Below are 114,079 nucleotides of genomic sequence, written 5' to 3' on the forward strand. Positions count from 1 at the left end.
TTAGCTTTGCTGGTTGAAATCAAGCAAGGCACGCCGCTGATAAGCTTTTTCCAGATCGTGCATATAAGCGTGTGAAAAACGATTGGTTTTCTGGCGCCGCGGCGGCATGCAACCATTTGCGCCTATTAATCAAAACCGCTCGTGGGGAAATGCATGCAACGCCGGACAATCATCCAGAATCTGCTCGCTATCGCCGCTGTTTCGCTGACGGCAACGTTTGCGCACGCCGACGATAAACAACTCAAGATCGGCACGATGAGTGGCCCGGACGCGCAGATCTGGTCGGTCGTGACCAAGGTCGCGGGGCGTGAAGGGCTGAATGTGAAGGTCATTGAATTCAACGACTACGTGCAGCCGAACGCGGCACTCGACGCCGGCGACCTCGACGCCAACGGTTTCCAGCATCAGCCGTTTCTCGATAGCCAGATCAAGCAGCGCGGCTACAAGATCGTCAACGTCGGCCTGACCTACGTTTCGCCAATGGGCTTCTATTCGAAGAAGTTCAAGTCGCTGAAGGACTTGCCGGAAGGCGCGAAGGTCGGCATCCAGAACGATCCGTCGAATGGCAACCGCGCGCTGCTGCTGTTGCAGAAGTACGGCGTGATCAAACTGAAGCCGGGCGTCGGCACGAACGGCGTCAATGCCACGCCGCTCGACGTTGCCGACAATCCGAAGAAGATCAAGCTGGTCGAACTCGACGCCGCGCAATTGCCGCGCTCGCTTGACGACCTCGACGCGGCGTCGATCAACACGGATTACGCGGTGAAGGCCGGCTTGCAGCCGACGAAAGACGCGATCGCGATCGAGGACCTCAAGGGGCCGTACGCGAACTTGATCGCCGTGCGCGCGCAGGATCGCGACAAGCCGTGGGTCAAGAAGCTGGTCGCGGCATATGAGTCGGACGAAGTGCGCAAGTACATCGACACACAGTTCAAAGGCGCGATCATTCCGGCTTTCTGAGCGGTTTTATAGGCGGCTTTCCAGCCGACTTTGAGCAATCCGGTCTTTCGCAATAGACCCGTAAACGCAGAACGCCGGCTGAAATAGCGGGCGTTCTGCTTTGCAAGCACAGCTTTCGCAGATGAATCCAGCAAAGCGCGGCTTCAGGTGTTCCTTAGTTGCTCAACAACGACCCGCTTCTGAACGCCTTCGCACCGGCGATACGCGCGAATTCCAGCCCGGCCGTCGCGAAGCGCGTCAGATGCCGCGCATACAGCACGCCGGCCACGGTGCTTTTCAGCGTCACGACGCGATCGGTCAACGGATCGACGATATCGGCGATCTCATGGCCGACATCGACCCAGGTGCCGACTTCGCAGCGATACACGAGCACGCCGCTAATCGGCGCGACGATCGGCTCGGCGCCGGCCAAAGGCGTGGCGGCGAATTCGAGCGCCGGCAGCGGGGCCGGCGTGCCGTCGATCACGCCGCGCGAGGTCAGGTACTCGATGATCGCCTGGGCGTCGCGCTCGGCATACTCGTACGACACTTCGCGTTGACCGCGCAGTTCGATCGTGACCGAGATCGAGCCGTTCGGAATCGGGAAACGGTCGCCGTAACGGCCGCGCAGATCCGACCAGCAGAAGCTGTGGATTTCGTCGAACGGATTGCCCACCGAATTCAACGCCAGCAACGATGCCTTGGCGTCCAGATAGCAGGCGAGCGGCTCGACTTCCGGCCACAGATCGGGGTTGGTGTACAGGTGCATCGCGGCTTCCCAGTCGCAGTGCAGATCGAGTACGACATCGGCGTCATACGAGAGCTTTTGCAGCGCCAGACGTTGCGATTCGAGTTCGGTTGCCGGCTGTTGCGCGTCGAGCGCCTCACGCATCGCCGCGCGGATTGCCGTGCGATTCGCGTCGATGTTGTCGGTCAGACGCGCTTCGATGCCGGGCTGAATCAGTGCCGACAGCTCGTAGAAATTGCGGTTGAAGTTCTGCGCGCTGTTGGTTTCGAAGCGGCCGGTCAGATGGCCAAGAAAATGCTGATTCAGGCCGATCGGATTGGCCACCGGCACGATCACGACTTCGCCGCGCATCCTGCCGGCGGCTTCCAGCGCGGCGAGCTTGCGGCGCAACGCCCACGAGACCAGCATGCCCGGCAACTCGTCGGCATGCAGCGACGACTGGATGTAAATCTTCTGCCCGCCGCCAGGACCATAGTGAAAACTCGTCAGATTACGGGCGGTGCCAAGCGTTGGGGCAATCAGCGGATGGGTTTGGGTTTGCATGGTTTTCAAATCCGCGGGCAGGTGGGCCGTGCCGCGCTATGTCGTTGATTACAGAAGGAAAGGGTGCTTAACGGTCGGTCATTGGCGCGCTGTCTCGCGGCGCCGCTATCGCACGATCTTAGCCGATATGACGCGGCGCGTGGCCTTATGCGGGGTCGTCCGGGTGACGGGCGGCACACGTGCCGTCCTGTTCGGCCCGTTCGTAGTCGAGGCGGCACGGCAAACCGGCCCACATAACGGCCCCGCAAACGAAACGGGCTCCGCATGGTGCGGAGCCCGTTGTCTGCAGGCCGGCAAGCGCGTCGTCAGACGCGCCTGGCTGGCTTAGCTGCCGTACACGTCGAAGTCGAAGTACTTCTTCTCGAGCTTCTTGTACGTACCGTCCTTGATGATGTCGGCAATAGCCTTGTCGACCTTCGCCTTCAGATCGGTGTCTTCCTTGCGCATGCCGATGCCTGCGCCGTTACCGAGGATCTTCTCGTCGACGATATCCTTGCCGGCGAACTCATAGCCCGCGCCGCGCGGCGTCTTCAGGAAGCCGATTTCAGCTTCAACCGCGTCCTGCAGCGATGCGTCAAGACGACCCGACAGCAAGTCGGCGTAGACCTGGTCCTGGTTCTGATACGGCACAACCTTCGCGCCCTTCGGTTCCCAGTACGTTTTCGCGTAGGTTTCCTGGATCGTGCCTTGCTCGACGCCAACCGTCTTGCCCTTCAGCGAATCGGCGGTCGGCAGGATGCCCGAACCCTTCTTCGTGACGAGGCGCGTCGGCGTGTTGAACAGCTTCGACGAGAAGGCGATCTGCTCAGCGCGTTGCGGCGTCATGGACATCGACGACAGCACGCCGTCGAACTTCTTCGCCTTCAGGGCCGGGATCATGCCGTCAAAGTCGTTTTCGACCCACACACACTTGGCCTTCAGGCGCGCGCAGATTTCATTGCCGAGGTCGATGTCAAAGCCCGCGAGCTTGCCGTCCGAGCCCTTGGACTCAAACGGGGGGTAGCTGGCGTCAACGCCGAAACGGATCGTCGACCAATCTTTAGCGTGTGCGCCAATCGAGACGGTAGCAAGCAGAGCAACCGTCAAAGCCGCTAGCAGTTTTTTCACTGTTTAACTCCTCGGTGTAGTTCAAATACTCCCGTATGCGGTTGTACCGCTGCGGGACGCCTGGCGCGACTCACGACCAGGCTTGGGTTGAAGCTGCCGGCCGGGGCGGCCAGCAGCGCGCGCAAAGCTTATCAGTTCAAAAAAGTTGGGTAGCTAGTGAAACACCGGATAGCGCGCGAGGATAGCTTCTACAGCCCGAATGTGGTGGGGATTTGACCCCGCCGACTATGCCTATTGGATTGTTTTCGTCTGCCGCCTGTCGCCGCGTAATGACGTCGTAATGAAGTTGGCTAATGGCGGGATTGCGCCAGGAATTTCGCCCGGATACTTCGCGCAATGCGTTGTGCCTGCAAATCGAGCGTTGAGCATGCTTTATTAACCACTGCTTATTACGACGATCAGGTTTGTTTCAAATGCCTGACGATGCGTTAAAGATTTCGCGTGAACTACCGTTAAATGCCGGTCAGCGCGTTTGTTAAATCAGCCTGACCGGTTGTTTTTCCCGGTTGCGGCGTGGCAGTAACCAAAAATGGTTTGCTTGGCGCTATTATCAACGCTCCGCACGCTACGCAATCGTCGCGTCGGTATCTGTCTGAACAAAGTCATCGAGCACTACGCCTGCGGTTAAACACCGCGCGCCTGTCTGCGCTCGTCATAACGGCCTTCTGCTAAGTGGTGTTGTATATGCACATGATTTCCATGGCAGATGAAATGCGCTGTTTCAAACCATCGTTCCGGCGTCGAATTGCAATCGCAGTGGAGCGTGCGAATTCGTCGCGCGACGGTGTGTTTTCCGGTTTTCTGACGTTCCTGATAAATGTCGCTTTATGCTGTAGCCTTTTGTCGTCTGCGCCAGCCGTAGCCGCCGACAAAGTTCTGCGTGTACTGGCATGGCCCGGTTATGCGGACGCCGACGTCGTCAAGACTTTCGAATCACGCTATCACGCGAAGGTCGAAGTCACACTGGTCGATTCCGACGAGGCGCTATGGGCGCAGATGCATGCCCAGGGTACGCCACCGTTCGATGTGCTTGCGGCCAATACGGCTGAAATCGAACGCTATACCCGCGTAAATCTGCTGGCGCCGCTCGATCTGGCCAGTTTGCCGAATACAAAAAAGCAGTTACCGCGGTTTCGGGCGCTGTCGTCGATCGAAGGGCTGACTTCGGCAGGCAAGGTGTACGCCATTCCATTCACGTATTCGTCGATGGGGCTGATCTATGACCGCAAGCAGTTTGCCGTTGCGCCGCGCTCGATGCGCGAATTGTGGAACCCACGTTACCGCGGCAAGGTTCTCGACTTCAATAGCGCCCAACATAATTTCTCGTTCACCGCGTTGGCGCTGGGATACGCCCATCCTTTCCAGCTTGACGCCAGGCAGATGCGCATAGTCGCTCACAAGCTCGTCGATCTGCGCCGCAACCTGCTGACCTATTACACGCTGCCGGAAGAGGCGACCGCGTTCTTCATCCAGCACAAGGTTGCCCTGATGTTCGGTAACTATGGCACCCAGCAGGTTGAATCGTTGCGCCGTGCCGGCGCCGACGTGGGCTACGTGATTCCCGACGAAGGGGCGCTTGCGTGGCTGGACTGCTGGTCGATGACGCGCTCCGCCAAGGATCGCCCGCTCGCGCTGGCGTGGATCAATTACATGCTCGAACCGGACGTCAGTGCCTTGTTGACGCAACGCCAGGGGCTTGCCAACACGTTGACGGCGCCGGCGGAAAACAGCGACAACGCGCACATCGTCTGGATCGGCCCGGTGGAAGATATTCAGCGGCGCGAGGAGCTGTGGAACAGAATTGTGTCCGGCGACAGGTCGGAGCTTTTCTGATGATGCGCCCTGGTCTGACATTCAAACTATCGATTCTGTTTGCGTGCATCGGCGTGCTCGCGTCCGGCGCGACGGGTTATTACGCCTATCGTGCCAACCGGACGATGCTCGTGAGCGAAGCCGAACGCAGTCTGCTGACTTCAACGGAGCTGCTGGGCCAGCGCGTTTCCGGAGCGATCGACGATGTCGGCGCGGATGCCCTGGTGCTCGCGAGCTTGCCGTCTTCGGCGGCCGTCTTGCAGACCGACAACGGCCTTGGCGCGAACGCGCCGCGCGAACAACTGGCGCAGGTGTATGCCAGCTTCATGGTTCATCACCCCGAGTATCTGCAAATCCGCCTGATTACCCGCAAGCACTACGGGCTCGAACTGATTCGTTTCGACCGCGATGCGGACGGCCTGGTGCGGGTCCAGGGGAACAGCTTGCAGGAAAAGGGCCAGTTCGCGTATGTGTTCGACACACTTGCGTTCTCGCCCGGGCGCATTTATACCTCGCCGATTTCGGTGAATCACGAGTACGGTACGCATGCCGCCGAGGGCAAACCGACATTGCGGCTCGGCACACCCGTGGCGGACGCGAGTGGCGCCGTGGTGGGCGTTGTGATTATCGACGTCGATCTGGACGACCTGCTCAAACGCTTGCAGAGCGATTTGCCGAGCGACTATCAGGTCTATCTCGCCAACGAATGGGGCGATTTCCTGGTGCATCCGGATGCCTCGAAAACGTTCGGCTTCGACAAGGGCCGCCGCGTTCTGATGCAGGACAGCTTTTCCGCCACCAAGCCGCTGTTCGATCAGTCAGAAAGCGAAGTTCTGCTGAACGGTCTCGTGCGGCCGCGGCAGGCGGCCGGTCAGGTGCTTGCGTTCGTGCGCAGACCGTTCGGCGCGTCCGCGGGCAACCGTTTTATCGTGCTCGGCCTGGGCAAACCGCTCGATCATGTCGTGTCCGGCGCCAACCAGTTGGGTGGCAGAATCGTTCGCATGGTCCTGATCTTCAGTGTGTTGGCGCTGTTCCTCGCGATTCTGTTTGCGCGTGCGCTGACGAAGCCTTTGCACATTCTGGCGTACGCGGCTACGCATCTGTTCGCCGGGCACGCGATGGAGACGCTGCCGCTCAAACGTACCGACGAGATCGGCGTGCTGGCGCGCTGCTTCGATCGTCTGCGCCGGGAAATCAAGTCACAAATGGATGTGCTGCATAACAAGCAACGTGAGCTCGTGCATCTCGCCACGCACGACGGGCTGACCGGCCTGCCTAACCGCATGTTGTTCATGCAGAAACTCGAGGCGGCGATCGAGGAAGCGACGCGGCGTGATGAAGGGCTCGCCGTGCTGTTCGTCGACCTCGACCGCTTCAAGCAGATCAACGACCAGTTCGGCCATTCGATTGGCGACAAGGTGCTCGCCGCAGTGGCGCGCCGGCTCAAGCAGGTGCTCTGCACGGCAGATGTTGCCGCGCGCCTCGGCGGCGACGAGTTCATCGTGTTGGTCGAGGGGCCGCGGTCCGCGGAGGCCGCGCCGGGGATTGCCGCGCGGATCATGGGCGCGTTGAACGAAGAACTGCTGATCGACGGACAACGCATGACGGTGGGCGCGAGCATTGGCATCAGCCAGTTTCCGGACGACAGCGCGACGGCCGAGGAACTGCTGCTCAATGCCGACGCGGCGATGTACGCGGCCAAATCCGGTGGACGGTGTGCGTATTTACGCTACCGGGATGTGCTGGAGGCGCGCAAGCGCGAGCAGGCTAGCGAAGGCGCCACGGAAGGCCGCGAGGCGGAGCCGACTGCCTGACGCGTCGATGAGACGCGCTTACCAACCGCGCCTATAAGAGCGTCGGCGCGCCGAGCCACGCTGTGCCAGCCGCGCGAGTTCCCAAACGCGCGGAATCATTGCAACGCGGCAATGGCGCCTCGGGCTCCGTTTTCCTGAAGCAACTGCAATGCGTGTCGAAGCGCTTTTCTGAACTCGGCAAGAGCGGCCAGATCCGCCGGAAACACTTCGCGCACGGACAGTAATGCCTCCATCAGCGCCTGTGGTTCGCCCCGCGCGGATGCCGCGAGCGTCTTCAACCTGCTGGCCAGCGGATCGCTGATTTCGTAACGCGTGCCGTCGTCCGCATGGCCGCGCAAAAACGTCATCCATGCCGCTACCGCCAGCGCGAGACGCGTGAACGATTGGCCCGCGTCGATCCGCGCCGCAATCGTGGCGAGCAGGCGCGGTGGAATCTTCTGGCTGCCGTCCATCGCAATCTGTGCGCAGCGATGTTTCAGTGCCGGATTCGCGTAACGCTCGAGCAATGCGTCCCGATAGGCGGCCAGGTCGAATGACGCAGGCATGCTCAGCGTCGGCGCGATTTCTTGCGTCATCATCGCGTGAATGAGGTTGCGTAGGGCGGGGTGGGCGATCGCGGCGTCGATGGTGTCGAAGCCGCCGAGCATCGACAGATAGGCGAGTGTCGAGTGCGTGCCGTTCAGCATGCGGAGCTTTGCCAATTCGAACGGCGTGACGTCGTCGACGAGTTGCGCGCCAACCGCGTCCCATGCGGGACGTCCTCCCGGAAAACGATCTTCGATGACCCATTGCCGGAACGGCTCGCACGGCACGGGCGCGGCATCGTCATAGACGATCGCGTGGGCTACGGTGACACGTTCGGCGTCGGTGGTCGCCGGCACGATTCGGTCGACCATGGTCGATGGAAACGCTACGTGGGTGGCGATCCAGTCGGCCAGCTCAGGATCGGTTTGCCGCGCGAACGAACAGACCACCTGGCGTAGCGCGGCGCCGTTATGGGAAAGGTTGTCGCACGAGAGCACCGTGAACGGATGGCCGGTCGCGCCATCGCGCCGCTCGCGTAATGCCGCGACGAGAATGCCCGGCACCGTGCGCGGCGCGAGCGGGTGTGCCAGATCGTGCACGACGGCGGGATCGTCGAGCGCGACCTCGCCGGTTTTCGGATCGCGGCAGTAGCCTTTTTCGGTGACGGTCAGCGAGACGATCCGTACTAGCGGATCCGCGAGGCGTGCAAACAGGGTGGCGTGATCGTGCGGCATGGCCAGCACTTCGCGCAGCGCACGCACGACGGTCACTTTGGCACCCTGCGCTCCGCGCTCTACCACGCTATACAAGCCTTGCTGCGCCATCAGCACGTCGCGCTTGCCGACATCGCCTTGCAGCGTGACGCCGCAAATACCCCAGTCGCCGCCTGCCGCAAGCATGGCCTCTTCCGTATAGAGCGCCTGATGCGCGCGATGGAAGTTGCCGATCCCCAGATGAACGATGCCGATGCGCGGCTCCCGCCATTGCGGTGACAGCAGATGCGTTTGCAGCGTGGGCAGTGCGTGGCGGGCGAGGCGAGGCAAGGTGGCTGAGGAGCTCATGTCGTGAAATCCAGATAGCGGGAAAGAAGCAGAAAAGGCTTGGAAGCGACGCCCATCAACGGGAAAACCCTGATTTGACGTATCGATATACTTGTATGGTAGCATCGTTCAAACGGCTTGAAGCAGGTTGACGAATGCGATTTTTCACTTCGCTTGCCAAGTTATTTACCACTGCATTTGCCACCTCATTTGTCACATCAAGCCGCCGCTAGAAACCGATTCGAAAACAGCAAGTCGCATGCCGACGTTCTGCATGGATTGCGACCTGCTTCTGCAAGGAAAATGTCATGAAGATCGTTCGCGCCGACGTGATCGTCACGTGCCCAGGCCGTAACTTCGTCACCCTGAAAATCGTCACGGACGAAGGCGTACACGGCATCGGCGATGCAACGCTGAACGGCCGCGAACTCGCGGTCGCTTCGTACCTGAAAGACCACGTCTGCCCGTTGCTGATCGGACGCGATCCCGGCCGTATCGAAGACACCTGGCAATACCTCTACAAAGGCGCGTACTGGCGCCGCGGCCCTGTCACGATGACGGCGATCGCCGCGGTGGATATGGCGCTGTGGGACATTCTCGGCAAAGTGACGGGCATGCCGCTCTACAAGCTGCTCGGCGGCGCGTCGCGCGAAGGCGTGATGGTGTACGGCCATGCCACCGGCCGCGACATTCCCGAAGCGCTCGATCGTTACGCCGAACACATCGAAGCCGGCTATCAGGCCATTCGCATTCAATGCGGCGTGCCGAACATGCGCTCGGTGTATGGCGTGTCGAAAGGCAGCGGCATGTACGAGCCGGCCACCAAGGGCGCGGTCGAGGAGCAGAGCTGGTCGTCGGAAAAGTATCTCGACTTCGTCCCCAAGCTCTTTGAAGCGGTGCGTGAAAAATTTGGCTTCGATACGCATTTGCTGCATGACGTGCACCACCGTTTGACGCCGATCGAAGCCGCGCGCCTTGGCAAATCGGTCGAGCCATATCGCCTGTTCTGGATGGAAGACCCGACGCCCGCGGAGAACCAGGCCGGCTTCCGGCTGATTCGCGAACATACGGTCACGCCAATTGCCGTCGGCGAAGTCTTCAACAGCATTTGGGATTGCAAACAGTTGATCGAGGAGCAGTTGATTGACTATATCCGCGCCACCTTGACGCACGCGGGCGGCATTACGCATCTGCGGCGCATTGCGGATTTTGCGTCGATATACCAGGTACGAACCGGTTGCCACGGGCCGTCGGATCTGTCGCCGGTGTGCATGGGGGCGGCGCTGCACTTCGATCTGTGGGTGCCGAATTTCGGCGTGCAGGAGTACATGGGCTTTCCGCAGGAAGCGCTCGAAGTTTTCCCGCACGCATGGCGCTTCGATCGCGGCATGATGCATCCCGGCGAAGCGCCGGGTCACGGTGTCGATATCGACGAAGCCGCCGCCGCGCGATATCCCTACGACCCCGCGTATCTGCCGGTCGCGCGTCTCGAAGACGGGACGCTTTGGAACTGGTGAGACGATTCACCCCCAGCCCGACACCACAATCATGGAGACAAGCGTGAATCCAGCACGCCCGCAAGCCGTCGCGCCGGCCAGCACCGCCATGCTGCGCCGCGTGGCCTTCGCCTCGACCATCGGCACCGCGGCCGAGTACTACGACTTCTTCGTCTACGGCACGGCTGCCGTACTGGTGTTCGGCCAGAAGTTCTTTCCTTCCGCTGACCCGCTGATCGGCACGCTCGCCGCCTTCGCCACTTACGCGGTCGGGTTTCTGGCGCGGCCGCTGGGCGGCATCGTGTTCGGTCATTTCGGCGATCGCGTCGGCCGCAAGAAGGCCTTGATCGTGACGATCCTGATCGTCGGTTTAGGGACATTCGCAATCGGCCTGCTACCGGACTATCAGTCGATTGGAATCTGGGCCCCGATCGCGCTGATCGTAATTCGCGTGTTGCAGGGCTTTGGCGTGGGCGGCGAGCAGGCGGGCGCCGTGCTGCTGACGGCGGAATACGCACCGCCTGTGCGGCGTGGTTTCTTCGCGAGCCTCGTGCAACTCGGCGCGCCGGCCGGTTTCCTGATCCCGTCGGGGCTGTTCGCACTGCTCAGCGCGACGTTGACGCCGGCGCAACTGCTCGACTGGGGCTGGCGCATTCCATTTCTCGCGAGTGCGCTGCTGGTTGCCGTGGGGCTGTATATCCGTTTGCGCACTGAAGAGTCGCCGATCTTCGCGACGATCCAGCGCACCAAGGCTGTGGCTTCGCGCCCGGTGGTAGAGGTGGTGCGGCAGTTCGGTCCGACGATCGTTAAAGGTGTCGGGGCCAAAATGATCGAGGCTTGCACCTTCGCGATGTACACAATGATCGTGCTCGCCTACGGCAAAGCACATGGCATCGCGCAAAGCATGCTGCTCGAGACGGTCATCGTCGCCGTCGCGCTTGAGCTCGTGACGATTCCGCTCGCCGGTGCGTTGTCCGATCGCATCGGGCGGCGGCCGACCTTCATCGCGGGTGCGTTATTGCACGTGGCGCTGGTGGTGCCGTTCTTCATGGCGATCGACAGCGGCAATCGCATGGCGATCCAGTGCGTGATGATTCTCGCCATTAGCGTGGGCCACAGCCTTTGCTATGCACCGCAAGCGGCGCTGTTCCCCGAACTGTTCCCGGCGCGCGTGCGATGCAGCGGTATTGCGCTGATCTGGCAGATCGGTTCTTTGCTCGGCAGCGGCGTGCTCGGACTACTGGCCGTCAAACTGATTCAGGTCACGCATGGCAATTCGCTCGCGTTGATCCTCTATGTCGCGGTGCTCGGCATCGTGTCGGCTGTTTCGCTCTTTGCTTTGCCGGAAACGGCGCCTCTGCGCCGCGGCGGCGATCTCCATGATTGGGGCAGCGGTGAGCCGGCAGAGGCACGCACGGCAACACAAGCGCTTGCGTCTTCATCTTCGTCCTCATCCTCGTCTTCTGTCGCGCAGCCTTGAGCGCGCGACCTTTGCCATACCGGAGTCCATCATGCTCGCAGCCGTGCTTCACGAACCCAAACTGATCCGCATCGACGAAGTCGAGCCACCTGTGCCCGGCCCCGGCCAGGTGCGAGTACGCGTGCGCGCCGGCGGCATTTGCGGGTCCGATCTGTCGTACTACTTCAAAGGCAAGAGCGGCGATTTCGCAGTGCGCGAGCCGTTCGTGCTCGGACATGAGGTGGCCGGGGAGATCGATTCGCTCGGCGAGGGCGTGAGCGCCGAGAGCCGCCTGATGCCCGGACAGCGCGTTGCCGTCAATCCGGGACTCGCCTGCGGGACGTGCCGCTTTTGCGTCGGCGGGATGCCGAATCATTGTCTGAACATGCGTTTCATGGGCAGTGCATCGACGTTCCCGCATACCCAGGGCATGTTCCGTCAGTACATCGTCGTCGCGGCGCGGCAATGCGTACCCGTGCCGGATGGCGTCGATTTTGCGCAGGCGTCGATGGCCGAGCCGCTCGCCGTCGCGTTGCATGCGGTGAAGCAGGCGGGGTCGCTCGTCGGCGCGAGCGTCCTGCTGGTGGGGTGTGGGCCGATCGGTTGCATTCTGCTGAGCGTGGCGCGCCGCGCCGGTGCGCATCGCGTGGTTGCGTTGGATCTTTCGGATCGCGCGTTACAGGTCGCGCAGCAACTCGGCGCGGATCAAACCGTGAACGCGACGGACAGCGCGACGATCGATCAATGGTCCGCGCAGCGCGGCACGTTCGACGTCGTCATTGAGGCATCGGGTAGTCCCGCCGGCCTTGATACGGCGCTGCGTGCCGCGCGTGCGGGTGGCACGGTGATTCAGGTCGGCAATCTGCCGGCCGGCCAGTCGCCGGTGGCGGCGAACCTCGTGATGTCGAAAGAACTCCGCTATCAGGGCTCGTTCCGGTTCACGGACGAATACGCGATCGCCGCCGATGAAATCGCCTCCGGCAAGGTCGACCTGCGGCCGCTCATGACGCATGCGTTCGCGATGAACGAGGCGAACCGGGCATTCGAAGTGGCGCTCGACCGCTCGCAGTCGATGAAGGTGCATCTGAACTTCGACTAGGCATCGACCGTGGCATACATGAGGCGTTGCACCTATGCGCAGCGTCGTCAGAAACCAATCAAGCTATCTGAACTATTCAAACGCCCACCAAGAGGCGACCCGAAGGAGACACCTGATGATCAAGAGTCAACGCTGGTTTGTTGTCGCGCTACTGTTTCTGGCCGGCGTGATCAACTACCTCGATCGAGCGGCGCTGTCGATCGCCGCACCGCTGATCCAGAAGGATCTGAACTTCTCGCATGCGCAGATGGGCATCGTGTTCAGCAGCTTCTTCATCGGCTATGCGCTGTTCAATTTTGTCGGCGGCGTGCTCTCGGACAAGGTCGGCGCGAAACGCGTGTTCGGCACGGCGATGGGCGTGTGGTCGGTGTTCTGCGGCGCGACCGCGTTGGCAAGCGGTATCGGTTCGCTGATCGTGCTGCGCGTGCTGTTCGGCATGGGCGAAGGTCCGTTCAGTTCGTCGAACAGCAAGATGGTCAATAACTGGTTCCCGCGCAAGGAAGTGGCGAGCGCGATTGGCGTGATCAGTTCGGGCACGCCGCTCGGCGGTGCGCTGGCGGGCCCGGTGGTCGGCTTTATGGCCGTGCAGTTCGGCTGGCGCTGGGCCTTTGTCGCGATCATGCTGCTGGGACTCTTGTGGCTCGTCTTGTGGGCGGCGACGACCACGGAACACCCGCATGAGAATTCCCGCGTCACGCCGCACGAGATCGAACTCATCCGCGCCGGTCAGGCGGACGAACATGCAATCGCGCATTCGGCCGACGGCGAGAGGCTCGGCCTGCGGCACTTCCTGAAGAAGCCGATCATTCTCGCCACCGCCTTTGCATTCTTCTCATACAACTACGTGCTGTTTTTCTTCCTGTCGTGGTTCCCGACCTATCTGACTGAAGCGCATCACCTGAGCTTGCGCGACATGAGTTTCGCCACCGTGATCCCGTGGCTGCTCGGCAGCATTGGGCTCGCGGCGGGGGGCTTTATCTCGGACTTCATCTTGCGCCTGACCGGCAAGCCGCTGCTGTCGCGCAAGCTTGTGCTGGGCAGTTGTCTGGGCGCGGCGGCGGTGTGTGTCGCGTTGGCCGGGCGGGTCGCCAGTACCCAAGGTGCGGTCGCGCTGATGTCGGTGTCGATCTTCTTCCTGTATGTGACGGGCGCGGTGTATTGGGCCGTGATTCAGGATACCGTGCCGCGCGAACACGTCGGCGGGGTGGGCGGCTTTGTGCACCTGCTGGCGAATCTGGCCGGCGTGATCGGACCGGCGGTGACCGGCTTTATCGTCGAAGCGACGCACGGTAATTACACGAGCGCGTTTGTGCTGGCGGGTGCGGTTGCCGTCCTCGGCGCGGTGTGTTCGCTGGTGTGGATTCGCGAGCCGCGAACGAGTGCGTTGAACATGAAACGTGCATGGTAGTATGGTGCGGCGCACCTAAGTAGGTATGCCCAAGTGGGCATGCCTAAGCGGATATTCATGGTGCGGCCGTCCCCCTCGCTATTCATTCGCTGCTTTGCCCGATGCCGACCAAGAACCCCTACGCCAACGCGTCTTCTTTCTCCTCCGATACGGCGTCTGTCGCGCCCCGCACACGACGCCGCGCGAGCGCACAGGCCGGTGCGCGCGTCCAACTGCCGGATCTGACCGCCAGCGTCTCGTTCGACTCGCACGAACCGATCGGCAAGCAGATTTTCCGTTCGCTGCGCCAGGCGATTTTTGCCGGTCAACTGGTGCCAGGTACGCCGCTCTCGGAGAAGGAAGTGTCCGAGATGTTTCAGGTGTCGCGGCAGCCGGTGCGGGAGGCGTTCATCAAGCTGGTCGAAGCGGGCGTGCTTCAGGTATTGCCGCAGCGCGGCACCTTCGTGAAGCGCATTTCGCCGCGCCAGGTGCGGGAAGGGCGCTTCATTCGCGAAGCAATCGAGACGGCGGTGGTGCGCAAGGCAGCCGTGTCGATCACGGACGAGCAGTTGCAGGCGCTCGCCGACAATCTTCGCGACCAGAAGCTTGCGGCGAAATCGAACGACACCGCTGCTTTCCTTGCGCTCGACGAGGCGTTTCATTACGCGATTGCCCAGGCCATTGATTGCACGGCGGCATGGGAAACGATCCAGGACATCAAGGCGCAGATGGATCGGGTGCGCTATCTGAGCTTGCCCGAGGTGTCGCCGCTCGATCTGCTGATCAAGCAGCACGCAAAAATTCTCGCCGGCCTGCGCGCGCACGACCCGAGCGCTGCTGAAGAGGCGATGCGCAGCCATCTTCGCGAGATTCTGATGTCGCTTGGTCCGATTGCCGAGCGCAACCCGGCATGGTTCGATGCGGACGAACCGGAACGCGTGCCGCTATCGACTTAAGTCGATGTGCCGATAGGCCGCTCGCTCGCCTAAGGCCATAGGCGTGGTATCCCCACTGCGCCTGCAAGCTTATCCCACCACCCGCGCATGACCCGCGGAACCCCGTTTCGCGGCGTCTCCAGTCTCGCAATCATCACACAAATAAGCCGCTTTAAACCCGAGGCAACTTTGCCTCGATTGGCGCTTCGTCGAGCGTTGACGCAATCGTTTGCGCGGGTCTTGAGGGAACTCTGTTTGATTTTCGCCAATGCGTTTTCGGCCTATCAACTTTTGACGTGGACCTGCCGAAAACATCGTTACAGCAACGGGATTGACTGGAGACAGGTGTGAAGCGACAGGTGTGGTTTTGGGTAGCCGTTCTCGCGTTGACCGGATGCGCACAGATGCCTGCGCAGAATGCCGCACGAACCGACAAGGCGCCGAACGAGGTCATCAGCTTCGAGATTCCGCCGGATGCGCTCGGGGCACATGACCCGCAACTCTCCGCCGTACTCGCCAAGGCGGGCGCGCTGGCTGCCGCGCAGCAGCAATCCACGGTCGTGCTCGTCACCGCGCTGGGCCAGGACTTCGCGTACCTGAACCAGTCGGTATGGAAGGGCGTACCCGCGCAGCGCATGTCGAAGGTGAGTTTCGAAAACCGGACTGCCGGCCTGGGTCAGCCCTATAGCGTGTCAATCAGGACGGTGCAATGAAGGAGGCCATCGTGATGGTTCGCGTGTCTTTACTGGCGGCGGCAACACTTCTGGCGGCGCCGGCCTTCGCGGACCCGCCGGGTACGGTCCTGCAGTCGGCGAATGCTTTCCCCGCGGCGGCGGACAAGGTTTATCCGCCGTTGCCGTCGCTTGCAATGCTGCCGCCGTCGAGCGGCAGCGATGACGACTTGCCGGTGAAACCGGCGCTGCATCGAAAGAAGTCGCGTGCGTCGATGCAGATGCAGGAGCACAGGGGGCCGCCGATGCCGGCTGTCCGGCTCGTCGTGTCCGATGCTTCGCATACATACCTCGACTCCGTGCAACGGCAGATCGATCTGGCGTTGATCAAGTAGTTCGGCCGGCGGCGTGGCGCTCACCACTTTCGCCGCTATTTTGTCGTTATTTTGTCGCTATGAAGCGGAAGGATGAATCGTGTCCTTGAAACTCTTCTGCACCGCGCTAGCGTGGCTGTCGGTGTGCGGCGCGGCCCATGCGGCCGACGAATGCTTCAACGAGGCCGCGGCTTATCAGGGCGTCAACCCGTGGATACTGCGTGCGGTTGCGTGGTACGAATCGAAGGGCGATCCGGGCGCGATACATCAGAATGCAAACGGTTCGATCGACGTCGGCCAGTCACAGATCAATTCGATTCATTTCGATGACCTCGCGCGCGAAGGAGTACCGCACCGCGCGTTGACCGACCCGTGTGTGAATGTCTACGTGGCCGCCTGGCTGCTCAAGCAGAAGATGGTCAAATACGGTAATACCTGGCGCGCGATCGGCGCCTACCACTCGGAGTCCCCGAAGGAACGCGACGCCTACGCGCGCAGCATTCAGAAGGTACTGGTCGGATGGGGGCAGTTGCAGTCGGCCCGCTAGTCACGAAAACGCAGCTTCGACCGATTATCATGAGGCCTCGGACGGCCTCGATTTCACGTGTGACGCAGCGCCATGCAGGCTGCATCGTGCGGAGAAAGCAGGGCCAGGCTGCACTCGCTGAGGCCCTCGTTGATCAGATCACATACGCGTAAAGCGGCAGTGTTATTGGCGCTTGCCGGTATCGGCCTTGCCGCCGGCGCGCCCTTCGTTCTCAATTCGCACGCGGCGCTTGGCGGGCTTCGTCAGGTGTCCCTATACGTGTTCGCCGCGCTTGCCGCGAGTGCGGCAATCAGCGCAATGGCAAAGGCCGGCAAGCTGCATCTGATGCAGACCGCGCTCGGACTCCGGGTGAGTTTCCTGCGCACGTTTGCTATCACGCTGGCGACCGATTTCGCCTTCCTGGCTTCTCCGCTGGGCGCGGCGGGCTATGGGGTCAACATCGGCCTGCTGCAACGCGCTGGGGCGTCCTGGTCGCTCGCGACGACGGTCGTCGGCGCGGATCAGGCGCTCGATCTCGCGTTCTTCACGACCGCCGTACCGGTTTCCCTGCTGTTTGCATTCGGGCCGCTGACGCAAATGATTCCGCGCGAGAGTGCGCCGCTCGTGTTCGGCGTGCTGGCGGGCGTCGCATGCCTGATCGGTGTGTGCTGGATGAACCGTCGGCGTGTGGTGGCGGCATTGGATGCCGCCGGCCGGCGCGTTGATTGGCTCAACACGCGCCGCGCAAGATTGAGCAGGTTTTTTCACAGTGTTCGCCGGCAATGGCTGGAACTGGTCGCCGGACCCAAGTGGCGGCTTGCGGCGTTGTGCCTGCTGACGACGCTACAGTGGTTGCTTCGCTATGGCGCCCTCTGGTTTATCTTGCGCGAACTCGGTTACCGCATGCCGTTAGGTTTCGTGCTGGCGGTGCAGGCGGTCGCGCTGCACGCCGCGTTGTGGACCGGTGTGCCCGCGGGCGGCGGCACCGGCGATATCGCTCTCGCGGCTGCATTCGCGAGTTGGGTGCCTCGCGCGAGCATCGCGACAGCGCTGGTGCTGTGGCGCTTTGCGACGCTTTACAGCCCCCTGGTGCTGGGCGCGGCAGGTTTTGTTGCGCTTGCGACGAGGGGACGCAACCCACTGCCGGCCGCCGACTGAGCCCTTGAGGCTGGGAGCGAATGGGGCGGGGTGGTTCACTGGGCTCGCCGGGCTCGATCAGCGCTTCAGCGCGGACTATCGGTATCGGGCACTCGGCGCATGCGTGCCGCAAAGCTCGCCCGTGGGCCGTGGTCAATCCGCAAGCGAAGCATCTGAAAGGTTTGTGAAATCAGCGCGAGCGGATAAACCGCCCTGAAGAGGTCGGCGATCATGCGCCATTCCGCGCGCACGCCTTTCCAGTAACCGAGCTTCTCGGTTTTGCGTGCCTGCGTGACGTGTGGCCAGTGAGTGACCGCAATGGACAGGTTGCGTTCGATGATGCGGCGGTTCGTGAACACTTCGACCCCGAAGCGCGGCATGCCGTGAACCTCCAGCAGGACTTCGCTCAGCAGTGCTTTGGTGACGACGCGTTCGCCGGAGACGAAATCGAGGCCAATGGCGCGAAACGCCAGCAGGCTGTTCTGGCGCAGGCTCAGGCTCACTTGCGCCTTGCCTTGTAAAACGGGGGTGGCCAGTGCGCTGATGCCTTCGGCGGTCAGCCCTTTCAGGTCGGCATCGAGCAGCATGAGCCACTCACCTCGCGCCGCAGCGATTCCGGCTGCCATGGCGGCGCTTTTGCCACGATTTTCCGTACATCGAATCAGCCGTACGGATGCGAATCCTTCGACTATTTCAGCGGTGCCGTCGGTCGACCCGTCGTCCACCACGATAACCTCGCCGAGCAAAGGGTGGGCGCAGGCCACGGCCAGCACGGTGCCGATGCGGGGCGCCTCGTTGTAGGCGCAGATGACGCAAGACATGCGCGGAGAATGATGGTTTGAAGCGCGAGCAGTCATAGGCAGGAGTAGAGTGAACAGGCAATGCTGCGATGCAGCACGATGCTTGATTTTCAGCTATAGTCGCGATACGGCTTATGTCCAGAGAGGACCAGCATGTACGACGCCGAAATCGCCGCCACCCTGCTGAATCGTTGGGCCACACGTTCATCAACTGCTGACTTCGACGCCTACCTCGACCTGTTGCGCGAAGGCAATCTCAGTTTCACCTATCAATCCGGACACGTGCGCGAAGCGGGCGTTCCCGAGGCAAGCGCCTTCAATATCGAATCCCTCGTGTTTGGCGATGGCTCCCGCACACTGCGCGTTGAAGCGCCTGACAGGACGCCCCGCTGGACGCGCTGGGCCGCGGTAGAACCGTTGCTGCCCACGCCCAGCGAGGCCTGAAAACATCGTCAGACGATCCGCGCGCCGGCGCGATACGTCGCGCGCGGCACCGGCAGCGTGTCGAGCATCGTCACGCGCACGAAATCCGCGCGCAAACCCGCTTCGATCGCGCCGCGGTCATGCAACCCGGCGGTGCGAGCCGGTTCGGCCGACACCGTCGCCATGGCGCGCGGCAGGCTCCAGTCGGCCTTGTGAACCAGCTCGAACACGGCCGTCATCAAACTGGACGGAACGTAGTCCGATGACAGAATGTCGAGCAAGTTTGCCTTTGCCAGTTCGAGCGCCGACACGTTGCCGGAGTGCGAGCCGCCGCGCACGATATTCGGTGCCCCCATGATGGTCGAAATACCGTGCTCGCGTGCTGCCTCGGCGGCGATGCGGGTGGTCGGGAATTCGGCCAGCACAATGCCTTCGGCCTTGGCCTGTTCGATGTGCTCGATCAGCGTGTCATCATGGCTCGCCACCGGAATGCCGAGCCGCTTGCAGCGCGCGACGATTTCGCGGCGGTGCGCGTCGGCATAACGTTCCTGTTCGACGGACAGTTCGGCCAGTGCAGTCGCCACGTGTTCGTCAGTCAGTTTGCCGTTGCGCTCCTGGAAGCGGCGCCATTGTTCGCGGTCGTGCCATTGACGTTGGCCGGGCGTGTGATCCATCACCGAGGCCAGCCGCAGCAACGGATGCGCGCACAACGAATCGAACACCTCGACCACATCGGCGGTGGCGATTTCGCAGCGCAGATGCAGAAAGTGTTCGGCGCGCAGCAGCTTGCGCTCGGAGAAGCGCGTGAGGGATTCGGCGCATTGCGTTTGCAGATCGCGGCCGCGCAGCCCTACATTCGAGCGCGAACCGATCGCGAGGGAATCGAACACCGTGGTGATGCCGGCCGCCGCCACCTGCGCGTCGTGGATCACGAAGGCGGCATCGGTATTCCATTGCACGCCCGGGCGCGGCGCCAGATGCTTCTCGAGGTTGTCCGTGTGCAGTTCGATCAGGCCCGGCAACAGATAGTCGCCGTCCCAATCTTCCGCTTCGCGCGCCGAGGTCGTGCCACGCTCGACGTCGCGAATCACGCCGTCTTCGATGCGTAGCATGCCGGTAAATACTTCGTCTCGCGTCACGATGCGAGCGTTCTTGATCAACATCGACTTGCTCCGTAGTCTGTCCTGAGTGTGGCACCGCCGTGTTTCGACCCGGTGCTGCGACTCAATGTTTCAGCTCAGTGGTTCAGTTTAGTGCCGTTTCGTGTCAATTAGTGACGTAGCGGCGGCTGAAGTTCGAGGCGGCGCGTGGCAACCTTGTTACGGGTATCTTCGTCGTGAAAGATGCCGACGATCGCAGCGCCTCGCTCGCGTGCTTCGACGATCAGATCGGCGACCACGTCACGGTTCTCCGCGTCGAGCGAGGCTGTCGGCTCGTCGAGCAGCAGCAGCGGATGCCCGGCGATCAACCCGCGGGCGATGTTCACGCGCTGCTGTTCGCCGCCGGAGAAGGTAGCAGGCGCTAACGACCACAGTCGCTCGGGCACGTTTAACCTTGCCAGCAGGGCAGCGGCACGCGCACGGGCTTCATCTTCCGTCACGCCGCGCGACAGGAGCGGTTCGGCGACGAGCGTAAGCGTCGGCACGCGCGGAATCACGCGCAGAAACTGGCTGACGTAGCCGACCACGACGCGGCGCAGGCGCAACACGTCGTGCGGCTCGGCGCCGGTGATCGATACCGGCGGCCTGTCATCCGCCGCCGCGTCGCGCATTGCAATCGAGCCTGTACTGGCGAGGTAGTTGCCGTACAAACAGCGCAGCAGCGTACTCTTGCCGGCGCCTGACGGCCCAACCAGCACGACACACTCGCCGCGTTCAACGTCGAGTGACACGCCCGCCAGCGCTTCGATCTGCACGCCACCCTGGCCGTGCAGCGTGAAGGTCTTGCCAATATCGACCGCGCGCAGCATCAGTGCATCATTCTCGCTGAACGCGCGTTCAGCTGCGTGTGATTCCTTGCCTGTTTCAATGGATCGCATTGTGAGCCTCAAACCGGCAGAACCGAGGAAACCAGCGTTTGCGTGTACGGATGCTGCGGATCGTCAAGCACCTGGTCCGTCAGGCCAGCCTCGACCACTTCGCCGCCTTGCATCACCATCAGGCGATGCGCCAGCAGACGCGCCACGCCGATATCGTGCGTCACGATCAGCACCGACAGATGCAGTGTGGACGTCAACGTGCGCAGCAAATCGAGCAGGCGCGCCTGCACCGAGACGTCGAGACCGGCAGTCGGCTCGTCCATGAAAACGAGGCGTGGACCGGTGACGAGATTACGCGCGATCTGCAAACGCTGCTGCATGCCGCCGGAAAACGCCGAGGGAAGTTCGTCGATGCGTGCGGCGTCGAGTTCGACGCGCTCCATCCACTGCGTCGCCGTGTGACGGATATTGCCGTAGTGGCGGGCGCCGACAGCCATCAAGGGCTCACCGATGTTCGCGCCGGCGGAGACGCCGCTGCGCAGGCCGTCGCGCGGATTCTGCTGCACGAAGCCCCACTCGGTACGCATCAACAGACGCCGGCGCGGTTCGGACAAGGCAAGCAGATCGAGCTTGTCGCCATGCGTGGCGGTGTAGTGGAGCGAGCCGCTATCGGTTTCTGTTTTCAGGGCGAGTGCATTGAGCAGCGTTGTCTTCCCTGAGCCGGATTCACCGACGATGCACAGCACTTCGCCCGGATACAGATCGAAGCTGACGTTCCTGCAGCCGTTGCGGCCGCCATATTGTTTGGTGAGCGAACGGGCGCTCAACAGCGGCGTCATGCGGTTTCTCCTTTGCGTGCTTCGTAAGACGGCAGCTCGAGGTCCTGATCGCCGCGGCGTTCATGGCAGTAGTCGCTATCCGAGCAAACGAACATGCGCTTGCCGGCGTCGTCGACGATCATTTCGTCAAGGAAGCTTTCCGTCGATCCGCACAGCGCACACGCGTGCTGCCACTTCTGCACTTCGAACGGATGATCGTCGAAGTCGAGACTGCGCACGGCGGTGTACGGCGGGATGGCGTAAATGCGCCGCTCGCGGCCGGCGCCGAATAATTGCAGCGCGGGGTTCATATGCATCTTCGGGTTGTCGAACTTCGGAATCGGCGACGGCGAGCTCAGATAGCGGTGGTTGACCATCACCGGGTAGTCGTACGTGGTGGCGATGCTGCCGTGATGAACGATGTCCTCGTACAGCTTCACACTGATCAACCCGTAATCGGCCAAGGCGTGCAGCTTCTTGCATTCGGTAGCGCGCGGTTCCAGCTTGTATAGCGGTTCGGGCATCGGCACCTGATAGACCAGAATCTGCCTGTCGGTGAGCGGCGCTTCGGGAATCCGGTGGCGGGTCTGGACGATCGTCGCTTCGGTCGTGCGGCGCGTGGTCGCCACGCCGGTGGTGCGCGCGAAGAAGCGGCGGATGTTGACCGCGTTGGTGGTTTCGTCGGAGCCCTGATCGATGACCTTCAGCGTATCGTTCTTGCCGATGATCGCCGCGGTTACCTGAATGCCGCCCGTGCCCCAGCCATACGGCAAGGGCATTTCCCGCGAGCCGAACGGCACCTGATAGCCCGGCACGGCGACCGCTTTGAGCAACGCGCGGCGCAGCATGCGCTTGGTCTGTTCATCGAGGTAGGCGAAGTTGTAGCCGTCCGCGGCGCTGTCGTACGACGCGGTGGTGAGGGATGTGTCCGGCGCGTTCATGCGGCTTGCTCCTGCTGATCCTGGCCCTTGTCCTGATCTTTATCCTCTGCGCCGTGTTGGGCCCGCAGGCGTCGCACGAGTTCGAGTTCGGACTGGAAGTCGACGTAGTGAGGCAACTTCAGATGCTGAACGAAGCCGGACGCTTCGACGTTATCGCTGTGCGAGAGCATGAACTCGATGTCCTGCGTCGGTGATGCGAGCGTTTCGCCGAGCTCCTCAGCGCGCAACGCGCGATCCACCAGTGCCATCGCCATCGCTTTGCGTTCCGAGTGTCCGAACGCGAGGCCATAGCCTTGCGTGAAAGTCGGCGGCACCTCACCGCTGCCGGCGAACTGGTTGATCATCTGGCATTCAGTGACATCGATGTCGCCGATTTCGACTGCCTCGCCCAACTCGTCGAGTTCCATTTCGACGGTGATCGTGCCGAAGCGGATTTCGCCGGCAAACGGATGCGAGTGCGCGTAGCCCCGTTGGGTGGCGTAGCCCATGGCGAGCAGGAAGCCCTCGTCGCCGCGCGCGAGATTCTGCAAACGCGTGGCGCGGCTCGCGGGAAACGCGAGCGGCTCACGCGAGAGGTCACCGGGTTCCGGCGCGTCCGGTGTGGGGCGTTCCTGTTCGATCAGACCTTCCTGGTCGAGCAGCGCGACCACGCGCGGCATGGCTTCTGGTGTGGGCTGAGCGGCTTGAATCGAAGATGGGGTTGCTGCCGTATCGGTTCCGGCATCGCCCTCGGCGAGCAACGCGAAATCCAGCAGACGCTGCGTGTAATCGTAAGTCGCGCCGAGCAACTGGCCGCCGGGCACGTCCTTGAACGTGGCCGAAATGCGGCGCTCCACTTGCATGGCTTCCGTATCGATCGCCTGCGTGTAGCCGAAACGCGGCAACGTGGTGCGATACGCACGCAACAGAAAGATCGCTTCGACCAGATCGCCCGCGGCCTGCTTGATCGCGAGCGCGGCGAGTTCTTCGTCATAGACCGAGCCTTCGGTCATCACTCGCGCGACGGCAAGGCGCAATTGCTCGCGAATCTGCGCGACGCTGAGTTCGGCCAGCCGCGTATCGCCGCGGCGCGCCTTGTCGAGCAGACGCCACGACGCTTCGATCGCACGTTCTCCACCCTTGACGGCAACGTACATCAGTTCACCTTCGCTTGAGTTGTGCGCGGCAGGCCGATCAACGTGCTGCCGCAGACGAGATAGCAATCGATGCCGCACGGAAAGAGCGGCGCGAGGGCGGCGCGTTCGCGCCAGAAATGCTCGGACAGGCCGACGGGTGCGATCGTCGTGGTGTGCTGAATGCCGGGGCCGCTCAGCTCGACCGGGGTGCCGCCTGTCAGTGCTTCGACGCGGATCAGCAACGTCACCGAGTGCTCAGGGGACTCCGCTTCGCCGAGCGGAAAGCTGTCCAGCGCCGGCATTGCGCTTGCGTCGTGGATATAGGCGAAAGCGGCCTGTCCCGGTTCGTCGACGAGCGGCGCGCCGGTATGAAAGCGCAGTGCCGAGCCCAGCGCCGTATCGGGTTGCGCGAGCCATACCGGTGTCGCGTAGTCGCACAGTGTCAGCAGCGCGGCGAAGGCGGCGAGCTCGGCGCGGGTGGCCCGCACTTCCGGCAAACCGTTTTCAACCACACCGGCTGTGCCGGGACGCGACAACGCGTCGAGCAACGTGCGGAATACCGCCTGGGTGTCGTGGACCGGGTCTGCGAAACCGGGCGTTAGTGTGGACAATGAAGTAGACAATGCAATCTGTGAGTTTTCCATCAGTCGCCCCGGACCATGGTGAAGAATTCGACGCGCGTGGCTGCGGCGTCCTGTCTGCGTTCGGCGCGTTGCACGGCTTGCTGTTCGGCAAACGGCCCGATCAATTGCTGATGCAAGGCGGCGTGATGCTCGGGCACTTGCAGCAGCGCATCGGCCAGCGCCGCCAGTTCGGCGCGGCGGCGGTCGCGGCCCAGATGACAGGCAACACCGACGGCTGCGGTTGCGTCACCCGTGACGCGCAAACGCAATGTGGCGCGCGTGACGGTGGCTTCGCCAAGATTGAACGGGTCGCCGCTGCCGCCGACGCGGCCGCGCACCATCGCGAGGCCGATTTCGGGTGGCCGCAGCCAGTCATAAGCGGGGGGCGGGAGGCCTTGCAGCGCGCGCTCCAGCGCGGCTTCGAGATCGGCGCGCGGCGTGCGGGCCAGCACGGCCATCCATGCGCGCCGCATGGCGGAGGAAGGCGAGGCAGAAGGAGCACTCATCGAAGTTCCTGTTGATTCAGCGAGCAGTCATTTAAGCATCTATTCATCTAAACGTCTAGACGTTTAGAGGTACGCTTGTCCAACGTTATAGCGCAGATCCGCCATTTCACATTTCCATCACGGCTTGCGCACTACAATGCATGACATAGCGAATATTTGAACCCAGGGGAATGACAGCACCATGACATCGAACGACAACGCGACGCCGGGCACGCTGCTCGAACGTGGCGCGGGCGTTGCCGTCTGGCGGCAGATCGAACAGATTCTGGCGGCGGAAATTGCAGCGAGCGGCTTTGGCGAAGAAGGCCGTTTGCCGAGCGAGGGCGAGCTGGCCAAACGCTTCGACGTGAACCGCCATACCGTGCGCCGCGCCATGCTCGGTCTGGCCGCATTGGGCCTCGTCAGCGTCGAGCAGGGACGTGGCACGTTCGTGCAGCCCGGCGCGATGGACTATACGATAGGACGGCGCACGCGGTTTACAGAAAACTTGCGGCAGCAGCATCATGTGGCGGCGGGCACGATGTTGTCGGCCTCGCGCGTGAAGGCCGAGCCGAATGTCGCGAAGGCCCTGAGCCTGCGAGCGGGTGCGTCGGTCTACCGGATCGAGTCGCTGAATGCATCGGATGGTGTGCCGCTGACGTTCGCGCGCAACTGGTATCCGGCCGCGCGTTTTCCGAATTTCCCGGACGTACTGGAGCGTACCGGCAGCACCACGAAGGCGATGGCCGAATTGGGCGTAACCGATTATCTGCGCAAGTGGAGCCGTATCGGCAGCGTGTTGCCTGAGCCGGAAGTGGCGCGGCGTTTGAATATCAACCGGCAGCAACCGGTGTTGTGGGTCGAAAACGTCGACGTCGATCTGGAAGGCACACCGGTCAAATACGGCTTCACGCATTTTGCGGCAGACCGTGTGCAGTTGCTGGTGGAGCACGACGAATGAGCGCCACAGCATGGAGCGCCGAGGCACGTTTCGCGGTGTATTACGCGCCGTCGCGCGAGTCGGCATGGTGGCAGGCGGGGTCAGCGTGGTTGGGGCGTGATGCGGAAAGCGGCGAGCCATGTGTGTCGCCGCAACCGGAAGACCTGGCGCGCCCTCTGGCCGATCTGACCGAAGCGCCGCGTCGCTACGGCTGGCACGGTACGCTGGTCGCACCGTTCCGTCTTGCAGAAGGCGTGACTCAGCACGATCTACTGGGCGCGACGCGCGAATGGGCCAGCACGCAAAGCCCATTCTCGCTACCGGTCGAAGCCGCGACGCTCGGCGATTTCGTCGCGCTGCGCCCGGCCGATCCGGATGGTGAAACGAAGCTTCGTCACGTTGCATCCAGTGCGTTGCAAACGCTGCACGGATTGCGTGCCAGGGCGCCTGCCGCTGACCTCGCGCGTCGTCTCGCGGCGCCATTGAGCGAACGGCAACGTGCATTGCTGATCGAATGGGGTTATCCGTACGTCTTCGACGAATTCCGTTTTCACATGACGCTATCCAGTTCTCTCGCCGATGCCGCTGAGCGTGCGACGCTGGTTGCCTGGTGGCAGGCGCGAACGCCTGCGCTCGGACCGCTCGCTATCGATCACGCGGCGCTCTTTGTCGAACCTGCGCCGGGTGAGCCGTTTGTCCTGTGGCAGCGCGTGCCGTTTCAGACCAGCGAGGTGAAATAAGCATGGCAGGTCGTCTGATTTATGTCATGGGGCCGTCCGGCGCGGGTAAGGATTCGTTGCTGGTTTTTGCGCGGCGCCACCTGATGGGCGAGCCGATTCTGTTTGCGCATCGCTACATCACGCGGCCGAGCGGCAACGGTGAAGAGCATATTGCGTTGAGCGTCGAAGAGTTCGCGGCGCGTTCGGTGCTCGGTCTGTTCGCGCTCGAATGGTCGAGCCACTCACTGTGCTATGGCATCGGCATCGAACTCGATGCATGGCTTGCCCGCGGTTGCACGGTGGTCGTCAACGGCTCGCGTCAGCATTTGCAGCATACCTTGGCGCGTTATCCACAGACGGAAGTGGTGCACGTGGACGCAGCGCCGCATATTCTCGAAGCACGGCTTGGCGCGCGGGCGCGGGAGTCGGCGGAACAGGTTGCGGCGAGACTTGCACGACGGGCACCGTTTTCGCTGCCGGAAGGGATTCGGTGCACGACGATCGATAACTCCGGGACGCTGGAAGAAGCGGGACACGCGCTGATTGCTTTTTTGCAGGCGCACGCTGATGTACCCGACATTCGCGAGGTTCGTCGCGTTCACAACGTTCGGTAGGCTCGACTACCCGGCCACCGCCATCCGCTCCCGGGTCGCTTCCTGCAAACACGATACAAACTGCAGCACTGCGGGTGTCGGCAACAAATTGCGCCGCGAAATGATGCTGAGATCGTAATTCGGCAGCGCTTCTTCAATCTGCGCAACGCGGATGCCCAGCGGGGCGACCATCTGCGCGAGCGGCCGCGTGAAGCAGCCGATCACATCGGTTTGTGACACCAGTCCGAGCGTAACCGCGAACGACGACGGCGCCCGCACCAGCCGCTTTGGCACCGGCAAGCCGTGCGCGTCGAACATCGCCATCATCACGCTATGCGGAAAGTGATCGGCGCCCACGGTGACGATCCACTCTGCATCGAGCAGTTCATGCAGACGCGTGACGTTCGCCAGCGGATGACCGGCGCGCATCACGACGACGAACTCCGTCGAGTAGAGCGGTGCTTGCACCAGATCGCTATCGAGCGCCTGCACATGATGGATCGCCGCGATATCGAGCGCGCCGTTACGCAAACGCGCGACGGCGTCCGGGATCGTGACTTCTTCCAGATGCAGATTCACCAGCGGCATCGCGCGGCGAAACTTCGAAACCGCCTGCGGCAGGGCAGTCAACGCGATTGACGGCATCGTGCCCACGCTCACCCTGCCGGCCAGTTCCCCCTTCACCTGTTCGACCGCTTCGACAGTGCGGCGCATATCGCCCAGCAACTGTTCCGCGCGCGGCAATAGCGCGTGCCCGCACGCCGTCAACTCGATGCCGCGCACGCTGCGCACCATCAACTCCGCATTCAGCGCGCTTTCTAATTCGCGGATCGTATGCGTGACGGCCGGTTGCGTCACGCCAAGCTCGCGCGCGGCGGCGCGCAGACTACGGTGATGGGCGGCGGCGACGAACGCTTGCAACTGTTGCAACTTCATTGGGGTAATCCCGGATATAAAACTTGTTAATCAGGGTGAAAAAAACAGCATCTTATTCGAACAAAATGGCGTGGCTATAGTGCTTGCCTGTTTGCCGCATGATGCGGCGTGAATTTCCATGGAGCGATAGATGAGCGAAGCCGCGCGTTTTACTGAAGTGTCCGACCTGGTGCCTGCCGCCGAGAGCCTGCGCGAGATCCGCCATCACATCCATCACCACCCGGAACTGGCCTACGAGGAAGTGCAAACCGGCGCCCTGGTGGCTGAGAAGCTCGAGCAATGGGGCTGGCAGGTCACGCGCGGGGTCGGTCAAACCGGCGTGGTGGCCACGCTGAAGGTGGGCGACGGCACGCGCAGCATCGGCATTCGCGCCGATATGGATGCGCTGCCGATCATCGAACAAACCGGTCTGCCGTATGCGAGCGGCACGCACGGCAAGATGCACGCATGCGGCCACGACGGCCACACGACCATGCTGCTCGGCGCCGCGCAGCACCTCGCCGCGACGCGCAATTTCTCGGGTACCGTGCATCTGTACTTCCAGCCGGCCGAAGAAAGCGGCATCGACAGCGGCGCGATGAAGATGATCAACGACGGCCTGTTTGAGCGCTTCCCCTGCGACGCCGTGTTCGGTCTGCACAACCATCCGGGCGAGGAACCGGGCGTGATGCTGTTCCGCAGGGGGCCGTTCATGTCGGCCGGCGACAAGGCGATTATCACGATCGAAGGCGTCGGCGGTCATGCGGCGCGTCCGCATCTGACCGTCGACCCGGTGGTGGTGGCGGCGAGCATCGTGATGGCGTTGCAGACCATCGTCGCGCGTAACGTCGACCCGTCGCAGCCGGCGGTGGTGACGGTTGGCTCGATGCATGCGGGTACCGCGAACAACGTGATTTCGAGCAGCGCGAAGCTGGAGTTGAGCGTGCGCTCGTTCAGCCCGGAAGTGCGCACGCTGCTGAAAAAGCGCATTACCGAACTCGCCGAAAGTCAGGCCGCGAGCTATGGCGGCAAGGCGGTGGTGGAATACATCGAAGGCTATCCGGTGGTGATCAATTCGGATGCCGAAACGGATTTTGCGGCGCAGGTGGCGCGTGAACTGGTCGGCGACGACAAGGTGGTCGAGCAGACCGACATCCTGATGGGCAGCGAGGATTTCGCCTTCATGCTGCAGAAACGCCCCGGCACGTTCCTGCGGCTCGGCAACGGTGCGGGCGAAGACGGTTGCATGGTGCACAACCCCCATTACGATTTCAACGACCGCAATCTGCCGGTTGGCGCGGCCTTCTGGACGCGGCTGGTGGAGCGGTATCTGGGCCAATGAGGGGGCAATGAGGGGGGCAAGTGAGGGGCAGTGAAGGGGCAATGAGGAGCCTGAGGCGCGAATGAGGTGCCTCAGGTGTTGAGGACGAGCCGATGAGCGGGCATTGAGTTCGCTCCGCCAGCCACACAACCATAACAACGAGGAAGACCTGCGATGAATGCCACAACAGACGCGAGCCGCGCCATCGACGCCACCCGGCCCACCAGCCGCGGCGCGATTGCCGCCGCGGTGATCGGCAACTGGCTCGAGTTTTTCGACTTCACCGTGTACGGCTTTTTCGCGGTGATCATCGGCAAGCTGTTTTTCCCGTCGGCGGATCCGACGACCTCACTGCTCTTATCCGTGGCGACCTTCGCCGCGGGTTTCATCACGCGTCCGCTTGGCAGCGTGATGCTCGGCGTCTATGCGGACCGTAAAGGCCGCAAGGCGGCGCTCAACCTGACCATCATGCTGATGGCGGCGAGTACCGGGGCGATTGCGATTGCCCCGACGTATGCGCAAATCGGTGTCGCTGCACCGCTGCTGATCGTGCTGGCGCGTCTCGTGCAAGGCTTCTCTCAGGGTGGCGAGTTCGGCGCGGCGACCTCCACCTTGCTGGAACAGGGCGGCGGCACACGGCGTGGTTTTCGCGCCAGTTGGCAACTGGCGACGCAAGGCGGCGCGGCACTGATGGGTTCGGGCATTGCCGCGGCGCTCTCGGCCGCTCTGCCGAAGGAGTCGCTGGAAAGCTGGGGTTGGCGCATTCCGTTTCTGATCGGCGTGCTGATCGCGCCGGTCGGCATCTACCTGCGCCGCCGTCTCGCGGACGATCCCGCAAGCGCGCACAGCCACGCCATCGAGCGCGGCGTGCTGCACGAACTCTTCACGGCGCATCTGCGTCCGCTGTTGCTGATTACGCTCACGGTGATGGGCGGCACGGTCTCGACCTACATCCTGACCTTCTACATGCCGACCTATGCGATCCACACGCTCGGCCTGCCGATGTCGCTGTCGATGCTGGTCGGCGTTGCGTCGGGTCTCGTCATGCTCATCACGTGTCCGCTGTTCGGCATGCTGTCCGATCGTATCGGCAGCCGTAAGCGGCCGATTCTGTTCGGACGCGGCGTACTCGTGCTGCTGCTGTTTCCGGCCTTCATGCTGATCAACCGCTTCCCGCAGTTGCCCGTCATCATGTCGGCGACCGCGCTGATGCTGCTGTTCTACTCGATGGGATCGGCGTCGGAATTCGCCTTGATGTGCGAGTCGTTCCCGCGACGGGTGCGCGCCACCGGTATTTCGATCGCGTATGCGCTGAGCGTGTGCGTATTCGGCGGCACCGCGCAACTGGTTGCGACGTGGCTGATCAAACTGACCGGCAGCAAGCTGGCGCCGGCCGGTTACGTGGCGACGTGTGTGGTGGTGTCGTTGATCGCGGTGTCGATGCTGAAAGAGACGGCGGATAAGCCGATTGATTAACAGCATCACCTCATGCCGGGGCTTTGCATAGGACGGGCGCGCGTACAAAGAACGCGCGCCTTGATTGCAACGCCATTGCAATCAACCGCGCCGCGCCACCATCTCCGAGACCGTCTGCGCGGCTTGCTGCAACGGCTCCAGAAAGGCCTTCACCATCTGCTTGGCTGAATTGCGCTGGGCGTTGCCGCTGATATTCATCGCGGCAATCACACGCCCCTGGCGGTTGCGAATCGGCGCGGACAGCGAAATCAGACCGCCTTCCAGTTCCTGATCGACGATGGCCCATCCCTGGCGGCGCACCTGCGCGATCAGTTTCTTCAGCTCTTCCTTGTCGGTCACGGTGCGCGGCGTGTGCGCGTAGAGCGGCGCCGAACTCAGGGTCGCGTCGAGCGTGTCGTCGTCGAGCGCGGCCAGCAGGACACGGCCCATCGACGTGCAATACGCCGGCAAGCGGCTGCCGATCGACAGGTTGATGGTCATGATCTTGTGAGTCGGTACGCGCAGCACGTAGACGATTTCGGTGCGATCGAGCACGGCCGCCGAGCAACTCTCGTGAACCTGCGCCGACAGATTTTCCATGACCGGTTCGGCGAGATTCCAGAACGGCATCGAGGTCAGATACGCGAAACCGAGATCGAGAATCTTCGGCGTGAGGCGGAACAGGCGGCCTTCGGCCTCCACGTAGCCGAGCGTCTGCAGGGTCAGCAGAATGCGGCGTGCGCCGGCGCGTGTCAGCCCGGTAGCGGCGGCGACGTCGGTGAGCGTCTGTTCGGGGCGGGCGGCGTTGAACGCGCGGATCACCGAGAGGCCTCGCGCGAACGACTGCACATACGAGTCGCCCGGTTTGTCCGAGGCCGGTTCGGCGTTGTCAGGAACGGCGGAAGACGGCGGCAGGGCTTTGCTCATGGACCTTGAAAGATGCGTTCGAAGAAGGGCGCACGGCGCTCGCGCGGTTCAGCCGGCGCGATGTGGTGCAAAGGCGTGACGATAGCTTAAGCCTTCTGTTTCGCCAAATTTGCACGCGGCTCGCATCAGTGGAATCCCTTAGCGACGCTGCCAGATGGTAGCGTTACCATCCGTGTCATTCAGAAGCTTCGACGGATGCAAATCGCGAAGCGTAATGGTATCGCTACCATGGAGATGTCCGTGTCATCGACCCGCAAAACACCCGAGCAGCTTCGCAGCTACCGCTGGTACGGCGTGAACGACCTGCGTTCGTTCGGCCACCGTTCGCGCACGGCGCAAATGGGCTACCACCCGTCGGATTACATGGGCAAGCCGGTGATTGCCGTCGTCAACACGTGGAGCGAGATCAACTCGTGCCACACGCACTTCAAACAGCGCGTCGAAGAAGTGAAGCGCGGCATCTGGCAGGCCGGCGGTTTTCCGGTCGAAATGCCGGTGATGACGCTCGCCGAGCCGTTCCAGAAACCGACCACGATGCTGTATCGCAACTTTCTCGCCATGGAAACCGAGGAATTGCTGAAGTCCTATCCGTTCGACGGCTGTGTCCTGATGGGCGGTTGCGACAAGACGACACCCGGCTTGCTGATGGGCGCGATCAGCATGAATCTGCCGTCCATCTATCTGCCGGCGGGGCCGATGCTACGGGGCAACTGGAACGGCCGCACGCTGGGCAGCGGCTCGGACACCTGGAAATACTGGGCCGAACTGCGCGCCGGCAAAATCACTGAAGAAGAGTGGAAGGGTATCGAGAGCGGCATCGCGCGCTCGCCGGGCCATTGCATGACGATGGGCACCGCGTCGACGATGACCAGCGCCACCGAAGCACTCGGCCTGACGCTGCCCGGCTTCTCGTCGATTCCCGCAGTCGATTCGCGGCATGCGCAGTTTGCTTCGCTGACAGGACAGCGCATCGTCGAGATGGTGTGGACCGATCAGAAGCCTTCCGACATCCTGACCGCCAAGTCGTTCGACAACGCGGTGACCACGGTGCTGGCGATGTCGGGTTCGACGAACGCCATCGTCCACCTCGTTGCCGTGGCGCGCCGCGCCGGGATCGATCTGACAACGGCACGCTTTGACGAACTCGCGCGCATCACGCCGGTGCTCGGCAATCTGCGTCCTGCCGGCCAGTATCTGATGGAAGACTTTTTCTACGCTGGCGGCCTGCGCGCGTTGCTGGTGGAGTTGGGCGACCTGATCGACGGCACGCAGATGACGGTCAATGGCGCGACGCTCGGCGAGAACATTGCAGGCGCGGAAATATTCGACGACGACGTCATCCGCAAGCGCAGCAATCCACTTGTCGCCAGCGACGGCCTCGCGGTGCTGACCGGCAATCTTGCCCCAGACGGCGCGGTGATCAAACCCGCGGCGATGGAAGCGCATCTGCAAAAACACCGCGGTCCGGCGGTGGTGTTCAAGGATTACGCCGACATGGCGGCGCGCATCGACTCGGAAGACCTGGACGTGAGCGCCGATTCGGTGGTGGTGCTGCAACACGCGGGTCCTGTGGGTGCGCCCGGCATGCCGGAGTGGGGCCAGTTACCGATTCCGCAAAAGCTGTTGAAGCAGGGCGTGCGCGATATGGTGCGCATTTCCGATGCGCGCATGAGCGGCACCAGTTACGGCGCGTGCGTGCTGCACGTGGCGCCCGAGTCGTTCGTAGGTGGTCCGCTCGCGCTGGTCAGGGATGGCGACATGATCGAGCTGGACGTGCCGGCCCGGCGTTTGCATGTCGAAGTGAGCGATGCGGAACTCGCGGCGCGCAAGGCCGCGTGGCAACCGCCCAAGCGGCCGTTCGAGCGCGGTTTCGGCGTGATGCATCAACTGCACGTGACGCAGGCCAACAAGGGGTGTGACTTCGACTTCCTTGAAGAACCGGTGAGCGCAAGCGCGCCGCAAAGTCTGCCGCAGGCCACGCCGACCGAGCAAACCTCGCCGGTTACGACGCGCACCGAACCCGAAATTCACTAACTTGATCCGGACTTCTCATGACCGCATCCACAGTCACAATCAGCGACGCCACACTCGAGCAGCTACGGCATGTCAGCACGGCAACGCTGACCACGCAACTTTTCAAACGTGGCTTGCGCAACGTATTCCTGCAAGGCGTCGCGCCGCTCGTCAAACCGGCGCCCGGCGCACCCAACGTTGTCGGCCCGGCGTTTACGCTGCGCAACATCCCGGCCCGTGAGGATCTCGACCACGTCGGCGTGTTTCAGGACCCGGACCATCCGCAGCGTAAAGCCGTTGAAACCGCGCCGCCTGGCAGCGTGCTGGTGCAGGACTGCCGCGGTGAACGCTCGGTCGCGTCGGTCGGTTCGATTCTCGCGCTGCGTCTCGCGAAGCGTGGTGTGGCCGGCATGGTCTCGGACGGCCCAGTGCGCGATAGCGGCACGATCGCGGAACTGGGTTTGCCGATCTGGTGTGCCGGCGCGAGCGCACCACTGAATCTGGCAAAGCATCATGCAGTCGATATGAATGTACCGATCGCCTGTGGCGGCGTGCCGGTGTATCCCGGCGATATCGTCGTCGCCGACGTGGACGGCGTGGTGATCGTGCCGCGCGAAATGGCAACCGACGTCGCGCGAGACGCCACCGAGCAGGAGCAGCTCGAATTATTCATCACGCAGCGCATCGAAGAAGGCCGGCCGCTGCGCGGTACGTATCCGCCGGACGAGGAAGCGCTGGCTGCTTACGCGCAATGGCGCGCACAGAAAGAATAATGCGCTGAGGGTGTGTCGAGCTACCGCAAAGACGTTGAGCCATTGCTCGCACGAACGGTGTGAGCACAGGAGACATAGTGACTATCATGACACCGGCGATCGACGAATCGCGTCTGATCAACCGCCTGGCACTCCGTTTGATGCCGCTGCTCGGGGTGCTCTACCTGGTCGCCTACATCGACCGCTCCAACATCAGCTTCGCCAAGCTGCAGATGCTCGGCAGCCTCGGGCTGTCCGAAGTCGCGTACGGGCTGGGTGCGTCGCTATTTTTCATCGGCTATCTGATTTTCGAAGTGCCGAGCAATGTGCTGCTGCACAATTACGGAGCGCCTCGCTGGATGGCGCGCATCATGTTCACGTGGGGTATCGTCACGATTCTGCTCGCGTTTACCCAGAACGCGACGATGTTTTACGTACTGCGTTTTCTACTCGGCGCGTCGGAAGCGGGTTTGTATCCGGGCGTGATCTACTACCTGACTTTGTGGTTTCCGTCGCGGCATCGCGTGCGCATGCTCGGCTATTTCACCGTTGGCAGCAGTCTGGGCAACATGGTGGGTGCGCCGATTTGCGGCTGGTTGCTCGACAAGGGCGGCCTCGCGGGACTGCACGGCTGGCAACTGGTGTTCATCGTGACCGGCGTACCGTCGATTCTGCTGACCTTCGTCGTGCTGCGCCTGTTGCCGGCCTCGCCGAAACAGGCGACGTTTCTCTCCGCCGACGAAAAACAATGGCTCACCGACACGCTCGACGCGGAACGCGCGCAGATGAAGGAACGCTACGCCGGTCATTCCTCGCTGCTGAGCGTGTTGACGGAGCCGCGCGTGATCGGCATGGCGCTCTACTACATGATGCTGTCGATTTCCGTCTACGGCGTGAGCTACTGGCTGCCGACACTGGTGAAAGGCTTCGGCGTCAGCAATACGACCAACGGCCTGCTGAACATCATTCCATGGTTGATGGCGACCATCGTGCTGGCGTGGCTGCCGTCGAAGCTGCGCGGCGGCAATCGTGCGATCGTCGCGATGCTGGTGGCTGCGTTACTCGGCGTCGTGTGTTTCCTGAGCGCTGTGTTTCTGCCGACCAACACGCTGCGGTTTGCCGCGCTCTGTTTCGGCGCGCCGTGCATGTATCTGCTGATCCCGTGTTTCTGGACGCTGCCGCCGAAGTTCCTGTTCGGCGCGCGTGCCGCGGCAGGCATTGCGGCGATCAATTCGCTCGGCAATATCGGCGGCTTCATCGCACAGAATCTGGTGCCGTGGGTGCGTCAGACGACGGGCAGCGTGAAGACGCCGATGCTGATTCCGGCGGCCTGTCTGCTGGTGTTTGCCGTCGTCACGCTGTTCATCCTGCGGCGTAATCGAGGCGCTCCCGTAGCGCAAAGTCATGTGCCCGTGACCGAATAGATCTGCTTTGGGGCGCTGAGACCCGGCCCGCCGGAGCCTTTCGTCGCCGGCGCTCGACAGCGGTCTACAATACGCGCGAACTATTACCTAGCCACTGAGCCATGCCGAATCACAAGCCGATCGCCGCTGCCAGCCCCGATACGCCGGAGACGGCGGCGCCAGCGAAACGCTTGCGGGGCGGTCCCAAGGTCCTGCGTATCACGGATGTCGCCGCGCAAGCGGGCGTCGCGCCGATTACGGTGTCGCGTTACTTCAATAGCCCGGAGACCGTCGCGCCCGAGACGCTTGAACGGGTGCGGCAGGTCGTGCAGAAGCTCGGTTATGTACCCAATCGCCTTGCGGGCGGATTGTCGTCGGCGCGTTCAAGGTTGATCGCGGCGATCGTGCCGACCATCGCTCACTCGCTCTTTTCCGAAACGATCCAGGTGTTCAGCGAGACGATGTCGCGCGCAGGTTATCAGGTGCTGCTGGCTTTGAGCGGCTATAGCAATTCGAGCGAAGAGGCGCTGCTCGACGCGGTGCTGAGCCGGCGCCCGGAAGGCGTGTTGCTGACGGGTGTCGCTCATGCAGACTCGTTGCGTGAACGCTTGCGCAACGTGGGCCTGCCCATCGTCGAAACCTGGGATATGACCGACACGCCGATCGACATGCTGGTCGGTTTTTCGCACTATCAGATCGGTGCCGCCGTGGCCGAGCACTTTCTACAACGCAACGCGCGGGCACCCGGCCTCGTGTCGGCGAACGACGATCGCGCACTCGCGCGCCGCGACGGCTTTCGCGACCGGCTTGCGCAGGCGGGCATTCACGACATCGCCGAGGTGCTGGTGTCGCCACCGAGCTCGGTGGCGGTCGGCAAAACCGCGTTGCCGACGCTCCTCGAGCAGGCACCGCAGCTCGACGCCGTATTTTGCGGCTCCGATCTGCTGGCGATCGGTGTGCTTGGCGCAAGCAAACGGCTCGGGCTGAGCGTGCCATCGCGACTGTCGATTTGCGGTTTCGGCGACCTCGAATTTACCGCCGAAACCACACCGCAACTCACCACCGTGCGCGTGGACGGCACCCGCATCGGACTCACCGCCGCGCGTTGCCTGCTCGATCGCCTGGCCGGCGACAGCAACGTCAAAGTGACCGACGTTGGTTTTCATATCGTCGAGCGCGAAACGACCTGAGAAACCGTTACGAGCCGACAACCCGGGATCAGTTCTCATCCTCGTAACGGGGCGTTGCGCTTTTAACTGCTTGCGCAGCTATAGCTGGCTGCCTGGTTGATGTCGCCCGAGCCGTTGTAGTGCGGCACAGTCGGATACGGGCAGTCTGGCAGCGTTGCGGTTACATTGCCGTTCGCATCGAACTTCGTCATGGTCAACTGACCGGGGGCAACGCCTTGCTCGACCCAGGCGATCATGGGGCCAATGTAGTCGAACTGATCGGGTCCATTGCCACCTGCGACATGGCCCACGCCGGCCTCACGGTAGAACCGCGCGTTACTCGCCGCCGAGCCTGCGAGTTGCGTCATGGTCAACCAGTTGCGGAGATGGTCACGAGCCGAGAGCAGCGGATCGGCACCGCCGTGGAACGAGATGAGTTTTTTGCCCGAAGCCAGATACTGAGCGATAGCCTGCAGGCTGTGATCGGCCCCCGCGCTTTGCAAACCTGCTGCGATCGCGGGATAGGCGCTGTCGACGTTAAAGGTCGCCTGCAAACTTCCCGCATTCGTTGCTGGCAAGAGCCAATTGCCATTACCCGTCGCGATTCCGGCGAATCCGCCTCCGAGCGTTGCATACGCACCGACACCGAGCGCGCTGCCGAAATCGGCCCAATAGTAACCGGAATAGAGCAGGGTTCCGCTACCGGTATTGAGCGCACCAATCTCTTGCCGGACCGTCTGTAATTGCGCCGGTGTGAGACATGTCGCTGCCGGCGCGCCTGCGGTCCCGCATTGAAGCGGCGCGGGGTCGTAGGTGCATGCGTCGGGGTTCAGTATCACGCCGTTTGCGTTGCCGCACTGTTGTAACGCTGCCTGATAGGCGGCTGTCCATTGCGCGCTGCTAGGCATGGCGGGCGTTCCGACCTTGGAGGCCATGCTGAGCCATGCCATGGTTTGCGTCGCCATGTTCATTGTTTCGGAGCCGGCGATGATGCCGTCATAGTCGCCCGGCCAATCCTGTGCGACGAGGTAAGCGTTTCGGCCGCCGTTCGATGCGCCTTCGAAGTAGGTGTACTTAGGCGCCTGACCATAAAAAGCCGCGATCACCGCCTTGGCAAAATGTACGGTGATGCCAAGTGCGGCGTATGAGTAGTCCTGCTTCTGGGTTGCGTTGTCAATGAAATCGGCCGGATTGCCGTCCCGGTTGCCCCCGTTTGAAGCGGTGAAAGCCATGCCTCGTTGCAAAGGTTGGGTGAGGGGGAATTGCTGGTTAATAGATTCAACCGTCGGAATGGTTCCGTCGAATCCGCCCCCGCCTTGATGGAACAGACGGTTCGCGTAGTTGTCTGGAAGATCGACCTCGATGTCGAGCGTGGTGCCCTGGGCGCCGGTTGCACTCACCTTGCAGTAGGCTGGAACATTGCCGCTCGCTTCAGTGCGCTTTGTAGCGGTAATCTGAATGCCGCCAATAGTTTGGCCGTTAAGCGTTGCGCATTGAGCGGCGTTAGTCTGGGCGACAGTTGGGGGCGTCACGTCGTCACTTCCGCACGCAGCGACTAACACGCAACCAAGACCGGCGATGCCCCACACCAAACACGACTGGGTGATCCGCAGGCGCGCGCTGCTAGAGCGCTTTTGCACATCCTCACTCACCATTTCCCATCTCCTGGATGACGAAACACGTTTTTATTAATTAACCGACCGGTCGGTAAGTGCTGGCGAGGTGCAGGATAATTTGCAGGAAATGGTTCGGATAGCGGCGTTAACCCTGTGAGGGGCGCACAAGCGTTTCCGCGGATCAGGTTTTGATTTGAAACCGCGGCGTGGCCCAGGCGTCAATTTGGTATTCCTGATTGACCCGCTCCAACGCTTTCGTCCGCGCAGTTGCTTCAGGTGGTGTCGCCACGCGTGGGGAGCGGCGCACGCTTCATGTATGGATTCTTCTCGACGGCGGTGACCTATCCGCTGATGTTTGCCATCAGTGTTGCGATGACGCCATGGGGTGGGAACGTCACGGCTTTTCACTGGGTCAATAGTCTGCGGTAGCGCGTAGCTGAACCCAGGGTTTGCATCGATGCCGCCGCAGTCTCAAATTTGTATGATGACCCGACAACATGATCCATCGGGGTATCCATGTTCGACAAGATTCCTGTTCGCGCGCTGAGCGATACCGTCGCGCAGCAGTTGCTCAAGCAGATCGACAAAGGCACTTTCGAGCGCGGCGGCAAGCTGCCGACCGAGGCGGTGCTGGCGCAGCAGTTCGGCGTGAGCCGCACGGTGATCCGTGAAGCGATTTCGCGGCTGAAGAACGAGGGCGTGGTCCAACCGCGCCAGGGCAGCGGCGTGTTCATCGCCACGCACGGCGCGATCCGGCCGCTGCGCATCGACTATGCGGAAGCGGTTGAAGCGGGCTCGGTGCTGCAAATTCTCGCGCTGCGGCGGGCGATCGAGGCGGAAGTCGCCTCGGAGGCCGCCATGCGCCGCAGCGAAGCGGACATGATGTCGATCGATGCGGCACTCGCCAGGATCGACGAAGCAGAGGCCGACGGCGAGAACGGCGTCGCCGAAGATGTCGCTTTCCACCGCGCAATTGCTGCCGCCACCGGCAATCCGTATTTTCTCAAGACGCTCACCTTCCTGAATCAATACCTCGAAGCCGGCACCATGGTGACGCGGCGCAACGAAGCGCTGCGCGATGACTTCTCACGTCAGGTGCGAGAAGAGCATGCGGCCATCGTCGCGGCGATCCGGGCGGGCGATCCAATGGCCGCGCGTAACGCGGCGAGCACCCATATGAATAACGCGGCACGACGGCTCGCGGAAGCGGGTATTTGCTGAGCTGAACCGGGCCGGCTTGGGTTGGGTTGGGATTCGTCGGGGCGCTTGCGGCTAACCAATGGAGAAGTCGAGTATGTCCAGACAGGTCGGCGTTATCGGTCTCGGGGCGATGGGCATGGGCGTCGCGCGCTCGTTGCTGCGCGCGGGCTTTCAGGTCCACGCGTGCGATCAGCGTAGCGAGATCCTGCAGGCGTTCGTTACGGCTGGCGGCGTCGGCTGTGCGTCGCCTGCCGAGCTTGGCGCGCAATGCGAGGTGGTCGTCACGCTGGTCGTCAATGCGGCCCAAACCGAAGCCGTGCTGTTCGGCACACAAGGCGCGGTCGCTGCGATGAAACCGGGTAGTGTGGTGATTGCGAGCGCAACCGTGGCGCCGGACTTCGCGATCGATCTCGGCCAGCGTGTCGAAGCCGCCGGCATGCAGATGCTCGACGCACCGGTGTCCGGTGGCGCGGTGCGCGCCGCGTCCGGCGAAATGACGATGATGACGTCGGGCCCGGACACCGCTTATGCCGCGTGCGAGGACGTGCTGGCCGCGATGGCGGGCAAGGTCTATCGTCTGGGCCCGGCGCACGGTGCGGGGTCGAAAGTGAAGATCATCAATCAGTTGCTGGCTGGCGTGCATATCGCCGTGGCCGCGGAGGCCATGGCGCTCGGTTTGCGCGAAGGGGTCGATCCCGATGCGCTGTACGAGGTCATCACGCATAGCGCGGGCAATTCGTGGATGTTCGAGAACCGCGTGCCCCATATTCTGAGCGGCGATTACACGCCGCTCTCGGCGGTCGATATCTTCGTGAAGGATCTCGGCCTGGTGCTCGATACCGCACGCCGCTCGAAATTTCCATTGCCCTTGTCGGCGGCGGCGCATCAGTTGTTTATGATGGCCTCGACCGCCGGGTATGGTGGCGAGGACGATTCCGCGGTGATCAAGATTTTCCCCGGCATCGACTTGCCGGCGGAGAAGTAAGCGTGGAGTCGGCCATGACCCCTTCGTCCAGACGTGCGCTGCTCGGCTGCATTGCCGATGATTTCACCGGCGCCACCGATCTCGCCAACATGCTGGTGCGCGGCGGCATGCGCACGGTGCAGACCATCAGCGTGCCCGCGTCGAATGATTTCGTTGAAGCCGACGCGCTGGTCGTCGCGCTGAAGTCGCGCACGATTCCCGCCGCCGATGCGGTCGCGCAATCGCTCGCCGCGCTCGACTGGTTGCGCGCGCAAGGATGCCGCCAGTTCTTTTTCAAATACTGCTCGACCTTCGATTCGACCGACGCCGGAAACATCGGCCCGGTCACGGACGCCTTGCTCGATGCATTGTCCGCTGAGGTGGGCGCAACGGCTTTCACGATTGCCTGCCCGGCGTTTCCCGAGAACGGCCGCACGATCTATCGCGGTTATCTGTTCGTCGGCGATAGATTGCTGAACGAATCGGGTATGGAAAACCATCCGCTAACGCCGATGCACGATGCGAACCTCGTACGCGTGCTTCAGAGGCAGACCGGATCGAAAGTCGGCCTCGTGCGTTACGACGCCGTGGCGAAAGGCGTGTCGACCGTACGCGAATCCTTCGATGCGCTGCGCAACGACGGCGTGCGAATAGCGATTGCCGATGCGGTATCGGACGCGGATCTCTACGCACTCGGCGAGGCCTGTGCCGACCTCACGCTGATCACAGGGGGCTCCGGTGTCGCGCTAGGTTTGCCCGGCAATTTCCGTCGCGCCGGTTTGCTCGCGCAAGGCAACGATGCCGCGCAATTGCCGGGCGTCGAAGGATTGTCGGCGGTGCTGGCCGGCAGCGCGTCGACCGCGACTAACGCGCAAGTGGCGGCCTGGCGCGAAACGCGGCCCGCGTTCCGCATCGATCCGCTAGCGGCGGCGCGCGGTGAGCCGGTGGTCGAGCAGGCACTGGCCTTTGCCCAGCCGTACCTGGATAAAGACGAACCCATGCTGATCTACGCCACCGCCATGCCCGACGAAGTCAAAGCGGTGCAACGCGAACTCGGTGTCAACGAAGCGGGACATCTGGTGGAATCCACCTTGGCGTCGATCGCACGCGGGTTGCGTGAGCGCGGCGTGCGCAAGTTCGTCGTGGCGGGCGGTGAGACCTCGGGCGCCGTGGTGCAGGCGCTCGACGTGCGCACGTTGCGTATCGGTGCACAGATCGATCCCGGTGTGCCCGCGACTGCAACGACGGACGCCGAACCGCTCGCGCTCGCATTGAAATCCGGCAACTTCGGCACGATCGACTTTTTCGAAAAGGCACTGCGCCACCTCGATGGAGCCGTGCAATGACCGGCACGCCCGCACTCCACACGACGAACGAAGCACGTGTCCGCGAAGAAATCTGCGTGACCGGTGCGAGTCTCTATCAACGCGGTTACACGGTGGGTAGCGCCGGCAACATCAGCGCGCGTCTCGACGACGGCTGGCTGATCACGCCGACCGATGCCTGCCTCGGCCGGCTCGACCCGGCCGATATCGCCAAGGTCGATTTCGACGGCAACACGGTGTCCGGCGGCAAACCGTCGAAAACGCTGGCGTTGCATCGGGGCATTTATGCCCGCAACGACGAGGCGCGCGGCATCGTCCACACGCATTCGACGCATCTCGTCGCATTGACGCTCGGCGGCGTGTGGCGCGACGACGATGTTCTGCCGCCGATTACCCCGTACTACGTGATGAAAGTGGGGCACGTCCCGCTGATTCGTTACAAGCGCCCCGGCGACCCGCACGTGGCCGCGCAGATCGCCGCGCTCGCGGGGACCGTTCGCGCGGTTTTGCTCGAGCGCCTCGGGCCGGTGGTGTGGGAGCGCTCAGTGGCGCAGGCGTCGTATGTGCTTGAAGAACTTGAAGAGACCGCGCGCCTGTGGCTGATGACGAACCCGCGGCCCGCGCCACTCAATGATGCGGCGCTCGAAGAACTGCGGACTGTGTTCGGCGCACGCTGGTAGGCGCTGACAAAAGCAAAGCCAGATGGCGCTGCCACGCTGGCAAGTAGGTGCGGACATGCTGGTGATCGGCGCGACGGCGGTCTGGCTCAAGTCAGACCCGCCAGTTAATCGCGAGATCGAGATCTTGTGCGCGGAGCAGGGAATCATTGCAGCTTCCGCGCGCTGAACGAAACCATTTTCAAGGAGTTGCTGCCATGCCTCGCTTCGCCGCTAATCTGACCATGATGTACAACGAACACGCTTTCCTCGACCGTTTCGCTGCGGCGGCAAAAGACGGTTTCAAGGCAGTGGAGTTTCTGTTTCCCTACGATTTCCGTGCTGGCGACATCAAGGCCCGGCTCGAAGCGAACGGTCTAACGCAGGCGCTCTTCAATGCGCCACCCGGCGACTGGGCCGCGGGCGAACGCGGCATTGCTTCGCTGCCGGGCCGCGAAGACGAATTTCGCCGCAGCATCGAAACCGCGCTCGATTACACGCGTGTACTCGGCAATCGCAAACTGCATGTGATGGCCGGTTTGATTGGCGCGGATCAGCCGCGGGCCAAACATCGCGAGGTGTATCTGAAGAATCTTGCCTATGCCGCAAAGGCCGCACAAGACGATGGCATTACCGTGGTGATCGAGCCGATCAATACGCGCGATATCCCGGGCTTCTTTCTGAACCGCCAGGACGACGCGCAGGCGATCTGCGCGGAAGTGGGGGCGCCGAATCTCAAGGTGCAGTTCGACTGTTATCACTGCCAGATCGTGGAAGGCGACCTTGCGGTCAAGCTCAAACGCGATATGGCAGGCATCGGCCACATTCAGGTCGCGGGCGTGCCGGAACGCCATGAGCCCAACATCGGCGAACTGAATTATCCGTATCTGTTCGATCTGATCGACGCGCTGGGCTATGACGGCTACATCGGTTGCGAATACCGGCCGCGGGCCGGCACATCGGCAGGACTCGATTGGCTCAAGCCGTATCTGAACGCCGCGCCCCAATAAGTGATCAAGCAAGGACAACGCACCTCATGAAAATACTGATCACCGGCGGTGCGGGTTTTCTCGGCCAGCGTCTTGCGCGTGAACTGTTGGCGCGCGGCGCGGTGAAGGATGAGCACGGCAAGCCGCAAGCGATTACCGAACTGGTGCTGCTCGACGTGGTGCACGGAAGCGATTTCGGCGACAGCCGCGTGCGGTCGGAAGTGGGCGACATCGCTGAGCGCAGCGTGCTTGACGGCGTGATAGACGACAGAACCGCAGCGATCTTCCATCTTGCCGCGATCGTGAGTGGGCAGGCCGAGGCGGATTTCGATCTCGGCATGCGCATCAATCTGGACGCGTCGCGCCTGCTGCTGGAAACCTGCCGACAGCTTGGGCATACACCGCGGGTGGTGTTCACGAGTTCAGTGGCCGTGTATGGCGGCGATCTGCCTGAGGTCGTGCAGAACGACACCGCGTTGAATCCGCAATCGTCGTACGGCGCGCAGAAGGCGATCGCGGAGTTGTTGCTCAACGATTACACACGGCGGGGTTTCGTCGATGGCCGGGTGTTGCGCTTGCCCACCATTAGCGTGCGGCCCGGTAAGCCGAATGCGGCGGCCTCGTCGTTTGCGAGCGGCATCATTCGCGAGCCGCTGAACGGCGAAGCGGCGGTGTGTCCGGTAGCGGGCACGACGCGGTTGTGGCTGCTGTCGCCGCGCAAGGCCATCGAAAGCCTGATCGCCGGAGTCGAAATCGATTCCGCGGCGCTCGGCAACCAGCGCGTGCTGAATCTGCCGGGAATTTCGGTGAGCGTCGACGAGATGGTGGCCGCGCTGCGCGAGGTGGCGGGCGACGAGGTCGCGAAGCGGATCGTGTGGGCGCCGGATGCGCGGGTGGAGAAGATTGTCGGCAGCTGGCCGGGGCAGTGGGATCCCTCGCGTGCGGAGCGGCTCGGGTTGAGCGGCGACCGCAGCTTCGCCGATGTGATTCGCGGTTATATCGCGGACGAGCAGATTCAGATCCGCTGATCGCGCGCGTGCCGAGGCTGGTGTTTTCAAGGTGATCCGGGACAACAGAACGACCCCAGGCCTCGTGCCGGCAGCCGCAAAAGCACCGTTGCCGGCACGAGCGCGTCAATAGTCAGACCAATACAAGGCCATTGAAATGAGGCCGCCGACCTGCGCGTATTCCCTGGTCCGGGGTTGGCTTCGCTTGACATGGTTTCGCGCACACGCCTATTATTGCGGCTAGTTGTTCGATATATGACCGTATGTTCGTATAAAGAACAAATGGCCGCCATCCTGGGCCCATCGTTCACCATCCTGCGCTAAGCTGAATTGAGGTGACGGCTGCCATGCGGCCGTTTTCCATTGCGCATCGCCGGGTCGATGATGCAGAGCATCCGGCTCGCGCCAGGCGGCCGGCGCCACTAACGGCTATCCGCTAGCGGCCCAGCGCACGCAGCACACCAACTGGAGACATCACATGACCGAAGCATTCCTGTGCGACGCGATTCGCACCCCCATCGGCCGCTATGCGGGTTCGCTGTCGTCGGTTCGCGCCGACGATCTGGGCGCAGTGCCGCTCAAAGCGCTGATGGAGCGCAACAAAGACGTCGACTGGAACGCGATCGACGACGTGATCTACGGCTGCGCGAACCAGGCCGGTGAAGACAACCGCAACGTCGCGCGCATGTCGCTGTTGCTGGCCGGTTTGCCGCAAGGCGTGCCGGGCTCCACGGTGAATCGCCTGTGCGGTTCGGGCATGGACGCCGTCGGCATCGCCGCGCGTGCGATCAAGTCGGGCGAGGCCGCGTTGATGCTGGCCGGCGGTGTCGAAAGCATGAGCCGTGCGCCTTTCGTGATGGGCAAGGCGACCAGTGCGTTTTCGCGCCAGGCCGATATTTTCGACACGACCATCGGCTGGCGTTTCGTGAACCCGCTGATGAAGCAGATGTACGGTGTGGATTCGATGCCGGAGACAGGCGAAAACGTCGCGACCGACTACAAGATCAGCCGTGCCGATCAGGACGCGTTTGCGATGCGCAGTCAGCAGAAAGCCGCGCGCGCGCAACGTGACGGCACGCTCGCGCAGGAAATCGTCGGCGTGACGATCGCGCAGAAGAAGGGCGATCCGATCGCCGTGCTGCAAGACGAACACCCGCGCGAAACCAGCCTTGAAACGCTCGCCAAACTGAAGGGCGTGGTGCGCCCGGACGGCACCGTCACGGCAGGCAACGCGTCGGGCGTGAACGACGGCGCAGCGGCGTTGCTGCTGGCCAACGAAGACACCGCGAAGCGCTTCGGCCTCACGCCGCGCGCACGCGTGCTGGGTATCGCAACGGCAGGTGTCGCGCCGCGCGTGATGGGCATCGGCCCGGCGCCTGCCACGCAGAAATTGCTGGCTCGCCTGAACATGACCATCGATCAGTTCGACGTGATCGAACTGAACGAAGCCTTCGCCTCGCAAGGTATTGCCGTGCTGCGCGCACTCGGCGTCGCGGATGACGACGCGCGCGTCAATCCGAACGGTGGGGCGATCGCGCTCGGCCACCCGCTCGGCATGAGCGGCGCGCGTCTGGTGACCACCGCGATGTATCAATTGCACCGTACGCAGGGCCGTTTTGCACTGTGCACGATGTGTATCGGCGTCGGCCAAGGCATCGCGATCGCTATCGAACGTGTTTAATGGCTTAGCGTTTTTGCAGGGAAGTATCGCAGCGTAGTTGGCGTTGATGCTTCGCGTTTAGCGCTTCTGCGGCCGCATAATGAACAGCCCCTTCGCTCAGGCGACGGGGCTGTTTTATTTGGCGCGGCGCTTGGCTTCATCGGCTATTGAGATTGTGTTTAATTGGTGTTAATGACGACGTTCGATTGCATTGCAGCGAATGCCGTCGATATAAAGAATAATGAGCCACGGGGCTGTCATGCAGTATGTGTTTAATGCTGTATGAATATCGCGTATTGTCGCGGCATATCGAGAGACGGGCGGGTTGAAGCCGTGCTGTCAGCGGGCAAGACGCCGCTGCAACACCGCGCCGCGGCACTTCTTATCATGCCTTCTGTGGATTTGAAAATCACAATATAAACAATCTTCGCTTCTTGTAAGGCATGTACAATCGTTGCGCCGTACCCATTTAGTAATTGCCACCCTGAAGCTGTATGCATTCATGGTGTTAATCGGCATCCTGCGGTTTCAGATCGCGGTTACACCAGTTCGAACAATTTCTCGAGGAGAGCGTAAATGAAGGCAGCGACGATTGGAGCAGCGTTGATGGTAGCGGCTTTCGCCGCGGCGCAACCAGTGTGGGCCCAAGATGCAATGGCCAGTGCCGCACAGGGCATCGTCAGCGAAGTGCAACCGGTGCATGTGAAGGCGGAGATCGTCGGTATCGATCCGGGCACCCGCACGCTCACGCTCAAAGGGCCGGGCGGCAACGCGGTGGTCGTGCTGGTGAGCCAGGAAGTGGCCGGCTTCGATCAACTGAAGATCGGCGACCGGGTGGATGTGCTGTACAAGAATGCGTTGTTGCTGAAGGCCGAGAAGGTCACCGGCGCAGATAAGGGCATTCGTGCACGCGTCGATACGCAGGTGTATGCCCCGGCTTCGGGTGGCTTTGCATCCGCGCGTCAGGTCGAAGTACTCGCCACCGTGCAGAAGATCGATCACAAGAAGCGCCTCGTCACGCTGCGCGGCGCCTATCAGACGCAAACGCTCCAAGCCGGACCGGACGTCGATCTGAAGGGCGTCAAGGTTGGCGATACGATTCACGCAGTATTCGTTTCGGCAGCGGCCGTGCAGGTGACGCCGCAGTAAATGCCACGCCGGTAAGCGGCACGCGCTCAGGTTGCCTGTGTTCACGCAATCCGCGTTCAAGCAACCGGCGTAAGCAATATCAGGCAGCGGCGTAACACGGCATGCCTGGCTCCCCGGAGCCGGCATGGCTGATCGGCAAGCACCCCTCATTGCAGGGGTGTTTGCTTTTCTGCGGTACGAAAGTTCGACCATCGAGTCGCGGCGGGGCACGCTATCGAGCCGCCGGTGTCCTCAGACCCAGCCATGCGAGCCGCCCCAGCCAACGCGTGACGAGCCCCCGTCTGGCAGGCAGCGCGCAACTCAACGACACGCGCGCGGTGCGTTCGCTATCCGTGCTGAGCCACACGCGTTCGCCGCGTTGCAGCTGGAACGCGTTGCCCGGTTCGAGCCAATGATCGTAAGGCGAGTTGATGCGTGTGAGCCAAAGGCGCGCACCGTGCACGCGGAGCGTGCTGTCGGCGTCGACACGCCACGTCAGCGTTGCGCCGGGTACTACGGAAAAATGCACGACTACTTGCGGCTGATGCTCGTTCTGTTGATATGCAGACAGACTTGAGTCGTCATCCATGCACTGCGGGCTTGCCTGATCCATCTTGCTCTCCGTCATCGAGCCGGCGGACGGAGGAGGCACCCACAAAACAAAAGGCCCCTTCCGTTACCGGCGGGGCCTTTGGGTCCTGTTTTGCAGATTCAGACTGCTAACGCGCACATGCTCCCAAATGCCTGCCGATCATGGCATGCATTGTTGGGTTTTTAATCGCGAAGGCGATGGAGATGTGCGTCAACATGCGAATGAGTGTGCCGTTTTGTCGCATGTCTTGTCAATAAAAAATTGCAATGAATTCAAGCGACAATGCGAGGCACGCACAGTCGGCTCGTCTTGCTTGCCGCGACGCTCACGCGAATTTGCGCGGCGAGTGCGCTTCGCAATGCGTAACGTTTGCGGCGGGATGCGTCGCCGGTGTTGTCAGCCTGGCGTTCGGCCAGATAGCGCGCCGGCGGTGCGAGAACGAACCAGCCGTTCCAGCGCGCGAGCGCCCCGCACTCGATAGACAGTCGATCGTAGTCCGCGGCCACGCGACGTTTTCTCAGGCAATAGCGCCAGTTTGCATAGATGTGCGCCTGCTTCGAGACGATGAAGGTGCCGCCCGCATCGAGCGCCGCGGCGACACATTGGGCAAGGTAAATCACCAGCACTTTCGGCCGCAGTCCGTGCCACCGTTTGGTGAGCGCGCGAAACAGCTCGCGGCCGTTGACGGACTTGTCTGGCCCCTGCACGGAGCCGATGCAAAGACGTGGCCGCCGCACCTTGCCTCCGAGATAGGCGAGACTGAAGGTGCAGGAGACGACACGCTGATCTCGCGCATCGCGGATGCACAAGGTCCAGTCGCCTTCCTTCTGAAACTGTTCGATCGACTCGAGCGACACATGCCAGCGTTCGGCGCCCACCTCGAAGGATGCGATTGGCGCCGAGCCGACTGCGGCGATGCGCGCGGCGAGTTGCGGTACGCGCTGCTGTGTCAGCGCGTGATGATCGAGGCTCGCCATGAGGCGTTCGCGCGGGCTGAAGCGGGTATGGAGGAACGGCCGGTGCATCCGTTCGAGCGCGGTAGGATGACGTTGCACCAGATCGTGCAGGGGCGAAATGGCGCAGCGTTTGAGCCATACTTGCGTCGAACGCCACGACATCAGCGAGCGCAGCCACAGGCGCATGCGCCGCCAGCGATGAAATAGGCTGGTGCCGGGGTAGAGGGCATGAGCGGCTTGCTGAATAACCGCAAAGGATGCGGTGGCTCTCGCGAACCACGGCGAGCGGGCGTGAGCCCGTTCGTTGGAAACAGTCGTCACGGCAGATCCTTGGGCTATTTCAACCGGGGGGATGCTAGCGGCGCGGATCGCGTGTCCGTGTCGAATTGCTTGTGTGTTTGTCGAGTTTTGTCGCGCGCGTCGCATGATGTGCGGCGCATCCGCTATGCTGTGCGTCGAGCCAGCTCGTCCGGCTGTTGCCGGCGGTGCGGTTTTCTTCACCGTGGCGCTTTTCACCGGCGGCGCGAGCCTGTCTGGACGCATATGGAACGCGCCAGGATAACTGCCCGGTATGTATCACGCCGCGCTTGTGCAGGCCGCCATCCCTCGGCCGCGAGCCGCGGCCCGAACGGCCGATGTCGCGGCCGCCGCTATTGATATTGAAACAGTCAGCCCAGAACGATTCGTCCCATGCCATTCCGGATCCTGCTTGTCGAAGACGATGACCGCCTGTCCGCGCTGGTCGCGGGTTATTTGCGCAAACACGAGTACGAAGTCGAGACCGTGCTGCACGGCAACGACGCCGTGCCGGCCATTCTCAAGCGCCGCCCGGACCTGGTGATTCTCGACGTGAACCTGCCTGGCAAGGATGGTTTCCAGATTTGCCGCGAGGCGCGCGAGCAATTCGACGGTGTGATCATCATGGTGACCGCGCGCGACGAGCAGTTCGACGAAGTGCTGGGCCTCGAATTCGGCGCGGACGACTACGTGCATAAGCCTGTCGAGCCACGCGTGCTGTTGGCGCGTATCAAGGCGCAGCTGCGCCGCTTGACTGCGCGCACGCCGGAGGCGGGCCAACCCGAGAGCTACGCCTTCGGCAAGTTCGAGATCAGCCGGGCAAGCCGCACGGTCAAACTACCGGACGGCAGCCTGCCCGATCTGACATCGGCCGAGTTCGATTTGCTGTGGGCGCTCGTGAGTTGCGCGGGCGAAGTAGTGAGCCGCGACGAGTTGATGCGGCAACTGCGCGGCATCGAATTCGACGGCCTTGACCGTACGATCGACGGCGGCATTTCCAAGCTGCGCCGCAAGCTGCATGACGACGCCGGCACCCCGCAGCGCATCAAGACGGTACGCGGCAAGGGCTACCAGTTCAGTAAGCTGGCATGGGATTAAAGGCGTTTGCAGCGGTCGCGGTTGAGTTGCGGCCGAGTTGCAACCGAGGGGCGGGCGAGTTGGCGAAGCGTTTCGATAGAGTAATACGTCGAAATATCGGCCGACAAAACTCTACAAACGCGGTCGTAAATCGACAGTCATGTGAGGCGGGGCTGATTAGCATCGCAGGCTTGTGCAACGACAGGCTTAGTGATGTCCGCTCGCGTTTCCCCACTTTCCCGCCATGCTGTGTTGATGATTCACGGCTTGGGTGGCACGCGCCATGATTTTGGCGCGCTCGACCGCAAGTTCGAGCAGATCGGTTGCGACGTGCATCTGCCGTCGCTGCCGGGCCACGGCTCGAGCCCTGACGCGTTGAGCCGCGTGACGTTGAGCGACTACATGCAACTGCTGAGCCGCACATATCGCGACCTGGCTAAACGCTACGAGCGTGTGGACGTCGCAGGCATTTCGATGGGGGCATTACTTGCCTTGATGCTGAGTGCGCGTGAGCGCATGACGACGGGGCGTCTCATCCTGCTGTCGCCGCCATTGTTCCTTGACGGCTGGGGCGGCTCACGCCTGCGTCCGCTGCGTTATTTGATGTACTGCGTGCCGGGTCTGCGCCGCCTGATCCGCGTACCCGAGGGCGAGCCCTTTGGCATCAAGAACGCGCGCATCCGCAACCTGATCCGCCGCCATTTGCAGAAGGGGAGCGGCGTCCACTATCCGTACGTGCCGCTGGCGGCGATCGAGCAGGTTGACTGGATGCGTTTCGCGGTGAAACGAGCATTGGGTCGCGTAACCTGCGAGACCTTGGTCATGCACTCGGAGGAAGACGAGGTGACGAGCATCCGCTCAGCGGAATTCGTGTGCGAGCACCTGGGAAGCCGCTCAGTGACACTTGTGCGCTTGACCGACAGCTACCACATGATCACATTAGACAACGAGCGCGACACGGTAGCGGAGCAAACCTTGGCATTCGTCCAGAGGGCATAAGCGGCAAACGGAAGGACGAAAAAAGCGCAAACCTGAGCAACGCAAACCACCGACGGCGCGCGGAGGAACCAGGATAAACTGCCGCCTGGCGTTATGAAGAAGGCATCGGCGCGCGCAGCGCCGCCGGAAGTATGACGCCCTTGTCACTGACGCCGAATGTGCGAGAGCACAGATTCCAGATGCACCACCTCCAAGCCAGGGGGCCCGCTTATGAGCTGGCGGGTTGAGCCGCTTTCTTTGCTTATCTTTCTTTGCGGCGGCAAAGAAAGTAAGTGCCGCCCCGCACAGGGGCAACGCTAATAGACCAAAACCGCATTAGATGGGCAAAGAAAGCAAGTGCCCGCCCCGCCCAGGGGCAACACAGCCAGACCACAAACGCAATAAAAGAGAATCAAAGCGAGAACCCAGATGCCACCCACAGCGGAGCAAAAAAAACTAACCCCTTACCGCTATGGCAAATGGCGCTGGCACCGCTTCCGCCGCTCCTGGACAGACACAAGAGCAGACAGAATCCCGAGCTGGTCGAGGCTCTACATACGCGTCTACACGCGTCTATTAACGCTAACAGCATTAGTGCTAGCAGCCTCAATCACGACCCTAAGCCTGACACTAAAAACATCCCCATCGATCTGGCCAACACTAGCCACACCCAAAGCGTCAATCCCAATCGCATCGTTCACGCTACTGCTGCCAGCAATAACAGCCTACCGTTGGATGCGCCCAGTCTGGCTAGACCTGGTGATGGTGCGCGAACGCGCAATAGACTTCACAGGCGGCAGATTCAACACAAGAGCACGCGAATCGCACAGCGTAATAATCGGCCCACTAGCCCGCACATTAAACGCGTTAGCCGAACGCATGGAACGCCTGATCGCGGCGCAGCGCGAACTCACCAACGGCATCTCCCACGAACTCCGCACGCCTTTAGCCCGCGTGCGCTTCGCCCTGGAAAACCTCCGCGAACCCGCATCCGCAGCCGAATACAACAGTGCATTGGCAAGCATCGACCAGGACGTCACCGAGCTCGACGAGCTCATCGACATGAGCCTGACCTACGCGCGCCTCGAATACAGTTCTCTGCAGTCGAACCTCGAATCCACGGTGCTCGCGGCATGGTTCGACAGCCAGATCACCGACGCCACGCTGCTTTACGCGGACAAGCAACTCGTCCCGCAAGTCGATGTGGACACGTCGTTACGCGTTGTGATGGACAAGCGCCTCATGTCCTACGCGATGCGTAACCTGCTGCGCAACGCCAGCAAATACGCCGACACGCGGATCATGGTCGGCCTGAGCGTCAAGCATGGCAATGTGGAAATCTACGTGGAAGACGACGGCGCCGGCGTGCCACTCGACCAACGCGAGCGCATTTTCAACGCCTTCGTGCGGCTCGATCGTCAGACCGGCGGCTACGGCTTAGGTCTCGCGATTACGCAACAGGTGCTGCGCGCCCATCACGGGCGCATTGCCGTCACCGATCCACTGACGCTGAGCGGAGCGCGTTTCGAAATAAGCTGGCCGGTGGGCACGGTAGCGTGAAACGCGTCGTTTCTGCCGGGCCTCAATACGTATGTCCGAGCTGGAAGTAAAAGTTATGGCGGCCGCCTGGCGCGAACGCTACACCCAGATATATCGGTCCGAACGAACTGGTCAACGCGGTGAAAACCGTCACGCTGCGCTTTAACGGTCCGCTGCCGAAGTCGGAATCGCGGTTCCAGACGTTGCCCGCTTCAACGCTCAGCCCCGCATACAGGCCGCGAATCGGCGAGGCGGCGAAGGTGGCGAGCTGATTCATGTACGTGACCTGGCCGTACACCATCGAATTGCCGGACAGTTGGTCGGCGGCGTAGGCCGACAAATGCTGGAAGCCGCCCAGCGTGAAGCCGAACGGATTCGTCAGATTGGTGCCGCCGAAGTCGTTACCGGCTTCGATGCTCGCGTTGATACTGTGTCGTCCATAACTTGCCGCGACGATACTTTTTCCGTATACCTCGGTGAAGCTGTCGCTGCCCGCGAACAACGAACGTTCTACGCGTAGTTCCCCGAAGTAACCTTTGCGAGCAAACAGCGGATCGTCGAGCTGATCGATCACGAGACGTGCGCGAGCGCTAAGCTGCCGCCCGTAGATATCGGGAAACAACAGCGGCGAGTTAGACACATCATCGTCGAGCGGCAAGTTGTATTGTGGCGACGCGTAGCCATGCGCGTATGCCACGCCGATACGGAAGTCGCCGAGACGCGCGAGCGGTACGCCGAGGTCGAGCCCGGCGCGCTCGGTTTGCAAGAGGTATTGCGTGACCTTGACGTTGCCGGAATCGTCGTAGAGGTTGGCATAGCGGCGCTGAAACTCGAGGTAGGGCGCGACGTAATAGCCAAAGGAGGTCGACAGAGGCTGCCGCAGCTCCGCATGCAGGTTGATCAGGTCGCTACCCAGGGTCCCGTCCACCCGTCCTTCGAGCCCTGACGTAGTGAGCCACGGCCGGCGATAACCGAGATGCAGCCGGAAGCCGCCTTCGTCTGTCGAACTGCTCGACAAACCCAGCCCGAACAGCAGGAAATTCGGCCCCCACAGCTTCTGTTGCGCGGAGACAATGAGCGTGTGCTGGTCGCCGTCGTCGACGAGTTGCTGGCTCACGCTGTCGAAGTCGCCTGCGGTAGTGAGCGCCAGCAAGTCCTTGTTGAGCGCGACCGGATCGTACACGTCGCCGGGCTGGACGTGCAACGCGGCGCGAATGCGTGTCTCGGGTACCACCCCTTGCGACGCGATCTCGATGCGCGTGATCCGCACCGGACGCATGGCGGGCTTGCCGTGACGAGCGCGCCACGCGGCATAGTCGGCGGGTGAGAGCGCCAGATGCTGAAGCTGCGGCATGGCCGCGCGCGTGGCGGCGGCGCCGGCCTCGATCGCCTGGCTCGCGTTGGCGAAATCGGTGAAGCTCAGCGAGCCGAGCGCCGGTTCGATCAGTACGTCACCGGCTTGCAACTGTTCACGTTGCCGCGCGACGTTCTGGTGTATCAGGATGCCGATCATCTGCTGCATCACGTCGGCGGGCGAGGCCAGCGCATCCAGCGGCCGCAGCGGCGAGCCGATATCGACCGCGATCACGACGTTCGCGCCCATGTCGCGTGCCGTTTCGATGGGCAGATTGCTGACGATGCCACCGTCGACCAGCGTGCGCCCGTCGATATCGGCAGGCGCGAACAGGCCAGGTAAGGCCATGCTGGCGCGAATCGCCTGCGGCAGCGAGCCGTGATCGAGCACCACCTTCTGGCCGGAGCGCAGATCGGTCGCGATCGCGCGATACGGGATCGGCAGCTTGTCGAACGAAACATTTCCTGGCACCGCGGACGTCCAGTCCTGCAGCAGTGCTTGCAATCGATTGCCCTGGATGAGCCCGACCGGCAACCGGAAGCCATTGGCGCCGTAGCCGAGCGACAGGCTGTTCACATACAGTTGCTCGTCCTCGCGGCGCGACTGCGGCAGATCGGCGCGTTCCGTGACGTCGAACGCGATGTCCGCGAGGTTGATTCCGGCGAGGTGGTTTTGCATGTCCTGCGCCGTCATCCCGCTCGCGTACAGGCCGCCGACTACCGACCCCATGCTGGTGGCGGCGATACAGTCGACCGGAATGCGGTTTTCCTCGAGCACCTTCAGAACGCCGAGGTGTGCATAGCCGCGCGCGCCTCCGCCTGACAGCACGAGACCGACAGAGGGGCGGCCGGCCGGGCCGGCTTCGGCGGTGCACGCGGATTCGGCGGCCTGAGCGGGGCGGGCGAAGGCGGCGATCCCGCACGCCAGCAGCACCACGGTGCAGCGCAGACGAAGAACGATAGGCCGGCGCCGCGTGTGCGCCGCTGATTGTTGTAGTTGTTCGCTCGCCAACGCTCGACTCATCTGTTGTGACGCAGGAAGAAAACCGAGAGATTACATTGTTTTGCTCCGGTAAAAACAGGTGATTTCGCATAAATGGGCGTTTGCGAAAAATCGTAGTCATAACGCCATGGGCGCCGCATCAACGCGAGGTGTCGAGATGAAGCGGGTTGGAGCCGGGCGTCCGGCGCGAAGTCCAGACACTAATGACGCATTAGTGCACGCACAGCCTTGGCAGCCATCGGGTGTCCCATGTCTGACGCAACAAAATGCGCCACCTTGCGCTCGGCAAGGTTGATCGTTACGTAGTCGTTCGGTGCTTTCGTGTTGAGACCATCGGACGCCGAGTGATACTCGATACGTAACTGCGTGGCGGTGACGACGATGCGCAGATAACCGTAGTTGGTGTCGTCGTAGTTTTCCAGCACGACCTGATCGGTGGTGGCCGACGCCGCCTGCATGATTTGCGGCGCGCGGATGGCGGGCGCGCCCTGCGCGGCGAGCTTGACCAAACCGTGTCCACCGTTACCGCATACGAGGTAGGGAATCTGCGTGCCGTCCGCATTTCGCGTGCGTGTGAAGCGCTGATAATTGTGCGCATGGCCGGAGAGAAACGCATGCGGCCATACGCCGTTGGCTTCGCAGATCTTGTCGATCTGCGCCAGCATATCGACGCTCGATCCGTGCCCGCCCGCGCTGTACGGCGGATGATGATCCGCGATCAACAGTGCGCCCGTGAACTTCTCGGCTTTGACACGCTTGAGCGCGGCGTCGAGAAAGTCGAGTTGAGTGCGCCCGATGGTTGGGTTTGAAATCACACCGGGATCTTCGAGCGTGTTGCTGTAAATCGCCAGTACTCGCACGAATGGCGCCTCGAACGTGAAGAACACGCCGGGCTGAATTTGCGCGGTGCGCGAAAGTCCGCCGGCTTCGGGGGTAACGGCGAACGTCTCCGCGCAAAAATTTCGCAGGAACGCATTGAGACTGGCGGCGTGCGCTTCCGGCGAAACCATGCCGTCGTGGTTGCCGGCGCAGGCGAGGATCGGCGCCGGATAGTTTCGATACGGTTCGTAAAACTGATCGTAATAGTACTTGCCCTCGCCAAAGCTATAGACGACGTCGCCGAGTAATAGCGCGAACTGCGGTACCTCGCTGGCATTGGCTTCGTTGAAGTCGGCGGTCAATTTGTCGGTCACTTCGTTTTGGGTCGCCGGGCCGCTCGTGTTGCCGCAATCCCCTAGCGCGTGAAATACCAGTTGTCCGGCGGCTGTGATTCTGTCGATGGCGGTTGCGTTGTCACCCATGACATCGGCCAGGGTCAACTGGGGCTCCACGCCACCTCTCGGCGCGGGAAATGGCAACGGAAACAGTTTGTGCTCCGCATTGAGCTCGTCGATTTCCTTGTAGGCCGCATTGTCCGACGGATGGGGCACACGAAACACCGTTGGGTCCGCAGTCGGCTGCGGCTGCGCGAACACGGGCTGATCCAGGATTCGCGGACGGAGCGTGGCGGCGGCGGTGGTAGTGCTCGCAGTCGGGTTGGAGCCGCTAGCGCGCGCAGTGGCTTTTTTTCCGGATGCCGCGGCCTTGCTGGCCGACTTTCGCTTCCCTTCAGCTTTCGCCGTGCTTTGTTTCGCTTTGGCTTTGGGTTTCGACTCGCGTTTTGCCGACATATGCGCCTCTTGAGGAAGAGTAAGCGGGGTGGTGATACGCAAGCGGCTCTCGCCGTTCCGTTCATTGAACCCTACGACATACGCATTTCGGAAAAGTGTCACGGTGGCGTCGAACGTGACTCGCGGTCGCGTTCGACCAGGCGCGCGGCATGGGCTGGACTCGACCTGAAACAATTTATGTCGGAATATGTCGCGGCCCGCCCGAATCGGTCGGAAAGCCTTGTCCAGCAGGCCTCCGTCGTGATGACACAGGGCGACATATCTTCGCTGCTGATTAAACTCGCGCGTCCTTCTATAGTCCGTTCGTTGCCACGCCGCAGTGCGCAGAAGTGGCCCGAAATCAAGAAGGACATACCGTGAAAAACTGTTCGTTCGTCGTCCCAGCCACCGGCGCTTTTCCTGCCCCCGTGACATCCATTGCATCCGTACGCGGCACGCTGCGCAAACTCGTGCTCACCACAACGGTCGCCGTACTCGCGCTTGGGAGCGCGTCGGCTTTCGCCTGGTCGCAGCACGGCACCGCGTACACCTCGCGCGGCACCTACAACGGCGCGCGTTACGGTTCGTGTGGCGGCGGCAGTTGTTCGCACGCGGGCGGCGTAGCCGGTCCATACGGCGGTGTGGCGACCAACACCGGCACGGTGACCCGCAATGCGCCCGGCCAGTTCTCGAATTCAGGCACGGCGACGGGACGCTACGGCAACCAGGTTCAGCACGCCGGCGATACCAACTGTGCAGGCGGCACGTGTTCCCACACCGGCACCCTGACCGGCCCGGACGGCAAAACAGCTACCACGTCAGGCGATGTGACGAAAACCGCGCCTGGCCAGTATTCGTCGTCCGGGTCGGTCACGGGCTCGAACGGCAACACGGTCAACCATTCGGCATCGACAAACTGCGCGGGCGCTTCATGTTCACGTTCGGGCACAGTGACGGGGTCTGATGGTGGGACCGTCAATCATTCCGGTACGGCCACGCGTGTCGCCCCGGGCGTCGTGACGACGTCGACAAGCGGGACGGTCACCACCACCGGCGTCGTTACAACGGGCAGCACGACGGTAGTGGTTGCGCCGAAGCCGGTTGTCGTCGTGCCGCCGCCGGTTGTGTATGTGCCGCCGCCTCCGGTCGTTGTTGCACCGCCGCCGGTTGTCTACGTTCCGCCGCCGCCCCCGCCGCCTGCTGTGTATGTCGCGCCGCGCGTGGTCTATGTGGCGCCTGCGCCGCGCCCTGTCGTGTGGGTGCCGGGGCACTGGGTAGGCAATGTCTGGGTCCCGGCGCACTGGTCATGAGTGAAAACGTGCGGGTGAGAACGGGCGATGAGGCCGGGCAAATCGGTCCGCCGTGGATGAGCGAGCAGGGAAGTGTGAAGACGGTCCAGTCACGTTTCAACGCGATACGCACCCGGACGTTATGCAAGGTAGGGGCCTTGGCAACGATGATCGTTGCTACCGGTGCGGCGATTGCAGTCGGTGAGGGCATCACAAACAGTGCAACGCATGTTGTGCACCGAGCGATTCAGCCCGAGCAGGACTGCTCGGCGAAATACGCGGCGTTGCTCGACCTCGCCGAGTTGGCGAGACGGGATGGCAAATCGTCTGAGGTCGTGGTGCGTGGGTTGAGCGACCGCGGCGGTGCAATGAGCGGATGTTTGCCGACCGGAAAGAACGCGCGATCGGATTAAACGCACGGAACCCGAACAAGGCCGGGAGGCCGTTCAGTTTTGCTAACAGCGGTCAATCGACGAAGGCGAGTCACAAAGGCAACGGTGCTTTTGCTTGGGTCGAAAGCGGGCGCTCCACATCCTTGAACAAGGAGCGCCCCTTAGTCACTGCCCCAGGGCTACCGCCCCTGCTGCTGCAGATACTGCCTGACGTCGTTCATGGTCACACTCCCTTTATGGCTTGTATCGATCTGATCGAAGTGCTTGGCGACATAGCCGAGCCCCTCGGTCTGGGCCTGAGTTTTCGTGACCGCCGCGCCATTGCTCAGTGCCGTGTTCGCCCCCAGGCGCGCTTCGAGCCGCTGTTGAGCTTCCTGCTGCAGTGCCGTGCCGGTTGACGGCGTGATGGGGGCAGCCCGGTTTTGAGGAAAGAACGGACCGTCGACGCCTCTCGCCCCGCTTGGCGGCGTCGCCGGCGCCACCGCTTGCGGCGGTAACGCATGCGCGCTGCCGATAAAGCAGCCGAGGACGATCAACGGGGAGACACGCCGCAACATATCGAAAAGAGACATGATGACTCGCATTGATTGAGTGAATAGAGTATCGCGAACGAGGTACATCGCGTCAGTTCAGTCAGGGTGCCGTGGCTTGCGCCGTGGCGGTGGCAGTCGGCTGACTGGCGGGACTTTCGTCGTGCCACGGCGCCGGCAGCGTCCAGAGCGCGAGTGCATCCGGAAGCGGCGTGCCCCGATAGAAGCGCACCAGATCCCGTTTCATCAGCGGACGGGCGACGTCATCCAGATAGATCATATGTCCGCCCTGGAAGAAGTTGACCTGCAAGTCCGGATTCAGACCGGATACCGTTTGCAGCCGCGCCAGTTGCTTCTCGGTGTTGAAGAACGGTGTGGCCAGGTCATGAAAGCCGTTTTCCGAGAGTACCCTGAGTTTCGGGTTGAGCGTCAGCGCGCCCAGCAGATCCGGGATCGTATCGGGCAGGGGTTGTCCATCATGCGAGAAGTCCCACACGTTGATGATGTTGTCGTTCAGCGGCAAATAGGTCGCGTTCGGCGCCGTATACCCCAGGTAGTCGGGCATCTGCGTCGCCAGCGCCGTGGTGAACGGCTGGGAGATCAGGATGTCGGACGGGTCTCCGTCGTTTTGCAGACGCGGATCCGAATTCGGCAGTGACACGCGTCCGTCGTACCGGCCGATCGTCGTGCCGGGCAGGAGGCTCGTCGAGAACGGGTTCGCGCCGAAGTAGCCCTGCAGCGCCTGCGTGGTCAAACTGGATGGCAAGGTCCACGCCTGAAGCGTTTGGGCACTGGGGAACACCGGCGTACCCAGCGCGTCCGGTATGCCGAGTTGACTGAGTACCCACGATTGCGAGTACCGCCTGAACCGGTTGTACTCGGCCGTGACGAACAGGCTCGCCTGCAGTGCGTAAAGGTCCTGATTGAGCGGCGCTGGCGACACCTGGTTGTAGTAAGCCGCGACTTCCGCATAGCCGGGGAAATAGCCGGCCAGCGTATCCGTATCCAACGCCAGTGCGCTCGTCGAGTTCGTAATCGCGACGGCCTCGATCGCATCCGCGAAATAGTTCAGGATTGAAGATTGAAGGACGATGCCAGTCAGATGCACGCCCGCCGATTCAAGCGCCAATGCGAGCATATCGGTGCGAGGCGTGCCGTACGACTCGCCGTACAGATAGATCGGCGAGCTGCTGCGATTGTTGACCGTCAGATAGCGCTGGATGAAGTCGCGCATGATGTTGACGTCCGCGTCGGTCGTCCAGTACTTCTGGTTCGTATTCGGCAGAATCGCCTCGGAAAGGCCGGTTCCAGGCGGGTCGATGAAGACCATGTCCGTGGTGTCGATCAGGCTGTCCTTATTGTCGACGAGCGGATAATTCGGCCAGTTGCCGAACACCGGGTCGGGCGTGGCGACCCGCGTTGGCGCGAATGACCCGAGTCGCAGCCAGATCGAGGAGGAGCCCGGGCCGCCGTTATAGACGAACGTGACAGGGCGCGGTGAGCCGTTCGTACTCGGCGCGGTGTACGCGACATAGGACATCGTCGCTTCGGGGTTGCCGCTCGAATCGGCGGCCGTCAAATGGCCCGTCGTCGTGGTGTAGTTGATCGGTGTTTTGCCCAGCGTCCATTGGTAGTGCATGATCGCCGCCTTCTCGGAGGCCTGAGCCGGCGCGAGACCATCGGTGGCGTTGCCCGAATAGGCGACCGGGTCGATATAGGTTTGATTGCCTGTTTGCGACTGCGCGGCGGCCTGTTGTGCGGTGAGTTGCTGATTCGCTGCAGTCTGCTGCATGCTCACGGCCGTGCCGGAGGGCGAGCTGCCATCCCCTCCGCCGCAACCTCCGAGAAATATGATCGCGACCGCTAAAGTTCCCAGGCCCGGCAGCCTGCCATGGCGATGACGTTGTTGATGGCTATGGCCGGTAAGACGCTCGTCTCGTTTCATCTCTATCCTTGGTGGTGGGTTCAGATACCAATTCACAAAGGCCGCTCATCGCCGATGAAAATAGATCGGAGTTCGAAATATTGATGATGCATCGTCGGCATGCAGCGGTTGAGACCAACTTACTGCAAAGCGCATAGATTCAGATTTCTATGCAATATGCGTAGAATAACTAAATATCTGGTTTGGATATCCCGGTTCTTTTCGGGATGTTTTTCCGCAAGTGGATATTCCTATATTGGCGGCAGATGAAAAATAGGTGACGCCACCAGAGTTTGTCAAGGATGTACCGGATTTCCGTAATTGCAATTTCGGTAAATGCTTGAATTCGCATGGAATCAACCGGTTCCGCTATGAGTGCGGTGTGAGTTAATCGATTATTTATTACGGAGCAAAATGTTTTTGTTTGTTAATCGTAATAATTTAGGTGTGCCGACGCGTGCAAGCTTCCCGCTCATGCGGGAAGCCATGAAGTCGTGAGGTTGCGTCAGCCGGCCCGATTGGACGGCCTGCCGCGCCGTTGCGGGGATGAACGCGGCGCCGTATGACTAGGTGGCGGGATTTTCCGGACGTGTCAGATCGCGTTCCATAAAGATCGTGCCCGCAATGGGATTGAAAACATAGGCAGGGATCGGCTTGAACCCAAGCGATATATAAAGCTGTTGTGCGGCCTGCATATCGGGAAGCGTGTCGAGACGAATGCGCGTATATCCCGCCTCCCGGGCGATTCGACAAATCAGCGTCGCCAATTGCCTGCCGACCTGCTGACCGCGTCCAGATGGACGGATATAAAGGCGTTTCATTTCGCACGTCAATTCGTCCAAAGGACGCATTGCCACACAGCCGACTACTTCCTCATTGCTCAGCACGAGAAGAACACGCCCTCGAGGCGCCGCAAACTTGCCAGGCAACTCCGCGAGTTCCGACTCGAAATTCTGGAAGCTCAGATCGATGCTCAGGCTTTCGGCATACTCGCGAAATATCGCCCGCACAACTTCTAGCTGTTCGGGAAATCGAGCGGGATAGATTTCTACCATTCACACGTCTCCATCACCTTACCACCGGTTGCGGCGCGAGTTGCCAGCAGGCGTTTAGTCGGTTTCGGCGAGCACCAGCGGGAACCGGATTTCGAATGTGGTCCCTACGCCTTCGTGTGACGAAAAATCGATCTGACCGTTCAACACGCGGCAAAGCTCCTTGACGATCGCGAGGCCGAGGCCTGTGCCGGGAATATCTTCGCCGGCAGCGCGTTCGAATTCGTCGAACACCCGGTCCGCATCCGAAGGTGCAATGCCCACGCCGGTATCCGACACGCGAATCAACCAGTGCTCCGTGCCGGCTGCTGCGAAGCTAAGTTCGATCTCGCCGGACTTCGTGTACTTGGTTGCGTTGGAGAGCAGATTGACTGCAATCTGCTTAAGCTTGAGACGATTGGACGTGGCCGTGGATAGCGCCGGATCGAACGCCGCGCGCAACTTCAGCCCTTTGGCTTCGATTGCGGGACGCGAGGCGGTGACGAGTTCATCGTAAAGCTCATGCAGCTCAACCGGCTCGCGCGTGAGCTGTGTACCGTCGCCGAGCACGACAGAGTACTCGATCATCTGGTCGACGAGCTGTTTCATGTCCGAGGCTTGCCGGTTGGCGAGCGTCAGCGCCATATCGGCCTTTGAAGGCGCCCGTTCGATCAGTTGCAGCGCAATTGAAAACGCGTTCAGAAAATTGCGTAGATCGTGGACCACGCTGCGGGTGATCTGCATGCGAGACTCGTAAAGATCGCCGACCAGCCGCTGCTTGAGCGTCAGTTCGTGATTGGCGCGCTCGAGCCTGCCGGTGTACTCATCGATCTTGCGGTCCCTTTCGCTGACCAACTCCTTGATCGACGTGAGCGTGACCATGCTGAGTGTTTCGGCGACCAGGCGCCGCGCGCGACCTTCGTGGCGGCGTGTGAACGTGCTGTCCTGGTCGGCGAATTCTTCTAGCGCGTCGGCGAGCACCTGATGAAACAGATCGAGTTCGCGTACGAGTTCCTCGATCCGGTAGCCCTGACGCCAACGAACCATGCCGTGTTTTCTCGCATCGCGTTCGATCGCCGACTCGACGTGTTCGAGATCTTCGACGTCGAGCGCACGGCAGAGTCCTTCGAGAATTTCCGGCAGGTGATCGGCGAGCTGTTGATAGGTGAGCGTGTCCGCTTCGGCGAGGTCGGTATCGCCGAAAACGGCTTTCATCCATTGTTCGGTCAGGCGCGGCCTTTGCTCGCGAACGAAATCGGCAAATTTGCGCAGCGGGCCAGGGCGTGTTTCGGTCATATTGGGTTCGTCGGGCGAGGTTTCTACCCCATTATCACCGCAATTGCTGATCGCGGAACACCGCTTGTGTAACCCGGGCGAAATGACCATGACGTTTAAGCCGGTGGCCCCTGATGTTGCCGCTTAAGCGGCTTCGTGCCCGGCCATATTTTTCGTTCGAGCGCGTGGGAGTAAGGGCAACGGCTCGACCTCACCGACAATGAACAGATAGGACAGGGCGCCGACGACACAGAGCGAGCCCGCAACCACGAGCGGAATCACAAACGAACCCTTTGTAATCGCCAGCATCACCCCGGTAAAAGTCGTGATGAAAATACCGGCGAGATTCCCCGCAAAGTTCTGAATGCCGCCGAGCGATGCCACATGAGCGGGAGTCGGCGCCACTTCGCCAACCAGGGTCCACACATTGGCGCCGGCGAAAGACAAACTCGCATAAGCCAGGGCGAACAATGTCAGGCATGCCCACGTGCTTTCGACGAACACCGAGAGTGCTATCGACGACGAGAGAAGCATGCCGAGCACAAGGCAGGTTTTGCGAGCGGCGGTCGCGCTCCATCCCCGTTTGAACAAATTGTCTGACACGAGGCCGCCAAGCCAGCCGCCCGGGATGGCCAGCAGCGCCGGAAGCATGCCCCACGTCCCGAGTGACGCGAGGGAGAAGCCGCGCGACTGCAGCAGATAGCTCGGGAACCACGTGATGAAAAAGTAAATCGCGAAGTTGAGGCAGAACAGCCCGATCATCATGCCCCACACCGTGCGATAGCGAAACAGATCGAGCCACGACACGGTCCCGGCGCCTTCAGCGGCAGCGGTGGCCGGCGCGGCACGCTGTGCCAGCAAGGCGTCGACGGCAGCCGGCGCAATGGCTCTGTATCGCTCCGGGTCACGATAGATGAACCACCAGGCGAGCGCCCATACGACGCCGAGGCCACCCGTTATCATGAACGAGCCGCGCCAGCCGACGATCGATATCAACCATGCAACGAGGGGCAGCGAGAGCGCCGATCCGACGCGCGAGCCGCTATCGAAGATGCTGCTCGCGAGGCCGCGCTCGCTGCGCGGAAACCAGTTGAACGCAACCTTGGCGAACGACGGAATCGCCGCCGCTTCGCCGACACCGAGCATCAGGCGGACACCCACGAGCTGCGCGAGACCGCGTGCCGCACCGGTAGCAATCGTAAAGGCTGACCACCAGCCCACCGCCAGCGCCAGACTCACGCGTACGCCGACCTTGTCGATGAACCAGCCGGCCGGCAGTTGCAGGAACGCGTAGGTCCAGAAGAACGCACTGAGCACGAGCCCCATGCCGACGGCGTCCAGACCCAACTCCGCGCGAATGCTCGGCGCGGCGATCGCGAGATTAGCCCGGTCGACGAAGTTGATGACGTTGGCGAGGAAACACATGAAGATCATGGTCCATCGGATGCGTGGCATAGCGGTCTCCGTCCGGAATGAGGTGATGACGACGCCGGCCGAGCAGTCCGCCGGCGCCTTGTTTGAATGTTTTTTTTCGTGCTTCAGGAAAGCTTGTCCATCGCTTCCCACAGGCCGTTGATATACACGGCGCCGAGTGCGCGGTCGTACAAACCATAGCCAGGCTTGCCGGTCTCGCCCCAGATCATGCGGCCATGATCAGGACGGAAATAGCCGGTGAATCCGGTGTCGTGATAGGCCTTCACGATCGCGGCGATATCCAGCGAACCGCAGCTGGACAGGTGGGCCGATTCTTCGAAGTCGCCCTCTGGCGTGATCTTCACATTGCGGATGTGCGCGAAGTGGATGCGCCCCATGCCACCGAACTCACGCACGAGTGCTTCCACGTTGTTCTGCGGTCCGGCGCCGAGCGAACCGGAGCAAAGGGTGAGGCCGTTCGCCGGTGAGTCCACGATCTTGACGATGCGCGCAAGGTCGTCACGGTTCTTCACGATACGCGGCAATCCGAAGATCGGGCGCGGTGGGTCGTCCGGATGAATGGCCATTTTCATGCCGCATTCTTCGGCGACAGGAATGATTGCTTTCAGGAAATATTCCAGATGCTGCCAAAGCCTGGCTTCGTCGACCTCGCGGTACTCGGCGAGCAGGGCCTTCAATTGCTCGGGCTTGTAGCTCGAATCCCAGCCGGGCAGCGCAATGCCGTTGTTCGGATCGATCTCTTCGATTTCCTTCGTGCTGAACGCGAGGCATGTCGAACCGTCTTCGAGCGTCTTTGACAGCTCGGTGCGGGTCCAGTCGAACACCGGCATGAAGTTGTAGCAGATGACCTTGATGCCGGCTGCCGCGAGGTTCCGGATGGTTTGCTGATAGTTGGCGATGAGACGGTCACGGTCCGGCTTTCCGAGCTTGATGTCTTCATGCACGGGCACCGATTCGACGACTTCGAACCGAAGACCGGCCGCTTCGATCGTCGACTTCAGGGCGGCGATCTTGTGCGCGGGCCACACTTGGCCAACTGGCTCGTCATAGATCGCGGAGACGATATCCGTCATGCCGGGAATCTGGCGAATGTATTGCAGCGTGACGGGATCGGACTCGCCGTACCACCGGAAAGACATCTTCACGACTTCACTCCTTTGACTGACCGCACAGGCCTGGCTGGCTGGGGACGGCATCGCGTTGCCACGTCTCCCGATTCAGGCGGATTATGATTGGTTGACCAATTTGATGCGATAGTGGTTTACCAGTCTATGGCGACGCTGGGCCTTGTCCCAGCGCGATGAGCAGATGGTCGGTGGCAGTTCGAATGGCGTAAAAGGCGCCGGCATACGAAATTGGTGTACCATTTTTTATGTGAGGGCCGAAGGTGGCACCTCGCTATGCCTATTCACGAGCACTTGATGACCGACTTCTCCACCCAGCCATTCGCCCAAAGACAAGACGCAGACGCCGCGGACCGTTCTTACATCGGCCTCGCGAAACAGATTCACGCGTTGATCGCTGCGTCCGGAGACTTCGAAGCGGGGTCGAGATTGCCGTCGGAGCGCACCCTGGCCGACAGATTCGGTGTGAGCCGCACGCAGGTTCGCGAGGCGATCATCGCGCTGGAGGTGCAGGGTGTGGTTGAAGTGCGTGGCGGATCGGGCATCTATGTGTCGGCAGGCATCGGCGCCAAGCCGGTGACCTTCGAGCTGCCACGCGGCCCGGGTCCGATCGAAACGCTGCGAGCGCGCGCGTTAATCGAATCCGAGGTAGCGGCTCTCGCGGCAACCGAGCGCAAGGACAGCGACCTCGACCGCATCTTCGCCGCGCTCACGACGATGCGCGAACAGATGGATGACAAGCAGGCTAACGACGCGGCTGATCGTCAGTTTCATATGCGCATTGCCGAAGCCACCGGCAATACGGTCTTGCTGCACATGGTCACCGCGATGTGGGACTGTGCGCGAAGCGATCCGCTATGGGCCAAGATCGAAGAGCACTTTCATACGCCGGCGATGCGTGCGGCGTCGCAGGACGATCATCAGCGTATTTTTGCCGCCATCATGGGCCGCGATCCGGCTGCGGCGCGAGAGGCGATGCAGGCGCATCTCGCGCGCGTGGTGGGGGAGTTTACGCAAGCGTGGCGGTAAGAGGGGAATAGACGCATCTGCTGACGGCGTGGTATCGCTGACCTTGTTATTTTGGCGCAACGCCAATTTTTTTACACCACACGAGTTTATTTTTGACGCGCTATTTATATCAGGCGTCATATCATCCGCACTCTTTATTTTCGGCGGCGCTCGCAAGATGCGCCTGTGTAACTCAATTGAAAACCATGCTGTAGCCAGCATGCGCCATTGGCACGTTATTGGAATGCGCTACACGCAATAATCAGCAAACGATCCCGGACGTTTTCGCAATTCGCGCGGCCCACAGCGTGCGTATGCGTTGCCTGTCCGTTCTTGGGGCTTGCCGGCGGTCAACACGCTCGCCAGCAGGTATCAAACACGCACAATTGATTACACCATCCCCGCTAAATCACGGAGCTAACAAGTATGAAAAAGTCTTTACTCGTGGTCGCGCTTTCCGGCGCCTTTGCTATTTCGGCGCACGCGCAAAGCAGCGTGACACTCTATGGCCTTATCGATGCCGGATTGATCTACACGAACAATCAGGGCGGACATAGCAACTGGCAGGAAGTGACCAGTTCGACGCAAAACACGGTCTTCGGCCTCAAGGGTTCGGAGGATCTCGGTGGTGGCTTGCATGCGATCTTCAAACTGGAGCAGGGATTCCTTCTGAATAACGGCGCCCAGGCTTTCTCCGGCGACGGTTTTGGCTCTCAGGCATGGGTCGGTTTGCAGAGCGATCCATACGGTACCTTGACGTTCGGCCGCCAGTTTGACGTGATGAATGACCTGGTCGGTCCGCTCACGGCAGGATCCAACACGTGGGGCGGCAACATGGCCGCGCACCCGTTCGAAAACGACAACCTCGCTGCGGACTCGGTCGTTGTCAACAATATGGTCAAGTACGCAAGCCCGACCTACAGCGGCGTCACGTTCGAAACGATGTACGCCTTCAGCAACAAGGCAGGCAGCTTCGCGAACAACCGCTCATACGGCTTCGGCGTTTCCTATACGCAAGGGCCTGTCAATCTGGCTGCCGGCTACCTGCAATTCAACAACGCAGGCAGCGCAGGCGGTGCCGTTACCACGGGCGACACCAGCGCGAACTTCCTTGCAGAGCGTCAGCGTGTCTGGTCGCTTGGCGGTAACTACACGTTCGGACCGGCTACCGTTGGTCTCGTCTGGAGCCATACGCAGATGGACAACGCGTCGGGCGTCTTCTCGTTCGGAACCGGGACTTACCTCGGTGCAGGCGACTCGTCTGCCGGAAGCTTGAGTGGCTCGCTGCGCCTTGACAACTACGAAGCGAACGTCAAGTACGCGCTCACCCCTGCGTTGAGCGTATCGGGCGCGTATACGTACACGCATGGCGCTTATAACGGCTCGTCGCCGGGATGGAATACGGCGATGCTCCAGACCGATTATTCGATCAGCAAGCGCACCGACTTCTATCTTGAAGGCGTCTATCAGAACGTGCACGGTGCACCTGCGGACTCGGTGCTCTCGCATGCCATGATCAACACGCTTTCGCCTTCGTCGTCGAACACGCAGGTGGCGGTCACAGTGGGGATGCGTCACGCATTCTGATGTCAGGCACAGTTTCGTCGCGGGCCGTTCAAACGGCCTGCGTATCCGACTGACTCTCTGCTTTCAGAAAATCGACAAATACGCGCAACGGTGCCGGCAAATGACGACGGCCCGGGTAGTAAAGAAACGGCCCCGAAAAACGCTGCCACCATGGCTCCAGGATCGGCTCCAACGCGCCGCTATCGAGATGCGGGCGCAGCATGTCCTCGAACAGGTGGATCACTCCCACTCCCGCGACAGCCGTACTGACCGCAAGGTCGATTGCCGCGCCGGGCCTGACGAGGAGAGGTCCCGACGGATTCAACTGCACCACCTCGCCGTCCCGTTCGAAATACCAGGTCGGCGTAGCACCGCCGGCAAATTGACCACGCAAACACGCATGAGAGAGCAAGTCGCGCGGATGCTCGGGTCTGCCATGCGTGTCGAGATAGTCCGGCGCCGCGGCCGTCGCGAAACGCTGCACACGGGGCCCGATTGGCATCGCGATCATGTCCTGCTCAAGCCGCTCGTCATAGCGAATGCCCGCGTCGCAGCCGATTGACAGCACATCGACGAAACCGTCCTCCACCACAACCTCCACGCGGATGTCGGGATAGGCCTTCAGGAACTGGGGAATGACGCTCGGCAATACGATGCGAGCGGCGCTCGACGGGACGTTCAGTTTGAGCGTGCCGCTCGGCTTGTCCCTGAACACGTTCAGGATATCCAGCGCGGCTTCCATCTCGCTGAACAATGGCATCAGCCTTTCGATCAGACGCAATCCCGCTTCAGTCGGGGCCACACTGCGCGTGGTTCGGTTGAGCAGGCGCATACCGAGTTTCGACTCGAGACGACGCACGGCAATGCTCAGGCTGGAGGCGGAGACGCCGCTGATGCGCGCAGCGTCGCGAAAGCCTCCGGCGCGAGCGACCGAAACGAATGCGGCAAGATCGTTGAATTCCATGGCCATTGTTCAAAATGTTTAACAACCCGTGCAATCTAGGCCGGATTATCGAACAACGCAATCCCCGCCATACTGACGCTCAACACCTCACATCCAGGAGCGCACTATGTCGAGCTTCACACCCGTGGGTACTTATCCGCTGGCTGGCCAGTCCGTACAACGGATGGGCTATGGCGCCATGCAACTGGCCGGCCCCGGCGTCTTCGGGCCGCCGAAAGATCGTGATGCAGCGATCGCCGTACTGCGCGAAGCGGTGGCGTCGGGCGTCAATCACATCGATACGAGCGACTTCTACGGTCCTCACATCACCAACCAGCTGATTCGCGAAGCACTGCATCCTTATCCGGATGACCTCGTGATCGTCACCAAGGTGGGCGCGGTGCGTGGTAACGATGGCGCGTGGCTGCCGGCGCTCGAACCGGCAGATATCGAGCTCGGCGTTCATGACAACCTCCGCAATCTCGGTGTCGACGCGCTCGACGTCGTCAATATGCGCATCATGGGCAGCGTGCATGCGCCTGCCGAAGGGTCGATTGAAAAGCAGGTCGCGGCGCTTGCCGAGCTTCAACAGCGAGGGCTGGTTCGCCATATCGGTTTGAGCAACGTGACCGCGGCCCAGGTCGCTGAGGCGCAGGGTATCGCGGAGATCGTCTGCGTACAGAATCACTACAACCTGGTTCACCGCGAAGACGATGCACTGGTCGATGAACTGGCGGAGAAGGGGATCGCTTACGTACCGTTCTTTCCGCTTGGCGGATTCACGCCGATTCAATCGTCAGCGCTGTCCACGATCGCGCAAACGATCGACGCGATGCCCATGCAGGTGGCGCTCGCCTGGCTTCTGTATCGTGCGCCTAACATTCTGCTGATTCCGGGCACGTCGTCGCTGGGGCATCTGCGTGAAAACATGCAGGCCGCACGTTTGAAGTTGACCGACGAGGTACGCGCCGAACTGGATGCGATCGGCGGGTAGAAGGGGAAAGCGCGATCGCGCATCGTGGATTGCGCACCGGGCTTGCATCGGCGCGGCGCGATCGATGTCCTCGCGCGGAATGGTCGACTCAGGTCCCGGCGTTTTCACTGGTATTCACGTTGCCACCGAGTCCACGATGCACTCCCGCAGCCATTGATGCGCCGGGTCGCGATGCGAGCGTTCATGCCAGAGCATCGTCATATCATAACCCGGCACGTCGACCGGTGCCTCTACGACGCTGAGCGCGCTGTTGTCGCGTACCAAGCGCGCTGGCAACATCGCCACGAGGTCGGTGTTCGCGAGGACTGACATCATGAACAGGAAGTGCGGGACCGACAGCACAACCCTGCGCGTGAGACCCACTGCCGCCAGCGCGTCATCCGTGACGCCGCTAAACCCGCCACCGTCCGGCGAGACGATCACGTGCTCCAGTTTGCAGAGCTGCGCAAGCGTTGGCCGTCGCTTCAGACGCGGGTGATGCGCGCGGCCTGCCAGTACATACCGCTCCTTGAAAAGCACCCGCCCGCGCAATCCAGGCGGGGCGCCTTCGCTTGTATGGAATGCCAGATCGATGTCTCCCTGTTCCGCTTGCTTCGCGATGCGTGGCGGAACGGCTTCTACGATCGCGAGTCGGGTGCCGGGCGCCGCCGCGCGCAAACCGGCCAGGACGGGCAGGAGGATCGTCGATTCGGCGTAGTCGGTAGCGGCCACGCGCCATGTATGAGCCGCTTCGGCTGGATTAAATGGGCTGGCCGGCGATACCGCGTGCTCAAGTGCGTCGAGCGCCTGGCGCAACGGTTCGCGCAATTCTTCGGCCCTCGCGGTGGGTCGCATACCGCGTGGGCCCGGCAGCAACAGCGGGTCGCCAAAGACATCTCGCAGCTTGGCAAGATGCACGCTCACCGAGGGTTGCGAGAAGTTCAAGCGTTCCGCTGCGCGGGTCACGTTGTGCTCCGACAGCAGGACGTCAAGTGTCACGAGCAGGTTGAGGTCCAGTCTTCTTAGATTATTCATGGCTATACCTGACATATTGGTAATTCATTTCCAATATACCGGACCGGGATCTATCGTGTGCCTTTCTCGCATTGGAGGTCACGTCATGAATGTTCTTCTCGTCTATGCCCACCCGGAACCCCGGTCATTGAACGGATCCCTAAAGGAATTTTCGGTACAACGTCTTGAAGATACCGGGCACGTCGTCCAGGTATCGGATCTGTACGCGATGAACTGGAAAGCATCGCTTGATGCAAACGACAGCCTGGATCGGCAAGCCGGCGCGCGTTTCGACCCCTCTCTCGATTCGAAACATGCTTTCAGGGACGGCCGGCAAAGTCAGGACATCGCGCTTGAGCAGGAAAAGCTGAAGTGGGCGGATGCGGTGATTCTGCAGTTTCCGCTGTGGTGGTTTTCGATGCCCGCGATCCTGAAGGGCTGGGTGGAGCGCGTCTATGCCTATGGTTTCGCGTACGGCGTAGGAGAGCACTCCGACGCGCGCTGGGGTGACCGCTACGGGGAAGGTTCCATGGCCGGCAAGCGGGCGATGCTGATCGTGACAACAGGGGGATGGGAGTCTCATTACAGCCCGCGGGGCATCAACGGGCCGATCGACGACGTGTTGTTCCCCATTCACCATGGCGTTCTGTATTACCCCGGCTTCGACGTGTTGCCGCCGTTCGTCATTCATCGGACAAGCCGAATGGACGCAGCGAGATTTTCAGAGGTGCGTGAAGCGCTCGGACAGCGTCTCGATGACTTATGGAAGACGGCGCCGATACCGTTTCGCCCGCAGAACGCCGGGGCGTATGACATCCCGGAACTCACGTTGCGACCTGATGTTGCGCCGGATCGGGCCGGCTTTTCAGCACACATTGAATAGATGCGTTGCCGTCCCTGCATTCACTCGAACGGCGTTGCCATTGGGTAGATGTTCGGTTTGGGCCGGTCCGGCTCCCCCCGGAGCAGCGCCAAGCTGACAGGATCGTATGCTGCACTGAAATATGGTTGTAAGTCACCATTGCTAGAGTCAACGTCAGAATTTTGCCGCCAGATGCCAGACAGTGTTCTTCGGACACATAGAAAGGGGAGAGCGACAAACCATGAAAATCCATCGTGCGTTCTGGCTCATTCTGACGCTGCTCTTCACGAACCCGGTCTGGGCGTTTCAGACCAGGGTCGTCACTATTCCCAGTGCGGCCATGCATAAGTCGTTCGAAGCGACGGTGGTGTTGCCCGACCATTACACGCACGGCAAGGCGTCCGATCGCTTCCCCGTTGTCTACTTGCTGCACGGCTCAGGCGGTGACTACACCGACTGGACCGCGAATTCGCACATCGGCAAACTGGCCGACCGCTATCACGTGATCCTCGTCATGCCGGACGGCGGTCACGAGAGCTGGTATATCGACAGCCCTGTCGATCCACGCAGCCGTTACGAAACCTACGTTGGGACGGAAGTCGTCGGCTATATCGATACGCATTTCCGGACGATCGCGACACGCCAGGCCCGTGCGATTACGGGCTTGAGCATGGGCGGGTTCGGCGCGCTGCATATCGCGCTAGACCGGCCGGACGAATTCGGCGCTGCCGGAAGTATTAGCGGAGCCGTCGATCCGCGCGGCTGTGAGGATGAGCCCGGGATCGACCAGGTGTTTGGGGATCCGACCCATCACGCCGACTTCTGGAACAACGAGGCGATCGTTGAGAACGCCCGTAGTTTGGCAAAGGAGCATATTGCGCTGACGATCGATTGCGGGGTGAACGACTCGCTTGTTCAATCCAATCGGATGCTCCATGCGCGGCTTGTCGAGCTCGGCGTGCCGCATGATTACACGGAGCGGCCCGGTGGCCATACGTGGACGTATTGGGCCAATGCTGTGCAGTACCAGGTGCTCTTCTTCGCCAGTTCGTTCAAGCGGAGCGGGGGCGCGGCGCAGACGTGAGACGTGAATGGGTTGATTCGCCAACGGCGGATTGACGGGTTGTCCTGAGGGGATTGCGGATTGATGGTTGTACTGGCAACCACTTCCGCCTAATGGAGAATATAAAATGAAAATAACTACCCGTTTGTGCCTCGGTTTAAGCATCGCCACCGCCTCGATCTTTTGCCTGCCCTGTTCCGCGCAGGAGTCGGGAATTGTGAAGCCTCAAACGCTCGTTGATCAAACCGTCGAGGGCATGCCGAAAGGTGAAAAACAGGAAGTACGCGTTTTGACGGCGAGTTTCAGACCCGGCGATAGAACCGTATTTCATACGCACCGGTTTCCGGTGACGGTTTATGTACTGGAGGGCGCCTTCACGTTGGAAATGGAGGGCATGGCGCCAGTGAAAGTGTCCCAGGGCGAGGCAATGATGGAGCCGCCGCATGTGAGGATGACGGGCTATAACCGGAGTAATAGCGACCCGCTGCGCGTCGTCGTCTTCTATGTCAGCGACCCGGACACGCCGTTTTTCGATCCGCTCCATTGATCTCCTACGGGGCCATCACGAGGCGGCGGAACGCGCGCCTAGAAACTGGCAGACCGTGTGATGCAACGCCTTTACACCCGGACTCGATTCGAGCGCACGCCAGCACCCATGCACGAGCCCGGTTCCGATCCATAACCGGCCCTGTCCACCGGCCGCGTTAACGCGTTCGACAAACACTCTCGCGTCGTCCCGTAACGGATCGTGTTCTACCCCGATGGCAAGCGTGGGCGGAAGTCCGTCGAAGCGCGCCGCATCGAGCGGTATCGTCCACGCTGGATAGGGTGCGCGTTCGCCCCCGCTTTTGCCCCAATACAGATCGCGAAACGCATGGACATCTGCAAGCGTCAGCATCGGCGCGTGCGCTTCGCTTTCGCGCGCAGGCATTTGCGGCTCGGTGCCGAGCATCGGATAAACCAGCGCAAGTCCGCGTACGCCCTGAAGTCCGTCATCGCGCAGCCGCATAGCGACGCAAGCAGCGAGATTGGCGCCGGCGCTGTCACCCGCCAATTGCAGCGCATTTTCCGCTAGCGAATCAAACGGCAAGCGGCCGTTCAATGCTGCGAGCGTGACCTCCAGACAATCGTCATGGGCGGCTGGCGCGCGGTGTTCAGGCGCAAGCCGGTAATCGACTGCAATCACATCAAGGCCGGTAGCCGCTGCAAGACGAGCGGTCACGATCTCGTGACTATCCAACGACCCGAGCACGAAGCCGCCACCGTGAAAGTACAGGACGGTGCCGCTGGGTGTCCCGCTTGTCTTTCCACGATTGCGATAAAGCCGCAGCCTGATCGGATGTCCGGCGCTCGCCTGGAACACCGCGTCTTCGGCTATCACGCCGGCTGGCAGAGGTGGGGTAAGTGAAGCCGCATAGCGATCGTAAATCGCGCGCTGCTCGCTCGGTGGCAATGAAGTCGAATGCCCCGCGTAGATGGCAGCCGTCCGTGCGATGAACGCAGCGATCTCAGGCTCAAGCATGCTTACTTCCCTCACTCTCCGCGCTGCCATTGCGCGGCGTCTTGACAGGCAAGCCGATCACGCGGCCCGCAAACCTGGCCGCCGGCAACCCGGCATGCGCTTGCGCCAACGCCCGAACATGCGCCTCGACATCAGGGTCGAAGGCAACGGCGCGCGGGCCACTTGTATCGACGTGCAGCAGCATCTGTTCGCCGGCGGCTACCGGTTCGACGCCATCATCGGCAAACATCTCGAGGTAAAGATGCAGTCGCTTCGCGTCATGCCCCAGCACGCGCATATCGATGCGAACCTGCACACCTTCCTTGATTTCATGCAGGTAGTTGATATGCGCTTCGAGTGTATAGATCGAGCGACCCCGTTCTTTGCGCACTGAATCAGGTAACCCGATGACATCAATCAGCGCATCAGTCGCGAAGCTGAAAATCAGCATATAGAACGCGTCGCGCAAGTGGCCGTTGTAGTCCACCCACTCGGCGCGCACGGTGTCGTGATAGCAGGGCAGCGAAACAGGGTGCGGCGCATACATGGGCAATCGTCTCCTTCATTCCTGTGAACGGCACTGGCCGCAGCGATCATACGCTGCCGACGCATTCATGCGCGGCGGCGTGTATTCCAGCACGCCGCATCACTCTGCGGGAAGCAAGCCGTGCCGCGCCTTGGCTTCTCCGATCGCCGCCAGCACGCTCGTAATGCAATCGTCCCGATACCGTTCGAGCTGCTTGATCGAGCGCGCTCCGACCTGTTCAGACGTGCCGTCCACCACCCGATCGATCAATTCATCAGTCAGCGGCGGCGCTACCAGTTTAGTCCACGGCAACTCCAATGCCGGTCCAAACTGCTGCATGAAGTGGCGCATGCCCGCATCACCGCCTGCCAGCGTGTAGGTCAGGAACGTGCCCATGAACGACCAGCGGATTCCCGCGCCGAAGCGGATCGCATCGTCGATTTCTCCCGTGGTCGCCACGCCTTCGTTGACCAGATGCAGCGCCTCACGCCACAGCGCTTCGAGCAAACGGTCGGCGATAAAGCCGGGCACTTCCTTGCGCACCAGAAGCGGCCGCATCGACAGCGAACGGTAAACCTGCATCGCGGCATCGATGGTTGCCGGTGCGGTACGTTCGCCGCCGAGCACTTCGACGAGCGGCAGGAGATAGACGGGGTTGAACGGATGCCCGACGATGCAACGCTGCGGATTCACCGCCCGTGCGTAGAAATCGCTCGGCAGCAGGCCGGACGTGGAGGAAGCAATGATCGCGTCCGGCTTCGCCGCGCTGCTGATCTGTTCATGCAAAGCGAGCTTCAATTCTTCGCGTTCGGGCGCGCTCTCCTGAATGAAATCCGCGTGTGCGACGCAGGCTTCGATCGTATCGACGAAGCGCAACCTGTCCGGCGTTGCGCCCTCGACGAGGCCGACGCGCTCCAATGCCGGCCACGCATTCGCGATGTTCTCGCGTAACTGCTTTTCCGCGCCGGGAGCAGGGTCCCACGCGACGACGTCGAGCCCGTGCGCGAGCGCGCGCGCTACCCAGCCGCTGCCAATCACGCCCGCGCCGATTGCCGCAAATGTTTTGATGTCGACGATCACTGCCATTGCTGATATTTCCTTTGCCTATGAGTTCTCAGGTTCTGAAGCCCGCTGTAGCCGGTGCAACGGATACGCGGCATAGTCAGGCATACTGTCCAGCCACGCGCCGCTCCAACTGCCGCTCGCCACGCGCCGGCAAGCCGAGCTTGCGGCGCCCTTCGGCGGGTGTCAGCGCGCGCGCGCCGAGCCGTTCGATGATCTCGACCGCGCGCTGCACCAGGGTGCCGTTCGTTGCAGGCACACCTTTGTCGAGCCAGATGTTGTCTTCAAGACCAACACGCACGTGGCCGCCGAGGAGCATCGCCTGCGCGACCATCGGCATCTGCATGCGGCCAATGCCGAACCCGGCCCATTGCGCGCCTGGCGGCAGGTTGTCGGCCATCGCTTTCATCGTCGTGGTATCGGCGGGCGCGCCCCAAGGAATGCCGAGGCAGATCTGAAACAGCGGCGGCGCGTCGAGCAGGCCTTCCTTGAGCAATTGTTTGGCGAACCACAAATGCCCGGTATCGAAGATCTCCAGTTCCGGCTTCACGCCGAGCTCCTGGATACGCTGCGCGCCGGCCCGCAATTGCGCGGGTGTCGACACATAGATGTAGTCGCCGTCGCCGAAATTGAGCGTGCCGCAATCGAGCGTGCAGATTTCCGGCAGCAGTTCCTCGACGTGCGCGAGCCGCGTCAAGCCGCCGACGAGGTCGGTTCCCGCGCCGAAACGCATTGGGTCTTCGCCTGAACCGATCTCAAGATCGCCGCCCATGCCAGCGGTCAGATTGATGATCACGTCGGTGCCTGACGACCGGATCCGGTCGACGACCTCGCGATACAACTGCGGATCGCGGCTGCCGCGGCCGGTCTTCGGATCGCGCACGTGACAATGCGCAACGGTGGCGCCGGCTTTCGCGGCTTCGATAGCGGCTTCGGCGATCTGTTTCGGCGTGACGGGAATGGCCGGATGCTTGCCGACCGTATCGCCCGCGCCGGTGACCGCGCAGGTCACGATGACTTCATGATTCATGCGTGCTAATTCCTGTGGATTGAAATGCGCAACTCGATGGATGCAAACCGGACTGGGGTAAAGCCCTGAGTCGAAGCGGGCTGTGTCTAAGGTGACCGCACGCAGGCGACCGCGTCGAAACCCAACTGGGTCACGTAGCGGACCAAGTCCAGGCGACCCCGTCAAAGTCCGAGATAGGCTTTCACTGCGGGCAAGCCGTCTTTACCGTCATAGGTCTTCACGCCCGCGAGCCACGCATCCAGTACTTGCGGGTTCTTCTTCAGATACGCTTTGGCGGCATCGGCCGGTTTCTCCTTGTTCATCACCGACTGCATCACCACGTTCTCCAGTTGCGTCGAGAAGCGCAGATTGCTCACGAGCTTGCCCGCGTTCGGGCAACGCGTCAGATAGTCGGGGGACGTCAGCGTATAAACGCGTGCTTCGCCATCGTTAGGACCAAATACGTCTTCGCTGCCGGAGAGGTATTTCATGTCGATCTGGATGTTCATCGGATGCGGTTCCCAGCCGAGAAAAACCACCCATTTTTTCTCGCGAATGGCGCGATCCACTGAAACCAGCATGCCCGCTTCACTCGATTCGATCAGCTTGAAACCGCCGAGGCCGAACTGATTGTTGGCGATCATCTTCTGAATCGCCGCGTTCGCGCTGCTGCCGGGCTCGATGCCATAGATCTTGCCGTCGAGTTGATCGCGGTGTTTGGCGATGTCGGCGAAAGTCTTTAGGCCTGCGTCGTATTCGTAACTCGGCACCGCGAAGGTCGCTTTAGCGCCGGTCAGGTTAGGCGGTTGCAGCACCTGAATCGATTTCGAATCGACGAACGGGGCAATCGCTTTCTCTTGAACGGGCCACCAGTAGCCGAGCGATACGTCGAGCTGTTTGCTCTTCAGGCCCGCGAACGAAATCGGCACCGAGGCTACGGTCGTAACAGGCTGATAGCCGAGTCCCTCGAATACGGTCGATGCGAGGGCCGTGGTCGACGTAATGTCTGTCCAGCCGATGTCGGCAAAATGCACGGCACGGCAGGTGGCGGGATCCTGTGCGTGTACGGGCGATGCCGCGACGACGGCCGCCAGACACGCAAGATGGGCAAGCAAGGCTTTGACGCGTAACTTCATGACGTTCCCTCTTCGGACACATTGAACAACGTGTTTTGACCCATGCCGCGACTGAGCAAAACAGAGCGGCCCCCGGGACCTGCGTTATACGGCTTGACTCATGCTCGAGTGGGACTTGAGTCGCGCTTGAACTGCACGAGTGACGTAACGTTAATGCCCCATATTCCTGCCAAATCGACCGTCAGCGACCCGTTCTTGCTCGCACGCGACAACGAGGGAAAACCAGCATCGTTCGTCATTGCAGTGCAGCATCGATTTGCGCGGTGAATTTTGGTGCGCCTTGCCGGCTCGCGCGCTGCTTGCTACGCTCGCCCGGAACCCCGCGCCTGCTTGCGGTTTGTATCTCTGTGTGTCCCTGGATCGAGTCTGCGCAAGATGCCTGAAGATATGTCGTTCCTGCTGCTGCCTGGCTTTTCCGCGATCGGCTTCATGTCAGCGGTCGAGCCTTTGCGTGTGGCGAACCGCTTTCGCGGCGATCTTTATCGGTGGCGCATTCTGAGTCTCGACGGCGAGCCCGTCGCAGCCAGCAACGGTATTTCCATCAACGCCGAGGCGGCAATCGTCGATGTTCATGTGACGCAGACGGTGTTCGTCGTCGCGGGCTTCGACCCACTCGCCTGCTATACGCGTGTGCTCGGCGATTGCCTGAAGCGACTCGAACGCGCCGGCACGACGCTCGGCGGCATCGATACGGGCAGCTTCGTGCTCGCGGAAGCAGGGCTCCTCCGTGACTCGGACAGGGTGACCGTCCATTGGGAAGCGTTGTCGGCGTTTCGCGAGCGCTTTCCCTCGCTGAACGCAAGCCAGGAGCTGTTCGAAATCGGCGCGCGGCGCATCACGTGCGCGGGCGGCACGGCGTCGATCGACATGATGCTCGACCTGATCGGTCGCAAGCATGGCGCCGCGTTGGCCTCGGCAGTATCGGAACAGTTCGTTGTGAGCCGGATCCGGCAGCGCTCGGACCATCAACGGATGGAGATTGCGGCGCGTTACGGTGTGCACAACCGCAAGCTGATTCAGGTGATCGGCGCCATGGAGCAACACATGGAAGAACTGCTGACGCCCGACCAACTCGCCGAGGAGATCAGCGTGACGCGGCGGCAACTGGAGCGGCTGTTCTGTGCGTCGCTCAAGGACACGCCGACGCATTTCTATCTGCAACTGCGCCTTACCCGGGCGCGCGAGTTGCTGCAACAGACCGACATGTCGATCACATCGATTTGTGTCGCATGCGGATTCGAGTCCCCTTCGCATTTTTCGCGGACGTATCGCGCGCGGTTCGGCGTGAGTCCGCGAAGCGACCGGCAGGTGACGGGCGGCCGAAACGGCGGCGCTGGGGTGTCATCAAGCGAGGCAACACAGGCATCGGCCCCAGCATGGTCGGAAAGCTGACTTCGCAGCGCACGCATGGCGATGGCTCGCCGGCCGCGGCGCGTCGGCCTTCCGCCTTAGTCGGCGCGCTGTACACGAGACCTCGCGGAGTGAGAACCGGGTTTATCGTCAATTTCAATTACCTTTCATGACGATTGTGCCGATTCTAGCAACAGTGAATTCGTTTATTAGGGGTTTACCCTATATTCACTGATGCCTAGACTGTCTTCACTGGCTGCAAACAAACAGGTTTGCAGCACGGCAAAAAACAATCTCTGGAGGTAGTCGTCATGAAATCGCTGATCGAAGCCGTTGTTATCGCTGCTCTTATCACTGCGCCGCTCGCCGCTTTTGCCCAATCCAACCAGCCGGTGACCCGCGCCCAGGTGCGCGCTGAGCTGGTCCAACTGGAAAAGGCCGGCTACAACCCGGCGACAGCCAATGTCGACGACTACCCGGCAAACATTCAGGCTGCTGAAGCGCGCGTCGCGACACAAAACAGCGGTTATGGCTCGGCAACGAATGGATCGTCGCAAGCCGGCAGCCGCACCGAAACGACGTCGAGCTCCTATTCGGTTCCGGTCGCCAACTTCGGTCATTAATAGGCGGCGCGAGCAACAGGTTCGAGCTTGCTTGAGTGTCATCCTTGCACAGCGGCCCTGCTTTCACCTCCAAGTGAAAGCAGGGCCGCTGTGCATTTGAGCGTTGAACGAGGCAGTCGGCGTGGCCGGTTTTGTGCAGGCACCTAGCCCTGTACGGCAGTCAACTGCCTGAGTTGCTCCAGCAGCTTCACCGCCGGACTCGGCAAAATCCCCTGACGGCGCCGAAACGCCGTCAATGTGCGACGTCCGACCAGGCCCGGAATCGGCAATGTGTCGAACACGCCGGCCGCGCTTTCGGTGTCGTACATCGGCATAGCCATCCAGCTCAGAAATCCCGCTCGCGTCACCAGGCTTTTCAGCACGGTGATCGAGCGCGTCTCGACCGCAATTTGCGGCATGCCGAGCCCATGCTCGGCAAACACTTGCTGCATATGCTCGAACGGACCTGTTCCACGCGGCGGCACGCACCACTGCTGATCGAGTGTGTCCGCAAGCGATAAATCCGCTTTGCCTCGCAGCGGATGATCGAGCGCGGCGACTATATAGCTCAGGTCTTCCCACCGGCAATCGGCGATCGCAGCAATCTCGTCTGTATCGGGCACCGCCCTGCTGAGCGCGAGGTCGATCTCGTGTTTCATCAGACTATCCGCAAGCCGGTCCCACACCCCCTCTATGATCTCCACGCGCAGATTCGGCCAGCGCGCGAGCACGCCGCTCACTGCGAGCGGCAGCACGAGCGTGGCGATGCTTGCGACCGCGCCAACGCGAATCGTCCCTTTCGCGAGGCCGCGCATCGCGTCGATCTCCTCGCGCGCGTGATCGGCTTCGCGTTGCAGCAGGGTGGCGTGCGGCAGCAGCGCGCTGCCGATCGCCGTAAGCTGCATACCTTTCGAGTGCCGTTCGAACAGCGGCGCGCCGACCTGATCCTCGAGCCGCTTGATGGTGCGGCTCAGGGCAGGTTGCGTGACGTGCAGCACTTCCGCGGCACGGCCAAGGCTGCCGCTCGCGACGATGGTCGCGAACGCATGCAATTGCTGGAGATTGAAAGTCATGCGCAAAAGTAATGCCTTTTATCAAAAAAGGCAATTTTCAATCAACCTCGCGCTTCGGATAATGCCTCATCGACAGGAGACAGGTATGACCAGCAACGCACCCCGTTCAGACGCATCGGGACTCTCTCAACACGCAGCCTTCACCGTGCGCCACGCCGTCATCGATCTCATGCGCCGTCTCGGCATGACATCGGTGTTCGCCAATCCGGGGTCGACGGAATTGCCGCTGTTCCGCGACTTCCCGCCAGATTTCCGTTATGTGCTGGGCTTGCAGGAAGCAACCGTGGTCGGCATGGCCGATGGTTATGCGCAGGCCACCCGTAACGCGTCGTTCGTCAATCTGCACTCGGCGGCTGGCGTTGGTAATGCAATGGGCAATATCTTCACCGCGTTCCGCAATCGCACGCCGATGGTGATTACCGCCGGCCAGCAGGCCCGCTCGATTCTGCCGTTCGACCCGTTCCTCGCGTCGACGCAAGCCACCGAATTGCCCAAGCCGTACGTCAAATGGAGCATTGAACCGGCACGCGCCGAAGACGTGCCGCTGGCGATTGCGCGTGCCTATCACGTGGCGATGCAGGAGCCGCGTGGGCCTGTGCTGGTGTCGATTCCCGTCGACGATTGGGATCGCGCTGCCGAGCCGGTGCCGGCGCGCGTGGTGAGTACCGAGACGCGGCCGGAGCCGTTTGTGCTGGAGCAGATCGGTGCGGCGCTCGATGCCTGCGAACGGCCGGTCTTCGTGGTGGGCGGCGCGGTCGACCGGGCCGGCGGCTGGGATGAAGTCGTGAGTCTCGCCGAACGCCACAACGCCCGCGTATTCGTCGCGCCGATGACAGGGCGCTGCGCGTTCCCCGAAGACCATCGCCTGTTCGCCGGTTTCTTGCCGGCCATGCGCGAGAGGATCGTCGAGTTGCTCGGCGGTCATGACCTGATCTTCGTCATCGGCGCGCCGGCCTTCACGTATCACGTCGAAGGGTACGGCCCGCATCTGCCTGCCGGCGCCACACTGTGCCAGTTGATCGACGATCCGGCTATCGCGGCATGGGCGCCGACCGGCACCGCGGTGGTCGGCAATATTCGCCTCGCCGTGGCCGATCTGCTGTCCCGTCCGGCACCGAAGGCGCGCCCCTTGCCCGCGCCACGCGCCGCGCGTCCGCGCGCAGAACCGTCGCCGTTGATGTCGGTGGCGTTCGCGTTGCAGACCCTCGCCGAGGTGCGCCATGCGGACGATATCGTGGTCGAGGAGGCACCGAGTTCGCGGCCGGTTATGCAGAACTATCTGCCGTTCACGCGCAGCGGCACCTTCTACACGATGGACAGCGGCGGCCTCGGCTACGGCATGCCGGCTGCTGTCGGCGTGGCGTTGGCGAAACCCGGCGCGCGCGTCATCGGCCTGATCGGTGACGGCTCCAGCATGTATTCGATCCAGGCCATCTATAGCGCTGTGCAGATGAAACTGCCGATCACGTTCGTGATCCTGAACAATTCACGCTATGCCGCGCTGCAGGACTTCGCGCCGGAATTCGGTTTTGGTCCGACGGATCCGGTGCAAGGCACCGATCTGCCGGGACTCGACTTCGTGGCGCTTGCTGCGGGAATGGGTTGCCACGGCACGCGCGTGACCGATGCCGAACGCTTGCACGACGTTCTGCGCGACGCGCTGGCGTCATCCGGACCGATGCTGGTTGAAGTCGTCGTGGCTTGAGCTTAAGCGAGCGCTACGCCCGCATTCATCAAACTTTCCGCAGGAGACAAACACGATGCAGAGCATATCGATGCTGATCAACGGCAGCGCCGTGCAGGCGAGCAACGGCGCCACCTTCGAGCGCCGCAATCCGCTCGACGGCGAAGTTGCGACGCGTGCACCCGCGGCCACCGTCGCCGACGCGGTCGCCGCCGCCGATGCCGCGGCAGCGGCGTTTCCGGCATGGTCCGCGCTGGGGCCGAGCGAGCGCCGTGCGCTGCTGATGAAGGCGGCGCATGCGCTGGAAGCGCGCAGCGCTGCGTTCGCCGCAGTGATGGCGGCAGAGACGGGCGCGTCGGCGATGTGGGCCGGATTCAACGTGCATCTCGCCGCCGGCGGTTTGATGGAAGCCGCGGCACTCACTACGCAGATCGGCGGCGAGCTGATCCCGTCCGACGTGCCCGGCAGCCTCGCGATGGGCGTGCGTCAGCCAGCCGGCGTCGTGCTCGGCATCGCGCCGTGGAACGCACCGGTGATCCTCGCGGTGCGTGCGATTGCGTTGCCGCTCGCATGCGGAAATACGGTCGTGCTGAAGGGGTCGGAAATCTGCCCCGGCACGCACGGCCTGATCATCGAAGTCTTGCAGGAAGCGGGCTTGCCCAAGGGCGTGGTGAACTTTGTTACCAATGCACCGGCCGATGCCGGCGCGGTGGTCGAGGCGCTGATTGCGCATCCGAAAGTGCGGCGAGTCAATTTCACGGGTTCCACGCATGTCGGCAAGATTATCGCGGCCACGTGTGCTCGCTATCTCAAGCCGTCAGTACTGGAACTCGGCGGAAAAGCGCCGTTGATCGTGCTCGACGACGCGGATCTCGATGCCGCCGTGAACGCCGCCGCATTCGGTGCGTTCGCCAACTCGGGGCAGATCTGCATGTCGACGGAGCGGATCATCGTCGATGAGCGGATCGCCGACGCGTTCGTCGCAAAGCTCGCGCAGAAAGCGCGCGGCCTGCCGCTCGGCGATCCACGCAAAGGACCGGTGGTGTTGGGATCGGTTGTCGATATGAGCACGGTCGATCGCTGCAATGCGCTGATCGACGACGCGCTGGCGAAAGGTGCCACGCTCGTCTGTGGCGGCAAGGCAGAGAGCACCCTGATGCCCGCCACGCTGCTCGATCACGTCACGCCCGCCATGCGCATCTATGGCGACGAATCGTTCGGGCCGGTGAAGGGCATTGTGCGTGTGAACGGCGAAGACGAGGCGGTGGCTTGTGCGAACGACAACGAGTATGGGCTTTCGTCGGCGGTGTTCAGCCGTGATGTAGCGCGTGCGATGAATGTCGCAAGGCGCATCGAATCGGGCATCTGCCATGTCAACGGGCCGACCGTTCACGACGAAGCGCAAATGCCGTTTGGCGGCGTGAAGGGCAGCGGCTTTGGACGCTTCGGCGGGCAGGCCGGAATTGCTGAATTCACGGATCTGCGCTGGATAACGGTTCAGACTTCGCCACGGCACTATCCGTTCTGATCCCTGAGCGACGCGACGACAGAATAGACCGTTGCGTGCGACGTTTTTTCGACTACTGCGTGAGGAGCGTCCGTTTTGAGCGGGCGGCATGATCGACAATGAAAATATCGGTTCTGGGTGCGGGCGCGATGGGCTCCCTGTTTGGGGGGCTGCTCGCGCAAGACGGTCATGCCGTCTCGTTGCTCGACATCAATGCAGCCCATCTCGACGCGATTCGCGAAAGAGGTCTGCTTCTTGAGGCTCGCGAAAGCACGCGGGCCATCGCGAATCTGAGCGTCAGCAGGCCGGAGGCTGCCCGTTCGATACCAGATCTGTTGATCGTATTTACGAAGTCGTTGCACACGCGTGTGGCGTTATCGAGTCTCAACGGCATCATCGGACCAGAGACGCTTGTTCTGACGCTGCAAAACGGACTGGGCAATATCGAGTTGATCACGGAGTTCGTACCGATCCGGCAGGTTCTGATTGGCGTGACAACCTGGCCGGCAGACCTGATCGGGCCCGGCCAGGTCAGCTCTCATGGCGACGGCGGGATACGCATGATGTCCGCCGATGGCGTCGCCCGGCCGGAGGTGGACGCTATTGCTGCCGCACTCGATTCCGCCGGCTTGTGCTGCGTGGTCGATCGCAACGTCTGGGCCGCGATCTGGGAGAAGGTGGCATTCAATGCCGCGCTCAACAGCCTCTGCGCGGTGACCGGTTGTGCCGTCGACGGCCTCGGCGCGGTGCCGGATGGCCCGCAATTGGCGGCGGGCATCGTGACCGAGGTACTGGCGGTGGCACGGGCGCGGGGCATCGACGCGGATCTGCACGGCTGCCTCGCGAATGTTTCGCACGCCATTGAAACGCACCACGGACATAAACCGTCGATGCTGCAGGACGTGCTCGCCGGTCGCCGTACCGAGATCGAAAGCATCAACGGCGCGGTAGTCGCTGCCGCGCGAGAAGTCGGTGTGCCGGTCACGCATACCGCAACCATGCTGCAACTGGTTCGCCTCGTCGAGGCCCGTGCCGGCCATAGCCACCGCTGACGCGACGCGCCTTCGCCGGCCACGATGCCGCGCGCCGAGGATCAGGATAGTTGCGCGCGTTGGCGGGCAATCACGTTAAGAAGTCAGCAGTACATGACAGCTCGCAACCCGACAAGAATAGACGCCGGTGAAGGTTCACCCCCAGTCTGCCCGGTGCGAATAAATCAAAAGGAGACAGGTAATGCTTTTGCTCGCCCCACGCACACCTCGTGTGCCCTCCAGTACGACGGCTTCACTGAACGCCGTCCCGTCGACGCGGTGTGAAACAGCACCGGCTTTCCTGCCCAACGCCGCTGCATGGTGCGGCGTGGGAGGCGCACGTGAATAATCCCTCGTTGCAAACGTCGACGCCACTGGACATTGGGCGTGTTCTCGATGACGGTCCATTCAGCGCAGCACAGAAGCTGATCGTCTTTCTTGTCGCGCTGTCGATCGTCATGGACGGATTCGACGGCCAGCTCATCGGTTTCGCGATACCGGTCCTCATCAAGGAGTGGGGCATCACCCGAAACGCGTTCGCGCCCGCAGTTGCGGCCGGGCTGATCGGAATGGGTATTGGCAGTGCCTTTGCGGGCTGGTTTGCGGATCGCTTTGGCCGACGCTGGGCGCTGATCGGAAGCGTGCTCGTGTTTGGTGTCGCCACATGTTCGATCGCGCTTGCGCACAACATCGCGACGATCGCGGTGCTGCGCTTCATTGCGGGTCTCGGGATTGGCGGCGCCTTGCCGAGTTCGACCACGATGACCGCTGAATTCACGCCCGCGCGCCGGCGCACGTTCGCAGTGACCGCGACTATCGTCTGCGTGCCGCTTGGCGGCATGCTGGCGGGCTTCTTTGCGAGTGAAGTCTTGCCGCGGTTTGGCTGGCGCGGACTGTTCTATATCGGCGGAACGCTTCCGATTGCGCTGGCCGTGCTGCTGCTGTTCGCGTTGCCTGAATCTCCGCGCTTTCTCGCGCGACGCCAGGAGCGGTGGTCCGAGTTGCGCACGCTCCTCACTCGAATCGGCCGACGTACCGATACCGCAACGACATTTGCCGATCTCAGCGAGCAGAAGGTCGAGCAGCGCGCAGGCTTTTCCGCGCTCTTCGAAGGCACGCGTGCCCGTGACACCGTGGCGATCTGGTGTGCGTTTTTCATGAGCCTGCTCGCGGTGTATAGCGCATTCAGCTGGTTGCCCACCATGCTCGCCGCGGAGGGGGCGAACGTGGCGGTGGCCAGTTCAGGACTGACCGCATACAACATCGGCGGCGTGCTGGGTGCGCTCGGCTGTGCCGCGGCGATTACGCGCTTCGGCTCGCGCTGGCCCCTGCTGATTTGCTGTGCGGGAGGCGCGGCGAGCGCCCTGCTGTTGCGCGGGGTGAACGTCGGCCAGCATACCGGCCTGTTCGTTGTGGGGCTTGGCTTGCACGGTCTCTTCGTGAATGCCGTTCAGTCGACCATGTACGCGCTGTGCGCCTATGTCTACCCCACCAATGTGCGAGCGACCGGAACGGCATCGGCATTGGCGTTCGGCCGGCTCGGTGCGATTCTCAGCGCGTTTGCGGGTGCATGGCTGATCACCTCGGGTGGCGCGTCGGCATACCTGGGTCTGCTCGGCGGGGCGATGTGCATGGTGTTTATCGCGCTCGTTATGGTTGGAAATCACATTCCACGGGCACGGGTAAAGTTGGCGGTTCGTCGCGCGCAACCAGAAGTGCTCCCGTAATGACGCGCGCTGTCACAAGCGTCGCAGATCCTGTTCAACCCATTCACGCGCAGATGATGGCCATGATCTCTCGCCACCGCTTTTCCGTTGACGACTATCGTAGCGCCGCGCGGCGGCGCTTGCCAAAGATTGTCTTCGACTATCTGGAGGGCGGCGCCGACGACGAATCCGGCTTGCGGCGTAACCGCGACGCGTTCGGCGCATGGGAGTTGCGTCCACGACGGCTGATCGACGTTAGCCGGCGCGATCAGTCGACCACTCTTTTCGGAAGCCAGCTTCCGGCGCCGCTGGTGATCGCGCCGACTGGCCTGAACGGCGCATTCTGGCCTCGAGGCGACCTGGCGCTGGCCCGCGCAGCGCACAAGGCTGGGATTCCGTTTGCGCTTTCGACGGCGTCGAACATGTCGATCGAGGAGGTCGCTCAGGGCGCGAGTGGAGAATTATGGTTCCAGTTGTACGTGGTGCATCGTGATCTGGCCAGAAGCCTCGTTCGCCGGGCTCGCGCGGTCGGCTACTCGACCTTGATACTGACGGTCGATGTCGCGGTTAACGGATTTCGGGCACGGGATCTGCGCAATGGATTTGCCATGCCGTTCAGGCCGAGTATGCGCGTCGCTGTGGACGGGCTGAGCCACCCGCGCTGGCTCTGGTTCTATCTGACAAACGGCACGCTTGAGTTGAAAAACTTCGCCACTGACGACGCGTCCAGCACCGCTGCGCAAGCGGCTGTGCTGCGTCGCGAAATGGACGCCAGCTTCGGCTGGGACGACTTGCGCAGGTTGCGCGACGAATGGCCTGGGACCCTTCTCGTCAAAGGCATTGTTACGCCTGAAGATGCGGCAAGGTGTGTCGAGGCAGGGGTAGACGGTGTCGTCGTGTCGAATCACGGCGCACGGCAACTCGCCGACCTTCCGACACCGATCGACGAACTCCCCGCGATTTGCGATGCAGTTGGGGCGACCCCTGTGCTGTGCGACAGTGGCATTCGTTGCGGCGCTGACGTCATCAAGGCCGTCGCGCTTGGCGCGCGAGCAGTGATGCTCGGCCGTGCGACGCTGTATGGACTTGCGGCCGCAGGTGAGCATGGCGTGAGCGACGTCATCGAACTGCTGAAACGCGATGTCGATCGCACCCTTGCGCTACTGGGATGTCCTTCTACCGGACTGCTGGATCATAGCTATGTTGCCCGGCGCCGTCCGGTTTAGCCCGGCAGTTATCGAGTGCTCTTTGATCCAGGCGTTGAGCGGTTTGCCGTTCGGCTTCGAAGTCAGTACGGCTTGCTGCATGCCATGAGCGCGAACCAGGTGCAAGCCTGAGGGTACATGCTCACAACAGAACGGCCACGTCGGGCATGCCGACGTGGCCGTTCTGGCTTCATTTCGTTTTAGATCCCGCCGACGCACATGTACTTGATCACGACGTAATCGTCGATACCGTAATGCGAGCCTTCGCGGCCAAGACCGGATTGCTTGACGCCGCCGAACGGCGCGACTTCGTTGGAGATCAGCCCGGTGTTGATGCCGACCATGCCATATTCGAGCGCTTCGGCGACACGCCAGACGCGGCCGATATCGCGGCTATAGAAGTACGACGCGAGGCCGAATTCCGTATCGTTGGCGAGGCGGATCACTTCTTCATCCGACGAGAAGCGGAACAGCGGCGCGAGCGGCCCGAAGGTTTCGTCGCGCGCGACCTTCATGGCCGGCGTGACGTCCGCGAGCACGGTCGGTTCGAAGAAGCCGTGACCGAGCGCATGGCGCTTGCCGCCGGTGACGATGCGTGCACCTTTAGCAAGGGCGTCTTCGATATGCGATTCGACCTTGAGAACAGCGGCTTCGTTGATCAGCGGGCCTTGCGTGACGCCATCGTCGGTACCGTTGCCGACCTTGAGTTGTTCGACGGCGACGCGCAGTTTCTCGGTGAATGCATCGTAGACTTTATCGTGCACGTAGAAGCGATTCGTGCAGACGCAGGTCTGGCCGCTGTTGCGATATTTCGATGCGATGGCGCCGGCGACGGCCGCATCCAGATCCGCGTCCTCGAAGACGATGAACGGTGCGTTACCGCCGAGTTCGAGCGAGACTTTCTTGACCGTCGGCGCGCACTGCGCCATGAGCAGACGGCCCACTGGCGTCGAGCCGGTGAAGGACAGTTTGCGCACGATCGGATTGCCCGTCATTTCCGCGCCGATGGCTTTCGGCTCGCCGGTGACGACGTTGAACACGCCGCGTGGCACACCGGCGCGTTCGGCCAGCACGGCGAGGGCGAGTGCCGACAGCGGCGTGGCTTCGGCCGGTTTGACGATGATCGGGCAGCCGGCGGCGAGGGCGGGGCCGACTTTACGGGTGATCATGGCTGCCGGGAAATTCCACGGCGTGATGGCTGCGCAGACGCCGATCGGTTCTTTCGTCACGACGATGCGTTTGTCGCCTGCCGGCGTGGGGATGGTGTCACCGTTGACGCGTTTGCCTTCTTCTGCGAACCATTCCAGGAACGAGGCGGCGTAGAGGATTTCGCCTTTGGCTTCGGCGAGGGGTTTGCCTTGTTCGGTGGTGAGGATCTTGGCCAGATCGTCGGCGTTTTCCAGCATGAGGTCATGCCATTTGCGCAGGATCGTGGCGCGGTGTTTGGCGGTGGTGGCGCGCCATGCGGGCCATGCGGCGTTGGCCGTGTCGATCGCACGGCGGGTTTCGGTTGTGCCCATGCGGGGGACTGTGGCGATTGATTCGCCTGTGGCCGGGTTCTTGACGTCGAGCGTCGCGCCGTCGTCGGCGGATTGCCATTCGCCTGCTATGTAGCTTTTTGTTTTTAGAAGGGTAGGGTCTTTTAGGACTAGCGTCGGCATTTTGGTTTTGCTCCTGGGGTTCTGGATTTAGGTTTTTTGCCTGCGCGGCGCTTTTGGGTTGTGCCCTTGCGGTGTTGGCCTTTCCTTGATTTGTTATTGGTTTATTAGTGTTGCCCCTGTGCGGGGCGGCACTTACTTTCTTTGCCGCCGCAAAGAAAGATAAGCAAAGAAAGCGGGTCGAACCCCCTGCTAAGTGGGGTCCCCGCGCAGTCGCGGTAGTGGTGCATCTGGAATCCGTGCCCTCGCACATTCAGCGTGAGTGACAAGGCCGTCATACTTCCGGCGGCGCTGCGCGCGCCGAAGCGCACTTCATCAAACCATCGCCACATCCGACCACGCCACATTGCAGCGCCTCGCCGAGGCGAAGCCGAGGGCTCCCACCGCGCTCAAACGAAGCCCGCTGGTTTCCAAGGCAGACCTGTTCGCGCGAGACGAAGCCGATGGCCCCCACCGCGCCAAATGGAAGCCCGGGTTTCCCAAGCAGATCCGTCCGCGCCGAGGCGAAGCCGACGGCTCACACCGCGCTCAAGCGAAACCCCTGGTTTCCCAGGCAGCCCCATCCGCGACGCACGCAGTGCGGAGTGGGAGCTGATGAGCCCTTTGTCACTCACGCCGAATGTGCGAGAACACCGATTCCAGATGCACCACTTCCGCTACTGTGCGGGGGACCCGCTTAGCAGGGGGGGCGAGCTGCTTTCTTTTGCCTACTTTTCTTTGCAGCAGGCAAAGAAAAGTAGGTGCCCGCCCCGCACAGGGGCAACACTAATAGACCACAAAGAAAACAAGGAAAGGCCAACGCCGTAGGCACACAGACAGAAAGCACCACGACGACAAACAATTCAAGAAAAGGCCCACGCCGCAGGCAAAACAACCCAGCGCCGCGCAGGCCCAAAAACCATCAAACAGCTACAGCAACACTTTCCTTAAGCACAGCTTCCAAAATCCCCATCGCCTCATCAAAGACAGAATCCTGAATCGTAAGCGGGAACAGAAACCGAACTACGTTGGAATAAACACCACAAACCAGCAACAACAACCCACGCTCAAGCGCCAGCGCCTGCACCCGCTTGGTGAACTCAGCATCCGGCTCCGTCCCACCCGCCTTGCAGAACTCAACAGCCACCATCCCGCCCGGCCCGCGCACGTCGGCGATCTGCGGAACTTCGCTCTGAAGCGCGATCAGCTTCGCCTTAACACGGTCACCCAACACGGTAGCCCGCTCGCAGAGCTTCTCTTCATCGATGATATCGAGCACAGCATGCGCGGAAGCAACCGCCAGCGGGTTACCTGCATACGTCCCACCCAAACCGCCAGGCGCTGCAGCGTCCATCAAATCAGCACGCCCGACCACGCCCGACAACGGCATGCCGCCCGCCAGGCTCTTGGCCATCGTCATCAGATCAGGCACCACGTCATAGTGATGCATCGCAAACAACTTGCCGGTACGGGCAAAACCCGTCTGCACTTCATCGGCAATCAGCAAAATGCCATGCTCATTGCACAGCTTGCGCAAGGCACGCACGAACTCGGCCGGCGCCGGGTAGAAACCGCCTTCGCCCTGAACCGGTTCGAAAATAATCGCCGCGACGCGCTTCGGATCGATGTCGGCCTTGAACAGAAACTCAATCGCCTTCAGCGAATCGGCCGTCGTCACGCCGTGCAGCGGATTCGGGAACGGTGCATGGAACACGTCGGCCGGGAACGGACCAAAGCCGATCTTGTACGGCGCAACCTTGCCGGTCAGCGCCATGCCCATCATCGTGCGGCCATGGAAACCGCCCGTGAACGCGATCACGCCCGGACGGCCGGTCGCGGCACGCGCAATCTTGATCGCGTTTTCAACGGCTTCGGCGCCAGTCGTGAAGAAGGCCGTCTTCTTCGGATAGTCGCCCGGCGCGCGCTGGTTGATCTTCTCAGCCAGTTCAACGTACGACGCGTACGGCACGATCTGGTACGCGGTGTGCGTGAAATGATCGAGCTGGTCGCGGATCGCCGCCAGAATCTTCGGGTGACGGTGGCCCGTGTTGCACACCGCAATACCCGCAGCGAAGTCGATGAAACGACGGCCTTCGACGTCCCACAACTCGGCGTTTTCCGCGCGCTCGGCGTAGAAATCGCACATCACCCCGACGCCGCGCGGCGTGGCGGCGTCTTTACGGCTCTTCAGGTCAGCATTCTTCATGGTTATCTCCTTCGCTCCTCGGTTTTTGCGGACGCCGCGCTCAGCGCAGCACATGCAGCGACTATAATAAGATTTGGCTCTTAATTTCAGAGCCATTTCAATAAAAATATAGGAGCCAATCGTGCGCACGAGCGTTTTGTCCGACTGGCTGGCGCAACGCCTCGACCGCGGCAACGGCCAGCCGATCTATCGTCAGCTGCACCGGCTGCTGCAGCAGGCGATCCTGTCGCGCGAATTGCCGCCTGGCAGCAAGGTGCCGTCGTCGCGTCTGCTGGCGCAGGAATTGGGCATCGGGCGCAATACCGTCACGCAGGTCTACGAGCAGTTGGTGCTGGAAGGCTATGTGAGCTCGGCGACCGGCCGCGGCACGTTCGTTGCCGATAGCGCGCCGGACGAGATCGTCGGCGCGCCCGATGCCGAGACGCCGGCCGCGCCGCTCGAGTCATTGCCGCCGCCGTTGCAGGGCAGCCGCGCGTTGTCGACGCGCGGCGCGCGGCTCATCGCGGGTGCGGGTGTGTCGAAGCGGCAATGGGGCGCGTTTATGCCCGGGGTGCCGGATGTCACGAAGTTTCCGGCGCGCGTGTGGAGCCGTCTGCACAACAAGTATTGGCGCCGGCTGCGTCCGGACTTGCTGACCTACGCGCCGGGTGGCGGGCTGGCTTCGCTGCGGCACGCGTTGGCCGATTATCTGCGTACCTCGCGCTCGGTGCGTTGTACGCCCGAGCAGATCATCATCACGACCGGGATCCACCAGTCGGTCGATCTGGCTGTGCGTCTGCTGTCCGATCCGGGCGATCTGATCTGGACCGAAGATCCTTGCTACTGGGGCGTGCGCAGCGTGCTGCACGTGTCCGGCCTGCAATCCCGGCCGATCGCTGTCGACGAAGAAGGCATCAATCCATCCGCCGACGATCTCGCGCAGCCGCCGAAGCTGATGCTCGTCACGCCGTCGCATCAATATCCACTCGGCATGGTGATGAGCCTCGCGCGGCGCCGCATGTTGCTCGAGTACGCGCGGCAGAACCAGTGCTGGATCATCGAGGACGACTATGACAGTGAATTCCGCTACGGCAGCCGGCCGCTGGCATCGCTGCAAGGTCTGGATACGTCCGGGCAGGTGATCTACGTGGGCAGCTTCGGCAAGACGCTGTTTCCGGGGTTGCGCATCGGTTACCTGGTCGTGCCCGAAGCGCTGGCCGAGAACTTTGCCACTGCGAGCGCCGAGTTGTATCGGGAAGGGCAGTTGTTGCAGCAGGCGATGCTCGCGGAGTTCATCGCGGAAGGGCATTTCACGTCACATATCCGCAAGATGCGCACGCTTTACGGTCAGCGTCGCCAGACCCTGCTGGATGCCGCCGCACATCGGTATGGCGACGCGCTGCCGGCGGTGGGCGGCGATGCCGGTTTGCATCTGGTGATGCAGTTGCCCGAGGGCAGCGACGACCGCGCGGTGGCGACTGCTGCGCTGGCGCGCAATATCGTCGTGCGGCCGTTGTCGGGGTATTACGCGCAACCGGCGCTGGCGCCATCGGGTTTGCTGATTGGCTACGCGTGCGTGCCCGACGAGGAGATTGCGCCGGCGTTCAATACGCTGGCTGATGCGATCGACACGACGCTTGTGCAGTTCGCGTGAGCGTGGCCTTGAGCGTGAGTGAAGACGCTTTTCAGATCGCTACGCTGTAAGGACGGACCACTGAAACGGTTTGCGTGAGACCCAGCCCGGCAACGGTGTCGAGGTATTCCTCGACAGACTTGGGCGGGTTTTTCAATGATTGCCTGTGCTCGGCCATCGCTTCGAGAACCTTAGCCTGGTTCAGGTCGAAGAGATCAGCGATGAAGTCGTCAGGATGCTGAGCGGCCATATTGAATGTGCTCAAAGCGTCGGGAGGAAAATCCTTCAGGTTAAACGTGACGATGAGCTCCTCGCCACAGTGCACGGCGGCGGCGACCACATGTGCATCATCGGGGTCCGGCAAATCGATGGCCGGTATCAGATGCTCATAGTTGTCGACCAAAGCGTCCCGAACGTTCGCATCCATCAGGTCACGGACGCGATAGATTTTGGCGGGGTCGAGGTCAGGACGGTTTGCAATCAGATTACGTGTCCACTCGTCATGAATAGCCTGCGTCCAGCGCGCCCGGTAGAGGTCGGTTAGGGCCAGACGCATCAACAGGTTTCGTAATGGTTGGGAGTACAGAACGCAAGCGTCGTAGATAGCTGTGAAATTTGACGACATCGATTATTCCAGACCCATTTCCTGCGACAGCGCTGCGAGTTCGTCCAGCGCCTTGCGGCGTTCCGAATCGATGCGATTCTTATAAGCCATCACGTCTTCATAACGCACGCGCCGATGCGTGTTCATCTTCCGGAACGGGATCTCCTTCTTCTCCAGCAGTTGCACGAAGTACGGCCGCGACACGTTGAGAAGGTCGGCCGCTTCCTGCGTGGTCAACTCGGCGTGAATGGGGATGATCGAGACAGCATTTCCTTGGCCGATTTCCGCGAGGACGTCGACTATCAGACGGACGACCGATGTCGGCAACTCCACACTGCGCGTTTCGCCCTTGCTGTCCTTGAAGTCGAACTGTTGCGTTTCGGCGCGGCTTGACAGCACGACCGACAGATTCCGGCCGGAGATGCGGGCGAGTTCAGCCTCTTGCGCTGACGGGAGCGGCGTGGGGTGGATCGAGGTGTTCATGGCGCGATTCCTTTCGAATTCAGCATTGTAAATCGAAATAAACGAAATCGCAATAAACGAAACGGGCGCGAGCGTGTGGCACCGGGCTTCAAATCCGGATCAACACCGCCCCCAGGGTAACCAGTGCGCATGCCACGATACGCCGCGTCGTCAGCTTCTCGCGCATGAACAGCCAGCCGATCAGTACCGCGAAGATCGAGCTCAGCTCGCGCAGCGCGGAGACCATTGCGATTGGCAGATAGCGGTAGGCCTCGATGATCAGGCAATAGGCGGTGAGTGCGAGCGCACCGGACGCGATGCCCTTGAGCACCACCGTGCGGCCGATGAATAGCCCCTTGGCGCCGCCGCGCCAATGCCAGGCGAGCAGAAACTGCGGAATGTTCCAGATCAGATACACCCACATGATGTAGCTCAGGCCATTGCCCGCCACGCGCGCGCCGATTCCGTCGACCACCGAATAGGTCGCGATGAAAAGGCCAGTGAGCAACGCATACGGCACGCTTTCGCCGGAAAAACGCATGCCGCGGCGGAACGCCAGCGAGACGATACCGAGCGACACCAGCGCCACGCCGGTCGTCGCCAACGGTTTGAGCGATTCGTGCGCGAACACCAGCGCACCGACGAACACGAGCATCGGCGACAGACCGCGCGCAATCGGATAGATCTGGCCGAAGTCGCCGCTTTTGTACGCGCGGATCAGCGCCAGCAGGTAGCCGCATTCGAGTACGACCGAGGCAAAGATATATGGCCACGCGGCCGGTTCAGGCAGAGGCAGCACGATCACGCCGACCGCGCTGACGGCGATATACGGAATCGCCATCATGCCGAGCAGCCATACACGGTCTTCGGATAGATGCAGAAACGCGTTCCAGGTAGCGTGAAGCAGCGCGGAGAGCAGCACCAGCAAGACGACTATGGTGTCCATCGAAGATCAGGGAGAGGGGAAAGAAGGCCAGGGACCGGCCGCGAGTCCATGATTATTCCAGCAGAACGCGCCAATGGCCGAATCACGCTTTAGCTACAGGGCCTTTGTGGCGTCTCCGGACGCGGTCGTCGGTACGTGGCCTGCATCGCTGAACAACCAGTCGAGAAACACATTCAGTTCGCGGTCCTGCGGCGCGACGCGATACAGGCAATGAAACGGCGGCCCTTCGAGTTTGACTTCAGGAAAGAGCGCGACTAGCCGCCCGCGCTGCACGTCTTCCTCGACGATCGCGTTGGGCGCGAGCGCCACGCCGAGTCCGCTCGCGGCCGCCTGTACGAGTAAAAAGAACTGCTCATAGAAAGGGCCGCCGAGCGTTTCGCCGACCGGCACCTCCGCAGAGTGGAACCAGTACTGCCACGCCTCCGGCAAGCCCGCATAGTGCAGCAGCCGCACTTGTCGCAAATCGGCGGGCGTACGCAGCGCATCCAGTTCGCGCAGATTGGGAGAGCAGACAGGCACGGCCACATTGGCGACCAGTGGCCGGGAGTCGAAGCCGTAGCGTCGCAGGTTCGGTTCGTAGCGGCGGATGACCGCGTCGTGCGAGTCGTCGACGGGATCCGTGCTCAGGTCGTTAGGGGTAACGATCTGCACGTCGATCTCGGGGTGCAGCGCGTGAAAGCGAGCCAGCCGTGGAATCAGCCAGCCGTGCGCGAACGAGGCCGATATATTCACGCGGATCGTTCGCCGCGCGGTGGTCCCACACAATTGCGCGGTGGATTCGGCCAAACGGCTCAAACAGCTGGCGACGTCGACCAGATAGTGTCTGGCGTGCGGCGTCATTTGCAGCGTGCGCCCCTTGCGTTCGAATAGTTTTTGCCCGAGATAGTCTTCGAGCGCGCGAATCTGTTGCGTTATCGCGCTATGCGTGACGCAGAGTTCTTCGGCGGCTTTGGTGAGGCTGCCGAGGCGCCCGGCGGCCTCGAAGCTGCGCAATGTGTTCAGTGGAGGCAGGCGACGCATGAAAAGCCCTATATCCAAGTATTACTTGTATTTCTAACAGAAACTTTCAATTGAAGATATCGGCTTTGTGCTTTTACGATAGCGCTTTCTATCACTGGTCATAGCGATGGCATCACCTGTGCTGCAACGCGCCACAACCCAGTTTTTCTATTATCCGAAGGGGCGGCACCGCCCGTTATGGCGCAACGTCTGCATAAGCGCGGGTGTCGTCGCGATGCTGGGTGCATGCACAACACCGGATCCGAATGAGCGGGTGACAGGCTCGGGTGGCACCGCTGTGAAATATAGTTCGCGTCAGGTGAGCGTGGATCTGACCGATAGCGAACGCAGCGCGCTTGCGGCCATGCGGGACCACAGTTTTCCCGGTTCTACGCGTGAGCAGGCGCTGACGGCAGTCGCCGCCGCATTGAAATCGAGCGGCTACGCGCCGGTTACGGTGGAAGCGGATACGGCGCTAGTGGAGGCGGGCCGCGCCGAAGTGCTGGTGCCGAAGTGGCGGGAAGTGCTGCGTGGCGTGCTGAAAACGCGTATCGGTATGCTGCCGGCCAAACCCGATCACCAGTACACGGCAGCGCTCGTCAGCGTGCGGGCGGCTGAAGGCGGTCAAGGTGTCGTCGTGCGGGCGCGATTCGACAATACAGTGTGGGACAGCAACGGCGACGCCCGCACGAAGACTGTGCTGGCGCGGGAAGAATATGAAGCGTTCTTCGGCAAAGTCGGCGAGGCGCTCAAAGGTGCTTTGGCGCCTCGCCAGCCTTGAACCCGATAGTCAACGGATCGTGTCAGACAGAGGCGAGTTGTGTCACGTCACGCGTTCGCGCAGCCACGCGGACGCCAGATCGATCACCGTCACGACCACAATCACCATGATCATCACCGCGGCCGTCTGCGCGTAATCGAACGAGCGGATCGCCTCGTACAGCGCCACGCCGATCCCGCCCGCGCCGACCATGCCGACCACCATCGCCGAGCGCACGTTCGATTCGAAGCGATATAACGCGTACGAGATCCACAACGGCAGCACCTGCGGCAGCACGCCGTAGATGATTTCGTCGAGACTGGTCGCGCCGGTGGCGCGCACGCCTTCGGCCGGACGCGGATCGATGGCTTCGACCGCTTCAGCGAAGAGCTTGGCGAGCACACCGGTGGTGTGCACCCACAACGCCAGAACGCCGGCGAACGGGCCGAGCCCCACTGCAACGATGAACAGCATCGCGAAGACCATTTCATTGATGGCGCGGCACGCGTCCATCATGCGACGCATCGGCTGCACGATCCACATCGGCGCCATGTTGTGTGCGGACATCAGCCCGCACGGCACCGCGCACACCAGTGAGAGGGCCGTGCCCCACACCGCCACCGACAGCGTCACGTACATTTCGTGCAAATAGCTGCGCCATTCGGTGAAGTCCGGCGGGAAGAAGTCCTTGGCGAACTGGCCCATATTGCCGGAGTCGGAGAGCAGGTCGAGCGGACGCATATCGGCGCCGTGCCACGCGCCACCCAACACGGCAAGCACGGCGATCCAGCCGATGAGCGACAGCCAACTGCGCTTGCCCGCGGCCGGCGCGGTGTGACGCGCCGTCTGCGCGGCGAGCGCTTCGCCCGCGCGCGTGGGCGACGTGATCAGATCAACCGTGTTCATTGCTTGGAGACGGCGGTGTTGAGTGCGCTCAGCTTGGCATCGAGCACGGCCAACTGGGTCTTGCGGTCGTCGTCGGACAGATGCGTGTCGCTCTCGATCTTCTGCTTCTGCTGGAACAACGCGACCTGGCGGATCGGCAGCAACTGCGCATCCGACGATGCCGCGAAACCGGCGTAGCCCGTAATCGCCGCCATCACCGCTTTTTCATGCGGGTCGGTCTTGCCGTAGTTCACGAAGAAGTTGCGGATCTTGTCCTTGGTGGCTTGCGGCAGATCCTTGCGCCATACCAGCGGGTCCGACGGAATCAGCGGTGACGTCCACAACACACGGACTTGCGCGAACTTATCCGGATGCTGCTGCTTCAGCGTGTCGAGCTCCTCAGTGTTGTTGGTCGCGATATCGATCTTGTTGTTCACCACAGCCAGCAGATTCGCTTCGTGGCTCGACGGCAGCACCGCCTTGAACGACGTGTTGACCGGCGTGTTGTGCTTGGCGAACAGGTAATAGCCGGGGATCAGCGTGCCCGAGGTGGAGTTCGGATCGCCGAAACCGAGCGTGACGTCCTTCGTGTTCTTAAACACATCGTCGAGGGTCTTGAAGCGGCTGTTCACGTTGGTGATTAGCACCGACTTGTAACCGGCGTCACCATTCGCATACAGGACCTTCGCGAACACTTCGCCTTGCGCGCGATCCACCGCTTCGATCGCCGACGCATTACCGAAATAGCCGACCTGTACCTTGTTAAAGCGCATGCCCTCGATAATGCCCGCGTAGTCGGTCGCGAAGAACGCTTTGACGTTCAGGCCGGTTTGCTTGTTCATGTCGGCGATCAGCGGCGCCCAGCGCTCTTTCAGCACGGAGGAGGAGTCCGTCGAGATGATGCCGAGGTTGAGGTCTTCGGCTTGTGCAGTGGCGACGCAGGCGAATGCGGCCGCGCCGACGGTCAGCGTAATCAGTGAACGCAAGAATTTCATCGCTTTGAGATCCGGTTGGGTGAACAGAATGGGTCGGCTCGCCTAGTTGGCGTGCGCAGGATTGAGGGCGAACGCGTAGCGCGTCGAAGCGGGTGTGGCGTCTTGCGCGGGTGCGCCGGTTTCGATGCCGCCAGCGTTGTCGCCGGCAGGATTGGCCGCGCTATCGGCGGCGGCTTCATCGAGCAGTTCACGGGCGTCATCGCCATAGAGCTTCTTGAGCAGGGCAGGGCTCAGCGCGGCGGAGGGGCCGTCGTAGACCACCTTGCCGCGGCGTAGCGCAACGGTGCGCGGGCAATACTGCATCGCGATGTCGACCTGATGCAGCGACACCAGCACGGTCAGTTGATGCTCCAGATTCAGCGTGCGCAGCATCTCCATCACGCGGCGCGACGACTCAGGATCGAGCGAGGCGATCGGTTCGTCGGCGAGCACGATGCGCGCGCGTTGCACCAGCGCTCGCGCCAATGCCGCGCGTTGCTGCTGGCCGCCGGAGAGGTTGGCGGCGCGTTCGCGCGCATGGTCGCCAATGCCGACTTCATTGAGCGCAGCCATCGACAAGACTCGCTCGGAGCTCGGAAAGCGTCCGGTGAGGCGGCGCCACAAAGGCAGCCGCGCGAGTGCGCCGATCAGCACGTTGCTCTCCACGGAGAGCCGGTTCACCAGATTGAATTGCTGGAACACGAAACCGATATCGCGCCGAATGCTGCGCACTTCTCGCACGATGCGGCCGTTCTGCTGGATCGGCCGGCCGAGAATCGCGATCTGCGACGGCTGCGCATCCGAGGCCGTGAAGCCCGCGATATGCCGCAGCAGCGTCGATTTTCCCGAGCCCGAGGCACCGATCAATGCCACCATTTCACCCGGCTCGACGCGCAGATCGATCTCGTCCAGCGCCTTGCGGCCGTTTGTGAACGTCTTGCTCAACCGTTCGATACGAATTGCTTCCATAAGTACCCCTTGATGCATTCGGCCATCGCCGGCATGTGTGGGGCTCATTCTAGGAAGCGTCTGTGACGGTTGAGTGAAGGCATCGCAACGTCTAGACGACTATATCTCTATGTGTCTTTTTTGCGTCGCCAGGATGGCAAACAGAAGTCATTCGCTCGAATCAAAAGTGACGCCCGTATGACACGATTTGCATGGGGCGGGGTCGGATGCGCATGATCGTCTTTAGCCAGGCTATATTGCGTCATTCGGTGTGCCGTCCCCAATAACCTTGCAGTTCCTTTCGATGTCGTCATGCAGCCTTTGAGTTTTCTTCCCGACAGTTTTGCGGAGTACGAAGATCTCAAGTCGATCCTCGACCAGGGCAGCGCGAGCTTCGAGATCCGTTCCGTCTGCGAGACGACGGTGCGTGGCCGGCAATTCGCCGTGCACACCGCGAGTATCGGTTCGACCGATCCGCTCGCGCCGGCGATCGGTTTTTTTGCCGGCATTCACGGGCTCGAACGGATTGGCTCGCAACTCGTGCTCGACTACATGCGCGCGTTGCTTGCCCGGCTGGAATGGGATGAGTTGCTGGTCCGGCAGTTGCAATCGATTCGTCTGATCTTTATGCCGATCGTCAATCCGGGCGGCATGTGGGCGTCCACACGCGCTAATCCCAACGGTGTCGATCTGATGCGCAATGCGCCACAGAATGCCGACGAACGCGTACCGCTGCTGGCCGGCGGCCAGCGGGTGGGCGCATGGCTTCCCTGGTATCGTGGCCATCAGGGCGCGCCGATGGAGCCGGAGGCGGCGGCGCTTCTGCGGGTGGTCGAAACCGAAATGGCCGCGCGCCCTCTGAGCATCGCACTCGACTGTCACTCGGGTTACGGCTGGCGCGACAGCATCTGGTTTCCTTACGCGCGCACGCGCAAGCTGATGCCGCATCTGCCGGAAATGTACCTGCTGAAAACGATGTTCGAGCGCGCGCATCCGCATCATGGTTACGCGTTCGAACCGCAGAGTCACCAGTATCTGTTGCACGGCGATCTGTGGGACTTCGCGTACGACCGCGCATCGCCGCCGAACATCTTTCTACCGATGACACTCGAACTCGGTTCGTGGCTGTGGATCAAGAAGAATCCGCGCCAACTGTTTTCGCGGCAGGGCATGTTCAATCCGGTGAAGGCGCATCGCACCGCACGCGTGCTGCGGCGTCATGCGAATCTGCTCGATTTCCTCGCGCGCGCGGCGTACTCGTCTCAACGCTGGCTGCCGCAAGGCAATCATCGCGAGCAATTGCTGCAAAGCGCGATCGACCATTGGACCCAAACGGAAGCGTCATGAGCACGTGGATTCTGTTACGTGGACTGACGCGCGAAACACGCCATTGGGGCTGTTTGCCTCGCTTGCTGCGCGAGGCGATCGGCACGGATCGCGTGTTGCTGCTCGATCTGCCCGGCAACGGCGAGTTCGCGCACCTGCGCGCGCCGGATTCGGTAGAGGATATGGTGGGCTTCGTGCGGATTGCTGCGCTGCAAACCGGCGCAACCGGTCCCTATCGCGTGCTGGCGATGTCGCTCGGCGGCATGGTGGCGACCGACTGGGCGCAACGGCATCCCGGCGAGCTCGAGCGGCTCGTGCTGATCAATACCAGTATGCGGCCGTTCAGCCGCATGCACGAACGCCTGCGTCCATCCGCATGGCCGGGTCTTCTGGACGTCGCGGCACACTGGCGCGACGCGCCGCGCGCAGAAAGCGGCATTCATCGGCTGACGTGCAATCAGGTCGAAACGCTGGGCGCCGATCTCGATGCATGGAGCGACATTCGCCGGAGCGCGCCGGTGAGCCGGGGCAATGCATTACGGCAGCTTTGGGCTGCCGCGCGCTTTCGTGCGGCTGCGGCGAAACCGTCCTGCCCGTTGCTGATTCTTTCTTCGCGCGCCGATAAGCTGGTCAACCCGGTGTGTTCGGCGAAGCTCGCGGCGGCGTGGGGCGCAACGCATCACGAGCATCAATGGGCCGGTCACGACCTGCCGCACGACGACCCGGCGTGGACCAGCGAACAGGTTCGCGCCTGGCTGAGGCAAGCACCCGGCGAGCCGAAGGCCGCGCTTTGAACGGGCGGCAGCGTAGCCGGCGGTGCGTCAAACGGCAGCGGGTATAACCTGAGTGGGCTCGCGCATCGCTTTCCGGGCGGCAGGTGCATAATCCCCGTTCAGACGATGCATGCGAATCAAGCGATAGTCGCTATTGCCGCCCGCCCGGGGAGTTGATCATGCAAGCAAAGAATGAAGAAGCCGTCACGCACCTCCTGAACGATGTCGTCGAATTTGCGCGTGGACGCCTGCCGGAGCCGACCTTCAAAGTCGTCGAGCCTTTCCTGCGGCACTACTACGATTTCGTCGACGCCGACGATCTGCAAAGCCGCGCGATCGCCGATCTCTACGGCGCGGCGCTTGCGCACTGGCAAACCGCGCAGCGCTTCGTGCCCGGCAGCGAACGGCTGCGCGTCTACAACCCGATACTCGAACAGCACGGCTGGCATTCCGATCACACGGTGATCGAGATCGTCAACGACGACATGCCGTTCCTGGTCGATTCGGTGTCGATGGCGGTCAACCGCCTCGGGCTCGCGCTGCATTCGGTCGTGCATCCGGTGTTTCGCATCTGGCGCGGGCCGGATGGCAGCATCGTGCGCGTGGGCCAAGGCGCTGAAGATGCCGCCGATGCGGGTTCGCAGCTAGCCTCGTTCATTCACTTCGAAGTCGACCGTTGCGGCGACGCAGCGAAACTCGACGCATTGCGTGACGAGATCGCCAAGGTGCTGCGCGACGTGCGCGCCGCGGTGGAAGACTGGCCGAAGATCGTCGAACTGGCGCGCACCACCGTCAAAGGCATGAAGGCCGGTGAGGCTGGGCCGGAAAGTGTCGAGGCCCGAGCGTTCCTCGAATGGATGGTGGCCGACCATTTCACCTTCCTTGGCCAGCGCGATTATGAATTGGTGCAGCACGGCAGTGGCTTTGGCTTGCGCGCGGTGCCGGGCTCCGGGCTCGGCATCCTGCGCGACGATCTGCGTCCTGCCGGCGCGGCCGAAGTCACGCCGTTGCCACCGGCGGCCGCCGATATCATCTCCGGCTCGTCGCCCATTTTCCTGACCAAGGCCAACTCGCGCGCAACAGTGCATCGGCCGGGTTATCTGGATTACGTCGGCATCAAGCTGACCGGTGCGGACGGCAAGACGATCGGCGAGCGGCGTTTTATCGGCCTGTATACGTCGACCGCGTATCTGGTGTCGGCCTCGGAGATTCCGATCGTGCGCCGCAAATGCGCGAACATCGTGCGACGGGCCGGTTTTCTGCAGAAGGGGCACCTGGCCAAATCACTGGTGACGGTGCTCGAAACCTATCCGCGCGATGAACTCTTTCAGGCGGACGAAGACCAGCTCTACGATATCGCGCTGGGTGTGCTGCGTTTGCAGGAGCATCAGCGCACGCGTCTGTTCGTGCGGCGCGACCGCTTTGACCGCTTCGTGTCGTGTCTCGTGTTCGTCCCGCGCGACAAGTACAACACCGATCTGCGGCAGCGCATTGCCAACCTGCTGGTCGATGCGTTCAACGGGGAAAGTGTCGAGTTCACGCCGCTGTTGTCGGAGTCGACGCTCGCGCGTATTCACTTCGTCGTGCATGCGAAGCCGGGTGGCATGCCCAACGTCGATACGCGTGAACTCGAAGCGCGGCTCGTTCAGGTCTCGCGCCGCTGGCAGGACGATCTCGCTGACGCATTGCTCGACGCATTCGGCGAGGAGCAGGGCAACCGTCTTCTGCAACACTATGCGGATTCGTTTCCCCCGGGCTATCGTGACGACTATCCGGCCCGTACTGCGGTGCGTGATATTGAACTGATCGAACGCGTGCAGGGCACCGAGCGGCTCGCCATGAACCTGTATCGCCCGATCGAAGCGGGGCCGCGTGCGTTTCGTTTCAAGGTTTATCGTGCAGGGTTGCCCATTGCCTTGTCGCGCAGCTTGCCGATGCTCGAACATCTCGGTGTGCGTGTCGATGAGGAGCGGCCTTATCTGATCGAAGCGCTCGACGCCACGCCTGCGTGGATTCACGACTTCGGCCTCGAACTCGCGGACGATGCGGAGTTCGATATCGAACGCGTGAAGGACCTATTCGAAGATGCATTCGAACAGGTGTGGACCGGCGGAATCGAAAGCGACGATTTCAACCGCCTGGTGTTGCGCGCGCAACTGAATGCGCGCGAGGTGACGATTCTGCGTGCTTATGCCAAGTACCTGAGGCAAGTGGGGTCGACCTTCAGTGACGCCTATATCGAACGCGCGGTCACCGGCAATCCGGCGATTGCCCGCATGCTGGTGGAGTTGTTCGTAGCGCGCTTCGACCCAGTACTGGGCGATACGCGGGAGGCTCGCGTCGAGAGCTTGTTGAAGACGATCGACAGCGCGCTCGATCAGGTGCCGAATCTCGACGAGGACCGGATACTCCGGCAGTTCCTCGGCGTTATCAAGGCCACGCAGCGCACGAACTACTATCGCTTCGACGCCGACGGTCATCCAAAACCCTATCTGTCGTTCAAATTCAATCCCGCGCAGGTGCCCGGTTTGCCCGAGCCGAAGCCGATGTTCGAGATCTGGGTGTACTCGCCGCGGGTGGAAGGCGTGCATTTGCGCGGCGGCCGTGTCGCGCGCGGCGGGCTGCGCTGGTCGGATCGGCGTGAGGACTTCCGCACGGAAGTGCTCGGCTTGATGAAAGCGCAGATGGTGAAGAACGTGGTGATCGTGCCGGTCGGCTCCAAAGGTGGTTTCGTCGTGAAGAATCCACCGTCGCAGACCGAACGCGACGCGTGGATGCGCGAAGGCATCGCCTGCTATCAGACGTTCTTGCGCGGCCTGCTGGATGTGACCGACAACCTCGCGGGCACAGCGGTGGTGCCGCCACCGGATGTCGTGCGGCATGACCCCGACGATCCCTATCTGGTGGTGGCCGCCGACAAGGGCACCGCGACGTTCTCCGACTACGCGAACGCCATCTCACAGGAGTACGGTTTCTGGCTCGACGACGCCTTTGCGTCGGGCGGTTCGGTCGGCTACGACCACAAGAAAATGGCGATTACGGCGCGCGGCGCGTGGGAGTCGGTCAAGCGGCACTTCCGCGAAATGGGCGTCGATACGCAAGCGACCGACTTCACGGTGGTCGGTGTCGGCGATATGTCGGGCGATGTTTTTGGCAACGGCATGCTGCTGTCGCCGCATATCAAACTGCTAGCCGCGTTCGATCACCGGCATATCTTTCTCGATCCGAATCCGGACCCAGCGGCAAGCCTTGCCGAGCGTGAGCGTCTTTTCATGCTCGACCGGTCGAGTTGGGCGGATTACGATCCGTCGATGATCTCTGCCGGAGGCGGGGTGTTTCCGCGTACTGCCAAGACGATTCCGTTGTCTACGGCGGTACAGTCTGTGCTCGGTATCAGCGCCCCGGCGCTCGCGCCCACTGAGCTCATGCGCGCGATTTTTCAGGCGCCTGTCGACCTGCTCTACAACGGCGGCATCGGCACCTATGTGAAGGCGAGCCGCGAAACGCATCTGCAGGTCGGCGACCGCGCCAACGATGCGATCCGCGTCAACGGTGCCGATCTGCGCTGCAAGGTTGTAGCGGAAGGCGGCAATCTCGGTCTCACGCAACTCGGGCGCATTGAATTCGCGCAGCGCGGCGGCCGCATCAATACCGATGCGATCGACAACTCCGCCGGTGTCGACTGTTCGGACCACGAAGTCAACATCAAGATTCTGCTGGGCCTGGTTGTTTCTGACGGCGAAATGACTGAGAAGCAGCGCAATGCACTGCTCGCGGAGATGACCGATGAAGTCGGCCTGCTCGTCTTGCAGGACAACTATTACCAGACCCAGGCCCTCTCGATTACCGGCCGCTACGGCGTCGAATTGCTCGACGCCGAAGCGCGACTCATGCGTTACCTCGAACGTGCGGGCCGGCTCAATCGCGTGATCGAGTTCTTGCCGAGCGATGAAGAAGTCGCCGAACGCCAGGCCGCGAAACAAGGGCTGACCACGCCTGAGCGCGCGGTGTTGCTGGCCTATAGCAAGATGTGGCTGTACGACGCACTGCTCGAATCGTCGATGCCGGAAGACCCGCTCGTCAGCGATATGCTGATCGAATACTTTCCGAAGCCATTGCGGCAGCGCTTTAGCGAGCCGATGCAACGCCACCCGTTGCGGCGCGAAATCCTCGCGACGCATCTGACCAATGCGCTGGTGAATCGTGTGGGCTGCGAGTTCGTGTATCGCCTGATGGAAGAGACCGATGCGCAGCCTGGCGACATCGTGCGGGCCTGCATCATGGCGCGCGACGTGTTCGATCTCGACGACGTGTGGCGCAGTATCGATGCGCTGGACAACCGTGTCGCCGACGATGTGCAGGCGCGCATGTTCGTCGAAGTGGCGCGGGTCGTCGAACGTTCGGCGCTGTGGTTCCTGCGGCAGATGCAATCGGGGGCGGTCAGCGACGGCGACGTCGCTGGTTTGCTCGCACGCTGTCGCGACGCGGCGCAACGCCTCGCGCCGCAATGGCCCGCGCTGCTGCCGAGCGCGGATCTCGAAGCGCTGTCCGAGCGGCAACGCGTGCTCGTGGACGCCGGTGTCGATAGCGAACTGGCGGTGCGAATTGCCGGCAGCGATATCTCGGCGGCTTTGCTCGACATTGCCGAGGTGTCGTCGACCTGCGGGCGCAGCCTCGAACTTGTGGCGGGTGTCTACTTCGCGCTCGGCACGCTGCTGAACTACGGCTGGATCAGCGAGCGCGCGTCCGCACTGTCGGCACCCACGCACTGGGACATGCTGGCGCGCGCCACTGCGCTGGCCGAGTTCGCACGCCTGAAACGTGCCTTGACCACGAGCGCGCTGACCGGCGCCGATGAGGCGTCCACGCCGGATGCACTGGTTCATACGTGGCGTGAGAAACGCGTCGCCCAACTGGAGCGTTATACGCGCCTGCTTGCCGATCTGCGGGCCACGGGCGGCGCGAGCTTGTCGATGCTGCTAGTGATCGTGCGCGAGATGGCTGCGCTCGAAAGGGCATAACACAACGGACGGCGGGCGACGGTAGAGGTGCGGCATACGTTACGGAACCCGGCGAAAAACGGCGCCGGGGTTGGACGCATGCCGCCTGGCATGTCCATAATACGGACCATTGCCAACCGAAAGCGCTCTGCAAACTCACGGACCCCCGCCACGACGATGAAAGAAGAATCGCCGAAAGCCATTTTCTATGCGCTTGCCGCCAACCTCGGCATCGCCATTTGCAAGTTCGCTGCTGCCACGTTCACCGGTTCCGGCTCGATGTTCGCCGAAGCCATTCACTCGACCGCCGACTGCGGTAACCAGTTGCTGCTGCTATTCGGGCTGCGTGAAGCACGCAAGCCCGCGAGCCCGTTGCATCCCATGGGTAGTGGCCGCGAGATCAATTTCTATTCGTTGCTGGTGGCGTTGCTGCTGTTCTTTGTCGGCGGCGCGTTTTCGGTGTACGAGGGCGTGCATCGTCTATTTGCGCGTGAGCCCTTGCAGTATGCGTATGTCGCGCTGGTCGTACTCGGCGTTTCGGTGGTGCTCGAAGCCCTTTCGTTGTGGGGCGCGGTTAAGGAAATCCGCAAGACGCATCCCGACAAAAGCCTGTGGCGCTGGTTTCGCGAAACGCGCGAGTCCGACCTGCTGGTGGTGGCCGGCGAGGACATCGCGGCGTTAGCGGGTCTTGCGATGGCCTTCGTCGCCGTGCTGCTGACGATGGTGACCGGCAATCCCGTCTACGACGCATTGGGCTCCATCGGCGTGGGTGTGTTGCTGATGGTGATTGCGTGGCTGGTGGCGCGCGAAGTGAAGTCGATGATCGTCGGCGAATCGGCGAGCCCGGAAGTGCGTCGCGCGATCGAGGCGCATCTGCGTACGCGCTCCGAGATTCGCAGCATTATCAACATGATTACGCTGCAGTGGGGGCGTCACGTGGTGGTCGCGGTGCAGGCGGAAATGATCGACTACGCGAGCGGCCGTGCAATGGTCGATGCGATCAACGTGATCGAAGCGGACTTGCAGGCGGCGTTTCCGCAAGTACGCTGGGTGTTTTTTGAACCGGACGTGCCGCGGGGCTGATGCGTTGTTTCGCTTGCGGGCTACGTCCGGTCCATCCGGAGCAGGCGGATTTCGCTCAAGTCCTCGCTAAGGCGCCTCCTTTTGCGTCCGCTGGCCGGTGCATTTGCCGCTTATTTGAAACCGGTCACCGCATGCGGCACATACAGTTCCTCTAGCTGGCGGATTTCATCCTCGCTCAGATTCAACGACAGCGCCGCGACCGCATCGTCCAGATGATGCAGTTTGGTTGCGCCGACGATGGGCGCGGTGATCGGCTTCTTCTGCAATACCCAGGCTAGTGCGACTTGCGCACGCGGCACACCGCGTTCTTTGGCGATCTGGCTGACCCGCTCCACGATCCGGCGATCCGCGTCTTCGGTATGCGCGTACAGCGTGCGACCGAATTCGTCGGTCTCGGCGCGCGCGCTTTCGGTGTTCCAATCGCGCGTCAGGCGTCCGCGCGCCAACGGGCTCCACGGAATGACGCCGATGCCTTCGCTCTCACACAGCGGCAGCATCTCGCGTTCTTCTTCGCGATACAGCAGGTTCACGTAGTTCTGCATCGTCACGAAGCGCGTCCAGCCATTGCGTTCAGCCACGTGCAACGCCTTGGCGAACTGCCACGCATACATTGACGATGCACCGATATAGCGCGCCTTGCCCGCTTTCACGACATCGTGCAGCGCTTCCATGGTTTCTTCGATTGGCGTGCCGTAGTCCCAGCGGTGGATCTGATACAGATCGACGTAATCCGTACCGAGGCGCCGCAAGCTGTTGTCGATTTCCGCCATGATCGCCTTGCGCGACAGGCCCGCGCCGTTCGGGCCCGGATGCATGCGGCTATTCACCTTGGTCGCCAGCACGATCTCGTCGCGCTTCGCAAAATCTTTCAGCGCGCGGCCGACGATTTCTTCGCTAGTGCCGTCCGAATAAACGTTGGCGGTATCGAAGAAATTGATGCCATGGTCGAGTGCCTGCTTGATAAAGGGGCGCGCCGCTTCATCATCGAGCGACCAGGGGTGGGTGCCACGAGCGGGCACGCCGTAGCTCATGCAGCCGAGACAAAGACGCGATACATCGAGGCCGGTGCGGCCGAGTTTCACATAATCCATCGTGGTGCTCCTGTGTTGAAGTGCACAAACGCGCTGCGTGCTGAAGGCCCTCCATTATAGGAAGGGACGCGTTGGCGTGCTGAGGAGCCCCGGGCTCGACCGAACGCGCGAGCCAGCAGATTTCAATCGCGGCGCATGAAATGCCGTAACACGTAGTGGAAAATAATTTCTTCACATCTATACTTCTTTCGGCTTGAAAGCGGCCCCTCTCCCAATCTGCATCAATAGAAGAAAGGAAGGATCACGATGCTGACTCGCACACTTGGCGCAATCTGCGCAATGACACTCGCGGCTTGCGCCGCCTTCACATCTGGCCCTGCCAGCGCGGACGACAACGATAGTTTGTCGCAAGGCGATGGCGGCTCGCACGGGCGGCCGGTCAAGGTGATGATCATTTCGATGTTCGGGCCGGAGGGGCAAATATGGCTCGATCGGCTGGGGCCATGGCGCGAGATTACGGTTGATGGCCTATCGCCTGACTACCCGACGGTTCATTGCAATAAGCAGGACGTGTGTGTCATGACCACTGGCATGGGGCATAGCAACGCTGCCGCGTCGATCATGGCGTTGACCTTCTCACCGCGTTTCGATTTGCGGCATACATACTTTATGGTTGCCGGTATTGCCGGGATCGATCCGCAGCAAGGGACGGTCGGATCTGCCGCGTGGGCGAAGTATCTGGTTGACTTTGGGATTCAGTGGGAGATCGACGCGCGCGAGATTCCGCCTGGCTGGAATACCGGGTACCTTGGGATCAATACCACGAGTCCGGCGGACAAGCCGCCGCTCGACTATCGGACGGAGGTGTTTCAGTTGAATACCCAGCTTGCCGATACGGCGTTTGCTTTGTCGCGGAGCGTAGTGTTGTCTGATAACGCTCAGGCGCAGGCTGCGCGGGCCAAGTATTCTTATGCGCCGGCTAATCGGCCGCCCACTGTTATTCAATGCGATACGCTCGCGGGCGATACCTGGTGGTCAGGGACGCTGCTGGGGCAGCGGGCGCGGGATTGGACCCGGATTCTGACGAATGGCAATGGGGTGTATTGCACGACGCAGCAGGAGGATAACGCGACGTATGAGGCGCTTAAGCGCGCGGCCTCAGTGAATAAGGTTGATTTGAATCGGGTTGCCGTCCTGCGGGCAGGGTCTGATTTTGATCGGCCATATGATGGGCAGACTAGTGCGGATAATTTGCTTAACTATGCTGCGCAAGGGGGCTTTACGATTGCTATTGAGAATCTGTATAGGGCGGGGGATCCGCTGGTGCAGGATATTGCCGCGCATTGGGGGGAGTGGAGGGATGGGGTGCCGAAGAGGTAGGTTTTTTGCCTGTGCGGCGCTTTGTCTGTTTGCCTGCGGCGTTGGGATTTTCCTGGTTTGTTTGCCTTCGCGGCGCTTGTTTTCTGTGTGCCTACGGTGTGGGCCTTTCCTTGAATTCTTATTGGTTTATTAGCGTCGCCCCTGTGCGGGGCAGGCACCTACTTTTCTTTGCCTGCTGCAAAGAAAAGTAGGCAAAAGAAAGCGGCTCGACTCTCCTGCTAAGCGGGTCCCCCGCACAGTTGCGGTAGTGGTGCATCTGGAATCCGTGCCCTCGCACATTCGGCGCGAGTGACAAGGACGTCATGCTTCCCGCCTCGCACTACGTGCTCGCCGGAAGGGTCCATCTGAAAACATGAGGCTTCGGTTCTGCGCGGTGGGGGGCCATCGGCTTCGCCTCGGCGAGGTGCTCCCCCGCACTTATGAGCGAATCTTCATTTCGATTGAAATGAAGATGTGTTGCACTGCCACTGCAAGTGCAAGTGCAAGTGCAAGTGCAAGTGCAAGTGCAAGTGCAAGTGCAAGTGGTAGCGGTGACGCAACGATAAGCCGGGGCGCCGAGCAACCCGCGGAAGCCAAAAGGACTGCGATCGGTTTTATGAAGTAGGTTTCGGCGCGCGCAGCGTCGCCGGAAGTATGACTGCTTTGTCACTCGCGCGAATGTGCGAGGGCACGGATTCCAGATGCACCACTACCGCAACTGTGCGGGGGACCCGCTTAGCAGGGGGTGCGAGCTGCTTTCTTTTGCCTACTTTTCTTTGCAGCAGGCAAAGAAAAGTAGGTGCCTGGCCCGCACAGGGGCGACGCTAATAGTCCGATAAGAAAACAAGGAAAGGCCAACACCGTAAGCGCACAAACAAAAGCGCCGCGCAGGCAAAAACCAAACCAAACTCTTATCGCTGCGGCGCCCGATAAGGCGTCCAAACAGCCACATCCATATCCCAATGATCGAGTTCAGACGGTGTCATGACATGCTCCTTTGTAAAGAGTGTGCAAACCCAGCCGCGACGAGAGTTTCTTTTGGATACCGAACAATCGCGGAAAATTTAGCCTTACTGCCCGTTGGCGACACGCGTAACATCGCCACTAGTCCCTTCCTGCAATGCAATCCGCGCAGCCTGCGTCTGCCCAATCAGACCTTTATTCGGATACGACGTGCGATTCAATGCAGGCAGCGATCCATCGCGATACGCCGCGACCAATTCAGCCTGAACTTCAGCACGGGTTTTTCCGGTTGTAGTCGGCGTAGGTGCCGTTTCATATGTGCCTGCATGCCCAATGCCACCATCGCTGCCTTGAGCAAACACCAATCCGCTGGCAAGCAGCGAAATAACCAGGCCTGCTAAGAGATTGCGTTTCATGATCCACTCCTGTCGATTCGTTTGCAGCACGAGCGGCGCTGCGACAGGGTGAAATGTAGACTTCGAGATGACTCGGATAAATCGCACTTTTGCGAAATGAATTGTCGCGATTCCAGAACAATCGCAACAACGCACGCGTTACCCGGTTACTGCAGGGCAACCGCGGCATTAGAGCCGCGGCTGGAATTCACTGTTCCAGATTCTGTGCTTCAACTCGCGCGGTTCAAGTAACCCAATCAGGCAACCCACTCCGTTATTACCGGTGTATCGAGTGTCGGAGCAGACTCGCGTTCTTCGAAAGTGCGCTTCGTGCACATTGCGTCGAGACTGCCGCGTCCGCTCAACAACGGGCAGCGGTCAAACAGCTCGGCAATCCAGTCTACGAAAACACGGACTTTAGGCGACAGATGGCGACTGTGCGGATAGACTGCGGAAATCGGCATCGGCAAAGGTTTCAGCTCCGGTAGCACTTCAACCAGCTGACCCGAACGCAGATGCGGCAGCACCATGAAGAGCGCCGGCTGAATCAGGCCGAAGCCTTCCAGTCCGCAAGTCACGTAGGCATCGGCGTCGTTCACCGACACAATGCCCTTCATCTTTACTTCGATTTCTTTGCCATCAACCATGAAGGCCCAATCGATCGTGCGCCCCGTGCGGCTCGAAAAATAATTGACTGCTTTGTGATTCTCGAGGTCTTCGAGCGAAGTCGGCACGCCCGCGCGCTCGATGTAGTCGGGGGCCGCGCATGTCACGCCCTCGAACAAACCGATACGGCGCGCCACGAGCGAAGAATCCTGTAGCGCGCCCACTCGCACCACGCAATCCACACCTTCCTGCAACAGGTCGACCGGCCTGTCGGTCAATCCGAGTTGCAGGTCGATGTCCGGGTAACGCGTGTGGAATTCACATAGCGAAGGAATTACCAGCAAGCGCCCGATCGATCCGGGCATGTCGATGCGCAGCTTGCCATGCGGCTTCTTGTTGCCGCTCTGGAAGCTGGCCTCGGTTTCTTCGACGTCCGCGAGGATGCGCACGCAGCGTTCGTAGTACGCGGCGCCGTCCGGCGTCAGCGACAAACGCCGCGTGGTCCGGTGCATCAGACGCGTGCCGAGGAACGCTTCGAGGTTCTGAATGATGGTGGTAACCGATGCGCGCGGCAGGTCGAGCGTTTCCGCTGCACGGGTAAAACTGTTGGTGTCGACGACGCGCGTGAACACTTGCATGGCCTGAAGCCGGTCCATTGCAAACCTCCTAAAAGGGGCGGGCACTCTGAGCTGGGGGCGA

Annotated in this window: 100 protein-coding genes and 1 pseudogene; 57 read left to right on the forward strand and 44 right to left on the reverse strand. The window is 61.7% G+C overall.

What is annotated here, in order from left to right; translation table 11 throughout:
• The first annotated feature begins 153 nt into the window (after positions 1-153).
• Positions 154-960: a MetQ/NlpA family ABC transporter substrate-binding protein gene (locus PQQ96_RS08755; protein WP_408290860.1), complete on the forward strand. Its 807-nt coding sequence runs from the start codon at positions 154-156 to the stop codon at positions 958-960.
• A gap of 154 nt (positions 961-1,114) precedes the next feature.
• On the opposite strand, the gene PQQ96_RS08760 is transcribed toward PQQ96_RS08755, so the two are convergent.
• Positions 1,115-2,230, reverse strand: coding sequence for a succinylglutamate desuccinylase/aspartoacylase family protein (locus PQQ96_RS08760; RefSeq protein WP_408290862.1), 1,116 nt, complete (start codon positions 2,228-2,230; stop codon positions 1,115-1,117).
• A 324-nt stretch (positions 2,231-2,554) separates the two neighbouring features.
• Positions 2,555-3,337 carry an ABC transporter substrate-binding protein gene (locus tag PQQ96_RS08765; RefSeq protein WP_408290864.1) on the reverse strand — a complete coding sequence of 261 codons (783 nt, stop codon included), beginning with the start codon at positions 3,335-3,337 and terminating at the stop codon, positions 2,555-2,557.
• Positions 3,338-4,021: 684 nt separating this feature from the next.
• On the opposite strand from PQQ96_RS08765, the gene PQQ96_RS08770 reads away from it, so the two are divergent.
• Together PQQ96_RS08770 and PQQ96_RS08775 are read left to right on the forward strand one after the other, a co-directional pair.
• Complete coding sequence (locus PQQ96_RS08770) at positions 4,022-5,170, forward strand: ABC transporter substrate-binding protein (protein WP_408290866.1); 1,149 nt, start codon at positions 4,022-4,024, stop codon at positions 5,168-5,170.
• Entirely contained in the window at positions 5,170-6,963 is a 1,794-nt protein-coding gene (locus tag PQQ96_RS08775) for a diguanylate cyclase domain-containing protein (protein WP_408290867.1), read from the forward strand. The genes PQQ96_RS08770 and PQQ96_RS08775 overlap by 1 nt, the downstream gene beginning before the upstream one ends.
• Before the next feature lie 95 nt (positions 6,964-7,058).
• Here the strand turns inward: PQQ96_RS08775 and PQQ96_RS08780 are convergent, their stop codons facing one another.
• Positions 7,059-8,549, reverse strand: coding sequence for a mannitol dehydrogenase family protein (locus PQQ96_RS08780; protein WP_408290869.1), 1,491 nt, complete (start codon positions 8,547-8,549; stop codon positions 7,059-7,061).
• Positions 8,550-8,836: 287 nt separating this feature from the next.
• Here PQQ96_RS08780 and manD point away from each other — a divergent pair, with 287 nt between their 5' ends.
• The 9 genes from manD (at position 8,837) to PQQ96_RS08825 (ending at position 17,633) form a co-directional block, all read left to right on the forward strand.
• Positions 8,837-10,045, forward strand: a complete 1,209-nt coding sequence (manD, locus tag PQQ96_RS08785) for a D-mannonate dehydratase ManD (RefSeq protein ID WP_408290871.1) — start codon at positions 8,837-8,839, stop codon at positions 10,043-10,045.
• 43 nt (positions 10,046-10,088) lie between these two features.
• Positions 10,089-11,504, forward strand: coding sequence for an MFS transporter (locus PQQ96_RS08790; RefSeq protein ID WP_408290873.1), 1,416 nt, complete (start codon positions 10,089-10,091; stop codon positions 11,502-11,504).
• Positions 11,505-11,535: 31 nt separating this feature from the next.
• Positions 11,536-12,582 carry an L-idonate 5-dehydrogenase gene (locus PQQ96_RS08795; protein ID WP_408290875.1) on the forward strand — a complete coding sequence of 349 codons (1,047 nt, stop codon included), beginning with the start codon at positions 11,536-11,538 and terminating at the stop codon, positions 12,580-12,582.
• 115 nt (positions 12,583-12,697) lie between these two features.
• Entirely contained in the window at positions 12,698-13,990 is a 1,293-nt protein-coding gene (locus PQQ96_RS08800; RefSeq protein ID WP_408290876.1) for an MFS transporter, read from the forward strand.
• Positions 13,991-14,091: 101 nt separating this feature from the next.
• Positions 14,092-14,925 (forward strand): GntR family transcriptional regulator, encoded by an 834-nt coding sequence (locus PQQ96_RS08805; protein ID WP_408290878.1) that lies wholly within the window; start codon positions 14,092-14,094, stop codon positions 14,923-14,925.
• A gap of 383 nt (positions 14,926-15,308) precedes the next feature.
• The gene (locus PQQ96_RS08810) at positions 15,309-15,617 is read left to right on the forward strand and encodes a hypothetical protein (protein WP_408290880.1); all 309 of its coding nucleotides are present in this window, start codon (positions 15,309-15,311) and stop codon (positions 15,615-15,617) included.
• Positions 15,614-15,970, forward strand: a complete 357-nt coding sequence (locus PQQ96_RS08815) for a hypothetical protein (protein WP_408290882.1) — start codon at positions 15,614-15,616, stop codon at positions 15,968-15,970. Before PQQ96_RS08810 ends, PQQ96_RS08815 begins: the two co-directional genes overlap by 4 nt.
• Before the next feature lie 79 nt (positions 15,971-16,049).
• Positions 16,050-16,496 (forward strand): lytic transglycosylase domain-containing protein, encoded by a 447-nt coding sequence (locus tag PQQ96_RS08820; RefSeq protein ID WP_408290883.1) that lies wholly within the window; start codon positions 16,050-16,052, stop codon positions 16,494-16,496.
• Positions 16,497-16,625: 129 nt separating this feature from the next.
• Positions 16,626-17,633: a lysylphosphatidylglycerol synthase transmembrane domain-containing protein gene (locus PQQ96_RS08825; protein WP_408290885.1), complete on the forward strand. Its 1,008-nt coding sequence runs from the start codon at positions 16,626-16,628 to the stop codon at positions 17,631-17,633.
• Positions 17,634-17,698: 65 nt separating this feature from the next.
• Here the strand turns inward: PQQ96_RS08825 and PQQ96_RS08830 are convergent, their stop codons facing one another.
• Positions 17,699-18,469 (reverse strand): glycosyltransferase family 2 protein, encoded by a 771-nt coding sequence (locus PQQ96_RS08830; RefSeq protein ID WP_408290887.1) that lies wholly within the window; start codon positions 18,467-18,469, stop codon positions 17,699-17,701.
• A gap of 96 nt (positions 18,470-18,565) precedes the next feature.
• On the opposite strand from PQQ96_RS08830, the gene PQQ96_RS08835 reads away from it, so the two are divergent.
• Positions 18,566-18,856: a hypothetical protein gene (locus PQQ96_RS08835; RefSeq protein WP_408290888.1), complete on the forward strand. Its 291-nt coding sequence runs from the start codon at positions 18,566-18,568 to the stop codon at positions 18,854-18,856.
• An 8-nt stretch (positions 18,857-18,864) separates the two neighbouring features.
• Here the strand turns inward: PQQ96_RS08835 and PQQ96_RS08840 are convergent, their stop codons facing one another.
• The 7 genes from PQQ96_RS08840 to phnG all read right to left on the reverse strand — a co-directional run bounded on the left by PQQ96_RS08840 (position 18,865) and on the right by phnG (position 24,816).
• The gene (locus tag PQQ96_RS08840; RefSeq protein WP_408290889.1) at positions 18,865-19,998 is read right to left on the reverse strand and encodes an alpha-D-ribose 1-methylphosphonate 5-triphosphate diphosphatase; all 1,134 of its coding nucleotides are present in this window, start codon (positions 19,996-19,998) and stop codon (positions 18,865-18,867) included.
• 107 nt (positions 19,999-20,105) lie between these two features.
• Positions 20,106-20,873 (reverse strand): phosphonate C-P lyase system protein PhnL, encoded by a 768-nt coding sequence (gene phnL / locus PQQ96_RS08845; protein WP_408290891.1) that lies wholly within the window; start codon positions 20,871-20,873, stop codon positions 20,106-20,108.
• Between the two features lie 8 nt (positions 20,874-20,881).
• Positions 20,882-21,652, reverse strand: a complete 771-nt coding sequence (phnK, locus tag PQQ96_RS08850) for a phosphonate C-P lyase system protein PhnK (RefSeq protein WP_408290892.1) — start codon at positions 21,650-21,652, stop codon at positions 20,882-20,884.
• Positions 21,649-22,572, reverse strand: a complete 924-nt coding sequence (locus tag PQQ96_RS08855; RefSeq protein WP_408290894.1) for an alpha-D-ribose 1-methylphosphonate 5-phosphate C-P-lyase PhnJ — start codon at positions 22,570-22,572, stop codon at positions 21,649-21,651. Before PQQ96_RS08855 ends, phnK begins: the two co-directional genes overlap by 4 nt.
• Positions 22,569-23,708 (reverse strand): carbon-phosphorus lyase complex subunit, encoded by a 1,140-nt coding sequence (locus PQQ96_RS08860; RefSeq protein ID WP_408290895.1) that lies wholly within the window; start codon positions 23,706-23,708, stop codon positions 22,569-22,571. The genes PQQ96_RS08855 and PQQ96_RS08860 overlap by 4 nt, the downstream gene beginning before the upstream one ends.
• Positions 23,708-24,331, reverse strand: coding sequence for a phosphonate C-P lyase system protein PhnH (gene phnH, locus PQQ96_RS08865; protein WP_408290897.1), 624 nt, complete (start codon positions 24,329-24,331; stop codon positions 23,708-23,710). Before phnH ends, PQQ96_RS08860 begins: the two co-directional genes overlap by 1 nt.
• On the reverse strand, positions 24,331-24,816 hold the full coding sequence (phnG, locus tag PQQ96_RS08870; RefSeq protein WP_408290899.1) for a phosphonate C-P lyase system protein PhnG: 486 nt from the start codon (positions 24,814-24,816) through the stop codon (positions 24,331-24,333). Before phnG ends, phnH begins: the two co-directional genes overlap by 1 nt.
• A gap of 181 nt (positions 24,817-24,997) precedes the next feature.
• On the opposite strand from phnG, the gene phnF reads away from it, so the two are divergent.
• From phnF to phnN, 3 genes are read left to right on the forward strand one after another with little or no spacing between them, the layout of a single operon-like run.
• Positions 24,998-25,756, forward strand: a complete 759-nt coding sequence (gene phnF / locus PQQ96_RS08875; protein WP_408290901.1) for a phosphonate metabolism transcriptional regulator PhnF — start codon at positions 24,998-25,000, stop codon at positions 25,754-25,756.
• On the forward strand, positions 25,753-26,475 hold the full coding sequence (locus PQQ96_RS08880) for a DUF1045 domain-containing protein (RefSeq protein ID WP_408290902.1): 723 nt from the start codon (positions 25,753-25,755) through the stop codon (positions 26,473-26,475). Before phnF ends, PQQ96_RS08880 begins: the two co-directional genes overlap by 4 nt.
• Positions 26,476-26,477: 2 nt before the next feature.
• The gene (gene phnN / locus PQQ96_RS08885) at positions 26,478-27,068 is read left to right on the forward strand and encodes a phosphonate metabolism protein/1,5-bisphosphokinase (PRPP-forming) PhnN (RefSeq protein ID WP_408290904.1); all 591 of its coding nucleotides are present in this window, start codon (positions 26,478-26,480) and stop codon (positions 27,066-27,068) included.
• A gap of 6 nt (positions 27,069-27,074) precedes the next feature.
• On the opposite strand, the gene PQQ96_RS08890 is transcribed toward phnN, so the two are convergent.
• On the reverse strand, positions 27,075-27,983 hold the full coding sequence (locus PQQ96_RS08890) for a LysR family transcriptional regulator (protein WP_408290905.1): 909 nt from the start codon (positions 27,981-27,983) through the stop codon (positions 27,075-27,077).
• A gap of 130 nt (positions 27,984-28,113) precedes the next feature.
• On the opposite strand from PQQ96_RS08890, the gene PQQ96_RS08895 reads away from it, so the two are divergent.
• Together PQQ96_RS08895 and PQQ96_RS08900 are read left to right on the forward strand one after the other, a co-directional pair.
• Positions 28,114-29,304 carry a M20 aminoacylase family protein gene (locus PQQ96_RS08895; RefSeq protein ID WP_408290907.1) on the forward strand — a complete coding sequence of 397 codons (1,191 nt, stop codon included), beginning with the start codon at positions 28,114-28,116 and terminating at the stop codon, positions 29,302-29,304.
• A 153-nt stretch (positions 29,305-29,457) separates the two neighbouring features.
• Positions 29,458-30,759: an MFS transporter gene (locus PQQ96_RS08900; RefSeq protein ID WP_408290909.1), complete on the forward strand. Its 1,302-nt coding sequence runs from the start codon at positions 29,458-29,460 to the stop codon at positions 30,757-30,759.
• A gap of 81 nt (positions 30,760-30,840) precedes the next feature.
• Here PQQ96_RS08900 and PQQ96_RS08905 read toward each other — a convergent pair whose 3' ends face one another.
• Entirely contained in the window at positions 30,841-31,665 is an 825-nt protein-coding gene (locus PQQ96_RS08905; protein ID WP_408290910.1) for an IclR family transcriptional regulator, read from the reverse strand.
• Between the two features lie 234 nt (positions 31,666-31,899).
• Between PQQ96_RS08905 and araD the strand changes: the two genes are divergently transcribed.
• The 4 genes from araD (at position 31,900) to PQQ96_RS08925 (ending at position 37,023) form a co-directional block, all read left to right on the forward strand.
• A complete protein-coding gene (gene araD / locus PQQ96_RS08910; RefSeq protein WP_408291054.1) occupies positions 31,900-33,699 on the forward strand; it encodes an L-arabinonate dehydratase in 1,800 nt (599 codons plus the stop codon).
• 17 nt (positions 33,700-33,716) lie between these two features.
• Complete coding sequence (locus tag PQQ96_RS08915; RefSeq protein WP_408290911.1) at positions 33,717-34,451, forward strand: ribonuclease activity regulator RraA; 735 nt, start codon at positions 33,717-33,719, stop codon at positions 34,449-34,451.
• A 77-nt stretch (positions 34,452-34,528) separates the two neighbouring features.
• On the forward strand, positions 34,529-35,854 hold the full coding sequence (locus tag PQQ96_RS08920) for an MFS transporter (protein ID WP_408290913.1): 1,326 nt from the start codon (positions 34,529-34,531) through the stop codon (positions 35,852-35,854).
• Positions 35,855-35,955: 101 nt separating this feature from the next.
• Complete coding sequence (locus PQQ96_RS08925; RefSeq protein WP_408290915.1) at positions 35,956-37,023, forward strand: LacI family DNA-binding transcriptional regulator; 1,068 nt, start codon at positions 35,956-35,958, stop codon at positions 37,021-37,023.
• Positions 37,024-37,085: 62 nt separating this feature from the next.
• Here the strand turns inward: PQQ96_RS08925 and PQQ96_RS08930 are convergent, their stop codons facing one another.
• Positions 37,086-38,654: a tannase/feruloyl esterase family alpha/beta hydrolase gene (locus PQQ96_RS08930; protein ID WP_408290917.1), complete on the reverse strand. Its 1,569-nt coding sequence runs from the start codon at positions 38,652-38,654 to the stop codon at positions 37,086-37,088.
• Positions 38,655-38,885: 231 nt separating this feature from the next.
• On the opposite strand from PQQ96_RS08930, the gene PQQ96_RS08935 reads away from it, so the two are divergent.
• The 10 genes from PQQ96_RS08935 (at position 38,886) to PQQ96_RS08980 (ending at position 47,568) form a co-directional block, all read left to right on the forward strand.
• The gene (locus tag PQQ96_RS08935) at positions 38,886-39,047 is read left to right on the forward strand and encodes a 2-hydroxycarboxylate transporter family protein (protein WP_408290918.1); all 162 of its coding nucleotides are present in this window, start codon (positions 38,886-38,888) and stop codon (positions 39,045-39,047) included.
• A gap of 87 nt (positions 39,048-39,134) precedes the next feature.
• Positions 39,135-39,839, forward strand: coding sequence for a FadR/GntR family transcriptional regulator (locus tag PQQ96_RS08940; RefSeq protein ID WP_408290920.1), 705 nt, complete (start codon positions 39,135-39,137; stop codon positions 39,837-39,839).
• A 73-nt stretch (positions 39,840-39,912) separates the two neighbouring features.
• Positions 39,913-40,803 (forward strand): L-threonate dehydrogenase, encoded by an 891-nt coding sequence (ltnD, locus tag PQQ96_RS08945; protein ID WP_408290922.1) that lies wholly within the window; start codon positions 39,913-39,915, stop codon positions 40,801-40,803.
• A 14-nt stretch (positions 40,804-40,817) separates the two neighbouring features.
• Positions 40,818-42,128 (forward strand): 3-oxo-tetronate kinase, encoded by a 1,311-nt coding sequence (otnK, locus tag PQQ96_RS08950; RefSeq protein WP_408290924.1) that lies wholly within the window; start codon positions 40,818-40,820, stop codon positions 42,126-42,128.
• Positions 42,125-42,787, forward strand: coding sequence for a 3-oxo-tetronate 4-phosphate decarboxylase (otnC, locus tag PQQ96_RS08955; RefSeq protein WP_408290925.1), 663 nt, complete (start codon positions 42,125-42,127; stop codon positions 42,785-42,787). Before otnK ends, otnC begins: the two co-directional genes overlap by 4 nt.
• 22 nt (positions 42,788-42,809) lie before the next feature.
• A complete protein-coding gene (locus PQQ96_RS08960; RefSeq protein ID WP_408290927.1) occupies positions 42,810-42,953 on the forward strand; it encodes a hypothetical protein in 144 nt (47 codons plus the stop codon).
• A 28-nt stretch (positions 42,954-42,981) separates the two neighbouring features.
• Positions 42,982-43,773, forward strand: a complete 792-nt coding sequence (otnI, locus tag PQQ96_RS08965) for a 2-oxo-tetronate isomerase (RefSeq protein WP_408290928.1) — start codon at positions 42,982-42,984, stop codon at positions 43,771-43,773.
• A gap of 26 nt (positions 43,774-43,799) precedes the next feature.
• Positions 43,800-44,780, forward strand: coding sequence for a D-erythronate dehydrogenase (gene denD / locus PQQ96_RS08970; RefSeq protein ID WP_408290929.1), 981 nt, complete (start codon positions 43,800-43,802; stop codon positions 44,778-44,780).
• A 457-nt stretch (positions 44,781-45,237) separates the two neighbouring features.
• Complete coding sequence (pcaF, locus tag PQQ96_RS08975; RefSeq protein WP_408290930.1) at positions 45,238-46,440, forward strand: 3-oxoadipyl-CoA thiolase; 1,203 nt, start codon at positions 45,238-45,240, stop codon at positions 46,438-46,440.
• Between the two features lie 555 nt (positions 46,441-46,995).
• Entirely contained in the window at positions 46,996-47,568 is a 573-nt protein-coding gene (locus PQQ96_RS08980; RefSeq protein WP_408290932.1) for a hypothetical protein, read from the forward strand.
• Positions 47,569-47,779: 211 nt separating this feature from the next.
• Here the strand turns inward: PQQ96_RS08980 and PQQ96_RS08985 are convergent, their stop codons facing one another.
• Positions 47,780-48,160 (reverse strand): DUF2917 domain-containing protein, encoded by a 381-nt coding sequence (locus PQQ96_RS08985; protein ID WP_408290933.1) that lies wholly within the window; start codon positions 48,158-48,160, stop codon positions 47,780-47,782.
• A 251-nt stretch (positions 48,161-48,411) separates the two neighbouring features.
• A complete protein-coding gene (locus PQQ96_RS08990) occupies positions 48,412-49,416 on the reverse strand; it encodes a DUF535 family protein (RefSeq protein WP_408290935.1) in 1,005 nt (334 codons plus the stop codon).
• A 369-nt stretch (positions 49,417-49,785) separates the two neighbouring features.
• Here PQQ96_RS08990 and PQQ96_RS08995 point away from each other — a divergent pair, with 369 nt between their 5' ends.
• The 3 genes and pseudogenes from PQQ96_RS08995 to PQQ96_RS09005 all read left to right on the forward strand — a co-directional run.
• Entirely contained in the window at positions 49,786-50,490 is a 705-nt protein-coding gene (locus tag PQQ96_RS08995; RefSeq protein WP_408290936.1) for a response regulator, read from the forward strand.
• Positions 50,491-50,682: 192 nt separating this feature from the next.
• Positions 50,683-51,468, forward strand: a complete 786-nt coding sequence (locus tag PQQ96_RS09000) for an alpha/beta hydrolase (protein WP_408290937.1) — start codon at positions 50,683-50,685, stop codon at positions 51,466-51,468.
• A gap of 663 nt (positions 51,469-52,131) precedes the next feature.
• Positions 52,132-53,007: pseudogene (locus PQQ96_RS09005) on the forward strand (ATP-binding protein); the annotation flags it as partial.
• A gap of 22 nt (positions 53,008-53,029) precedes the next feature.
• Here the strand turns inward: PQQ96_RS09005 and PQQ96_RS09010 are convergent.
• Together PQQ96_RS09010 and PQQ96_RS09015 are read right to left on the reverse strand one after the other, a co-directional pair.
• Positions 53,030-55,363 carry a patatin-like phospholipase family protein gene (locus PQQ96_RS09010; protein WP_408290938.1) on the reverse strand — a complete coding sequence of 778 codons (2,334 nt, stop codon included), beginning with the start codon at positions 55,361-55,363 and terminating at the stop codon, positions 53,030-53,032.
• Positions 55,364-55,542: 179 nt separating this feature from the next.
• Positions 55,543-56,817: a metallophosphoesterase family protein gene (locus PQQ96_RS09015; RefSeq protein ID WP_408290940.1), complete on the reverse strand. Its 1,275-nt coding sequence runs from the start codon at positions 56,815-56,817 to the stop codon at positions 55,543-55,545.
• A gap of 551 nt (positions 56,818-57,368) precedes the next feature.
• Here PQQ96_RS09015 and PQQ96_RS09020 point away from each other — a divergent pair.
• Entirely contained in the window at positions 57,369-58,301 is a 933-nt protein-coding gene (locus tag PQQ96_RS09020; protein ID WP_408290942.1) for a hypothetical protein, read from the forward strand.
• Positions 58,298-58,693, forward strand: coding sequence for a hypothetical protein (locus PQQ96_RS09025; RefSeq protein WP_408290943.1), 396 nt, complete (start codon positions 58,298-58,300; stop codon positions 58,691-58,693). Before PQQ96_RS09020 ends, PQQ96_RS09025 begins: the two co-directional genes overlap by 4 nt.
• Before the next feature lie 158 nt (positions 58,694-58,851).
• Here the strand turns inward: PQQ96_RS09025 and PQQ96_RS09030 are convergent, their stop codons facing one another.
• The 6 genes from PQQ96_RS09030 to uxuA form a co-directional block, all read right to left on the reverse strand.
• Positions 58,852-59,244, reverse strand: coding sequence for a 2-oxoglutarate dehydrogenase (locus PQQ96_RS09030; RefSeq protein ID WP_408290945.1), 393 nt, complete (start codon positions 59,242-59,244; stop codon positions 58,852-58,854).
• 61 nt (positions 59,245-59,305) lie between these two features.
• On the reverse strand, positions 59,306-61,147 hold the full coding sequence (locus tag PQQ96_RS09035; protein ID WP_408290947.1) for a S10 family serine carboxypeptidase-like protein: 1,842 nt from the start codon (positions 61,145-61,147) through the stop codon (positions 59,306-59,308).
• 545 nt (positions 61,148-61,692) lie between these two features.
• Positions 61,693-62,181 (reverse strand): GNAT family N-acetyltransferase, encoded by a 489-nt coding sequence (locus PQQ96_RS09040; protein WP_408290949.1) that lies wholly within the window; start codon positions 62,179-62,181, stop codon positions 61,693-61,695.
• Between the two features lie 54 nt (positions 62,182-62,235).
• Entirely contained in the window at positions 62,236-63,453 is a 1,218-nt protein-coding gene (locus PQQ96_RS09045; protein WP_408290950.1) for a sensor histidine kinase, read from the reverse strand.
• 123 nt (positions 63,454-63,576) lie between these two features.
• Complete coding sequence (locus PQQ96_RS09050; RefSeq protein ID WP_408290952.1) at positions 63,577-64,887, reverse strand: MFS transporter; 1,311 nt, start codon at positions 64,885-64,887, stop codon at positions 63,577-63,579.
• Between the two features lie 83 nt (positions 64,888-64,970).
• Positions 64,971-66,011: a mannonate dehydratase gene (uxuA, locus tag PQQ96_RS09055; protein ID WP_408290954.1), complete on the reverse strand. Its 1,041-nt coding sequence runs from the start codon at positions 66,009-66,011 to the stop codon at positions 64,971-64,973.
• Between the two features lie 276 nt (positions 66,012-66,287).
• Between uxuA and PQQ96_RS09060 the strand changes: the two genes are divergently transcribed.
• Together PQQ96_RS09060 and PQQ96_RS09065 are read left to right on the forward strand one after the other, a co-directional pair.
• A complete protein-coding gene (locus PQQ96_RS09060) occupies positions 66,288-67,019 on the forward strand; it encodes a FadR/GntR family transcriptional regulator (RefSeq protein ID WP_408290956.1) in 732 nt (243 codons plus the stop codon).
• Positions 67,020-67,424: 405 nt separating this feature from the next.
• The gene (locus tag PQQ96_RS09065) at positions 67,425-68,585 is read left to right on the forward strand and encodes a porin (RefSeq protein WP_408290957.1); all 1,161 of its coding nucleotides are present in this window, start codon (positions 67,425-67,427) and stop codon (positions 68,583-68,585) included.
• A gap of 28 nt (positions 68,586-68,613) precedes the next feature.
• On the opposite strand, the gene PQQ96_RS09070 is transcribed toward PQQ96_RS09065, so the two are convergent.
• Entirely contained in the window at positions 68,614-69,528 is a 915-nt protein-coding gene (locus PQQ96_RS09070) for a LysR family transcriptional regulator (protein WP_408290959.1), read from the reverse strand.
• 106 nt (positions 69,529-69,634) lie between these two features.
• On the opposite strand from PQQ96_RS09070, the gene PQQ96_RS09075 reads away from it, so the two are divergent.
• Positions 69,635-70,501, forward strand: a complete 867-nt coding sequence (locus PQQ96_RS09075; protein WP_408290961.1) for an aldo/keto reductase family oxidoreductase — start codon at positions 69,635-69,637, stop codon at positions 70,499-70,501.
• Between the two features lie 114 nt (positions 70,502-70,615).
• On the opposite strand, the gene PQQ96_RS09080 is transcribed toward PQQ96_RS09075, so the two are convergent.
• On the reverse strand, positions 70,616-71,530 hold the full coding sequence (locus PQQ96_RS09080) for a LysR family transcriptional regulator (RefSeq protein ID WP_408290963.1): 915 nt from the start codon (positions 71,528-71,530) through the stop codon (positions 70,616-70,618).
• Between the two features lie 70 nt (positions 71,531-71,600).
• Here PQQ96_RS09080 and PQQ96_RS09085 point away from each other — a divergent pair, with 70 nt between their 5' ends.
• From PQQ96_RS09085 to PQQ96_RS09095, 3 genes are all read left to right on the forward strand, one after another.
• A complete protein-coding gene (locus tag PQQ96_RS09085; protein ID WP_408290964.1) occupies positions 71,601-72,377 on the forward strand; it encodes an NAD(P)H-dependent oxidoreductase in 777 nt (258 codons plus the stop codon).
• Between the two features lie 220 nt (positions 72,378-72,597).
• The gene (locus tag PQQ96_RS09090; protein WP_408290966.1) at positions 72,598-73,440 is read left to right on the forward strand and encodes an alpha/beta hydrolase; all 843 of its coding nucleotides are present in this window, start codon (positions 72,598-72,600) and stop codon (positions 73,438-73,440) included.
• Between the two features lie 106 nt (positions 73,441-73,546).
• Entirely contained in the window at positions 73,547-73,966 is a 420-nt protein-coding gene (locus PQQ96_RS09095) for a cupin domain-containing protein (protein ID WP_408290968.1), read from the forward strand.
• A gap of 15 nt (positions 73,967-73,981) precedes the next feature.
• Here PQQ96_RS09095 and PQQ96_RS09100 read toward each other — a convergent pair whose 3' ends face one another.
• The 5 genes from PQQ96_RS09100 to PQQ96_RS09120 all read right to left on the reverse strand — a co-directional run bounded on the left by PQQ96_RS09100 (position 73,982) and on the right by PQQ96_RS09120 (position 78,653).
• Complete coding sequence (locus tag PQQ96_RS09100; protein ID WP_408290970.1) at positions 73,982-74,941, reverse strand: alpha/beta hydrolase; 960 nt, start codon at positions 74,939-74,941, stop codon at positions 73,982-73,984.
• Positions 74,934-75,467, reverse strand: a complete 534-nt coding sequence (locus PQQ96_RS09105) for a thioesterase family protein (protein WP_408290971.1) — start codon at positions 75,465-75,467, stop codon at positions 74,934-74,936. Before PQQ96_RS09105 ends, PQQ96_RS09100 begins: the two co-directional genes overlap by 8 nt.
• Positions 75,468-75,566: 99 nt before the next feature.
• Positions 75,567-76,532: an L-carnitine dehydrogenase gene (locus PQQ96_RS09110; RefSeq protein WP_408290973.1), complete on the reverse strand. Its 966-nt coding sequence runs from the start codon at positions 76,530-76,532 to the stop codon at positions 75,567-75,569.
• A 76-nt stretch (positions 76,533-76,608) separates the two neighbouring features.
• Positions 76,609-77,538, reverse strand: a complete 930-nt coding sequence (cdhC, locus tag PQQ96_RS09115; RefSeq protein ID WP_074286757.1) for a 3-dehydrocarnitine:acetyl-CoA trimethylamine transferase CdhC — start codon at positions 77,536-77,538, stop codon at positions 76,609-76,611.
• Positions 77,539-77,699: 161 nt separating this feature from the next.
• Positions 77,700-78,653 (reverse strand): choline ABC transporter substrate-binding protein, encoded by a 954-nt coding sequence (locus tag PQQ96_RS09120; RefSeq protein WP_408290975.1) that lies wholly within the window; start codon positions 78,651-78,653, stop codon positions 77,700-77,702.
• Between the two features lie 375 nt (positions 78,654-79,028).
• Between PQQ96_RS09120 and PQQ96_RS09125 the strand changes: the two genes are divergently transcribed.
• Positions 79,029-80,045: a GlxA family transcriptional regulator gene (locus PQQ96_RS09125; RefSeq protein WP_408290977.1), complete on the forward strand. Its 1,017-nt coding sequence runs from the start codon at positions 79,029-79,031 to the stop codon at positions 80,043-80,045.
• 269 nt (positions 80,046-80,314) lie between these two features.
• Positions 80,315-80,626, forward strand: a complete 312-nt coding sequence (locus PQQ96_RS09130) for a DUF4148 domain-containing protein (protein WP_408291056.1) — start codon at positions 80,315-80,317, stop codon at positions 80,624-80,626.
• Positions 80,627-80,769: 143 nt separating this feature from the next.
• On the opposite strand, the gene PQQ96_RS09135 is transcribed toward PQQ96_RS09130, so the two are convergent.
• Entirely contained in the window at positions 80,770-81,678 is a 909-nt protein-coding gene (locus PQQ96_RS09135; protein ID WP_408290979.1) for a LysR family transcriptional regulator, read from the reverse strand.
• An 85-nt stretch (positions 81,679-81,763) separates the two neighbouring features.
• Here PQQ96_RS09135 and mdlC point away from each other — a divergent pair, with 85 nt between their 5' ends.
• From mdlC to PQQ96_RS09160, 5 genes are all read left to right on the forward strand, one after another.
• Positions 81,764-83,383, forward strand: a complete 1,620-nt coding sequence (gene mdlC, locus PQQ96_RS09140; RefSeq protein WP_408290981.1) for a benzoylformate decarboxylase — start codon at positions 81,764-81,766, stop codon at positions 83,381-83,383.
• 55 nt (positions 83,384-83,438) lie between these two features.
• On the forward strand, positions 83,439-84,890 hold the full coding sequence (locus PQQ96_RS09145; protein WP_408290983.1) for an aldehyde dehydrogenase: 1,452 nt from the start codon (positions 83,439-83,441) through the stop codon (positions 84,888-84,890).
• A 98-nt stretch (positions 84,891-84,988) separates the two neighbouring features.
• A complete protein-coding gene (locus PQQ96_RS09150; protein ID WP_408290984.1) occupies positions 84,989-85,921 on the forward strand; it encodes a ketopantoate reductase family protein in 933 nt (310 codons plus the stop codon).
• Between the two features lie 293 nt (positions 85,922-86,214).
• The gene (locus PQQ96_RS09155; RefSeq protein WP_408291058.1) at positions 86,215-87,627 is read left to right on the forward strand and encodes an MFS transporter; all 1,413 of its coding nucleotides are present in this window, start codon (positions 86,215-86,217) and stop codon (positions 87,625-87,627) included.
• A gap of 62 nt (positions 87,628-87,689) precedes the next feature.
• Positions 87,690-88,832, forward strand: coding sequence for an alpha-hydroxy-acid oxidizing protein (locus PQQ96_RS09160; RefSeq protein ID WP_408290986.1), 1,143 nt, complete (start codon positions 87,690-87,692; stop codon positions 88,830-88,832).
• Positions 88,833-89,011: 179 nt separating this feature from the next.
• Here the strand turns inward: PQQ96_RS09160 and gabD are convergent, their stop codons facing one another.
• Together gabD and PQQ96_RS09170 are read right to left on the reverse strand one after the other, a co-directional pair.
• Complete coding sequence (gabD, locus tag PQQ96_RS09165; protein WP_408290987.1) at positions 89,012-90,472, reverse strand: NADP-dependent succinate-semialdehyde dehydrogenase; 1,461 nt, start codon at positions 90,470-90,472, stop codon at positions 89,012-89,014.
• Positions 90,473-91,370: 898 nt separating this feature from the next.
• Positions 91,371-92,654 carry a 4-aminobutyrate--2-oxoglutarate transaminase gene (locus tag PQQ96_RS09170; RefSeq protein WP_408291059.1) on the reverse strand — a complete coding sequence of 428 codons (1,284 nt, stop codon included), beginning with the start codon at positions 92,652-92,654 and terminating at the stop codon, positions 91,371-91,373.
• 121 nt (positions 92,655-92,775) lie between these two features.
• Here PQQ96_RS09170 and pdxR point away from each other — a divergent pair, with 121 nt between their 5' ends.
• The gene (gene pdxR, locus PQQ96_RS09175; protein ID WP_408290989.1) at positions 92,776-94,287 is read left to right on the forward strand and encodes a MocR-like pyridoxine biosynthesis transcription factor PdxR; all 1,512 of its coding nucleotides are present in this window, start codon (positions 92,776-92,778) and stop codon (positions 94,285-94,287) included.
• A gap of 31 nt (positions 94,288-94,318) precedes the next feature.
• Here pdxR and PQQ96_RS09180 read toward each other — a convergent pair whose 3' ends face one another.
• From PQQ96_RS09180 to PQQ96_RS09195, 4 genes are all read right to left on the reverse strand, one after another.
• Positions 94,319-94,891 (reverse strand): VapC50 family PIN domain-containing toxin, encoded by a 573-nt coding sequence (locus PQQ96_RS09180; protein WP_408290991.1) that lies wholly within the window; start codon positions 94,889-94,891, stop codon positions 94,319-94,321.
• A 3-nt stretch (positions 94,892-94,894) separates the two neighbouring features.
• Positions 94,895-95,353: a helix-turn-helix domain-containing protein gene (locus tag PQQ96_RS09185; protein ID WP_408290992.1), complete on the reverse strand. Its 459-nt coding sequence runs from the start codon at positions 95,351-95,353 to the stop codon at positions 94,895-94,897.
• 88 nt (positions 95,354-95,441) lie between these two features.
• Complete coding sequence (locus PQQ96_RS09190) at positions 95,442-96,278, reverse strand: EamA family transporter (RefSeq protein ID WP_408290994.1); 837 nt, start codon at positions 96,276-96,278, stop codon at positions 95,442-95,444.
• Between the two features lie 93 nt (positions 96,279-96,371).
• Complete coding sequence (locus PQQ96_RS09195; protein WP_408290995.1) at positions 96,372-97,298, reverse strand: LysR substrate-binding domain-containing protein; 927 nt, start codon at positions 97,296-97,298, stop codon at positions 96,372-96,374.
• 106 nt (positions 97,299-97,404) lie between these two features.
• Between PQQ96_RS09195 and PQQ96_RS09200 the strand changes: the two genes are divergently transcribed.
• A complete protein-coding gene (locus PQQ96_RS09200; RefSeq protein WP_408290997.1) occupies positions 97,405-98,058 on the forward strand; it encodes a hypothetical protein in 654 nt (217 codons plus the stop codon).
• A gap of 42 nt (positions 98,059-98,100) precedes the next feature.
• On the opposite strand, the gene phnE is transcribed toward PQQ96_RS09200, so the two are convergent.
• Genes phnE through phnC form a run of 3 tightly spaced genes read right to left on the reverse strand, consistent with a single transcriptional unit; the run spans position 98,101 to position 100,865 of the window.
• On the reverse strand, positions 98,101-98,943 hold the full coding sequence (phnE, locus tag PQQ96_RS09205; protein WP_408290998.1) for a phosphonate ABC transporter, permease protein PhnE: 843 nt from the start codon (positions 98,941-98,943) through the stop codon (positions 98,101-98,103).
• Complete coding sequence (gene phnD, locus PQQ96_RS09210) at positions 98,940-99,917, reverse strand: phosphonate ABC transporter substrate-binding protein (RefSeq protein WP_408291000.1); 978 nt, start codon at positions 99,915-99,917, stop codon at positions 98,940-98,942. The genes phnE and phnD overlap by 4 nt, the downstream gene beginning before the upstream one ends.
• Positions 99,918-99,959: 42 nt before the next feature.
• On the reverse strand, positions 99,960-100,865 hold the full coding sequence (phnC, locus tag PQQ96_RS09215) for a phosphonate ABC transporter ATP-binding protein (RefSeq protein WP_408291001.1): 906 nt from the start codon (positions 100,863-100,865) through the stop codon (positions 99,960-99,962).
• A gap of 291 nt (positions 100,866-101,156) precedes the next feature.
• On the opposite strand from phnC, the gene PQQ96_RS09220 reads away from it, so the two are divergent.
• From PQQ96_RS09220 to PQQ96_RS09235, 4 genes are all read left to right on the forward strand, one after another.
• On the forward strand, positions 101,157-102,191 hold the full coding sequence (locus PQQ96_RS09220) for a M14 family zinc carboxypeptidase (protein ID WP_408291002.1): 1,035 nt from the start codon (positions 101,157-101,159) through the stop codon (positions 102,189-102,191).
• Positions 102,188-102,964 carry an alpha/beta fold hydrolase gene (locus PQQ96_RS09225; protein WP_408291004.1) on the forward strand — a complete coding sequence of 259 codons (777 nt, stop codon included), beginning with the start codon at positions 102,188-102,190 and terminating at the stop codon, positions 102,962-102,964. The genes PQQ96_RS09220 and PQQ96_RS09225 overlap by 4 nt, the downstream gene beginning before the upstream one ends.
• A 158-nt stretch (positions 102,965-103,122) precedes the next feature.
• The gene (locus PQQ96_RS09230) at positions 103,123-107,964 is read left to right on the forward strand and encodes an NAD-glutamate dehydrogenase (RefSeq protein WP_408291006.1); all 4,842 of its coding nucleotides are present in this window, start codon (positions 103,123-103,125) and stop codon (positions 107,962-107,964) included.
• Between the two features lie 156 nt (positions 107,965-108,120).
• Entirely contained in the window at positions 108,121-109,026 is a 906-nt protein-coding gene (locus PQQ96_RS09235) for a cation diffusion facilitator family transporter (protein WP_408291008.1), read from the forward strand.
• Between the two features lie 110 nt (positions 109,027-109,136).
• Here PQQ96_RS09235 and PQQ96_RS09240 read toward each other — a convergent pair whose 3' ends face one another.
• Positions 109,137-110,117, reverse strand: coding sequence for an aldo/keto reductase (locus PQQ96_RS09240; RefSeq protein ID WP_408291009.1), 981 nt, complete (start codon positions 110,115-110,117; stop codon positions 109,137-109,139).
• Positions 110,118-110,363: 246 nt separating this feature from the next.
• On the opposite strand from PQQ96_RS09240, the gene PQQ96_RS09245 reads away from it, so the two are divergent.
• Positions 110,364-111,437, forward strand: a complete 1,074-nt coding sequence (locus tag PQQ96_RS09245; protein WP_408291011.1) for a purine-nucleoside phosphorylase — start codon at positions 110,364-110,366, stop codon at positions 111,435-111,437.
• Between the two features lie 1,049 nt (positions 111,438-112,486).
• Here PQQ96_RS09245 and PQQ96_RS09250 read toward each other — a convergent pair.
• Together PQQ96_RS09250 and PQQ96_RS09255 are read right to left on the reverse strand one after the other, a co-directional pair.
• Complete coding sequence (locus PQQ96_RS09250) at positions 112,487-112,795, reverse strand: DUF4148 domain-containing protein (protein ID WP_408291012.1); 309 nt, start codon at positions 112,793-112,795, stop codon at positions 112,487-112,489.
• A gap of 236 nt (positions 112,796-113,031) precedes the next feature.
• Positions 113,032-114,036 carry a LysR family transcriptional regulator gene (locus tag PQQ96_RS09255; protein ID WP_408291014.1) on the reverse strand — a complete coding sequence of 335 codons (1,005 nt, stop codon included), beginning with the start codon at positions 114,034-114,036 and terminating at the stop codon, positions 113,032-113,034.
• Positions 114,037-114,079 lie beyond the last annotated feature (43 nt).

This window comes from Paraburkholderia sediminicola (genome assembly GCF_046027825.1).
Taxonomy (GTDB): Bacteria; Pseudomonadota; Gammaproteobacteria; order Burkholderiales; family Burkholderiaceae; genus Paraburkholderia; species Paraburkholderia sediminicola_D.

Excerpts from the sequence above, each read along its gene's own strand:
- PQQ96_RS09120 (WP_408290975.1), bottom strand. The coding sequence starts at position 78,653 with ATGAAGTTACGCGTCAAAGCCTTGCTTGCCCATCTTGCGTGTCTGGCG.
- PQQ96_RS08985 (WP_408290933.1), bottom strand. The coding sequence starts at position 48,160 with ATGGATCAGGCAAGCCCGCAGTGCATGGATGACGACTCAAGTCTGTCT.
- PQQ96_RS08915 (WP_408290911.1), top strand. The coding sequence starts at position 33,717 with ATGACCGCATCCACAGTCACAATCAGCGACGCCACACTCGAGCAGCTA.
- PQQ96_RS09185 (WP_408290992.1), bottom strand. The coding sequence starts at position 95,353 with ATGAACACCTCGATCCACCCCACGCCGCTCCCGTCAGCGCAAGAGGCT.
- PQQ96_RS08900 (WP_408290909.1), top strand. The coding sequence starts at position 29,458 with ATGAATGCCACAACAGACGCGAGCCGCGCCATCGACGCCACCCGGCCC.
- PQQ96_RS08775 (WP_408290867.1), top strand. The coding sequence starts at position 5,170 with ATGATGCGCCCTGGTCTGACATTCAAACTATCGATTCTGTTTGCGTGC.
- PQQ96_RS08890 (WP_408290905.1), bottom strand. The coding sequence starts at position 27,983 with ATGAAGTTGCAACAGTTGCAAGCGTTCGTCGCCGCCGCCCATCACCGT.
- PQQ96_RS08995 (WP_408290936.1), top strand. The coding sequence starts at position 49,786 with ATGCCATTCCGGATCCTGCTTGTCGAAGACGATGACCGCCTGTCCGCG.
- PQQ96_RS09060 (WP_408290956.1), top strand. The coding sequence starts at position 66,288 with ATGACCGACTTCTCCACCCAGCCATTCGCCCAAAGACAAGACGCAGAC.
- PQQ96_RS09195 (WP_408290995.1), bottom strand. The coding sequence starts at position 97,298 with ATGCGTCGCCTGCCTCCACTGAACACATTGCGCAGCTTCGAGGCCGCC.
- PQQ96_RS09230 (WP_408291006.1), top strand. The coding sequence starts at position 103,123 with ATGCAAGCAAAGAATGAAGAAGCCGTCACGCACCTCCTGAACGATGTC.
- PQQ96_RS09105 (WP_408290971.1), bottom strand. The coding sequence starts at position 75,467 with ATGTATGCGCCGCACCCTGTTTCGCTGCCCTGCTATCACGACACCGTG.
- PQQ96_RS09200 (WP_408290997.1), top strand. The coding sequence starts at position 97,405 with ATGGCATCACCTGTGCTGCAACGCGCCACAACCCAGTTTTTCTATTAT.
- PQQ96_RS09025 (WP_408290943.1), top strand. The coding sequence starts at position 58,298 with ATGAGTGAAAACGTGCGGGTGAGAACGGGCGATGAGGCCGGGCAAATC.
- PQQ96_RS08795 (WP_408290875.1), top strand. The coding sequence starts at position 11,536 with ATGCTCGCAGCCGTGCTTCACGAACCCAAACTGATCCGCATCGACGAA.
- PQQ96_RS09220 (WP_408291002.1), top strand. The coding sequence starts at position 101,157 with ATGCAGCCTTTGAGTTTTCTTCCCGACAGTTTTGCGGAGTACGAAGAT.
- PQQ96_RS08895 (WP_408290907.1), top strand. The coding sequence starts at position 28,114 with ATGAGCGAAGCCGCGCGTTTTACTGAAGTGTCCGACCTGGTGCCTGCC.
- PQQ96_RS08805 (WP_408290878.1), top strand. The coding sequence starts at position 14,092 with ATGCCGACCAAGAACCCCTACGCCAACGCGTCTTCTTTCTCCTCCGAT.
- PQQ96_RS09125 (WP_408290977.1), top strand. The coding sequence starts at position 79,029 with ATGCCTGAAGATATGTCGTTCCTGCTGCTGCCTGGCTTTTCCGCGATC.
- phnE (WP_408290998.1), bottom strand. The coding sequence starts at position 98,943 with ATGAACACGGTTGATCTGATCACGTCGCCCACGCGCGCGGGCGAAGCG.
- cdhC (WP_074286757.1), bottom strand. The coding sequence starts at position 77,538 with ATGAATCATGAAGTCATCGTGACCTGCGCGGTCACCGGCGCGGGCGAT.
- PQQ96_RS09040 (WP_408290949.1), bottom strand. The coding sequence starts at position 62,181 with ATGGTAGAAATCTATCCCGCTCGATTTCCCGAACAGCTAGAAGTTGTG.
- otnI (WP_408290928.1), top strand. The coding sequence starts at position 42,982 with ATGCCTCGCTTCGCCGCTAATCTGACCATGATGTACAACGAACACGCT.
- otnK (WP_408290924.1), top strand. The coding sequence starts at position 40,818 with ATGACCCCTTCGTCCAGACGTGCGCTGCTCGGCTGCATTGCCGATGAT.
- PQQ96_RS08860 (WP_408290895.1), bottom strand. The coding sequence starts at position 23,708 with ATGTACGTTGCCGTCAAGGGTGGAGAACGTGCGATCGAAGCGTCGTGG.
- PQQ96_RS09180 (WP_408290991.1), bottom strand. The coding sequence starts at position 94,891 with ATGTCGTCAAATTTCACAGCTATCTACGACGCTTGCGTTCTGTACTCC.
- PQQ96_RS09050 (WP_408290952.1), bottom strand. The coding sequence starts at position 64,887 with ATGCCACGCATCCGATGGACCATGATCTTCATGTGTTTCCTCGCCAAC.
- PQQ96_RS09255 (WP_408291014.1), bottom strand. The coding sequence starts at position 114,036 with ATGGACCGGCTTCAGGCCATGCAAGTGTTCACGCGCGTCGTCGACACC.
- PQQ96_RS08830 (WP_408290887.1), bottom strand. The coding sequence starts at position 18,469 with ATGACTGCTCGCGCTTCAAACCATCATTCTCCGCGCATGTCTTGCGTC.
- PQQ96_RS09250 (WP_408291012.1), bottom strand. The coding sequence starts at position 112,795 with ATGAAACGCAATCTCTTAGCAGGCCTGGTTATTTCGCTGCTTGCCAGC.
- phnH (WP_408290897.1), bottom strand. The coding sequence starts at position 24,331 with ATGGAAAACTCACAGATTGCATTGTCTACTTCATTGTCCACACTAACG.
- PQQ96_RS08855 (WP_408290894.1), bottom strand. The coding sequence starts at position 22,572 with ATGAACGCGCCGGACACATCCCTCACCACCGCGTCGTACGACAGCGCC.
- phnL (WP_408290891.1), bottom strand. The coding sequence starts at position 20,873 with ATGCGATCCATTGAAACAGGCAAGGAATCACACGCAGCTGAACGCGCG.
- phnN (WP_408290904.1), top strand. The coding sequence starts at position 26,478 with ATGGCAGGTCGTCTGATTTATGTCATGGGGCCGTCCGGCGCGGGTAAG.
- phnC (WP_408291001.1), bottom strand. The coding sequence starts at position 100,865 with ATGGAAGCAATTCGTATCGAACGGTTGAGCAAGACGTTCACAAACGGC.
- PQQ96_RS09085 (WP_408290964.1), top strand. The coding sequence starts at position 71,601 with ATGAATGTTCTTCTCGTCTATGCCCACCCGGAACCCCGGTCATTGAAC.
- PQQ96_RS08800 (WP_408290876.1), top strand. The coding sequence starts at position 12,698 with ATGATCAAGAGTCAACGCTGGTTTGTTGTCGCGCTACTGTTTCTGGCC.
- PQQ96_RS08980 (WP_408290932.1), top strand. The coding sequence starts at position 46,996 with ATGAAGGCAGCGACGATTGGAGCAGCGTTGATGGTAGCGGCTTTCGCC.
- PQQ96_RS08940 (WP_408290920.1), top strand. The coding sequence starts at position 39,135 with ATGTTCGACAAGATTCCTGTTCGCGCGCTGAGCGATACCGTCGCGCAG.
- PQQ96_RS09135 (WP_408290979.1), bottom strand. The coding sequence starts at position 81,678 with ATGACTTTCAATCTCCAGCAATTGCATGCGTTCGCGACCATCGTCGCG.
- PQQ96_RS09245 (WP_408291011.1), top strand. The coding sequence starts at position 110,364 with ATGCTGACTCGCACACTTGGCGCAATCTGCGCAATGACACTCGCGGCT.
- PQQ96_RS09080 (WP_408290963.1), bottom strand. The coding sequence starts at position 71,530 with ATGTCAGGTATAGCCATGAATAATCTAAGAAGACTGGACCTCAACCTG.
- PQQ96_RS08760 (WP_408290862.1), bottom strand. The coding sequence starts at position 2,230 with ATGCAAACCCAAACCCATCCGCTGATTGCCCCAACGCTTGGCACCGCC.
- PQQ96_RS08925 (WP_408290915.1), top strand. The coding sequence starts at position 35,956 with ATGCCGAATCACAAGCCGATCGCCGCTGCCAGCCCCGATACGCCGGAG.
- PQQ96_RS09170 (WP_408291059.1), bottom strand. The coding sequence starts at position 92,654 with ATGAAGAATGCTGACCTGAAGAGCCGTAAAGACGCCGCCACGCCGCGC.
- PQQ96_RS08815 (WP_408290882.1), top strand. The coding sequence starts at position 15,614 with ATGAAGGAGGCCATCGTGATGGTTCGCGTGTCTTTACTGGCGGCGGCA.
- PQQ96_RS09240 (WP_408291009.1), bottom strand. The coding sequence starts at position 110,117 with ATGGATTATGTGAAACTCGGCCGCACCGGCCTCGATGTATCGCGTCTT.
- PQQ96_RS09145 (WP_408290983.1), top strand. The coding sequence starts at position 83,439 with ATGCAGAGCATATCGATGCTGATCAACGGCAGCGCCGTGCAGGCGAGC.
- PQQ96_RS09160 (WP_408290986.1), top strand. The coding sequence starts at position 87,690 with ATGATCTCTCGCCACCGCTTTTCCGTTGACGACTATCGTAGCGCCGCG.
- PQQ96_RS09190 (WP_408290994.1), bottom strand. The coding sequence starts at position 96,278 with ATGGACACCATAGTCGTCTTGCTGGTGCTGCTCTCCGCGCTGCTTCAC.
- PQQ96_RS09100 (WP_408290970.1), bottom strand. The coding sequence starts at position 74,941 with ATGCTTGAGCCTGAGATCGCTGCGTTCATCGCACGGACGGCTGCCATC.
- PQQ96_RS09075 (WP_408290961.1), top strand. The coding sequence starts at position 69,635 with ATGTCGAGCTTCACACCCGTGGGTACTTATCCGCTGGCTGGCCAGTCC.
- PQQ96_RS09045 (WP_408290950.1), bottom strand. The coding sequence starts at position 63,453 with ATGACCGAAACACGCCCTGGCCCGCTGCGCAAATTTGCCGATTTCGTT.
- mdlC (WP_408290981.1), top strand. The coding sequence starts at position 81,764 with ATGACCAGCAACGCACCCCGTTCAGACGCATCGGGACTCTCTCAACAC.
- PQQ96_RS08835 (WP_408290888.1), top strand. The coding sequence starts at position 18,566 with ATGTACGACGCCGAAATCGCCGCCACCCTGCTGAATCGTTGGGCCACA.
- PQQ96_RS08780 (WP_408290869.1), bottom strand. The coding sequence starts at position 8,549 with ATGAGCTCCTCAGCCACCTTGCCTCGCCTCGCCCGCCACGCACTGCCC.
- PQQ96_RS09035 (WP_408290947.1), bottom strand. The coding sequence starts at position 61,147 with ATGAAACGAGACGAGCGTCTTACCGGCCATAGCCATCAACAACGTCAT.
- PQQ96_RS09150 (WP_408290984.1), top strand. The coding sequence starts at position 84,989 with ATGAAAATATCGGTTCTGGGTGCGGGCGCGATGGGCTCCCTGTTTGGG.
- PQQ96_RS08755 (WP_408290860.1), top strand. The coding sequence starts at position 154 with ATGCAACGCCGGACAATCATCCAGAATCTGCTCGCTATCGCCGCTGTT.
- otnC (WP_408290925.1), top strand. The coding sequence starts at position 42,125 with ATGACCGGCACGCCCGCACTCCACACGACGAACGAAGCACGTGTCCGC.
- PQQ96_RS09000 (WP_408290937.1), top strand. The coding sequence starts at position 50,683 with ATGTCCGCTCGCGTTTCCCCACTTTCCCGCCATGCTGTGTTGATGATT.
- phnK (WP_408290892.1), bottom strand. The coding sequence starts at position 21,652 with ATGACGCCGCTGTTGAGCGCCCGTTCGCTCACCAAACAATATGGCGGC.
- PQQ96_RS09065 (WP_408290957.1), top strand. The coding sequence starts at position 67,425 with ATGAAAAAGTCTTTACTCGTGGTCGCGCTTTCCGGCGCCTTTGCTATT.
- PQQ96_RS09130 (WP_408291056.1), top strand. The coding sequence starts at position 80,315 with ATGAAATCGCTGATCGAAGCCGTTGTTATCGCTGCTCTTATCACTGCG.
- gabD (WP_408290987.1), bottom strand. The coding sequence starts at position 90,472 with ATGCCGACGCTAGTCCTAAAAGACCCTACCCTTCTAAAAACAAAAAGC.
- ltnD (WP_408290922.1), top strand. The coding sequence starts at position 39,913 with ATGTCCAGACAGGTCGGCGTTATCGGTCTCGGGGCGATGGGCATGGGC.
- pcaF (WP_408290930.1), top strand. The coding sequence starts at position 45,238 with ATGACCGAAGCATTCCTGTGCGACGCGATTCGCACCCCCATCGGCCGC.
- PQQ96_RS09235 (WP_408291008.1), top strand. The coding sequence starts at position 108,121 with ATGAAAGAAGAATCGCCGAAAGCCATTTTCTATGCGCTTGCCGCCAAC.
- PQQ96_RS08880 (WP_408290902.1), top strand. The coding sequence starts at position 25,753 with ATGAGCGCCACAGCATGGAGCGCCGAGGCACGTTTCGCGGTGTATTAC.
- phnG (WP_408290899.1), bottom strand. The coding sequence starts at position 24,816 with ATGAGTGCTCCTTCTGCCTCGCCTTCCTCCGCCATGCGGCGCGCATGG.
- PQQ96_RS09030 (WP_408290945.1), bottom strand. The coding sequence starts at position 59,244 with ATGTCTCTTTTCGATATGTTGCGGCGTGTCTCCCCGTTGATCGTCCTC.
- PQQ96_RS08905 (WP_408290910.1), bottom strand. The coding sequence starts at position 31,665 with ATGAGCAAAGCCCTGCCGCCGTCTTCCGCCGTTCCTGACAACGCCGAA.
- PQQ96_RS09095 (WP_408290968.1), top strand. The coding sequence starts at position 73,547 with ATGAAAATAACTACCCGTTTGTGCCTCGGTTTAAGCATCGCCACCGCC.
- PQQ96_RS08810 (WP_408290880.1), top strand. The coding sequence starts at position 15,309 with ATGCCTGCGCAGAATGCCGCACGAACCGACAAGGCGCCGAACGAGGTC.
- PQQ96_RS09110 (WP_408290973.1), bottom strand. The coding sequence starts at position 76,532 with ATGGCAGTGATCGTCGACATCAAAACATTTGCGGCAATCGGCGCGGGC.
- phnD (WP_408291000.1), bottom strand. The coding sequence starts at position 99,917 with ATGAAATTCTTGCGTTCACTGATTACGCTGACCGTCGGCGCGGCCGCA.
- denD (WP_408290929.1), top strand. The coding sequence starts at position 43,800 with ATGAAAATACTGATCACCGGCGGTGCGGGTTTTCTCGGCCAGCGTCTT.
- PQQ96_RS08840 (WP_408290889.1), bottom strand. The coding sequence starts at position 19,998 with ATGTTGATCAAGAACGCTCGCATCGTGACGCGAGACGAAGTATTTACC.
- araD (WP_408291054.1), top strand. The coding sequence starts at position 31,900 with ATGTCCGTGTCATCGACCCGCAAAACACCCGAGCAGCTTCGCAGCTAC.
- PQQ96_RS09090 (WP_408290966.1), top strand. The coding sequence starts at position 72,598 with ATGAAAATCCATCGTGCGTTCTGGCTCATTCTGACGCTGCTCTTCACG.
- PQQ96_RS09070 (WP_408290959.1), bottom strand. The coding sequence starts at position 69,528 with ATGGAATTCAACGATCTTGCCGCATTCGTTTCGGTCGCTCGCGCCGGA.
- phnF (WP_408290901.1), top strand. The coding sequence starts at position 24,998 with ATGACATCGAACGACAACGCGACGCCGGGCACGCTGCTCGAACGTGGC.
- PQQ96_RS08960 (WP_408290927.1), top strand. The coding sequence starts at position 42,810 with ATGGCGCTGCCACGCTGGCAAGTAGGTGCGGACATGCTGGTGATCGGC.
- manD (WP_408290871.1), top strand. The coding sequence starts at position 8,837 with ATGAAGATCGTTCGCGCCGACGTGATCGTCACGTGCCCAGGCCGTAAC.
- PQQ96_RS09010 (WP_408290938.1), bottom strand. The coding sequence starts at position 55,363 with ATGAGTCGAGCGTTGGCGAGCGAACAACTACAACAATCAGCGGCGCAC.
- PQQ96_RS09225 (WP_408291004.1), top strand. The coding sequence starts at position 102,188 with ATGAGCACGTGGATTCTGTTACGTGGACTGACGCGCGAAACACGCCAT.
- PQQ96_RS08770 (WP_408290866.1), top strand. The coding sequence starts at position 4,022 with ATGCACATGATTTCCATGGCAGATGAAATGCGCTGTTTCAAACCATCG.